The sequence below is a fragment of the Saccharopolyspora dendranthemae genome (assembly GCF_007829955.1).
Classification (GTDB): Bacteria; Actinomycetota; Actinomycetes; order Mycobacteriales; family Pseudonocardiaceae; genus Saccharopolyspora; species Saccharopolyspora dendranthemae.
In genome coordinates, this window is sequence record NZ_VIWX01000005.1 from 1 (window position 1) to 114,271 (window position 114,271).

Below are 114,271 nucleotides of genomic sequence, written 5' to 3' on the forward strand. Positions count from 1 at the left end.
ACTCCACGGGCCCGGAGATCTGGGAGCAGACCGAGGGCAAGGTGACGCACTTCGTCGCAGGCATCGGCACCGGCGGCACGATCTCCGGCACCGGCGAGTACCTGAAGAAGGTTTCCGGCGGCAAGGTCAAGATCGTCGGGGCGGACCCGGAGGGATCCGTCTACTCCGGCGGTCACGGCCGTCCCTACCTGGTGGAGGGCGTCGGCGAGGACTTCTGGCCGACCACCTACGACCAGGGCGTCTGCGACGAGATCGTGCCGGTCACCGACGCCGAGTCCTTCGAGATGACCCGGCGCCTCGCCAACGAGGAGGCGCTGCTGGTCGGCGGTTCCTGCGGCATGGCCGTCGCCGCGGCGCTCAAGATCGCCGAGAAGGCGAGCCCGGACGACGTGATCGTGGTGCTGCTGCCCGACGGCGGCCGCGGCTACCTCGGCAAGATCTTCAACGACTCCTGGATGGCCTCCTACGGCTTCCTCTCGCCGGACGTCGGCGGTGGCCGGGTCGGCGACGTGCTGCGCCGCAAGGACGGCACGATCCCCGAGCTGGTGCACACGCACCCCAGCGAGACCGTGGCGGAAGCCGTGGCGATCCTGCGCGAGTTCGGCGTCTCCCAGATGCCGGTCGTGCGCGCGGAGCCGCCGATCATGGCGGCGGAGATCGCGGGCGCGGTCAACGAGCGCGACCTGCTGGACGCGCTGTTCGCGGGCCGGGCGCACCTCGCCGACACCGTCGAGCAGCACATGTCCCCGCCGCTGCCGACCATCGGTGCAGGTGAGGAGATCAGCTCGGCGATGTCGGCGCTGACCGGCGCGGACGGCGCGATGGTGCTCATCGACGGCAAGCCGGCCGGAGTCGTGACCCGCCAGGATGTGCTCGGATTCATCGCCGGTCGATGACGAGTTGATGTGGAAACGGCACTGCGCTCAGACCTGATCAGATAGCGTGGTGCCGAAGTATGCCCAGGACTTTGGACGCCGCAAGGGAGTAGTACCCGATGAGCTCTCCGCAGCCGCCGGACGGCGGTCAGCAGGGTTCGGACCCGATTTCGAACCGGATGGACCCCCAGGACGAGAACCAGGCTGGCGGTGACTCGACCCAGGTCGTGCGTCCTGTCCAGTCGCAGGGGCAGCAGCAGCCGCAGTCCGAGGCGACGCAGGTCGTCCGGCCCACGGGCCAGCCGCAGCAGGGCGGCGACTCCACCCAGGTGGTGCCGCCGTCGATGCAGCCTCCGCAGCCGATGTACCAGCAGCCGGGCCAGGGCGGCCAGCAGCAGGGCGGCGCGGACGCGACGGCGATGGTGCCGCCGTCCATGCAGCCCCCGCAGCCGATGTACCAGCAGCCGGGCACGCAGAGCCAGCCCGGCGGCTTCCCGTCGCAGCCGCAGCAGCAGGGCACTCCCGGCGGAGGCTTCCCGGCTCCGCAGGCCCAGGGCGGCTTCCCGCCCCCGCAGGCCGGCTTCCCGGGTCAGGGCCAGTCCGGACCGGGGCAGGGCGGTGTGTCGACCCTGCCGATCGCGCAGTGGGTGACGATCGGTCTCGCGGCTCTGGGGCTCATCGGCTCGATCATCAGCGGCATCATGACCATGTCCTACTTCCCGGGCGTCGGGATCGCCACGATCTTGGTCTCGCTCCTGTTCTGCGGTGGGTGGATCTTCGCCGCTTACTCGGGTGGGCAGGGCAAGCAGTGGGGACGGATTCTCGTCACCGTCTTCGCGGGCTTGGGGGTCCTCGGTGGCCTGATCAACATCGCCATCAGCCCGCTCGCCGGAATCCTCGGCCTGCTGGTCGGTGCGGCGATCCTGGTGCTGTGGTGGTTGCCGTCGACCACCGCCGCGATGAACGCTCTCGCCGGCGCCCCCGCTCCGCAGGCCGCTGGTGGGTACGGCCCGCCGCAGGGCGGCTTCGGCCAGCAGCAGCCGCCGCAGCAGTTCGGCCAGCCCGCCCCGCCGCAGCAGTTCGGCCAGCAGCCCCCGCAGGGCTACGGTCAGCCGCCGCAGCAGGGCTTCGGCCAGCAGCAGCCCCCGCAGGGCTACCCGCAGTCCGGTGGCTTCCCGCAGCAGGGCGGCTACCCGCAGCAGCCGGGTCAGCCGCCGCAGCCGCCGCAGTGGTGAGCTGACGCGAAGCACCCGAAGTGCTCCCGGCCTGACCAGGTCGGGAGCACTTCGCTTTTCGGGCCCGGATCACCGGATCGCCCCAGGAGTAATACGCTGCTCCACATGAGTGACGGCTTCGCCACCCGCGCGATTCACGCGGGACAGGAGGCAGACCCGACGACCGGTTCGGTGATCGTGCCCATCCACGCCACCTCGACCTACGCGCAGGACGGCGTCGGCGGGATGCGCTCCGGATACGAGTACTCCCGGACCGGCAACCCGACCCGGACCGCGCTGGAGCGCTGCCTGGCCGAGCTGGAGAACGGCAGGCACGCGCGTGCCTACGCCTCCGGCATGGCGGCCACCGACGCCGTGCTGCGCTCCGAGCTGCGCCCGGGCGATCACCTGGTGATCCCGGATGACGCCTACGGCGGCACCTTCCGGCTGATCGACAAGGTGCTCACCGGCTGGGGCATCACCTACACGCCCGCCCCGGTGTCCGATGTCGACGCGGTGCGCGCGGCGATCCAGGACAACACCAAGCTGGTCTGGGTGGAGACGCCCACCAACCCGCTGCTCAACATCGGTGACATCGCCTCGCTGGCGCAGGTCTCCGCCGACGCGGGCGTGAAGTTCGTCGTCGACAACACCTTCGCCTCGCCGTTCCTGCAGCAGCCGCTGGAGCTCGGCGCGACCGCGGTGGTCCACTCGACCACCAAGTACCTCGGCGGGCACTCCGACGTGGTCGGCGGCGCCGTGGTCACCTCCGACGACGCGCTCGCCGAGCAGCCTGGCGTTCCTGCAGAACGGCGCGGGCGCGGTGCCCGGCCCGTTCGACGCGTTCCTGACGATGCGCGGGCTTAAGACCCTCGCGGTGCGCATGGAGCGCCACAGCGCGAACGCCGAGCGGATCGTCGCGGCGCTCAGCGGGCACCCCAAGGTCGCGAAGGTCCTCTACCCGGGTCTGCCGGACCACCCGGGGCACGAGGTCGCCGCCAAGCAGATGAAGCACTTCGGCGGGATGATCTCGTTCCTCCACGCCGACGGCGAGCAGGCCGCGCTGGACGTCTGCGCCCGCACGCGGCTGTTCACCCTCGCCGAGTCCCTGGGCGGCGTCGAGTCGCTCATCGAGCACCCGGGCAAGATGACGCACGCCAGCACCGCGGGTTCGATGCTGCAGGTCCCCTCGGACCTGGTCCGCCTGTCGGTCGGGATCGAAGAGGCCGACGACCTCGTCGAGGACCTCCTGGCCGCTCTCGGCTGAGCACGGGCAAGAAGGCGGTCGCGCAAGGGCACGACCTGGGCCGTTCCCAGTTTTAGTCCAAACTGAGCCGACATTTCGGACATGATCATGGCTCGGTTTGGACTAAAACTGGGAGCTGGCGACCCGGCGCGGCCGCCCACCTCACCTGGCCAGGAACGGGTCCGCGCCGTCCGGAGCGGGGGACTCGACGGGCTCGCGCGGGGTGACCGGGAGGTCGCTGGGCTGCAGGCAGCCGCCGATGAGCTCCACGACGCCGTCGTGCTCGTGGTAGGTGCCCGGGTCGTCACAGCCGGAGCCGAGCACCACCAGGACCGCCGCACCGGAGAGCGCCGCCGCCGTGACCATGCCTGCCAGGAGCGGCAGCACACCGCTGCTCGGCTGCGCCATGATTCCCTCCCAGCAGTGCCTCGACCAGCGCTTCGCGCTCGGTGACCGGTCCGTCCACTGAGCGTACCGAACCTGGCGCGCTAGTACCGGTAGATCAGCGGTGGCACGATTGCCGCATGCAGCTCGTCGACCTGGAACGAATTCGCGAAGCGGACGCCCTGCTCGCCAAGGTGGCCCGGCGGACACCGATGGAGCACTCCCGGATGCTCGGTGAGCACACCGGCGGCGAAGTTCACCTCAAGTGCGAGAACCTCCAGCGCACCGGCTCCTTCAAGCTGCGCGGGGCCTACGTGCGGTTGCTCGGGCTCTCCGCCGAGCGCCGCGCCGCCGGTGTGGTGGCCGCCAGCGCGGGCAACCACGCGCAGGGCGTCGCCCTCGCGGCGCAGCTGCTGGGCATCCCCGCCACCGTCTACATGCCCGAACAGGTCCCGCTGCCGAAGCTCGCCGCGACCAAGGCCTACGGAGCCCAGGTGACGCTGCACGGCGCGGTGCTCGCCGAAACCCTCGCCGCGGCCAGGGAGCACGCTGAACGTACCCGTGCGGAGTTCATCCACCCCTTCGACCACCCGGACATCGTCGCCGGTCAAGGGACTGTCGGGCTCGAGATCCTGGAGCAGCTGCCCGAGGTGCGCACCATCCTCGTGCCGACCGGCGGGGGAGGGCTGGTCGCGGGCGTGGCGGCCGCGGTGAAGGCCACGCGCCCCGACGTGAAGGTGCTGGCCGTCCAGGCGGAGCGCGCCGCCGCGTGGCCGGTGTCGCTGGCCGCCGGGAAGCCCGTTCCGATCAGCGACACCCAGACGATGGCCGACGGGATCGCCGTCGGGGAACCGGGAGCGGTGACCTTCGCGCACGTCTCGGACCTGGCGGACGGGGTCCTCACGGTCAGCGAGGAGTCGTTGTCGCGGGCCCTGCTGCTGTGCCTGGAGCGGGCGAAGCTCGTCGTCGAGCCGGCCGGGGTCGCTGCCGTGGCCGCACTGCTGGAACACCCCGAGCAGGTCGTCTCGCCGACCGCCGCGGTGGTGTCGGGCGGCAACATCGACCCGCTGCTGATGCTCCAGCTGATCCAGCACGGCATGACCTCGGCCGGCCGGTACCTGTCGCTGCGGGTCCGGTTGCCCGACCGGCCCGGCTCGCTCGCCGCGATGCTGGCCAAGCTCGGTGAGCTCAACGCCAACGTCATCGACATCGAGCACTCCCGGATCTCCGGCGCGCTCGCCCTCGGGGAGGTCGACGTCGAGGTCTCGCTGGAGACCAGGGGTCAGGAGCACCGCGAGTACGTCGTGACCCAGCTCGAAGACGCCGGTTACACGATCCTCGCCCGCCGCTGAGCAAGGAGTTCCCCCGTGACTGCGACCAACGGTCCCGACGAGCTGGACGCCCGGCTGCTGCTCCTGCTCTCCGACGAGCCTCGGCTGGGCGTGCTGGAGTGCTCCCGCCGGCTCGGCGTCGCCCGCGGCACCGTGCAGGCCAGGCTGGACCGGCTCGTCCAGCGCGGTGTCCTGCAGGGGTTCCCGCCGGAGCTGGACCTGGCCGCGATGGGGTACGGGCTCACCGCGTTCGCGGTGCTGGAGATCGCGCAGGGCCACCGCGGAGTCGTCGCCGACACGCTGGCCGCGATCGACGAGGTGTGCGAGGTGCACGCGACCACCGGCCAGGGCGACCTGTTCGTGCGCATGGTCGCCCGGTCCAACGACGACCTGCAGCGCGTGATCGACGAGGTGGTCGGAGTTCCCGGCGTGCGGCGCACCTCGACGTCGATCGCGCTGTCCACTCCGGTCCCGCCGAGAGTGCGTCCGCTGCTGCGCCGACTTTCCGGGGAAAAGCGAGCGGGCGTCCCGGAATCCGGAACGCCCGCGGACCGAGCGGATTAGCCCGGTATCGATTCTTAATTGCGGTGAAACCGCATCAAGGTTTCACCGCATATATGCCCTGTGAAGCCAGATCAACAAAGGGACGCGCAGCGACTCGAAGCCGCTGCGCGTCAAAGAAGTGCGCGATGAAAGATCAGCCGTCGAAGGGCTCGGCCTTGACGAGCGTGACCTTCATGTTGCCGCCGTTCGGGAGTTCGTACTCGCGGCTCTCGCCCTCCTCGGCGTCCAGCAGAGCTTTGCCCAGCGGCGAGCTGGGGGAGTAGACCTCGAGGTCGCCGTGGGCGCCCTCTTCACGGTTGGCGAGCAGGAACTGCTCGGTCTCGTCTTCGCCGTCGTAGCGGACGGTCAGCACGGAACCGGGCTTGGCCACGCCGGACTCGGTGGGCACGTCGCCGACCTGGGCGGTGCGCAGCAGTTCCTGCAACTGGCGGATGCGGGACTCGACCTGGCCCTGCTCCTCGCGGGCGGCGTGATACCCGCCGTTCTCGCGCAGGTCGCCTTCCTCGCGGGCTTCGTTGATCTTCGCGGCGATCACCGGGCGGTTGGCCACGAGCTCGTCCAGCTCACCCTTGAGCCGGTCGTAAGCATCCTGGGTCAGCCAGGTCACCTGGGTCTCGCTCACGGTCACCACTCCTCGTCGACTTCTCGACCCGCACTACCCGCGGGTCAAATTGCAATTCCGCCCTTTTCTCGGCCAATGCCAAGTAACGGAAAAACACGGCCCTCAGCGGGGGCCGTGCTGCGCTCGACGATAGCACGAATCAGCACGCAAAGGGGCCGGATTCTCCTCCCGCCCGACGTGCAGCGGGGCGCTTCACCCGGTTGGCCGCGTGTGAGTGGACAAATATTCAGGAACGTTGTAAGTGCAGCCGTACACCTCCCCGATGGTCGCTCGGGCGGATGTACGAAGCACAGTGTCCTGCCGACTCACGCCGTTCGCCGGGTGAACCAGGACCTCGCGCCTGCCGACCTCCTCGCCGGCCTCGGATCGACCTCGCACCACGCAGTCCGCGGGCCGCTGCGGGTCGTCCCGCTGGACCTCGAGGGTGACCCGGACGGAGTGGTCGTCGATCACCTCGAAGGCCACCTGCTTGCCCTCGATGGGCGTGGAACCGAGGTTGCGGTAACCGATGAGCGCGACGCCCGTGAGGGCCAGGGCCACGACCACGAGCAGCACCCAGCGGAGGACGGGACGGGTGTGCGCGCTGCGAGCGCGCGAGCCGTACCGGTCCGGCGGGATCTGCTGCTGCGTCACGGCGGCCTTTCGGCGCGGGCGGTGGATCTGCGGCCGGAACCACAAGGGGCGAGGGCCGGGAAGTCGGTTCCACCGGGAACAATGGAGGACGACATCCACGTTGAGTATCCCTGGAGCGCCCAGCGGGCCGACGGCGGGGCCGTCGAGGACTGGGGGCCTCGCACAGGGCGGATGCTGCTACTAGCGGGAGGAACAAGCGGGCGATGGCGGACAAGCTGCGACTGATGACGGTGCACGCGCACCCGGACGACGAGTCCAGCAAGGGGGCCGCGACCACCGCGCGTTACGTGGCCGAGGGCCACGATGTGATGGTGGTCACCTGCACGGGAGGTGAAGCGGGCAGCATCCTCAACCCGGCGATGGACCGGCCGGAGGTCGTCGAGAACCTGACCGAGGTGCGCCGCGAGGAGATGGCGAACGCGGCCGGGATCCTCGGCGTCGAGCACCGCTGGCTCGGCTACGTCGACTCCGGGCTGCCGGAGGGCGACCCGCTGCCGGCGCTGCCGGAGGGCGTGTTCGCCACGGTCCCGATCGAGGAGTCCACCCGCGAGCTGGTCAAGGTCGTGCGGGAGTTCCGGCCGCACGTCGTGATCACCTACGACGAGAACGGCGGCTATCCGCACCCGGACCACATCCGCTGCCACGAGATCTCCGTCGCGGCCTTCGACGCCGCCGGTGACCCCGACCTCTTCAAGGGCGACGGCGAGCCCTGGCAGCCGCTGAAGCTCTACTACTCGCACGGATTCGCCCGCAAGCGCATGCAGCTGTTCCACGAGTCGCTGCTCGGCGAGGGCAAGGAATCGCCCTACACCGACTGGCTCGAGCGCTGGGACGCGCAGAACCGCCCCGATCCGGACGACCGGGTCACCACGCGCGTGCCGTGCGGGGAATACTTCGAGAAGCGGGACGACGCTTTGCGCGCCCACGCGACCCAGATCGATCCGACGAGCCGCTGGTTCGCGGTCTCGTGCGAGGTCCAGCGCGAGCTGTGGCCGACCGAGGACTACGAGCTGGTGCGTTCGCTGGTCGACACGACGTTGCCGGAGGACGACCTGTTCACCGGCGTGCAGGAGAAGGTGTGCGCATGAGTGCCCAGGAGACCGTCGCACTGGTGCTGGCCCAGACGCCCGGACCGCCGCAGGACCCGGGCGGGCAGGGCGAGGACTTCGGCAAGTCCTCCCCGCTGGGGCTGGTGCTGCTGATCGTGTTCGCCATCTCGGTGGTGCTGCTGGTCCGCTCCATGACCAAGCACCTGAAGAAGCTGCCGGTCGTCTTCGACGAGGACAAGGCCAGCGCGGCCACGCCGGCTCGCGTCAAGCGGGCCGAGGCCGCCGCCGCGAAGGAAGCCGAGGAGACCGGGGAACCGGAGGCCGCCGAGGAGCCGACGGGCTCCAAGGCGAAGACCGAGTAGGACCTGCGCGCGACGGGGCCATCCGGAACACCGGGTGGCCCCGTCGCGCGTTCTCAGGAACACCCTCACCAGTGCGGCGGGATGATCGAAATGGGAAGGTGAGGGCATGGTGAACCGGCTCGCGGACTCGACGAGTCCGTACCTGCTCCAGCACGCGGACAACCCGGTCGACTGGAGGCCGTGGGGCTCCGAAGCGTTCGAGGAGGCGCGCCGCCGGGATGTCCCGGTGCTGCTGTCGATCGGGTACGCCGCCTGCCACTGGTGCCACGTGATGGCGCACGAGTCCTTCGAGGACGACGACACCGCTCGCCTGATGAACGAGCACTTCGTCAACATCAAGGTGGACCGCGAGGAGCGGCCCGACATCGACGCGGTCTACATGGAAGCGACCCAGGCCATGACCGGCCAGGGCGGCTGGCCGATGACCTGCTTCCTCACGCCCGACGGCGAACCGTTCCACTGCGGCACCTACTACCCGGGCTCGCCGATGCCCGGCATGCCGTCGTTCTCGCAGCTGCTCGCCGCCGTCGCGCAGGCGTGGGACGGGCGCGGTGACGAGGTGCGCAAGGCCGCGACCCGCATCGTCGAGCAGCTCAACGAGCAGCGCTCACCGCTGCCGGAGTCGATCCTCGACGACGAGGTGCTCACCGGTGCGGTCGGCCGCCTGCGCGGAGAGGCCGACCGCCAGAACGGTGGTTTCGGCGATGCGCCGAAGTTCCCGCCGTCGATGGTGCTGGAGTTCTTGCTGCGCCACCACGAGCGGACAGGATCGGCCGAAGCGCTCGAACTCGCCGAGCACTGCTGCTCCGCCATGGCGCGCGGCGGCATCTACGACCAGCTGGCGGGTGGTTTCGCGCGGTACAGCGTCGACGCCGCCTGGGTCGTTCCGCACTTCGAGAAGATGCTCTACGACAACGCCCTGCTGCTGCGCGCCTACGCGCACCTGGGCAGGCTCGGTGACGACCTCTCCGCCCGGGTGGCCAGGGAGACCGCGGGGTTCCTGCTCCGCGATCTGCGCACTCCCGAGGGCGGTTTCGCGGCGTCGCTGGACGCCGACACCGACGGCGTCGAGGGCCTGACCTACGTGTGGACCCCCGATCAGCTGCGCGAGGTGCTCGGCGCCGAGGACGGCGACTGGGCGGCGTCGCTGCTGGTCGTGACCCCGGACGGCACCTTCGAGGAGGGCGCCTCGACGCTGCGGCTGCCGCGCGATCCCGACGACCCGGCCCGGTGGGCGAGGGTGCGGGAGAGCCTGCTGGCCGCCAGGGAGCAGCGCTCTCAGCCGGGCAAGGACGACAAGGTCGTCACCGCTTGGAACGGCATGGCCATCACCGCGCTCGTCGAGGCCGCGACCGCGCTGGAGGAACCGTCCTGGGTGGAGGCCGCGGCCGGTGCCGCCGAGCTGCTGCTCTCGACGCACTTCGCAGGCGGGAGGCTGCTGCGGACCTCGCGGGACGGCGTCGCGGGCACGGCGGCGGGAGTGCTGGAGGACTACGCCTGCTTCGCCGACGGTCTCCTGTCGCTGCACCAGGCCACCGCCGACCCGCGCTGGCTGACCACCGCGTGCGAGCTCCTGGACGTCGCGCTCGACCAGTTCACCGACGCCGAGAACCCGGGCGCGTTCTACGACACCGCCTCCGACGGTGAAGCCCTGGTGCGCAGGCCCTCCGACCCCACCGACAACGCGAGCCCGTCCGGCGCAGCGGCCCTGACCTCGGCGCTGCTCACCGCATCGGCTCTGGTCGGCCCGGGTGATACCGGCCGCTACCGCGCCGCCGCGGAGCAGGCGCTCTCCCGGGCGGGTCTGCTCGCCCAGCGCGCACCCCGCTTCGCCGGGCACTGGCTGGCCGTCGCCGAGGCGCGAGCCCAGGGGCCGCTGCAGATCGCGGTCGTGGGAACGGACGAGACCGCCCGAGCGCAACTCCTCGCGGCGGCCCGCAGCAGGGTGCCCGGAGGTGCCGTCGTGGTCGCCTCGACGCCGGAAGCGGCCGGGGTTCCGCTGCTCGCCGACCGACCTCTGGTCGACGGGGAGGCGGCCGCCTACGTCTGCCGCGGCTACGTCTGCGACCGCCCCGTCACGAACTCGGGCGACCTGGTGGAGAACCTGGCTCAGGCGTAGAGGGCGAGCCAGATGGCCACGTGGTGGCAGATCGCCGCCGCCGTGACCGTCGAGTGGAAGAACTCGTGGTACCCGAACGTCTTGGGCCACGGGTCCGGCCAGCGGGTGGCGTAGAAGACCGCGCCCAGCGTGTAGAGGGCGCCGCCCACGATGAGCAGCACCAGGACCGCCACGCCGGCGTTGTTGAGCAGGTCGGGGAGCACGAACACGGCCACCCAGCCCAGCGCGATGTAGACCGGGACTCCGACCCAGCGCGGCGCGTTCGGCCAGGCGAGCTTGAGGATCACGCCGCCGAGCGCGCCCGCCCACACCACGGCGAGCACGACGGCGCCGGTCGTCGGCTGCATCGCGATCATCGCCAGCGGCGTGTAGGTGCCGGCGATGAACAGGAAGATCATCGAGTGGTCGAGCCGGCGCATCCAGGTGCGCGCGCCGACCGAGTTCCAGGTCTTGCGGTGGTAGAGCGCGCTCACGCCGAACAGGCCGAGCACGGTCGCCGAGTAGATCGAGGTGCCCAGCGCGGCTTCACCGGACACCGTCGCTGCGGCCAGCGAGATGAGCGTCGCGCCGGCGGCGAAGAACGCCAGCAACGACCAGAAGTGGATCCAACCGCGCATGCGCGGTTTGGTGATCGCGTGCGGGACTCGGGAAGAGACGGCGTTGGTCACGACTCAAAGGTTACGGGACCGTAGGTTTCCGTCGGCTGTGATGTCCGTTGCTCCGGGGGCGCGTGAGGCGGGATCGGCGCGCCGTGGGGAGGGCGGGCACCGCTCATCGCGGAAAATCGCCGTCCGCGTAGTCTCATCTGGCGTGGCGCTCAAGGTTCGGTTGAAAGAACTCATGTACTCGGTCTACGAGCGACGGCTCAGCCGGAAGCTCGATGGGCTGCAGCATCCCAGGCACGTCGGCGTCATCCTGGACGGCAATCGCAGATGGGCCAAGGAAGCCGGCCTGGACGCTGCGCACGGCCACCGGGCCGGCGCGCTCAAGATCGCGGAAATGCTCAGCTGGTGCGAAGAGGCGCAGGTCGAGGTGGCCACCCTGTGGCTGCTGTCCACCGACAACCTCAACCGCAGCGAAGACGAGCTCAACGCCCTGATGGAGATCATCTCAGGGGTCGTCGACGAGCTCACCGGCCCGGGCAAGTCGTGGCGGGTGCGGATCGTCGGTGCCCTGGACGTGCTGCCCACGGAGACCGCCGCCCGGCTCACGGCCGGGGCGTTGCGGACGAAGGGCCGGGCCGGGATGCAGGTCAACGTCGCGGTCGGCTACGGCGGCAGGCGGGAGATCGCCGACGCGGTCCGCAAACTCCTCCAGCAGCACGCCGAGGCCGGAACGACGATCGAGGAGCTCGCCGAGGTCCTCACGGTCGATCACATCTCCGAGCACCTCTACACCTCGGGTCAGCCGGACCCGGACCTGCTCATCCGCACCTCGGGGGAGCAGCGCCTGTCCGGGTTCATGCTCTGGCAATCGGCGCACTCCGAGTTCTGGTTCACCGAGGCCTACTGGCCGGAGTTCCGCCGGGTCGACTTCCTGCGCGCGCTGCGCGACTACGCCGTCCGGCACCGACGACTGGGTCGCTGACCCCGGACATGCGGAAAGGCCAGGTCGGAGTCGACCTGGCCTTTCCGATGCGATCAGCTCGCTCAGCCAGCGGACGGGTGGTCCACGACCGGGGCGTTGACGCACTCGCTGGCCTGCGGCGACAGGATCGGGACGACCGCGCCGAGCACCGCGACGTTGTTACCGCAGGCCTGCACCGGCAGGACGCTGAGGTTGTTGTCGTTGAGCACGTTCACGCCGTCGTTGTCCGAGCTGTCGGCGTTGGCGACGGGCGCCAGGGCCAGCAGGCCTGCGGCGGCACCGGCGACAATCACTGCCTTCTTCAGCACTTGAGGTCACTCTCCTTTAGGAATTCCGCGGGATTCGGAGTTCACACCAGCGGACTCTGTACAAAGCCCGGATGGGAGACCGAGTGTGGTGTGTTCCGGTCGCAAACTACAGCGAACGCGCCCTTCGCCCAAATTGCGTAACACCATTGTGTGAACGTGAATCAGCAAATCCCTGGTAGGAGTGGAATTTGCGAACGCACGAAAACGGGAGCGCCGGTGGTTCGCGGCGCTCCCGTTCTCGTCGGCGAGGTGTCAGCCCGCGCTCGGGTGATCCACGATCGGCGCGTTGACGCACTCCGAGGAGTTCGGCGAGGCGATCGGGACGACGGCGCCCAGGACGGCAACGTTGTTGCCGCACAGCTGAACCGGAAGGACGCTCACGTTGTTGTCGTTGAGGAGGTTGATGCCGTCGTTGTCCTCGCTGTCGGCGTTGGCGACGGGGGCCAGGGCGAGCAGACCGGCGACGGCACCGGCGACAATCACTGCTTTCTTCAGCACAGCGTTGCTCCTTGATGAGATGAGTTGAGCAAGTGCGTGCTTCTGCCCGGAAGAGTGAATTCCGAAGCGAGTGAAGCACCTGGCTTGAAACGTAACCAGGGGTTGTGGAACGCGACACTCGGATACCACCATTGTGTGTACTGATCTCGCGAAGGCTCATGTACTCGCGAGTATTTGCCGAAAAGGCCCAGCACCTTTTCCGGGGCGGGAATTCAGAGAAATCGGACGATCACCGCGTGTCGGCGGGGGCGTACCGTCCAGGCGTGGACTCGGCGCGGCTGGTGTCTGAATACGTCCGGCTGGGGTTGCGGTTCGACCGCATCCAACCCGGCCTGGTCGACTCCTACGCGGGAACTCCCTCGCTCCGCGTCCGCGTCCGCCACGAACCGCGCCCCGAGCCGCTCCGCCTCGCCGCGCGAGCCCGCGAGCTGCGCGGCGAGCTGGCCGGCTGCGAGCTCGCCGAATTCCGCCGGTTCTTCCTCGACGCTCAGCTGACCGCGCTGGAGGCGACCGGGCTTCGGCTGGGCGGTCGGGGTCTGCCGTTCACCGACGAGGTGCGGGCGTGCTTCCAGGTCGATCCGCAGGTCGGCGACCCGGACGAGTACCGCGACGCCCACCGCGAGCTGGACGAGCTGCTGCCGGGAACGGGAGGGCTCGCCGAGCGGCTGGCCGCGGTCCGGCGCCGCGACGCGCTGCCGCCCGGGATGCTGGAGCCGTGCCTGGCGGCGGTGTCCGCGGCGCTGCGCGGCCGGGTCCGGGCCCGCTTCGGGCTCCCGGTGCAGGAGCAGGTGCGGTACCGGGTGGTCGCCGACCGGCCGTGGAGCGGGTTCAACGAGCACCTCGGCGAATTCCGGTCGCGGGTCTGGGTGAACGCCGACGTCCTCCGCCGCGCCTCGGCGCTGCCCCAGCTGGTCGCGCACGAGGCCTACCCCGGTCACCACACCGAGCGCTGCCGCAAGGCCGCCGGGATCGCCCGCGCCCACCCGGAGCACGCGATCGTCCTGGTCAACACCCCGCAGTGCGTGCTGGCCGAAGGGCTCGCGGACCTGGGGCTGAGCGCGGCGGTCGGGGAGGGGTGGGGAGCGTGGGCGGCGCAGCTCTTCGCCGATCTCGGCATCGCGGTGGACGGCGAGCTCGCCGAACGCGTGCAGGCGGTCCTCGACCGGCTGCTGCCGGTGCGCCAGGACGCGTTGCTGATGCTGCACGCGCAGGGCAGGCCGGAGCAGGACGTGGTCGATCACCTGCGCCGCTGGTTGCTCATGCCGGAGGAACGGGCCGCGCACCTGATCCGCTTCCTGCGCGATCCGCTGTGGCGGGCCTACACCACGACCTACGTGGAGGGACGCCGTCTCCTGCGGGAGTGGTTCTCGTCCGACCCGGAGGGGACATCGAGCACCGATCGTTACCGCCGGTTGCTTGACGAAGCGCTTGTACCAGAGCTCGTTCGCGCCGAGATCGTGGCACGCGCGCACGCCTGAATTTCACCTGAAAAGAGCAGTGGTGATCACCAGGAGTGTTGAATTTCGTTCGCTCTCGTCGCGCTTCCCGGACGTGTTCTGACCTGCTGACGAATCGTCTGGACACCTTCTATTAACCATCTGACCTGGGAAAACTCGCCAGTAGCACGCGGTGAGCGCGGCGATGGTTCGAATCACCTAAGTGGCTGTCTGCCCAAGTGCGATCTCGCAGGTAGCGTTCGCTGGTGACGGGCCGTTCTTCTCTTGCACGTCCGAACGCGGCCCGTCCGGGAGGCCCTGATCGTGGCTGTTGGCTGGAGCGGACGTTCACACGTCCACCTTGGTCGCGGAGGGGGTCGGTGCCCGGCCCTCGCGCGGCGCCGGTGGACCGGACGGTCCAGCGGGAGCGCGACGGGGGCAGGCCCGGCCCACCGACGAGCGGGCGTGTTCGGCACGTCCGCGAGGGAGTAGCCGTGACCGCACGACGTTCCCAGCCTCAGGCGCACGAAGCCGTCCGCAGCGACGAGCCCGCGCACACCGCAGCTGGCGGTGACTCCGAGGTACGCACCTACGTCCTGGACACTTCGGTCCTGCTGTCCGATCCGTGGGCTATGGCCCGATTCGCCGAGCACGACGTGGTGCTCCCGGTGGTGGTCATATCCGAGTTGGAGGGGAAGCGACACCACCCCGAACTGGGCTGGTTCGCTCGCGAAGCCCTGCGCGTGCTCGATGATCTGCGCATCAGGCACGGTCGGCTGGACTTCCCGGTGGTGGTCAACGCCGAGGGCGGCAACGTCCACGTGGAGCTGAACCACTCCGACCCGTCGATCCTCCCGCCGGGCTTTCGCACGGACTCCAACGACTCCCGCATCCTGGCCTGTTCGCTCAACCTCGCCGCCGAAGGCCGTGAGGTCGTGCTCGTCACGAAGGACATGCCGCTGCGGGTCAAGGCCGCGTCGGTGAACCTGGCCGCCGAGGAATACCGGGCTCAGGACGTCGTGTCGTCGGGCTGGAGCGGCATGGCGGACATCGACGTCGGTTCGGACTCGGTGGACTCGCTGTTCAAGGACGGCGTCGCCGACCTCGAAGAGGCCAGGGACCTGCCGCCGAACACCGGTGTGCGGATGCTGGCGGGCCAGCAGAGCGCGCTGGGCCGGGTCACCGCCGACAAGCAGGTCAAGCTGGTGCGCGGCGATCGCGAGGTCTTCGGGCTGCACGGTCGTTCGGCCGAGCAGCGGATCGCCCTCGAACTGCTGATGGACCCCGAGATCGGGATCATCTCGCTCGGTGGCCGCGCGGGTACCGGCAAGTCGGCGCTCGCGCTGTGCGCGGGCCTGGAATCGGTGCTCGAACGTCAGCAGCACCGCAAGGTCGTGGTGTTCCGGCCGGTCTACGCCGTCGGCGGGCAGGAGCTCGGCTACCTGCCGGGCTCGGAGGGCGAGAAGATGGCGCCCTGGGCGCAGGCCGTCTTCGACACGCTCGGTGCTCACGCCAGCGAGAACGTGCTGGAAGAGATCATGGACCGCGGCATGCTCGAGGTGCTGCCGCTGACCCACATCCGCGGCCGGTCGCTGCACGACGCCTTCGTCATCGTCGACGAGGCCCAGTCGCTGGAGCGCAACGTGCTGCTGACGGTGCTCTCGCGGCTCGGCGCGAACTCGCGGGTGGTGCTCACCCACGACGTCGCGCAGCGGGACAACCTGCGGGTCGGCAGGCACGACGGCATCGCGGCGGTCATCGAGAAGCTCAAGGGCCACCCCCTGTTCGCCCACGTGACCCTGACCCGATCGGAGCGGAGCCCGATCGCGGCCCTGGTGACGGAGCTCCTGGAAGGCGAGCACACGCCCTGACGCTCGTTGGGGTGGGGGAAGTTCTCATGAGAACTTCCCCCACCCCACTCAGAGCACTCCCGAGCTCGAGGATCACCAGCCTGACGGCAGCGGCCGGCCTTCGGCGAAGCCGGCGGCCGACTGGATGCCCACCAGCGCGCGCTCGTGGAACTCCGCGAGGGTGTGCGCGCCCGCGTAGGTGCAGGACGAGCGGACGCCCGAGGTGATCTGGTCCAGGAGGTCCTCGACGCCCGGGTTCTGCGGGTCGATCCGCATCCGGGAGCTGGAGATGCCCTCCTCGAACAGGCCCTTCCTGGCCTGGTCGTAGGCGCTGTCGGTGCGGGTCCGGGCCGACACGGCGCGCTTGGAGGCCATGCCGAAGGACTCCTTGTAGGCGCGGCCGTGCTCGTCGCGCTGCAGGTCGCCGGGCGACTCGTAGGTGCCGGCGAACCACGAACCGACCATCACCGACGAGGCTCCGGCGGCCAGCGCCAGCGCCACGTCGCGCGGGTGGCGCACACCGCCGTCGGCCCACACGTGCTTGCCGAGCCTGGCGGCCTCCGCGGCGCACTCGGCGACCGCGGAGAACTGCGGACGACCGACGCCGGTCATCATCCGGGTCGTGCACATCGCACCCGGCCCGACGCCGACCTTGATCACGTCCGCACCGGCGTCGACCAGGTCGCGCACGCCCTCGGCGGTGACCACGTTGCCCGCGACGACCGGAACGGTCGGGCTCGCGGAGCGGACGGCCTTGAGCGCGGCGATCATCTTCTCCTGGTGGCCGTGCGCGGTGTCCACGACCAGCGTGTCCACGCCGGCCTCCACCAGGGCGGAGGCCTTGGCGGCGACGTCCCCGTTCACACCGATCGCGGCGGCGACCCGGAGCCGGCCCTCGGCGTCCAGGGCGGGGGTGTAGATCGCGGCGCGCAGCGCGCCCTTCTTGGTCATGATCCCGGCGAGCCGGCCTTCGGCGTCGACCGCGATCGCGACGTTGCGGCCCTGCTTGTGCAGCTGCTCGAAGACCTCGCGCGAGTCCGTCTCCAGCGGCAGCACCACGGGGTGGGAGTCGGCGACCTCACCGACCCGGGCGAACCGGTCCACACCGGTGCAGGCGGCCTCGTCGACGACGCCGAGCGGCTTGCCCTCGTCGTCGACCACCACCAGCGCACCGTGCGCGCGCTTGGGCAGCAGGTTCAGGGCGTCGGCGACCGCGTCCTCGGAGTGCAACGCCAGCGGCGTGTCCCACAGCGGGTGCCGGGTCTTGACCCAGGACACGATCTCGGAGACAGCGCTCGGGTCGACGTCCTGCGGCAGGATCACCAGGCCACCGCGGCGGGCCACGGTCTCGGCCATGCGCCTGCCGGCCACGGCGGTCATGTTCGCGACCACGATCGGCAGCGTCGCGCCGGTCCCGTCGCTGGTCGCCAGGTCGACGTCGAAGCGGGACTCGACCCCCGAGCGCCGGGGCGCCAGGAAGACGTCGTCGTAGGTCAGGTCGGTGGAGGGCTGTTGCCCGTTCAAGAACTGCACGTGTCACCACGATACGTGAGTGATGCGGGGTCCGAGTTCGCGTCCGCCGCACCCGGGCCCAGTTTTAGTCCAAACCGAGGACCGTTCGTGCCCGAAATGTCTGCTCAGTTATGACTAAAACTGGGACCTGGTGAGGCCGCGGGCCACGCGCGCCCGGCTCTCGAACGCGGTCAGTCCTCTTCGGTGAGGGGTTCCAGGGAGTCGTAGGCCTGGCGGTTGCGGAAGAAGCGGCTGTAGAGCTCCGAGCCGTCGTCGAAGGTCGCGTCCTCCAGGGGCTTGACCTCGACGATCTGCTTGAGCTTCCAGCTGACCTGCTGGTGGTTCTCGTCCTCGTAGCTGGTCTCCTGCTGCTTGCCGTACTCCCGCGCCTTCTCCGCGGCCTCCTCCGGCGACTCGGCCGTGAGCAGGACGAACGACTCCTCGTAGAGCGGTCGCTGCCCCTCCGCCTCCAGCAGGAGCACCGCGACGTAGTGGTCGAGCTCGACCGAGGACGCGCGCTGCTGGAAATCACGCGGGTCGATGGTTCCCGGGCCGATGTCGATCGAACCGACGGCTTCGTCGAACTCCTCGCTGCTCATGCCCCCAGGATCTCACCTGCCGCGGAGCATCTCGCGAACCGCCTCGATGGTGTCCGCCTCGGCGGCGTCCTTGTCCGGCCGGTAGCGCAGCACGCGCGCGAAGCGCAGCGCGACACCACCGGGGTAGCGGGTGCTGGTCTGCACGCCGTCGAGCTCGATCTCCACCACCAGCTCCGGGACGAGGTGCACGCTCCAGTCGTCACCACCGGTGGATCGCTGCTGGAACTCCTCGGTCTGCCAGGCCAGCAGCTCGTCGGTGAGGCCCTTGAAGGTCTTGCCCACCATGATCGGCGGGCCGCCGTCCGGGTCGCGCGCGCCGAGGTGCAGGTTGGACAGGTAGCCGCGGCGCCGGCCGTGGCCCCACTCGGCGGCGAGCACGACCAGGTCGAGGGTGTGCTCGGGTTTGACCTTGCGCCACGCCTTGCCTCGCCTGCCCGCCGCGTACGGCGAGGCGAGGTCTTTGACGACCACGCCCTCGTGGCCGCGTGCCAGCGCGTCGTCGAACACCGCCGCGGCGTCCTCCGAGGGCGGCGTCAGGACGCCCGGGATCCGGTGTCCGGCCGCGACCTGCTCCAGCGCCGCCAGCCGATCGCGCAGCGGGCGGTCGAGCAGATCGGTGCCGTCGAGGTGCAGGCAGTCGAAGAAGTAGGGGTGCAGCAGTTCGGCGCGCTGCTCCTGGGCCCCGAAGCGGGCCATCGTCTCCTGGAACGGGCGAGGGCGTCCGGCGTCGTCGAGCGCCAGGGTTTCGCCGTCGAGCACCACCGAGCGGCAGTCCAGACCGCGCACCAGCTCGACGAGCTCGGCCACGTTGCGGGTGATCTCGCGCAGCGTGCGGGTGTAGACGCGCACCTCGTCGCCGTCGCGGTGCACCTGGATGCGGGCCCCGTCGAGCTTGTGCTCGACCGAGCACTCACCGAGCTCGGCCAGCGCGGCGTCGAGGGTGTCGGCGGGGGAGGCCAGCATCGGCCGGATCGGCCTGCCCAGCTCCAGCCGGAACTCGGCGAGCGCGGCTTCACCGCCGCGCAACGCCGCTTCCGCGGTCGCGGGAAGCCGCCCGGAGAGCATGAACGCCCGGCGCACGGCCTCGGTGCGGACCTCGGCCGCCGCCGCGATGGCCTCGACCATCACGCCTTCCAGCGCGCCTTGCCGGAGCTCGCCGCCGAACAACCGCACCAGGAAGGACTGCTCGTCGCCGGTGGCCTCGCCCAGGAGCCCGCCCAGCGCTCCGGCCCGCCGCTGAGCCGACCCCGAGCCGCTGATCGCCCGCACCTCGTCGACGGTCTCCACCACCGAGCCGATGGTCAGCCGCGGTTCGCGAGACGGCGCGACGTTCAGCGAGGACAGCGTCGACCAGCCGACCCCGGCCCGGCCGCCGGGCAGCTCCCCGGCCAGCAGCGCGGTCGCGGGCGCGACCTCCTGCGGTTCGAGCCTCCGCAGCAGGACGGCGATCGCCGCGGTCTTCGCCTTGCGCGAGGACGTCGCCGCGACCTCGGCGGAGACCGCGACGACGTCCGAGAGCAGCACCATGTCTCCCATCGTGCTGCTCCGCACCGACATCCGGGTTCCGGATCAGCCGCCGTTGGCCATCCGGAGGACGTCGAGGGCCTCGTCGAGCTGCTCGATCGTGAGCTTGCCGGATTCCACGTGACCGCGTTCGAGGACGACCTCGCGGATGGGCTTGCGCTCCTTGAGCGCCTGCTTGGCGATCGCGGCCGCCTCCTCGTAGCCGATGTAGCGGTTGAGGGGCGTGACGATCGACGGCGAGCCCTCGGCGTAGGCGCGGGCCTGCTCGTCGTTGACCTGCACCCCGGCGAAGACCTTGTCGGCCAGCTGCCGGGACACCGCGCTGAGCAGCCGGGCCGATTCGAGCACGTTGCGGGCGATGACCGGGAGCATCACGTTGAGCTGGAAGTTGCCCTGCGATCCGGCGAACGCCACGGCGGCGTCGTTGCCGATCACCTGCGCGACGACCTGGAGCGTGGCCTCCGGGATCACCGGGTTGACCTTGCCGGGCATGATCGACGAACCCGGCTGCAGGTCGGGAAGTGCCAGCTCGGCCAGGCCGGTGCGCGGTCCGGAGCCGAGCCAGCGGACGTCGTTGGCGATCTTGGTGAGGCTGACCGCCACCGTGCGCATGTGCCCGGAGACCTCCACGACGGAATCCTGCGAGGCCTGCGCCTCGAAGTGATCGCGGGCCTCGGTCAGCGGCAGACCGGTCACGCGCGCGAGCTCTTCGGAGACGGCGCGCCCGAACCCCTCCGGCGCGTTGAGGCCGGAGCCGACGGCGGTGCCGCCGATGGGCAGCTCGCCCAGGCGCTCCTGGCTGGTCCGCAGCCGCTCCACGCCGTAGCGGACCTGCGATGCCCAGGCCCCGGCTTCCTGGGCGAGGGTGATCGGCACCGCGTCCATCAGGTGCGTGCGGCCGGACTTGACGACCTCGGTCCACTCGGCGGCGCGGCCCTCGATGGTGGCGGCCAGGTGCTCCAGCGCCGGGATGAGGTCGGCGAGCACGGCCTCGGTCGCGGCGACGTGGATGGTGGTCGGGAAGGTGTCGTTGGACGACTGCGAGGCGTTGACGTGGTCGTTGGGGTGCACGTCGCGGTCCAGCGCCCGGGAGGCGAGGGTGGCGATGACCTCGTTGGCGTTCATGTTCGACGAGGTGCCCGAGCCGGTCTGGAAGACGTCGATCGGGAAGTGCTCGTCGTGCGCGCCTTCGGCGACCTCGTCGGCGGCGCGGGCGATGGCTTCGGCGACGTCCGCGTCGAGCACGCCCAGCCGGCCGTTGACCCGTGCGGTCGCGGCCTTGAGCAGGCCGAGCGCGCGGATCTGCGCGCGCTCCAGGCCCCGACCGGAGATCGGGAAGTTCTCCACGGCCCGCTGGGTCTGCGCGCGGTAGAGGGCGTCGGCGGGCACCCGCACCTCGCCCATCGTGTCGTGTTCGATCCGGTATTGGGTTTCAGCCATGGTCGAAGTGTCCCGCCGATCAGCGGCTCAGGTCAGCGTGGCGCGCCCCACCGGCCGGGCGTTTCCCCTGGAAGCGACCCCGCTGGAACGGTCAAGGTGGCTGATCTGACAAAGCCCGCCCCCGGAGTCCGGGAGCGGGCTTGGTCGAGGCCTCAGCTGATGGTGGAGGAGATCCAGTCCTGGTAGGCGGTGGCGTCGGTGTAGACCGAGGGCGCCGTGCCGCAGACCGGGACCGGGCTGCCCAGTCGGCTGGTCACGCCGGTGAGCTTCCAGTCGCCCGGGGTGCCTTCCAGCTGCGGTCCGCCGGAGTCGCCGAAGCAGGAGTTGGCCAGCAGCTCCTTGCTGGACGTGCAGATCTCGCTGGGTCCGTCGATGGAGCTCAGCGTGCACTGCGAGTCCGGCGCGACGTTGGTCTCCAGCTCCTTCAGCTGCTCCGGCGGCTGACCGCAGCCGCGCACCGGGCAGGTCACGCCCCAGCCGATGATCCGCGAGGGAGTGCCGTCGGGCCCGGAGGCGCCGGCGATCTCGATCGGCGTCTCGGACACCGCGTGGTCGAGCTTGACCAGCGCGATGTCGCCGTTGGGCGTCTTGGACTCGTAGTCCGGGTGCACGACGACCTGCGAGACGCCGGCTTCGGTGCCGCCGCTGTTCCAGGTCGGGCTGCCGATCCGCAGGCCGAGGTCCGCCGGTGCCGCGTCGACGACGCAGTGCGCGGCGGTGAGCACCCACTGCTCGTCGATGAGCGATGCGCCGCAGCTGTGCGAACCCTCGCGCTGCAGCGAGGCCATCCACTCGTAGGACTCGGTCGCGTCGCCGCCGCCGACGATCAGCGTGCCCGGGTTGTCGATCGCTTGCGCCGATGGTGCGAAGCCCGCGCTGAGCGCGAGCGCGGCGATGCCGCTGAGCACTGCGGATGTTCTCTTCACTGAGATTCCCCTCCCCGACAAGATCCCCTTTTCCCGGAAGTTAGGTGCGAGGAGCAGTCCCAGGTACCGCTGCACGCTGCAGCGGACTGCGCTGATCGGCGCAGCGGCGGCGAAGTGGGGACACATCGGCCGGATCGGGCTAGCCTGAGATCCGTATCACGGAGCCGGCGACGGGATCCCGAGATGGCGCACGAGGTCGATCTGCTGGTGGTGGGTGCCGGTCCGGCGGGGCTGTTCGCGGCCTACTACGCCGGGTTCCGCGGGATGTCGGTGGCGCTGGTGGACGCGCTGCCGGAGCCGGGTGGCCAGGTGACGGCGATGTACCCGGAGAAGATGATCTTCGACGTGGCCGGGTTCCCGGAGATCCGCGGCCGCGACCTGGTCGCCTCGCTGGTCAAGCAGGCCGACCAGTACGGCCCCAGCTACCTGCTCGGGCGTCCGGCCGTCTCGCTGTCCGACGTGGACGGCGGGCTGCTGGTCGACGTCGGCGAAGGCGAGCAGGTCCAGGCCGGGGCGGTGCTGATCACGGCCGGGATCGGGGAGTTCACCCCGCGTCCGCTCCCCGCGGGGGGCGAGTGGACCGGCCAGGGCGTCGTGCACTTCATCCCCGAGCTCTCCGCGCACACCGGGCACGACGTGGTGGTCATCGGCGGTGGCGACTCGGCGTTCGACTGGGCGCTGGCCCTGCAGCCGGTCGCCCGCAGCGTGACGCTCGTGCACCGGCGGACCAGGTTCCGGGCCCACGCGGGCCTGGTCGCCAAGGTCGAAGCCCTGGGCATCCCCCTGATCGTGCCGGCCGAGGTCGCCGAGATCCGCGGCGACGGCTCCGGGCTCACCGAGGTGGAGATCGAGGTCGAAAGCGAGCGGCGCGTCCTGCCCGCCCAGACAGTCGTCGCGGCACTGGGTTTCACCGCCGACCTCGGACCCATCGAGTCCTGGGGGCTCGACCTGGAGAAGCGGTCGATCCTGGTCGACACCACCATGCGCACCAGCCGTCCGCGCGTCTACGCGGCCGGCGACGTCACCACCTACCCGGGCAAGGTCAAGCTCATCGCCACCGGGTTCGGTGAAGCCGCCACGGCGGTGAACAACATCGCCGTGGAGCTCAACCCCGACGCCCACCTCTTCCCGGGCCACTCCTCGAACCTCGCGTGACGTGCCCGGAAAAAGAAGCGGCACCCGGGACGTCGCGTCTCCGGGTGCCGCGCCTGCGGGCTGAGCGGGTCAGCTGCCGGTGTTCTGGCTGATCCAGTCGGCGAAGGCCGTCACGTCGGTGTAGATCGACGGGCCGGTGGCGCAGGTGGAGTCACCGTTGCCGGAACGGCTGGTGGCACCGATCAGCTCCCAGTTGCCCTGGGTGCCCTTGATCTGCGGGCCGCCCGAGTCGCCGTAGCAGGCACCGGAGTCGCCGTTCGGGTTGTCGGTGCAGATCTCGCCCGCGGCGTCGATGCCGGTGCAGCCGGCGTCGTCGACGACGCTCGTGTCGAGCTCCTGCAGGTTGGTCGGGACCTCACCGCAGCCGCTCTCCGGGCAGGTCTGGCCCCAGCCGATGATGCGGCTCGGGGTGCCGGCCTCACCGGACTCGGCGGCGATCGAGATCGGCGCCGCGGACAGCGGCTTGTCCAGCTGCAGCACCGCGAGGTCGGCGCTGTCGTGCACCTGGGTCTTGGTCACCGCGGCTTCCTCGCCACCGGTGGTGTTGTCGTTGCTGCCCACGCGGACCGTGAAGTCACCGCCGCCCTGAACGCAGTGCGCGGCCGTCACCACCCAGTCCGGCTTGATCAGCGCGCCGCCGCAGAGGTGGCTGCCCTGCTGCTGCAGCGAGACCATGAACGAGTAGGTCTCGGTCGCGTCGTGACCGCCGATGATCATCGGGTCGACGTCGTCGCCGGCGGCGACCGCCGGCATGCTCAGCGCGCCCACGGCGCTGACCGCGGCGACCGCGGAGATGAGAACCGAACGAATGCGCATTGTGTGTCGAATCCTCCGGGTATCCCGGCTCCGAAGGCCGGCTGGCCGCAGACGCTAACGGCGCCCCCGGCCGCGGCGTACCCACGAAGGTCGTAGGGCGTCCATGAACGAGGCGGTGGCCCGCGGACAATCCGCAGGCCACCGCCTTGATCAAGATCGGTTCAGCCGGTTTTTCCCGGTTTCCCCAGAACGGCCCTCACGCGCCGGTCTCGCCGAGGTCCACGTCGGCGTACTCGCGCAGCTTGGTGAGCTTGTGCGAAGCGTCGACGACCCGCGTCGTGCCGGACTTCGAGCGCATCACGATCGACTGCGTGGTGCAGCGGTCCGCGCGGTAGTGCACGCCGCGCAGCAGCGCGCCGTCGGTGATGCCCGTCGCCACGAAGAACATGTTGTCGCCGCGCACCAGGTCCGACGTGGTGAGCACCTGGTTCGGGTCGTGCCCGGCCTCGCGGAGCTTCGCCCGCTCCTCGTCGTCCCGGGGCCACAAGCGGCCCTGGATCTCGCCGTCGAGGCACTTCAGCGCGCACGCCGTGATGATCCCCTCCGGGGTGCCGCCGATCCCCAGCAGCATGTCGACACCGCTGTTCGGGCGGGCCGCCGCGATCGCGCCCGCCACGTCGCCGTCGGAGATGAACTGCACGCGGGCGCCGGCCTCGCGGATCTCCTTGACGATCTGCTCGTGCCGCGGCCGGTCCAGCACGCACACCGTCACGTCGGAGACCTCGACGTGCTTGGCCTTGGCGACCCGCCGCACGTTCTCCGAGATCGGCGCGCTGATGTCGATGACGCCCGCGGCCTCCGGGCCGACGGCCATCTTCTCCATGTAGAACACCGCGGACGGGTCGAACATGGTGCCGCGCTCGGACACCGCCAGCACCGCCAGCGCGTTCGGCATGCCCTTGCTGAGCAGCGTCGTTCCGTCGATCGGGTCCACGGCGACGTCGACCTCAGGGCCTTCCCCGTTGCCGACCTCCTCGCCGTTGTAGAGCATCGGCGCTTCGTCCTTCTCGCCCTCGCCGATGACCACCGTGCCGCGCATGGACACCGTGCCGATGAGCTTGCGCATGGCGTCCACGGCCGCGCCGTCACCGGCGTTCTTGTCACCGCTGCCCACCCAACGCCCACCGGCCATCGCGGCGGCTTCGGTCACGCGGACGAGTTCCATGGCCAGGTTGCGATCGGGTGCTTCCGGGTGTCGTTGCGTCATCGCGCCCTCCGGAGTTGTGAGGCATCGTCGGTACCGCCCGAGTCCGGCGGGAAAACGCCCCGCGCTCAGGCTTGTTGGCAGCGATCTTCCCAGATCATCGAGGTCCGGGGATCACTCGCGTGGGGCAGCCCACTCCGGCTGGCCCTGCCCGCTGAGCTGCGGTGCTACCGGTGAGAGCATGGGTCCCGTGGCTGAACCCCGCAACCAGCAGCCGGCGCCGTCCCGCCCGCCGCGGACGATGTCGGCGATGATCTTCGCCGTCCTGCCCTTGGTGCTGGTCTCGTTCGGCATCGCGGGCCTGTTCACGCAGTGCTCGTTCACTCCCACCGGCCCCACGGTCGACAGCGGATCGGTGCCCACGGTGAACGTCCAGGCCGAGCTGCACGACGCCGCTGCCGGAGTGGACTTCCCGGTGGTCGAGCCGGAGCTGCCCGCCAACTGGCGGGCCAACTCCAGCAACAGCACCACGCTGCCCTCGCACACCGAGGTCGTCCGGGTCGGCTGGCTCACCGGTGAGGCGCAGTACCTGCGCTTGGCCCAGTCCAACGCCACCGAGGCGGAGCTGGTCGTCGGCGAGACGCGGCAGCCTCCGCAGGCACTCGGCACCGTCGAGGTCGGCGGTCGCCAGTGGGTCCGCTACCAGGGCGTTCGCGATGAGCAGGCGTGGGTGTCCGAGCGCGACGGCGTCCGCCTGCTGATCACCGGCAACGCCGGTGAAGCGGAGTTCCGCACCCTGGCCGAAGCCGCCCTCACGGCCCCGCCGGTCGGCTGAACCGCCTTCGCGAGTCACGCCGCCGGGTGGGGAATTCGAATTTCGCGCGAGATTCGAACCCGAACTTCGAATCGTTCTGGGGCGTCAGGAGTCGTCTTCGACCGAGGCGAGGGCCCGTTCCACTCGCTCCCGGGCGCCCGCGAGATGGCGTTCGCAGACGGCGGCCAGCGCCTCGCCCTTCTCCCAGAGGGCCAGCGAGTCCTCCAGCGAGAGCCCGCCCGCTTCCAGCTGCTTGACGACCTCGGCCAGCTGATCGCGGGCCGCTTCGTACCCGAGCTCAGCGACCTCCGGGTGTTCGGCGACCGGATCGAAGTGCTCGTCCTGCTGGTTCTCGGTCACGGGGTAGGGCTCTCCACATTCGCTCGCACGGACACCACCGCGGTGGCGATCGCCTGGTCGTAGCCGACGAACGCCTCGGCGAACTCGGCGCCGTCGCCTTCGCGCACCGCGTCGTTGATGCGCAACTGGGCCTCCGCGACCCTACGTCGGTGGGCCGACGCCGCCCACCAGGTGGGGCCCACGTAGTCCGAGGTCGCGTCGATCAGCGCGCGCAGCCGACGGGGCAGGTCCTTGCGCTCCGCCGAATCGCACCCGCCGAGCAGCGCCGCCCAGGTGCCCACCGCCGTGACGTCGGCGGCCTCGGCGCAGCGCCGGACCTCGCCCGCCCGCTCCGCGTTGCGCGCAGCACCCGCGGTGAGGGGGAGGAACGAGGGCTCCTGCTTCGGGTGCACGTGGAAGTCCTTGGTCAGTCCGGTACGACGGCGTGGACCGCGCCGTCGGCGACCCGCACCCGCAGCCTGGTGCCCGCAGGCGCGTCGTCGACGGAGCGCAGCACCCCGTCGACCTCGTCGGTCTCCTCGATGCGCTGCACGATCGCGTATCCACGAGCCAGAGTGGCCGCAGGGCCCAGGGTCGTCAAGCGTGATCGAGTTGCGCTCAACGCGTGGCCCTCCGCCGTGAGCACCGCGCTCATCGCCCGCCGGAAGCGTTCGCGCAGCATCACGACCTGCTCGGCGCGCTGCTGCAGCGGACCGTGCGGGTCGGCCAGCACCGGGCGGCTGCGCAGCTGATCGAGCAGCCGGCGCTCGCGATCCACCCATCCGTGCAACGCCCGCCGCGCCCGGTCGCGCAGCTGCCGGATCCGCTGGCCCTCCTCGGCGACGTCGGGCACCACGCGCTTGCCGGCACCCGTCGGGGTCGAACAGCGCACATCGGCGACGTGGTCGAGCAGCGGTGAGTCCGGTTCGTGCCCGATCGCGCTGACCACCGGCGTCCGGCAGGCGGCGACCGCCCGGCACAGCGCCTCGTCGGAGAACGGCAGCAGGTCCTCGACGCTGCCGCCGCCCCGCGCCAGCACGATCACGTCGACCTCGGGCATCCGGTCGAGCTCTTCCAGCGCGGGGAGGATCTGCGGCACCGAGCTCGTGCCCTGCACGGCGACGTTGCGGACCTCGAACTGGACGGCGGGCCAGCGCAGCTCGGCGTTGGTCAGCACGTCGTGCTCGGCGGCCGACGCGCGCCCGGTGATCAGCCCGACCCGGTTGGGCAGGAACGGCAGCGGACGTTTGCGCGCCGGGTCGAACAGCCCTTCCGCCTTCAGCAGCTGGCGGAGCCGCTCGATGCGCGCGAGCAGTTCGCCGATGCCGATCGCCCGGATCTCGTCCACGCGCAGGCTGAGCGTGCCGCGACCGACGAAGAAGGTCGGTTTGCCGTGCACGACGACCCGGCTCCCGTCGGTCAGCGGCGGGTCCATCTTGCGCAGCAGCGACGACGAGCAGGTCAAGGTCAGCGACACGTCGGCGGAGGGGTCGCGCAGCGTCAGGAACGCCGTTTGCGCGCCGCGCCGCATCGAGATCTGGGTGATCTGCCCTTCGACCCAGATCTGCCCGAGCCGGTTGATCCAGTCGGCGATCTTGCGGGCCACGGTCCGGACCGGCCAGGGTTCCTCGGCACTGGTGGGCGAAGTCAGCTCTTCCTCCTCGGTGATCGTTCCTCGAGCCCATTCTGCCTGGCGGTGCGGGTGGCGGGACCTCAGCGGCACGCCCGCACGGGTGCTCGGGCTCTACTGCTCGCGGAGGCGGGTGAGGCGGTTGGTCAGCATGCGGACGTAGTCCGGGCGCCGGGCGTTGCTCTCCTCGTGGGCGAGCAGCTCGGTGAGATCGTCTTCGCTGAACGAGCGCAGGCGACCGCGCAGCTGGGGCAGGCTCAGCTCGTCGTAGTCGTCGAGCAGGGAGCGCGCCTGCGGCTCCGGGTCCGGGACGGGCTCGGGGGCGAGGTCCTCGTCGAAGGTCGCCCAGGACGGCTCCTCTTCGGGGGTGCTCAGCACCGCGAGCGCTTCATCGCCCTTGATCGCGAGCTCGGTGATGTGCTGCTGGACCCGCATCGACGCCTGCAACGTCTGGCTGGCCACGGTCACGGGCAGGCCGAGGAGGGTCGCGGGGAGCGTGCGCACCTGCTCCACGGCGGTCGCCGCGAGACCGGCCGCCACCCGGACCGGGAGGGGGAACTCTGACATGCGCCCAGCCTGCCCCAGAACTCCTCCGGAGACCATCAACTCGACGTCGGAATGTGACCGACGACCGACGCCCGCCGAAACCCCAGCAGGACCCCCGATGGAGTGACGGTGAGCACCGACCGGCGGCGGAGCGGGCGGGCGCGGATCCGTACCCTTGACGGCATGACGACCACGCCCGAGGCCCGCGATCCCGAAACCGACCCCGTGGACGACGCCGGCCGGACCAAGCGGGTTCTGCTGGCCAAGCCCCGTGGCTACTGCGCGGGGGTCGACCGCGCTGTCATCACCGTCGAGAAGGCCCTGGAGACCTACGGCCCGCCGGTCTACGTCCGCAAGGAGATCGTGCACAACCGGCATGTCGTGGACACGCTGACCGAGCGCGGCGTGATCTTCGTGGATGAGACCGACGAGGTGCCGGAAGGCGCTCTGGTCGTGTTCTCCGCGCACGGCGTGTCCCCGGCCGTCCACCAGGAGGCCGAGGACCGCAACCTCCGCACCATCGACGCCACCTGCCCGCTGGTGACGAAGGTGCACAAGGAGGTCAACCGCTTCGCGCGGGACGAGTACGACATCCTGCTGATCGGCCACGAGGGCCACGAGGAGGTCGAGGGCACCGCCGGTGAGGCACCCGAGCGCGTGCAGCTGGTGGACAAGCCGGAGGACGTCGACAAGGTGCAGGTCCGCGACCCGAGCAAGGTCGTCTGGCTCTCGCAGACCACCCTCAGCGTCGACGAGACGATGGAGCGGGTGGACCAGCTCACCGAGAAGTTCCCGACGCTGCAGGCCCCGCCCAGCGACGACATCTGCTACGCCACCTCCAACCGCCAGCAGGCCGTCAAGGTGATGGCCCCGCAGTGCGACCTGGTGATCGTGGTCGGCTCGCAGAACTCCTCGAACTCCAAGCGGCTGGTCGAGGTGGCGCTGCAGGCCGGTGCCTCCACCTCGCACCTGATCGACTTCGCGTCGCAGATCGACGACTCCTGGCTGGAGGGCGTGACCACGGTCGGCGTCACCAGCGGTGCGTCGGTTCCGGACGTGCTGGTGCTGCAGGTCCTGGACCACCTCAGCGAGCTCGGCTGGGGTGACGTCGAGGAGGTCACGACGGCCAACGAGAAGGTCACCTTCGCCCTCCCGCGCGAGCTCCGCAAGGACCTCGACGAGAACAAGAGCAACCCGAAGAGCGTCCGCTAGAAACTTGTTGATGGGTTGTTTTGCTTGGCGGTGAGGGTGGCGGAAACCCCCAAAGGGGAAAGCACAGCGCCTTCGTGGACTCCGTGCGCCGCTCCTTGAGTATTCCGCTTACCCAGGGGTGGACATAGGCGTCGCGGCGTACTCGCCACGAAGGCGCTCAGAACCCGCGGCGGTGCGGGCTGAGTCCCACACCTGAAACAGCGGCTCCGCCGCAACCCATCAACAGCCAAGACACGAAGCCGCCCGGTTCCAGAGATCTGGAGCCGGGCGGCTTCGTCGTGTCTCTACTGGCCTGGCCGACGCGGGCGGCCACCGGGGGGTGGTTCCGGCGGTCGCGGCCGTCCAGAGCCGCCTTGGCGGGGCGGACGGGGTCCGCCGGCGCGCGGGTCGTTCGTCGGGCGGGGACGGCCGGGCACGTCGCCGCGGCGCTGGGCGTCGCCCTTCGGGCGTCCCTGGGCGTCGCGCGGACCGGTGCCGCGAGGCTGCCTGCCGTCGGCCCGGCGATCGCCGCGCGCGTCGCCGCCTCGAGCGTCACCGCCTCGGGGGTTGTTGCCCCGGTCGCCGCGGCGGGCGTCGTCCCGGGGCTTGCGCGCGTCGCCGCGCGGCTTGCGGTCCTCGGCGGGGCGCTTGCGCGGCGGGTCCGACTGGGCCGCCTTCTTGCGCGGCGGCGGTACCGGCCTGGCCTTCTTGGTCTTGGCGTCGGGATCGACCCCGAGGTCGAAGTCGTCGGTCTCGGGTTTCTGCGTGACGAACATCCGGAGCAGCCCGATGCCGAGCGCGACCGCGGTGGCTCCGGCCATGATCGGGAAGCTGGTGATCAGCGGCCGCGCGACCGACAGGGCTTTGCCCGCGATGCCCGCGCCCGAGGTGCTTCCTGCGCCGGTGATCAGCACCAGAACCGGCATCACGATGCCGAGAACGAGCGGTGGCTGCACCATCGGACCGAACACGCTCCGACGCTGCACCAGCAGCACCGCGGCGAGACAACCTAGGAAGAAGCAGGTCTTGAAGATGAAACCGGGCTGTTTCCAGATGAGGGTGTCCAGCACGGTGCCGATCGCGGTCGGGACGGCAGCCAGCAACACGGCGCCCCACAGCGGCACCCCGTCGGTGCTGAACGCGGAGCGCGCACCCCATTCGGGCGCGCCATTACCGGAAGTTGAAGCGCTCTGGCTCTCGCGGATCGCGGTCACAATCCCCAACGGTAACGGTCCAGTACCTCGCCGCGAGAGCCCTCCGGGAGATCGGACCCATCACCCCACGTCGATCGATGCTTCGGACGCAACTCGGCGTGATCATCGCGTGACTTTCGTGCAGCCAAACGGATGCCGTGTAGCTCGGTCGAGCGTGTGAGTCTTGACACAGGGAGTGCGGTCATCTTAGCGTCCGAGCAATCGTTTTCTCGCCTGCGGGAGTGACGAGACGGGGGTCGGAATGGACACGGCGCCACCGCTGGTCGAGATGACCGGCATCACCAAGCGCTACGGCGGTGTGCTCGCCTGCGACGCGGTTGACCTCACTGTTCGCGGCGGCGAGGTGCACGCTCTGCTGGGCGAGAACGGGGCGGGCAAGAGCACTCTGATGAAGGTGCTCTCGGGAGACGTCAGCGACCACACAGGTCAGATCACGGTCGAGGGTCATCCGATCCAGTTCGCGAAACCCGCGGACGCGCAACACGCCGGTATCGCCATGATCCACCAGGAGCTCGACCTGGTGCCCGGTCTGAGCGTCGCCGAGAACCTCCACCTCGGACGCGAACCGCGCACCCGGCTGGGCATCGTGGACCGTCGCGCGATGTCCGAGCGGACCCGGGAGCTGCTGCGCCGCACCGGGATCGACCTCGACCCGAACCGCCCGGTCGGCGAGCTGCGGGTCGGCGAGCAGCAGCTGGTCACCATCGCCCGCGCGCTGTCGCTGGACGCCAAGGTGCTGATCATGGACGAGCCGACCTCGGCTCTGTCCACAGCGGAGGTCGAGCGGCTCTTCGGCGTCATCGGCGAGCTGCGCCGCAACGGCACCGGCATCGTCTACATCTCGCACCGGATGGACGAGATCGGCCAGGTCGCCGATCGCGCCACGGTGCTGCGCAACGGACGCAAGGTCGCCGAGTTCGACGCGCAGGAGATGACCGCTGAGGAGGCCGCCGAAGCGATGGTCGGCCGCACGGTCCAGACCCGCTTCCAGTCCCGCACCGTCGACCTCGGCGAAGAGCTGCTGCGGGTCCGGGGTTTCGCGGTCCGCCCCAAGCGCACGCGGGTCGGCAGGCGGGAGCCCGACGGCATCGACCTGACCGTGCGCGGCGGCGAGATCGTCGGCCTGTGCGGGCTGCTCGGCGCCGGCCGGACCGAACTGCTGGAGTCGCTCTACGGGGCGGGTCCGTCCGGGACCTGGGAGGGCGAGGTCACGCTCGACGGGCAACCGGTGCGACCGGCAGGACCGCGTCGCGCGCTGCGCTCGGGCATCGCCTTCGTGCCGGAGGACCGGCGCAGCTCCGGGCTGGTCCTCGGGCACTCGGTCACCGCCAACACCGTGCTCTCGACGCTCGACCGGCTCGGCGTCGCCGGAATGGTGCGCCGCAGGTCCGAACTCGGGGCGACCCAGCGCAGCGTCGAGCAGCTCAAGGTCAAGCTCGGCCGCATCTCCGACCCGGTGGGCACTCTTTCCGGTGGTAACCAGCAGAAGGTCGTCTTCGGGCGCATGCTGCTCACCGAACCCAGGTTGCTGCTGCTCGACGACCCGACGCGCGGTGTGGACATCGGCGCGAAGGCCGAGATCTACCAATTGCTCTCGGAGATCGCCGGTCGCGGCATCGGCGTGCTGCTCGCCTCCTCGGAACTCCCCGAGCTGGTGGGGGTCTGCCACCGGGTGGTGGTGCTGCGCGCCGGGCGCAGCGTCGCCGAGTTCGACACCGCTCACGCGGGCGAGGCCGATCTGCTCGCCGCCGCGATGGGCGAGCGGACCGGGGGCGATCGCAACGGGAACCCACCGGGGCCGGCGGTCGGCACCGGGCAGAGCACTGGGGGAGGTGCGAATTGAGCAACCAGACGGAGCAGCGGCCCGCACCGGGAGACCTGCCTGCGACGGGTTCCAAGCGGACCGACACCGTCGAGACCCTGTTCAAGTTCCAGAGCTTCTTCGGACTCGTCGCGGTGTTCATCGCGGCGGTGATCTTCTCGCCCCGCAACGACGGCGAGATCCTGTTCCTGAGCAGCGAGAACCTGTTCAACATCGTGCGCGCGGTCTCGGAGATCGGGATCATCGCGATCGGGCTGACCTTCGTGATCCTCATCGGCGGCATCGACCTGTCGGTCGGGTCGGTGCTGGGTCTGGCGGCGGTGGGCTCGGCCGTGCTCATGGTCAACAGCGGTTACGGGGTGTGGGCCACGGTCCTCGTGGTGCTGCTGGCCGGAATCGCCTTCGGGTTCTTGCAGGGCGCGGCGGTGGCGCTGCTGGGGGTGCAGGCGTTCATCGTCACCCTCGCCGGACTGCAGATCGCGCGCGGGCTGGCGCGCATGTGGTCCGGCGGTGAGACCGTCCAGATCTCCTACGGCGAGGGCCCGGGCCAGGCCCCGATGCTGTTCTCGCTGCTGGGTGAGCGGACCTTCGGCGGTGTGGTGCCGATCCCGGCGCTGATCTTCGCCGCCGTGGCCGTGATCGCGATCCTGTTCCTGCGCTCCAGCGCCTACTCCCGGCACCTGTACGCGATCGGCGGCAACGAGAAGGCGGCTCGGCTGTCCGGTGTGCCGGTGAACCGGGTCAAGATCATCGCTTTCGTCATCGCGGGCTTCTGCGCCGCGCTGGCCGGCATCGTGCACGCCGGTCAGCTCAACGCGGGCAGTCCGAACGACGGAACCGCCTACGAGCTCGACGGGATCGCCGCGGTGGTCGTCGGCGGCACCAGCCTGGCCGGTGGCCGGGGCTCGGTGATCGGCACCATCGCCGGCGCTCTGCTGCTCGGCATCCTCAACAACATCCTGAGCCTGAACAGCGTCAACACCGATCTGCAGCTGCTCATCAAAGGTCTGGTGATCGTCGCGGCGGCGGCGCTGCAGCGCCTGCGTCCCACGGCGTGAGGGAGATTTACCGAAGGGAGCACGATGCGCAAGACAACGAAGTCCTTGGTCGCAGTCACGTGCGCCGCGGTCGCGTTCGCCGCCGCCGGTTGCGGGACGACCAGTGAGAACACCGGGCAGGTCCAGGCCCAGAACCCCACGCAGAACTGCGAGGGACCCAACGGCAAGTACACGATCGGGATGAGCCAGGCGAACCTCGCCGAGCCTTACCGCGTGCGGATGGACGACGACATCCGGAAGGCCGCGGAGAAGATCCCGCAATTCGAGGAAGTGCAGTTCTCCGACGCCGCCAAGGACAATTCCAAGCAGGTCACCGACGTCGAGAACTTCATGACCAAGCAGGTCGACCTGCTGATGATCTCGCCGAACGAGGCGGCGCCGCTGACCGACGTGGTGCGCAAGGCCTACAACCAGGGGATCCCGGTCGTGGTGCTGGACCGCAAGGTCGATGGCGAGGCGTACACGACGTACATCGGCGCGGACAACGTCGCGATCGGCAAGCAGGCGGGTGAGTTCTTCAAGAACACGCTGCTGCCGCAGGGCGGGAAGATCGTGCAGATCAAGGGCCTGTCCGGCTCGACCCCGGCCGCCGAGCGGGAAGAGGGCTTCAAGCAGGGCATCGCGGGATCGAAGATCGAGGTCGTGGCCACCGCCGACGGTGAGTGGGAGCGCTCGGTCGGGCAGCAGAAGATGGACGCGCTGCTCAAGGCCCACCCGGACATCCAGGCCGTGTACTCGCAGAACGACCCGATGGCCGAGGGTGCCTGGCTCGCAGCGCAGGCGGCCAACCGCAAGGACCTGAAGTTCGTCGGCATCGACGGGCTGCCGATCCCGTCCGGCGGCATCAAGGCGGTCGAGGAAGGACGCCTGCAGGCCACGAACCTCTACCCGACGGGTGGTGCGGAGGCCGTGGAGGCGGCCAAGAAGCTGCTGGTCGATTGCCAGCAGGTGCCCAAGACCCAGACGTTGGGCACGGAATTGATCACGAAGGACAACGCGGCCGAGGTCTACGGCCGACTCAACCAAGGCTAGTCCCGTCGGCGCGGGCCTTTCTGAGCAGCACCGGTAAGGCCGGGGAAAGGTCCGCGCCGCCACGGTCCAATCCCGCCGCAGCACTCGTTTCGAGTGCTGCGGTTTTTGCTGCCCGCACAATCCCCGGAGGCTTGCCGGGCGCTCCGAATTCCACTGCGCGGCAACTAAAAACACCTGGTTGGCGGCTGTCGTAAGTACGACACACCAGAGACCATCTTATTGAGTGAATTCGCGTATCGATGACTATTCCGTGCCCGTTTTTTGGTTGCCGTCCGGGAGGCCATTTCTTACGCTGCGCTTGATCGCGCTTTGAGATCTTGCCGGGTCCGCGTCGGTTGGAAACCACTTCGTTAGAGCGCATCACGATTCACCGGAACCGGAATCAGCGGCAGAACTGTTTGCTGTGGACAGGTCTGTCCGCAGGGGAGGGCGAGCACGATGACAGAACGCTCCGCACCGTCGCGCAGCGACGCCCGCCGGCGATCACGCCGGCTCGCCGCCTACCTGGGTGTCTTCTCGCTCGCCGCTGCTGCGGTGGTCGCCGACGCCGGGTTCGCGACCGTCCGGGCCCACGCCCAGGAACCGGCACCGCCCAGCAAGGGCCAGGTCGGCTGGGACGCCTACCGAGATCTCGACGAGATGCCGCGGTTGCGCGGCGACGAGCAGTCCCTGCAGTTCTCCAGCTACGACCGCTCCGGCGGCAACGACGACGGCTTCGAGGGAACGTACTCCTGCTTGCGCGAATCCGGGCAGGGATGCGTGATCGCCGAGCACACCGGGCCAGGGGAGATCTCCGGCCTGTGGAGCACCCGCGAGCCGATGGGCGACGTCACGGCCACCGGCAACATCGTCGTCGAGCTCGACGGGCGCACGGTGCTCGACGCCCCGTTGATCGACGTGGTCAACGGCAAGCTCGGAGCGCCGTTCGAGTGGCCGCTGGTGGGCAACGCCGATGACGCCGCGGGTGGCGTCGTCAGCAAGGTTCCGATGCCCTTCCGCGAATCGATGCGCGTGACCGTCCGCAACAACCCGGACTTCTACCACGTGAACTACCGGACCTTCCCGGACGCGGAAGGCGTGGAGACCTTCGACCCGTCGGACCCGGCGACCGACGTGCTCGAGAGGATGCGCGGTTTCGGCGTCGCGGACCCGAAGAGCGCCACCGGCGGCACGCCGGTCCGCAGCGATTTCGGACTCCTGCCCGGTGCTTCGCACACGGTCGCCGAGGTGTCGGGGCCCGCGCGGATCAACCAGCTGCGGGTGCGCTTGCCGCAGGTGGAGGCGGCACCGCAGGTCGTCGACGACGGCATGGCCTACGGTCCGGGCGGCGGCAGCCGGTTCCGGATGCGGGTGGCCCCCGACAACGAGGGCGTCCGCCTGATCCGCAGGTTCGACCCGCAGGTCGCCGACCAGGTCGCGAGCGTCGGCGTCAACGGCCGGCCGGTGGGCGAGTGGCGCAGCGGTCCGGCCGCTCCCGGGCAGTGGGGCGTGCAGGCGATCGACGTTCCGGCGGAGGTCACCGCCGGGGAGTCCTCGATCGACGTGGACAACCGGTTCCTCTCGTCCTCGCTGGACGTCAACGAGTTCCGCTACGACGTGCAGAGCAAGGTCAACGGCGAGTGGGTGCGCACCGACGTCCTCGACCTCGGCCCCGGGCATCCGGGCGAGGAGAGCGCGCACGGATACCAGATCGACAACCCGGTCTTCGAGCGCTCGCAGCTGTTCGGCCGGTACACGACCCCGCCGGAGGTGGTCGCGGCGTCGGACGCGGTGCTGGAGTCGGCGCGGCTGCGCATCACCTTCGACGGCAAGACCACTGTGGACGCGCCCATCGGCGAGTTCTTCGGCACCGGCCTGGGCGAGCACGACGTGCGGACCATGATGAGCTCGGTCGATCCCGGCCTCGACGGCTGGTACACCGCGTGGTGGCCGATGCCGTTCAACGAGAGTGCCAAGGTCGAGATCGTCAACGCCGGAGGCATCCCGATCGAGGGCGCCACCGCCGAGGTCGTCACCGGGCCCGGCGGGCTCGACGAGGGCAGCGGGCACTTCCACGCCACCCACAAGCGCGGCAACACCGTTCCCGGCCAGGACTGGAACTTCCTGGACGAGGGCGGAGCGGGCACCTTCTACGGGGTCACCCACACCATGCGCGGCCAGATCCCGCTCGACGAGACCAAGGCCAGCGTCCTGCCGCACTCCACTCCGCTGGCGGCGTCCAACCCGCGCAACTACCTGGAGGGCGACGAGCGGTTCTACGTCGACGGCGCGCAGGAACCGGCGTGGCACGGCACCGGGAGCGAGGACTTCTACGAGTCGGGCTGGTACTTCCGGTTCGGCACGACGTTCTCGATGCCGCTGGCGGGCAACCCCGGTCACGAGGTGAACCAGGACGGGTGCCAGTTCGACTGCACCGGCGCGTACCGGCTCATGGTCGGCGATGCGGTGTCCTTCCGGAACGGGCTGGTCGCGGGCATCGAGCACGGCCCGGCCAACGACGAGCCGGGCGACTACAGCTCCACGGCCTACTGGTACGGAGCTCCGGCTGGTCGCAGCCTCCCGGCGGGCCCACCACCTCCGGAGGTCCCGCCGTCGCTGCCGCCGGTGCCACCGGCTCCGGGGCAGCCGCCGTCCCAGCCGGCACCCACCGATCCGCAGGTACCGGGCCAGCAGCCGGCTCCGTCCGAACCTGCGCCGTCCGAACCGGCTCCGGGTGAGTCCGCTCCGCCGGAGTCAACCTCGGAGCAGCCGCCGACCAGCGAGGAGCACGGCCTCATGCCGGGCTCGAACTGATCACCCCTGGGGAACGGGGCAGTTGTGGTCCGAACCGTCCATGATCGATGTCCTTGTCGTCCGGACGGTTCGGACCACAACCGCCCGTCAGCGCGCCGAGCTGCCGCGCGCCACCAGGTGCGCGGACAGCGTGGTGGTGGAGGTCTCCTCGCGAGCACCACCGATCCGGTCGAGCAGCAGCCGCGCCGCGAGCGCGCCGATGTCGTAGGCCGGCTGGGCGACGACCGACAGCGGCGGGTCGAGCAGCGTGGTCCAGGGAGCGTCGTCGAAGGCGACGACGCCGACGTCGCGGCCGGGTTTGAGGTTCAGCGCGGCTAACGCCTCCAGCACGCCGACGGCCATCGCGCTGTTGCCGACCAGCAGTGCGTCCGGCGGATCGTCCTGGGTGAGCAGGCCGTGCGCCGCCCGCTGCGCGCCTTCGGCCTTGAACTGCGAACGCCGCACCAGGGAGGTGGAGCTGGGCAGCTTCGCCGCGCGCAGCCCGTCGCGATAACCGGCCAGCCGGTCGTCGGCGGTGGGCACGCCGCTGGGGCCGGTGAGACATCCGATGCGGCCGTAGCCCTGCCCGGCCAGGTGGAGCGTCGCGTGCTTGGCGGCCAGCCGGTTGTCCACCAGCACCGTGTCGCTCGCGCTCTCCGGCAGCGGCCGGTCCACCGCCACCACCGGTGTGCTGTGGCGGGCGAGCAGTTCCGCGGTGTCGGCGTTGCCGGTGGGGGAGAGCAGCACTCCGGCCACGCGCTCCTGCAGGGCGACGTCGACGTACTCGCGCTCCTTGGCAGGGGTGTCGTCGGAGTTGCACAGGACGAGCGAGTAGCCGGCCTCGTGCGCGACGTCCTCGACGCCGCGGGCGATCGCCGTGAAGAAGGGGTTCTCCACGTCCGAGATGATCAAGGCCAGCACCGCAGTTTCCTGTTTCCGCAGGTTGCGGGCAGGTCCGTTGGGCCGGTACCCGAGTTCTTGGGCTGCGGCCAGCACTCGCGCCGCCAGGTCCGGATCCACCGTCGCCTTGCCGTTGAGGGCGCGGGAGACGGTTGCCGTGGACACACCCGCGCGGGTCGCCACGTCGTTGATGGTCGCCACGACTTCCTCCCTCGCCGCTGGCCGAGTGACGGTGAGCCACCCGCCTTGACAGCCCGTATCACGCAAGAATAGCGTCCGAGAAAACGATTGCTCGCGTCGGTTCGCAAGGTTTTCCCAGGGATTCGGCCGGGCGTCTGCGCACCGCGCCGGTTCTGCAGCAGTCAACGCCGTCTGTGAAGCGAACTTGGAGGAAACTGTGGCTCGCATCGGTGTCGTCAGCATCTCGGACGGGCGTGGTCACGTGCACGCCCGCAACGCGGGATTCATCCAGTCCAAACAGGACGCTCTGGTGGCCTCGCTCCGCGCGGCCGGGCACGAGGTCGTCGTCGGCGCTGATCTGGTCGCCACCAACTCCCTGGCCACATCGGTGGCCCGCGAGGTCGCGGCCGCCGATGTGGACGTCACCGTCTTCTACTACGCGGTCTGGTCGTTCCCGCACTTCACGATGCTCGCCGCGGACGCCACCCGCAGCCCGCTGGTCCTCGTGGCCAGCACCGATCCCACCGAGCCCGGTCTGGTCGGGATGCTCGCCGCAGGTGGCGCGCTGGACCAGATCGGCCGCAAGCACACCCGCGCCTGGGGCGCTCCGGACGACGCCGACCTGGCCGCCAAGATCGGGGTCCACGCGCAGGCGTCGGCGGCCGTCGGCTCGCTGCACGGCTCCACGTTCGGCCGCTTCGGCGGGCGCCCGATGGGCATGAACACGGCCGTGGCCAACACCGACCAGTGGATGCGCAAGTTCGGCGTCGACGTCGAGGAGATCGACCAGTACGAGCTGGTGCTGCGCGCCGAGCAGGCCGACGGTGCCGAGGCGAAGAAGGCCCGCGAGTGGATCGAGCAGCACGCGGCCGGGGTGCACTACGACGGTGACAAGCTCACGCCGGAGCTGCTGGAACGGCAGATCCGCTCGTACCTGGCGATCCGGGACATCATCGACGAGCGCAACCTCGACTTCTCCGGGATCAAGGCGCAGCCCGAGCTGACCGAGAACTTCGCGACGATGGACGTCACCGAGGCGTTCCTCAACGACCCCTACGACTGGAACGGCCCCAAGCAGCCTCACGTGTGCGCGACCGAGGCCGACATGGACGGCGCGCTGACGATGCAGCTGTTCAAGGCCATCTCGGGCACCCCGGTGCTGTTCGCCGACGTCCGGCACTACCACGCCGACCGCGACATCTGGGACCTGTGCAACTCCGGTCAGCACGCCACCTGGTACGCCGCGCGCAGCGACGACCCGGCCGAGAACCTGTCGAAGGTCAACTTCTTCCCGGAGGTGTTCTTCTTCCCCGCCGGCGGCGCCTCGGTGCAGCACATCGCCGCTCCGGGCGAGATGACGCTCGGCCGGTTGACCAGGGAGGACGGCGAGTACCGCCTGCAGCTGATGCTGGGCGAGTTCGAGAACTACGACGAGGCGACGAACAAGGTCCTCGTCGACCAGTCCACGCCGGAGTGGCCGCACGCGTTCGCGCGGCTGGACGCGCCGGGCGAGGTGTTCCTGTCGAAGTTCGGGGCGAACCACATCCACGCTGTGCCCGGTGACCACCGCGCCGCGCTGCGGGCAGTGGCCGAGCAGCTGGACATCCGCCTCGACGAGTGGAGCCGGGGGTCAGGGTCGTGAGTGCTGAAGCCGGTGCGGACCGGCTTCAGCACTCACGCGCGGTCCTGCTCGGCATCGACATCGGCACCTCCAGCTCGAAGGGGGTGCTGGTCGATGCCACGGGCACGATCGTCGCGCGGGCGAGCCGACCGCACGAGACCTCGCACCCGCACCCGGGTTGGGTGGAGCACGACGCGGAATCGGTGTGGTGGGCCGACTTCCTGGAACTGACCAGGGAACTGCTGCCCGCCGCCGAGGGCTACGAGCTCGCCGGGCTCGGCGTCAGCGGCATCGGTCCGGTGCTGCTGCCCGCCGACGGGAGCGGAAAACCGCTCCGACCGGCGATCCTCTACGGCGTCGACACCCGCGCGACCGAGGAGATCGACGAGCTCACCGACGAACTCGGCGCCGAGGAGATCCTGCGGCGGGGCGGTTCGGCGCTGTCCAGCCAGGCCGTCGGGCCGAAGATCAGGTGGCTGGCCAAGAACGAACCGGACGTCTACCGGCGCACCGAGATGCTGCTGATGTGCAGCTCGTACCTGGTGCACCGGCTGACCGGTCGGTACGTGCTCGACCACCACTCGGCCAGCCAGTGCGACCCGATCTACGACCTGCGAGCCCGCGACTGGTCCTCGGAGTGGGCCGAGCGGGTCGCGCCCGGTCTCTCGCTGCCGGACCTGGCCTGGCCGACCGAGGTCGTCGGTCGCGTCGGAGCCGAGGCGGCGGCGGAAACGGGCCTGCCGGAAGGACTTCCGGTCACGGCGGGCACGGTGGACGCGTGGGCCGAGGCGACCAGCGTCGGCGTGCGCGCTCCGGGCGACGTGATGCTGATGTACGGGACGACGATGTTCTTCGTCGAGGTCCTCGACGAGGTCACGCCGCACCCGGTGCTGTGGGGCACGGCCGGGGCCTTCCCGGACACCTACACGCTGGCCGCGGGCATGGCGACCTCGGGCGCGGTCACCGCGTGGCTGCGCGAGCTCGTCGACGGCGACTTCGCCGAGCTCATCGCGGAGGCCGGTGACGTGCCGGCCGGTTCGCGCGGGCTGCTGCTGCTCCCGTACTTCGCGGGGGAGCGCACGCCGATCTCCGATCCGTCGGCCCGAGGTGTGTTCGCCGGGCTGACCTTGGAGCACGGCCGCGCCGAGCTGTACCGGGCTGCGCTGGAGGGCATCTCCTTCGGCGTCCGGCACAACCTGGAGGCGATGGGTCAGGCCGGTGGTTCCGCGCGCAGGCTGGTCGCGGTCGGTGGTGGTACGCAGGGCGGGCTGTGGACGCAGATCGTCTCGGACATCACCGGCAAGGAGCAGCAGATCCCGGCGGAGACGGTCGGTGCCGCCTACGGGAACGCCCTGCTGGCCGGGGTGGGCACCGGTGTCGCGCAGGATCCGGACAACTGGAACCCGATCGTGGACGTCGTTCGGCCGAACACCGAGAACACCGAGCGCTACGACAACTACTACCGGCACTACCGCGACCTCTACGAGTCGACGACCCGCATCGCGCACTTCTTGGCCGCTGAGCAGCACGCGGCCGACGAACGGAACTGATTCACCGGTCCCGCTCCCACGATCTTGTTAAGCTCACTCTTCCGGGTGAGATACGAGGTCGTGGGAGGTCGCGGTGGCACGGCGTGTTCTCGCGGCCGGATTCGCCCTGCTCGCGCTGGTAGCCGCGGGCTGCTCGCGTTCCGAAGCCGACGTCGCCCCCGCCGCCGAACCCCGGGACCTGGGAGCGCAGCAGGTCTTCCGGCACCAGGTGTACGCCCAGCGGGACACCGGTGCGCTCCGCCTGGACCTGTACCTGCCGCAACGCCGGGCCGCTGAGGCGCCGTTGATCGTCTACGTGCACGGCGGTGGCTGGGACGCCGGAGTGCGCACCCTCGACGCCGATCCGGCCGCGCCGGAAGCCCGCGCGGCGCAACGACTGCTGGAACGCGGATATGCGGTGGCCACCGTGGACTACCGGTTGACCGGGGTCGCGCAGTCGCCCGCGCAGTTCGTCGACGTCGCCGACTCCGTGCGCTGGTTGCAGCAGAACTCGGCGCGCTGGGGGCTGGACGCCGACCGGGTCGGGCTCTGGGGCGCTTCGGCGGGCGGGCACCTGGTCGCGCAGCTCGGTGCGGTCGCCGGTGATCCGGCCGAGCCCGGCGGCGGTCTCACCGGGATCCGCGCGGTCGTCGACTGGTTCGGGCCCAGCGACCTCAGCGCCGAGGCGCAGCACGAACATCCGCAGTTGCAGGACTACGCGCGTCGCGCGATCACCGGGTTGCTCGGCTGCATGCCGGTGGACTGCCCCGATGTCGCGGACGCGTCGAGTCCCGCCCGCAACGTCTCGGGCGACGAGCCGCCGTTCCTGATCCAGCAGGGCACCGCGGACTCGCTGGTCCCGCTGGACCAGAGCCTCGATTTCGCCGCGCAACTGCGCAGTCTCGGCGTCACGGCGCAGATGCACCCGTACCAGGGCCTCGACCACGGCTTCGGGAAGGGCCCGCAGACCACCCTCATCGTCGACGCCCTCGACGCCTTCGTCCGCACCCACGTCTAACCCCAGGCACTCGCAACCACCCGGGACCCAGACACCCGAGAGTGCGAACTCCCAGCCACCCCGAAGCCCGGTGCCCCTGGTCGCCCCGGGAGCCCGGCTGCTATGTGGTGCGTGGAGGCATGTCCCAGTTTTAGTCCAAACTGAGCGGACATTTCGGGCGCGAAGCGTCCTCGGTTTGGACTAAAACTGGGAGATGCCCTGGTGGGGCACTCGCGACCGGGCTTAGGGTCGGGATGGCGGCGGCGGTCCGCGTGGCAGTTCTGGTATGAGTCGACCGGGCGAATCGGCGGGCGGTTCGGGTCGGGACCGTCCGATGCCGGGCAGTGTGGCGCTGAGGTGCGGGGGCTCAGTTCTGGGTGGGGTCGGCTCCGTTGAGGGAGGCGTCGTCTTCTCTGCGGACCTCGGAGATGTCGCCCGAGCCCGCAGTCTCGGCGAGGGGCTGGACGGAGTTCCGGAAGGTCTCCAGCGCGTCGAGCTCCCGGCGCCGAGCCGAGACGAAGCGCTGCAGGTGCGTGCTGGAGAGGTTGACCGCGTCCACCGCGTTGGTGGCCGCGCGCTGCGAGCGAACCGCCTGGCTGCGGACCTGCTCGATGTCCTCGGCGAGGGTGCGCTCGGTCGAGGCGAACATCGCCGCCGAGGCCAGCACCGCGAAACCCGTGGGGCCGCAGAGGAAGACCCGCTTGCCCAACAGCCACGACAGCAGCTGCGGGTCGGTGTCCAGGGCCGCGACCACGGCGGCGTCGGAGGGCACGAACATGATCGAGCCGTAGATCGCATCGGCCCAGCGCTGGTAGCCCTTGCTCGCCAGCTCCGTCGCACGGGAGCGGATGTTGCGCACGTGCACCCGCAGGGCGTCGGCGCGCTCCTCGGCGTTGTCGGTCTCCATCGCCTCGGCCCACACCGCGAGACTGGCCTTGGAGTCCACCGGGACCTGCCGGCCTCCGCCGACCTCCAGCACCATGTCCGGACGTGCCGCGCCGCCGCCGGCCAGGTCGGTCTGCAGCGTGAAGTGGATGCCCTCCCGCAGGCCCAGCGACCGCGCGGTCTCCACCAGCACCTGCTCGCCCAGCTCGCCGCGTCCGGTGATCGAGGCGAACGCGACCTCGTAGCGCCGCAGCGCGGCCTGCTGCGCGGTGCTGCGGGCCCGTTCGGCCTCCACCATCCGCAGCGCCTCGTCGGCTCGGCGCGCGCTGTCGCCGTACAACCGCCAGATCAGCACCAGCGCTGCCGCGACCAGCAGGATCAGCACGACGACGAACCCGGCCAGAACCCCAGTCCCCACACGACCTCCATCCCGAAGAGCAGGCCCGGCAATCATCCAAGACCCCACCGACAAGATCACCTCGGCACGCAGGACCATTCGAATTTCGCGCGAAATTCGAATGCCCCGGGACGAGCGCTGATCGCGGTTGGTGATCGTGAGCGCACGCTTCGAGGCGAGGGCGTGCGACACGCCGAGGTTGCCCGGGGGGTCGAGCGCGGTAGATCGGGACGCCGCTAGCTTGGTGCCATGCGGGTACTGCACACCTCGGACTGGCACGTGGGGCGGACGTTCCACGGCCGTGACCTGCTCGGAGATCAAGAGGCCGTGCTGAGCGGACTCGCCGACCTGGTCACCGAGGAGCAGGTCGACGTCGTGGTCGTCGCCGGTGATCTCTACGACCGCGCGGTGCCCTCCGGCGAGGCGGTCCAGGTGTGCGTGCGCGTGCTCGCCCGCATCCGCGAGGCGGGCGCGCAGTTGGTCATCACCTCCGGCAACCACGACTCCGCGCCGCGCGTGGGCGCGTTCGCCGAGTTCGCCGCCGCGGGCGGGCTGCACCTGCGCACCCGCATCGACCGGCTGCACGAGCCGGTGCTGATCGACGACGAGCACGGTCCGGTCGCCTTCTACGGCATCCCCTACCTGGAGCCGGATCCCGCGAAGCACGCCCTGAAGGCCAGCGCCGACGCGCCCGGGGCGAGCGCGGAGATCGAAAGTCGCGGCCACGCGGTCGTTCTCACCGAGGCGATGAACCGGATCCGCGCCGACCTCGACGACCGTCCACAGGGGACTCGCTCGGTGGTGCTCGCGCACGCGTTCGTCACCGGCGGTGAGAGCAGCGAGTCCGAGCGCACCATCGCCGTCGGGGGAGTGGAGCAGGTGCCGGGTTCGGTCTTCGACGGCGCGGACTACGTCGCGTTGGGCCATCTGCACGGCCAGCAGACGCTTGCCGAGCACGTGCGCTACTCGGGCAGCCCGCTCGCCTACTCGTTCTCCGAGGCCAGGCAACGCAAATCGGTGTGGCTGGTCGACCTCGGAGCCGACGGGCTCGCCGAGGTGCGCCGCCGCGAACTGCCGGTTCCGCGCCGTCTCACCACCATCGAGGGCGAGCTCGTCGAGCTGCTGGAGAACCCGGAGCACGCCGACGCCGAGGACTGCTACGTCTCGGCGACCCTGACCGACGAGGTCCGCCCGCTGGAGGCCATGCGCCGCCTGCAGGAACGCTTCCCGCACGCGGTGCACCTCGAATGGCGACCGGCGACCGGCAAGGCCACCGCGCCGTTGCGCTACGCCGAGATCGTCCGCGGTCGCGACGACAACTCGCTCGCCGCCCGGTTCGTCGAGGACTGCCGGGGTGCCGAACCCACCGACTCCGAGCGCGCCCTGATCGACGAGGCGCTGCACGCGGTCATCGCGGAAGGACCGGAATGAGGCTGCACAGCCTGGAAGTCACCGCTTTCGGTCCGTACCGCGACCACCAGGTCGTGGACTTCGATCAGCTCGGGACCGACGGGTTGTTCCTGCTGCACGGCGACACCGGCGCGGGCAAGACCACGCTGCTCGACGCCATCGCCTTCGCGCTCTACGGTGCTGTTCCCGGCGCGCGCAACGATGCCAAGCGGCTGCGCTGCGACACCGCGGCCGACGAGGTCAACACCAGCGTCGTGCTGGAGCTGACGATCCAGGGCCAGCGGTTGCGGCTGGAGCGGAGCCCCGAGTATCAGCGGCCCAAGAAGCGCGGCGAGGGCTTCACCACCCAGCAAGCCAAGGCGTCGCTGACCTGGGTCGGAGGCGCGCCGACGGCGCAGCCGCCGGAGGGGCTGACCCGGATCGACGAGGTCGGCCGCACGGTGCAGCGGTTGCTGGGCATGAGCGTCGAGCAGTTCTTCCAGGTCGTGATGCTGCCGCAGGGCGAGTTCGCGAAGTTCCTGCGCGCCGACACCGGGGAGCGGGAGAAGCTGCTGGAGCGGCTGTTCGGCACGGAGCGGTTCGGCGAGGTCGAGAGCTGGTTCGTCGAGCGCCGCCGCGAGCGCCGCCGCGCGCTCGAAGCGCAGTCGCAGCAGGTCCACGAGCTCAACGCCCGCATCTCGCAGGTCTCCGGCGTCGAGCAGACCTCCGAGGTGGGCGACGAGAACTGGCTGGAGGACATCGAGAAGCAGGCCCTCCGCGATCTGGAGAGCACGCGCGTCGAGCACACCCGGCTCCGCAGGGAACGCGACCAGGCCCAGAAGGCGCTGGACGAGAGTCGTGCGCTCGCGGAGAAGGTCCGCCGGGTCCGCCAGGCCAACACGACGCTCGCCGAGATCGACGCCCAGCGCGCCGAGCACGATCAGTGGCGGGCCGAACGTGCCGCGGCCTCGCGAGCGGTGCCGGTGATCTCGGCCCGCCGGACGGCCGATCGCGCCGAGCAGGACCGGGACCGGGCGCAGGCCGAGGTCACCACCTGGGCTTCCCGCTGCGAGGTCGATCCCGCGGCCCCGCTGGACGATCTGCGCGCCCGCGCGGGAGCCGAGCGCGAGCAGGCCGGTGCCCTGGCGCAGCTGATCCCCGAGTCGCAGCAGCAGGAATCGGATCAGCGCGCGCTCGCCGAACTCGCGGCCAAGACCGCGGCCGACGAGAAGCGGGAGGCCGAACTCGTCGAGCAGCGCGACGGGCTGCCGGAGCGGATCACCGAGGCCCGCAGACGCGTCGAGGAGGCCAAGCACGCCGAACTGCGCCTGGACACCGTGCGCACCCGGGGCACCGAGGTCGCCGCGCTGCTGACCACCGCGCGCGAGATCCCCGGTGCGCAGCGCGAGCTGGAGTCCGCCAAGAGCCGCGCGCAGCAGGCCGTCGACGCCCACCAGCAGGCCCGAGACCGGCTGCAGGAACTGCGATCTCGTCGCCTCGCGGGCATGGCCGCCGAACTCGCCGCCCGGCTCAGCGACGGCGACCCGTGCCCGGTCTGCGGCTCGGCCGAGCACCCGTCACCGGGGCAGCCGGTCGACGACCAGGTGCGCGCCGAGGACGAGGACGCCGCCCAGCAGGCCGAGCAGCGCGCTCAGGCCGAGCGGGAACGCCTCACGACCGCCGCGCAGCAGGCCGAGCAGCAGGTGGCGAACCTGCGCGACCGTCTCGGCGAGCACGACGAATCCGAGCTGGCCGAAGAACTGGCGCAACTGCGCGAGGAGAAGAACCGGCTGAGCGAGACCGCCGCCGCGATCGCCGGCCGCGAAGCGGAGCTCGGCAAGCTGGAGTCGGCGACCGACGAGCTCGCCGAGCAGATCTCGGCGCTGCGCAGCAGGATCGCCGCGTCCGGAAGCGAGAGAGCCGCGCTCACCAAGGCGATCGAGGAGCGCGAAGCGCGGTTGCGGGACGGGAGAGGCGATTTCGACACGATCGCCGATCGCCGCGCGCACCTGCTCGACGTCGCCGACAAGGTGGAACGGCTCATCGCCGCCCGGACGGCCCGCGACGACGCCGAGCAGCGGCTCACCGAGGCCCGTTCCGGGCTCGCGGAGGCCGCCACCGCAGCGGATTTCGCGAACGTCGACGAGGCGCTCGCGGCCGAGCGGGACGAACGGCGCATCACCGAGCTGGACGAGTCCCTCGCCGAGGTCGACCGCCGCGCCGCCGGTGCGCGCGAAGCGCTGGCCAGCGCCGACCTGTTCGGCGTCGACCCGGAGACCGACGCCGGTTGGGAGCGGGCGTCCGAGGCCGCGACCACCGCCGGCGAAGCCGCCGAGCGCGCGGCGGCGCTGGCGCACCGCTCGGAGCAGCGACACACCGAGCTCGCGGGCCTCGCCGAGCGGTTGCGCGCTTCGTGGGCGCAGCTGGGCCCGGCGATGGCCGAGCACGCGGAGCTGGAGGCCCTGGCCGACGTGGTCAACGGGCGAGGTCAGAACGCGCGCAAGATGTCGCTGCGCGCCTACGTCCTGGCCGCCCGGCTGGAGGAGGTGGCGGTCGCGGCCACCCGCCGCCTGCAGCGGATGAGCGACGGTCGCTACTCGTTCGTGCACACCGATGCGGCGGGTGCCCGGGGCACCCGCGGCGGCCTCGGCCTGGACGTGCTCGACGACTACTCGGGCAAGGTCCGCCCGGCCAAAACCCTTTCCGGCGGCGAATCGTTCCTGGCCTCGCTGTCGCTGGCGCTGGGTCTGGCCGACGTCGTCGCCGCCGAGACCGGTGGCGCGCTGCTGGACACGCTGTTCATCGACGAGGGTTTCGGCACGCTGGACGCCGACACGCTCGACCTGGTCATGGACACGCTCGACGAGCTGCGCGCGGGTGGCCGGGTCGTGGGTCTGGTCTCCCACGTGGAGGAGATGCGGCAGCGCATCGCGGTCCGGCTCCGGGTCCGCAAGTCCCGCCAGGGCTCCACCCTCGAACTCTCGACGTCCTAGACCTCCGTCGAAGTGCTCGGTCCCCATCTGCGTGGGAGTGGGGGAAGTTTTCATGAAAACTTCCCCCACACACCCACACAGGGCACCCGCACCACCGAGCAGGACGATGGAGCTCCTAGGTGTTCTGGCGCTCGTGGGCCAGCAGCCAGCGCTTCTTGTCGGAGCCCCAGCGGAACTCGCCGACGGAGCCGTCGCTGCGCACGATCCGGTGGCAGGGCACGAACAACGCCGCGGCGTTGCGCGAGCACGCCGTCGCCGCTGCGCGGACCGCGCGCGGTTTCCCGGTGAGACCGGCGAACTCGGAGTAGCTGAAGGGCTTTCCGGCCGGAACGGTGCGCAGCACCTTCCACGCGTGCTGCAGGTAGGGGCCGGACTCCTGGTGCACCGGGATGTCGTCGACCGCCTCGAGGTCGCCCTCGTGGTAGGCGGTGATCGCCTTGGTGACCGGGCCGAGGTCGTCGGCCTGCACCAGTTCCTCGAACATCAGGGACGGGGCGACCTGCGGCAGAAGGTCGTCCGTGAAAGCCGTCCAGCCGGAGGCGAGCACGACGCCGTCGGCGTCCACCACCGCGCAGAACGGTCCCGCCGGAGTTTCCACAGTGGACCACTTGATCACGATGACTCCCAGTCTTCGAAGGGTTCTTGCCGCGTCGCGGGTTCGGGCGACGCGGGCGGCCCGGTGCTCGCGTTCTCCCACAGCAGCACGCCGGCGTAGGAGCGCCACGGGCTCCAGCGCTTGGCATGCGCCGCGAGGGCGGTGGGGTTCTCGGGGATTCCTAGCAGCCCAGCACCCCGCCTCAACGCGAGATCACCGGAAAGCAGCACATCGGGTGCTCCGAGCACGCGCATCGCGACGTAGCTCGACGTCCACGGCCCGACGCCCCGGATGCGCTCCAGGTCCTCGCGCAGTTCCGCCTCGTCGCGCCCGGCGTGCAGGGCGAGCTGCCCGCCGGCGACCGCCACCGCCACGTCCCGCACGGTTTCCGCACGTCGCCGGGGTCCCGGCAGCGCTGCGGCCGCGTGCTCGGCGAGCGCCTCGGCGGTCGGGAACAGCCTGGTCACCCCGCCGTCGGGGTGCGGCAGCGGCTCGCCGAGCTCGGTGACCAGCCGTTCGGTCGTGGCGCGCGCGGCGGCGACCGAGATCTGCTGCCCGATCACCGCCCGCACCACGATCTCCAGCCCGTCCACCGCGCCCGGCACGCGGACGCCGGGGGAGCGTGCGGCCGAGCCGCGCAGCAGGGGGTCGGAGCCGAGCACCTCGTCGATCGCGACCGGGTCGGCGTCGAGGTCCAGCAGCCGGCGCAGCCTGGCCACCGCGCTGCCGAGGTCCCGCAGGTCCGACAGTCGCAGGGTGCAGGCGACGTGCTTGTCTGCAGGGCGCAGGGCGGCGGTGGCGGTGCCGTGCGGGAGGCGCAGCGACCGGGTGTAGGTCCCGTCGTCGAACTCCTCCAGCCCGGCCAGCGCCCGTCGCGCCAGGAAGCGCAGCACGCCGGCGATGTCGCACGGCGTCCGGAACGGCAGCCGCAGGTGCACCGTTCCGGCTCCGCTGGGCGTTCCGCGCTTGTGCCCGCGCAGCTCGGTGGGCGTCCGGCCGAAGATCTCGCGCATGGTGTCGTTGAACTGCCGCAGGCTCGCGAAGCCCGCCGCGAACGCGACGTCGCTGAACGAGATGTCGGTCGTCTCGATCAGCACCCGCGCCGCGTGGGCTCTGTTCGCCCGCGCCAGCCCCAGCGGACCGGCACCGAGCTCCGAGGTGAGCACCCTGGTGAGGTGCCGTTCCGAGTAGCCGAGCTGGTCGGCCAGGCCCTGCACCCCGCAGCGGTCGACGACGCCGTCGCTGATCAGCCGCATCGCCCGCCCCGCGAGGTCGGCACGCAGGTCCCACTCGGGAGACCCCGGCACGGCGTCCGGCAAGCAGCGGCGGCACGCCCGGTACCCGGCGGACTGCGCAGCGGCGGCCGTCGGGTAGAACTCGCTGTTCGCGCGTTTGGGCGTGCGCGCGGGGCAGGACGGCCGGCAGTAGATTCCGGTCGACCGCACGGCGTGGATGAAGCAGCCGTCGAACCGCGCGTCACGCGCGGCCACGGCCCTGAACGCATCCTCTGTTCCCACCAGCACGTCACCGATGCTCCCAGCGCGAAGCGGCCCTTCCTAGCGGGAATCGGACACGGTGGGGACGACCGGGCCCGATGGTCCGGGAGCGGAACGCCTAAAATCCCCAGGCGTGAGTCTCACCCTCGGAATCGTCGGTCTGCCCAACGTCGGCAAGTCCACCCTGTTCAACGCGCTGACCAGCAACGACGCGCTGGCGGCGAACTACCCGTTCGCCACCATCGAGCCGAACGTCGGCGTGGTGCCGCTTCCTGACGTCCGGCTGGACAAGTTGGCCGAGGTGTTCGGTTCCGCCAAGACGGTGCCCGCCTCGGTGTCGTTCGTCGACATCGCGGGCCTGGTCAAGGGCGCGTCCGAGGGGCAGGGCCTGGGCAACAAGTTCCTCGCCAACATCCGCGAGGCCGACGCGATCTGCCAGGTCATCCGCGTCTTCGACGACCCGGACGTGGTGCACGTCGACGGTCGGATCGACCCGTCCAGCGACATCGAGACGATCAACACCGAGCTGATCCTCGCCGACATGCAGACGCTGGAGAAGGCGCTGCCCAGGCTCGAGAAGGAAGCTCGCACGAACAAGGACAAGCGTCCTGCCCTGGAGGCCGTCAAGAAGGCCCAGACGATCCTGGAGGACGGCAAGACGCTGTTCGCCGCGGGCATCGGCAAGGACGACCCGGACGTGCGCGAGCTCAACCTGCTGACCACCAAGCCGTTCCTGTACGTGTTCAACGCGGACGAGGGCGTGCTGGCCGACGAGGCCAAGCAGAAGGAGCTGCGCGAGCTCATCGCCCCGGCCGACGCGGTGTTCCTGGACGCCAAGGTCGAGGCGGAGCTCATGGAGCTCGACGAGGAGTCGCAGCGCGAGCTGCTGGAGTCCATCGGCCAGGAGGAGCCGGGCCTCAACGCCCTGGCCCGCGCCGGCTTCCACACCCTCGGTTTGCAGACCTACCTCACGGCCGGTCCCAAGGAGGCCCGCGCCTGGACGATCCCGCAGGGCGCGAGCGCCCCGCAGGCCGCGGGCGTCATCCACACCGACTTCGAGCGCGGCTTCATCAAGGCCGAGATCGTCTCCTTCGACGACCTGATGGCGGCGGGCTCCATGGCCGAGGCCAAGTCCGCGGGCAAGGTCCGCATGGAGGGCAAGGACTACACCATGGTCGACGGCGACGTCGTCGAGTTCCGCTTCAACGTCTGATCAGCGGCTGACGTGGGGAACTGCACACCGGGTCGGGTGTGCGGTTACCAGATCGGCGGTGTCGGCCGCGTGCGCGCGGTCCCGGTCAGCGGCTCAACGGTGGCGTGCAGCGGTGGAATCCGGTCGCGGAGCACGGTGATGCCCAGCGGGATGAAGACCAGGCAGACCGCGACACCGCCGCCGAGGACGCCGAAGACGAGGTCGCTCTCCTTGAGCACGCCCATGAAGACCCAGCCGAACGACAGCAGCAGGGCGGCCCGTCCGAGGCCGATGACGCCCGCCCGGAAGGCGCCGATCACCAGCAGCACGATGCCGACGAGCGCGCCCAGCGCGGCGGTGACCGGGATTCTCCACAGGCCGTAGGACAGCTCCGCGTACGAGTCCAGCACGACCTGGGTGGCCTGGTCGAGGCCGAGTGCGTCGACCAGCCGGAACGCGGTCAGCTCGACGCCGGAGTAGTAGAGCCGGGCGAACAGGGAAGTGGCGAAGAGGGTGCCGCCCCACCACCCCAGTCGCGGGCAGCGTGCGGCCACAATCCGGGCGAAGGTCAGCACCGCGGGGAACAGGAGAATCGTTCCACCCGCGAACAAGGCGTAGCCCGCCGTCACCAGCGCGGGATCTTGGGCGTAGGCGGCCAGCTCGCGCGGGGCGGCGAAGTTCTGCGCATCGAAGTGCGCGCGTTGCTCGGAAGTGAGACCGGAGAACTGGATGGCGAGGTGGCGCACCAGCAGGCCGGCGAACCACACCAACGGGCCGATGATCATCGTCGTACCGCCGATGATCCTGCCCGGAACCCACGTGTTGGTGTGTTCCTGAACTGGCCAGAAGCCCTTCGTGCGCAGCGATTCGAACGATGCTCGTGTCATGGTCTCAAAGAGTATTGGCCCGGAGCACCCGCTGTGATCGGATTGTTCACCCATCAAAGTAGGGGTTCTTCCGGAGGGACGAGCACCCTTCGGCGCTGCCCCAGATCACAACGATGGTCGACGGCGACGTCGTGGAGTTCTGCTTCAACGTCTGATCGATCTGCGAGGTGGCCCCGGGCTTCGGTCCGGGGTTTCTCTTTTGCCCCGGTGGGCGAGCGGGTTTACTTGCGCACGAACGTGCCGCGGCCTTGAGTCCGGATGACCAGGCCGTCGGTTTCCAGGGCTTTGACCGCTTTCACCGCGGTCACGGTGGCCACCTGGTAGATGTCCGCGAGCTCGGTTCCGGAGGGGAGTCGGCTTCCTGCCGCGAGTTCGCCGGATTCGATGTCGGTTCGAAGGTCGTCAGCGATTTGACGCCAGACGGTGACCGGGCCGTCCCGTTCGATCCGGTCCGTTCGGCTGTCCCACATGCGAACAACTGTCTTCCACCGCAGTTAAGCCTGCTGGATGACATAAGACCGCAGTAGACTGCAGTAGAGTGTTGGGCATGGCTGCGATCGCGACAGGCGGGTGCCTGATCGAGTTGGAGGTGGTGGTGCTCGATGATCGGGAGTGCTGGCTGTGCCCGGTCGGCGGAGCCCGCTGCGGACGCGTCCTCGTCGACCTCGGCACCACGGGCCTCGACGCCCTGACGTTCCACACCGAGATCGCGCACCCGCACGTCCTCGCGGCATGGCGGGTCGCGCAACGAGCGGGGCGGCCCGCACCCGGCGCCGCGGCATGTCCCAGTTTTAGTCATAACTGAGCCATGATCATGTCCGAAATGTCGGCTCAGTTAGGACTAAAACTGGGCGGTGTGCACCCGAAGGTGTCGGGGCGCCGTCACAGGTGGAGGGCTGCCCAGCCGACGCACATTTCGAGCGACACGATGGAGAGCGCGAGGGCGACCTTCGCCGTCGTGCGGTTCGTCGCTCGTTCCGCGCCCGTCTTCCGCAGGGCGGCCACTCCGAGGAACGCTCCGAGGAGTCCACCGACGATCATGGTCGGCCACGTGACGAAGCCGTTGAGCGGGAAGACGTCGGTGGTCGGGGAGAGGCTGGTGAGCGGGAAGAACGCGGCGATGCACGCTGCGATTCCTGCCCAGAGCGCGGCAGTGCCGAGGGTGTTCCCGTGCTTCCGCTCGAACGGCGCCGCGCGGACGTAAGTGGACGGCAGCATTTCACTCATGAACGGCAAGGGTGCCCGATCATGCGAGAGGGCGGCAACGAATCGCTGATTTTCCCGGGCGGTCTTCGACGCGAGCACCGCCGGCGTCACTCCGCGGGAGTGCCGAGGTAAGGGGCGAGCAGTTGGTCGAGCGAGGTGGGTTTGCTCAGGTAGTAGCCCTGGGCGTGGTCGCAGCCGAGTTCCTTGAGGATGTCGAACTGCTCGGCCGTTTCCACGCCCTCGGCCACGACGTCGAGCCCGATCGCGTGGGCCATGGTGACGATGCTGGTGACGATGATCCGCAGTTCGTTCGAATCGCCCAGGTCGGTGATGAACGAGCGGTCGATCTTGAGCGTGTCCAGCGGGAGTCGCCGGAGCTGGGCCAACGAGGAGTAGCCGGTGCCGAAGTCGTCGATCGCCAGCGAGACCCCCAGCTCGCGCAGGGCGTTGAGCACTCGCGCGGCCGCAGCCGGGTCGTGCATGATCGCCTCCTCGGTGACCTCCAGGCACACGGCGTGAGCGGGCAGGCCCGAGTCGGAGAGGGCGTGCTGCACGAGCGCCAGCAGGTCGGGATCGTCGAGCTGGCGCGGTGAGAGGTTCGCGTTGAGGCCCACGTCGACCTGGTGGCGCTCGCGTTCGGCGGCGAGCTCGGTGGTGGCTGTGCGCAGCATGTGCTCGCTGATGGGGTTGATCAGCCCGCTGCCCTCGGCGACCGGGATGAACTCGCTCGGCGGAACCGGCCCGTGGACCGGGTGCCGCCACCGCAGCAGCCCCTCCACCGACACGGTGCGATCGGCGCGCAGGTCCACGACGGGCTGGTAGGCGACCCAGAGCTGGTCCCGCCGCACCGCGTGGCGGAGGTCCTGCTCCAGGTCCATGCGCCGCTGCACGCCCTTGCGGAGCTCGACGTCGAAGTACGCGTAGCACCCGCCGCCTCCTCGCGTCTTCGCCTGGTACATCGCCACGTCGGCATCGCGCAGGAGGTCCTGGCCGGAGCGCTCGTCGCCGGGTTCGGACACCACGACCCCGATGCTGCCGGTGAGGTGCAGCTGCCTGCCCTGCGCCCGGATCGGTTCGGTCAGCGAGGCGAGCAGCCGTCCGCAGCGCCGCCCGAGGCTGTCGTGGTCGCTCTCGTCGTGGGCGAGGACCACGAACTCGTCCCCGCCGAGCCGGCCCACCAGGTCCTCCGGGGGTGTCGCGTGGACGAGCCGTTGACCGACGCTGCGCACCACCTCGTCCCCGACGCCGTGCCCGAGCGAATCGTTGATGATCTTGAAGTTGTCGAGGTCGAGGAACAGCACGGAGATCGAGCGGCCCTGCTGCTGCGCGTGCTCGATGTGGCGCAGCACCAACGTGCGGTTGGCCAAACCCGTCAGCGGGTCGTGCGTCGCCTCGTGCTCCAGGCGGCTCTGGGCGGCGCGGCTCTCGGTGATGTCGGCGAACGACATGACGACCTTGTACGGCACGCCCTCCGCCGTGTTGAGCACTCGCGAGGTGACCGCCAGCCACGCGCTGGTGCCGTCCGCCCGATCGAGGCGAATCACCTGGGAGTTCACCAGCTCGCCCGGCCACCCGGGCCAGTCCTCGGGAAGCAGGGCGACCCCGGATTCGTCGAACACGGGCCAGGCGTCGAGCGAGGAGCCGATGATCTCCGAATCGGTCTCGCCGAAGATCCGCTGCGCAGCGGGGTTGGCGGATTCGATGACCGCGTTCGAGTCGAGCACGATGACGCCCTCGTCGAGCGCGTCGACCACGATCTCGAAGTCCTGCTCCGCGCGGCGGCGCTCCGCCTTCTCGTGGTGGGCCAGCTCCTCCTGCATCTGCGCGATGTGCCGGGTCTCGCTGAGGATGCGGGTGCGCATCGCCTCCACCGCACGCGCGACCGCAGCCAGCTCCAGCGGGCCCGATTCGTGGACGGCTCGGTCGAGGTCGCCCTCCGACACCTGGTTGACCTGCGACACGAGCGTGCGCAAGGGGCGGGTGAGGGATTTGCGGAGCAGGAGGCCGACCGCCGTCCAGGCCAGGAGGCCGGCCAGGGCCAGTGCGACGGTGAGCCAGTTCGCGGCCACCCGCGCACCGTCGGCTTTACCCGCTTCCGCCATGCCGATCTCGTTGACCCGGGCGCGCAGCTCGAACAGCTCGGCGCGCAGCTCGTCCGCGCGCTCCTCCTCGGACTCCCTCTCCTGCGGGGTGAGCTTCGACGGGCCCGGACCGCGGTTGCGCGAGATCAGCGGCTCGACGGACTGCTGGTGCCACCTCCGCGCGGCGGAGGCGACGTCGCTCACCAGCTCGTGCACCACGGGGTCGCCGGTGAGGTGGCGGCCCAAGGAATCTTGGAGCTGGGACGCGTTGGCCTGGCCGAGCGCGTAGTCGGTCAGGAACGACGGGTCGTCGGTCAGCAGGAACGCCCGGACGCGGTTCTCCTGGTCGGAGTAGGCGGTGATCAGCTGGGCGGTCTCGGTCTGCGCGGGCACGATTCTGTCGATCAGGTTGTCCGTCGAGACCTCGACCCGCTGCCGCAGGGCGAACGTCGCGCCGGTGATCACCACGCTCACCACGAGGAGGGCTCCGACGAGCACGTAGACGCGCTGCAGCAGGGAGAACTGTCCTCGCCGTCGCAGAGCCACCGGTCGAGTATGCGAGAACCCCGAGCTCACGACACTTCTGCTCAGCGCGTGCGGCTCGGTGGCGCCCTCGGAGCGCCTCGTGCGCGGGACGCGTCGCGCACACCCACTCGGGTGACGGCTGGGTCGGCAGCGGGCAGCTCTGGTCCGAACCGACCCATGATCATGTCCGTTGTGCCTGGTCGATTCAGACCAAAACTGCCCATCACCGCACCTCACCGCCTCCGCTGATCTAGCGTTCCGGCGAACTCGGAGACGGGACTGCGAGAGGGGCGGATGACGTGGAGAACAGGCGGACCGTGTTGCGGGCGATGGGCGGCGGACTGCTGGCCGCGGGCGTGGCCGCGAATCTGACCGCACCTGCCGCTGCCGCGGCGGACGGCGCTCGCCGGGAGGTCGCGGGAACGCTCCTGGTCGTGGAGAAGAGCGGCCACGCCGTCGCGTTCCACGACGTCGCGACCGGGAACCTGCTGCACCGGATCCCGCTCGAGCAGTACCCGCACGAGATGGTCGTGGACAGCACGGGCCGGTACGCCTACATCGGGCACTACGGGGTGCGGATGTCCGGCGACCCGGGGACCGGCGGCACCAGCGTGTTCGTCATCGACCTCGCCGCCCGCGAACTGGTGCGGACGATCGACCTCAGCCCGTTCAACCGCCTGCACGGCATCGCAATCGACGACCAGGACCGCCTCCACGTGCTCAGCGAGGAGAAGGGGGTCCTCCTGCGGATCGACGACCCGGCGCACGCCGACGCGCCCTCCGGCGCGGTGCACACCGGCGGCATCAAGACGCACATGGTCGTGGTGAACCGGGCGGGCACGCACGCCTACGTCACCGGCCTGCTGTCGCACACGGTCAGCCTCGTCGACCCGCACGACGCCTCGGTGCCGCCGATCATCGCCTCGCCCGGCCGGCTGCCCGAGAGCTGCGCCCTGAGCGAGGACGAGAGCCTCCTGTACGTGGGTGCGCGGGAGGACAAGGCCATCGTCGTGCTCGATGCCCGGACGCTGCACGAGAAGAAGCGGGCGTCCGTGCCGGGAGATCCGCTGCGCGTCTACGTGATCCCCGGCGATGGCGACGTGCTGACGACCGACATCGAGAACCGGACCGTCACCCGCTACCGGCCCGACCTCGGCGAAGAGCGGTCGATCGGCTTCCGCGGCACCCCGGCCGGCATCTCGTTCCACCCCGCGGAACCGACGGCGTTCGTCACCCTGCTGGACATCAACGAGGTGGCGGTCCTCGACCTCAGGTCGTTCGCGGTGACCGGAACCATCGCCACCGGCGCGGAACCCGACGTCACCGCGCTGATCTGAACGCACCCGACCTGAACGCGCGGCGTCTCGGGAGACCCGCGTGATGTCCGGCGGACAGGGCGGTGCTCCGTCCGGCCTCGGCGAATTCCGGGAGCGTCCGGCGTACATCTACTCAGCGCGAGAACGTTCTTCAACGCTGCCCTGACAGCCCCCTTGACCTGCAGGATTGAACCTACGACGAGGTCGGGGCGAGGTGAAGGTGATGATCGAGGAGAACCGGAGGATCGGGAGGCCGATGTGCCGTTCGGCGAACTTCGCCGTGGTGCTGCGCGAAGCGCAGTGGGAGCTCGACCGGGTGGCCTTCCGGCTGCCGAGGGGCGAGGTCTCCCGGAGTGAGAGGCACGCGCTCGCCGACGCCTTGGCGGAACTGGCCGAGGTGCTGCGGGACTACGAGGGATGACCGGGCGGCCGGGTGAAACCGGGCTTCGGGAGAGGTCCACCCGGCAGCGGGGCTGCTAGCGTCGAACGCGTGAGTCCGGTACTCGTGATCGGTGCGGGTGTGCACGGTCTGACCTGCGGCGTCGTACTCGCCGAAGCAGGTCGGCAGGTGCTGATCCGCACCGCTGAGCGCCCTCGCGAGACCACCTCGGCGGTGGCCGGGGCGATGTGGGGCCCGGCGCGGCTCAAGCCGGCGGACCGAGTGCTCTACTGGGCGACCCTCTCGCACGCCGAGTTCACCGCGCTGGCGCGCGACGAGAGCTCCGGCGTGCACCTGGCCCCGGGACGGATGGCCGCGCGGTTCGACCTCGGCGACGTCGTCCCTCCCGAGACCAAGCTCGTCCCCGACCTGCGCCGATGCCACGAGCACGAGCTTCCCGGCGGATTCGTCTGGGGTTACCGCGCGACGGTCCCGCTGATCGACATGCCGCGCTACCTCGACTTCCTGCTCGCCAGGTTCCAGGCGGCGGGCGGCGAGATCCGGCTGGGGCCGGTGCAGTCGCTGGCCGACGCCGTCGCCGAATCCGACACGGTGGTCAACTGCACCGGCGTCGGCGCTCACGAGCTCGTCGGCGACCCCGGCGTGCACCCCGTCCTCGGCCAGCACGTGGTGGTGCGCAACCCGGGCATCGACGAGTACTTCATCGAGCTCACCGACGGAGGCGAGTTCACGTCCTGGATGCCGCACGGCGACCGAGTCGTGCTCGGCGGCGTCTCCCTGGACCACGACTGGCGGCGGACGCCGCGAGCCGACCTCAGCGCCGGGATCCGACGCCGCGTGGCCGAGCTCGAACCGCGGCTGGCGGACGCGGAAGTCCTGGAGGAGACCGTCGGGCTGCGGCCGGGCCGCGAGTCCGTCCGCGTCGAGGCCGAGCGCTACGAGGGCGCCCGGATCATCCACGACTACGGACACGCGGGCAGCGGCATCGGCTTGTCCTGGGGATGCGCCTACGAGGTAGCCGACCTCGTCGAGGGCTAGCCGAACTGCTCGACGACGGTGTCGATCTCCTGGGCCAGCGAGGTGTCGTTGCCGGTGATGCCGCCCTTGAAGTGGGTGGACAAGTAGAACGTCACCGTCTTGTAGCGGATGTCGATGTCGGGGTGGTGGTTCTCGGACTCGGCGATCTCGGCGATGCGCGTGACGGCCTGGATGGCCTGCGGGAACCCGGGGAAGTCGACCTCGCGGACGATCTTGTCGCCGTCCCGGTGCCACTCCGGCAGGTGCTCCAGCGCCTCGGAGATCTGCGCGTCGGTGAGGAGTTCGGTCATGTCCTCATGGTGCCTGAGCGAGCACGTTCCGACCGCCCGCGACGTGCCCATTCTGAGATCGAGCTGAGAATCGGGCCGGTCACCGTGAGAAGGCCCTGAGACAGGTGCTCCGGACGGGTTCTGGTCGGCATGCTGGTCACCATGTTGCCTCGGGTTCTGGTGGTCGACGACGAGCCGGGAGTGCGGACGGCCCTGCGCCGCGGACTGTCCGCGGAGGGCATGGAGGTCAGCGTCGCCGCCGACGGGACCGAAGCGCTGCGCCTGGCCACGACCGGTGCCTTCGACGTCGTACTGCTCGACGTCATGCTGCCCGGCATGTCCGGTTACCGGGTGCTGGAGCGGATGCGCGAGCAGGACGTGGCCACGCCGGTCCTGCTGATCTCCGCCAAGAGCGGTGAGGTCGACCAGGCCGACGGCCTCGATCTCGGCGCCGACGGCTACCTGGTCAAACCCTTCTCGTTCCTGGTGCTCGTCGCCCAGGTGCGGGCGCTGCTGCGGCGCCGCGACAACGCCGGTCAGCAGGCGTGCCTGCGCGTGGGAGCGCTGGAGATCGACCGCAGCAACCGCGAAGTGCACTGGGGCGGTCAGCCGGTCACGCTCTCGCCGCGCGAGTTCGGCCTGCTGGTCGCGCTGGCGAGCCACCCGGAGTCGGTGGTGCCCAAGGACGACCTGCTGCGGATGGTCTGGGGCGAGGAGCAGTTCGTCACCCGCAACGTCGTCGAGGTCTACGTGGGCTACCTGCGGCGCAAGCTCACCGCGGTGGGAGCGGGCGAGCTCGTGCAGACCGTGCGCGGGCAGGGCTACCGGGTCAGCGCCGACGCATGATCCGGAGGCTGCGCGGGTGGTGGCAGCGCCGCACCATCCAGTTCCGGACCAGCGTCGTGGCCGCCGTCGTCGCGCTGATCGGTCTGAGCGTCGTCGCGCACGCGGGCGCCGGGATCGTCAGCTGGTTGCTGATCGACTCCGTGGACGCCGACCTCACGCGCATCGCGCGTGGCACGGCGAGCCAGGTCGCCTCGGGGCAGCCGCACCTGCCCCGTCCCGACGTGCGGGTGCTGAGCGCCGACGGGGCACCGGTGGACGGCCTGCCCAGCACCAACCTGGGCGAGTGGCAGATCGCCGAGCTGCGGGCGGGCAGCGGGGTCCTGGACTTCGTGGCGCCCGCGGAGCTGCACCGCTGGCGCGGCGTCCCGGTCACCGATCCCGGCGGCCGCGACCTGCTGGTGGCCGCCGAGTCCCGCCTGGTCGGCTTCGCCGACACCGCCGGTCGCACCGGGAAGCTGCTCGGCTTCGGATCGGTGATCGCGGCGGCGCTGGTCGGCTTCGCGACGTGGCTGGTCGTCCACCGATCGCTGCGCCCGGTGGACCGGATCCGCAGCGCGGCGGCCGGACTTCCCGAAGGCGAGCGGCTGCCGGTGCCCGAGGCCGCCGACGAGATCCGCGCGCTGGCCGAGGAGCTCAACGCGATGCTGGCGCGACGGGACGCCGACACCGAGCGGCTGCGGCGCTTCACCGGCGACGCCGCCCACGAGCTGCGCAACCCGGTCGCCTCCATCCGAGCGCAGGCCGAGGTCGCCGTGATGCACCCCGATCCGGACATCGCCCACGAGACGCTGCAGGACATCGCCGGCGAAGCGCAGCGGCTCTCCACCCTCGTGGAGAGCTTGCTGGCGCTGGCCAGAGCGGAACGCGAGGGGGAACCGGCCGGGCCCGTGGACCTGGCCTCGGCCGTGCGCACCGCGGCGGAACGGCTCGGAACGGACATCGAATCGGACCTGCCGGACGAGCCGGTGCTCGTGCTCGCCGCGTCCGCCGAGGTCTCGACCGTCGTGGAGAACGTCATCGGCAACGCGGTGCGCTACGGCCGGACGCTCGTGCGCGCGTCGGTGCAGGCCGAGCAGGGGATGGGCGTGCGGCTGCTGGTCGACGACGACGGACCCGGCATCCCGCCCGAGCACCGCGCCCGCGTGTTCGACCGCTTCTACCGGGTCGAGCCGGATCGGGCTCGCAGCACGGGCGGGGCCGGGTTGGGGCTCGCCCTGGCCGCTGAGGCCGTGCGCAGGCGCGGCGGATCGGTGCGCGCGGGGGAGTCGCCGGAGGGCGGCGCCCGCATCGAGGTCCGGTGGCCTTCCGCCCGCTGACGTCCGGCAAGATTCACCGGCGTGGCGGTTCTGCGGAGTACCGGATTGATCGAGGCACCACTGGCCACCGCGGGAGCCGCGCTGCGGCACACCCGCACGGCCGAGACGGCGCTCGCCGGCCTCGGCGTGCACGGCCGGGCGCTGACCGGGCCGGATTCGCTGCTCGTGCCCGGGGACGAACTCGCCTTCCGCATCGCGGCGTTCACCCTGACCACCCGGATCACGCACGCGGACGCCGGCGGGTTGGGCTCGGTGCTGGTCTCCGGGCCCCTGAACGCCCTGCGGTACGAGATGGTCCTGGCCCAGGTCGGCCCGCGGACGCTGGTCACCGATTCGGTGCGCTGGACGAGCCCGCTCGGCCCGCTGGGCAGGCTCGGCGACGTGGCGATCGGCCGTCGCCTGGTGCTCGACGTGCTGGCGGCCCGCATCCGGGCGGTCCGCGCGCTCGCCGAGTCCTGGGCGAGCCGGGAGGTCGTCGTCGGGACCGCGATCGTGCGCGGAGGCCGGCTGCTCGCCCAGCAGCGCGGCTACCCGGCAGCGCACGCCGGTCGCTGGGAGCTGCCGGGAGGACGCGTCGAACCGGGCGAGACCGAGCACGAGGCGGTGATCCGCGAATGCCGCGAGGAGCTCGGCGTGGACGTCCGGCCCACCGGCAGGCTGGGCACCGACGTCCCGCTGGACAACGGCATGCCCCTGCGCATCCACACCGCCGAGCTGGAGGACCCGTCTCAGCAGCCGCGAGCCGTCGAGCACCGCGACGTCCGCTGGGCGGCGCCGAGCGAACTCGCCGACCTCGACTGGCTGGAAACGGACCGCGTCCTGCTCCACTCGCTGAGGCGCTTCCTCGAGGACGCGAACGCGGTCAGCCCGGAGCCGTGAGGCGCCCGGCGAGCGTCGCTTCCGGGCTCCCGGGCTCCCGGGCGAGGGTCGCGGTGGTGCCCGGCTCACCCGGTCCCAGTTTTAGTCCAAACCGAGCCATGATCATGTCCGAAATGTCGGCTCAATTGTGGCTAAAACTGGGACGTGCCCTGATCGGGGGAAGCGGGTGCTGCGTGTTGGGGTTGCGGTGATCAGATCTGGGCGGTGCCGCCGCGCCGGGCGGGGGCGCGGCAGCGATTGCTCTGAGCGAGTGAGCCGGTTCGGGCGGTGTGCGGGGAAGTGTCCCGAGAAGTCTGCTTTTGAGAATTGTCGATCAGGGCTAACGGATGAATATGATCGGCAAGAGGGGGGTCGCGGAGTTACATTGAAAGAATGTTTGTAGTGCTGCTGCAATACACCGCGCCAGAATCGGATATCGACGCCCAACTGGTAGATCACTACGAATGGGTCGCCCAGCATTACGACGCAGGTGACTTCATCGCCGCCGGTCACCGGCACCCCCGCAACGGGGCGGTGATCATCGCTCGGGCGATGTCCCGCGGCAGGCTGGACGCCATCCTGGCGACCGACCCGTTCGCCCTGCACAAACTGGTCCGGTACGAGGTGATCGAGTTCCAGGCCCTGCGCACGATCCCCGAGCTGGCCGCCTACGCCGACCCGTTGAAGGCCGCCGCCCAGCGCTAGCGGTCCGCGTCCTCCGAGCCGCGGCGCCGACGCCGCGGCCAGGTCACTTCGCGTCTTTTTTCTTGCCCTGCTTCTTGGCCTTCTTCTGCGCTTTTTTGACCTCGGCCGCTTTTTGCTCCTTGAGCATTGTGCGCAGAGCCACGATGGGGCAGCTCTTGCACGGTGGTTGCGAGTGGCAACATTTTTTCTTGACCTTGATGGTGCCTTTGCCCACGGTGCTTCTTTCCGGCGCGGAGTCGGTCGTCGCGGCCGAGCGTAGGTGAACCTAACCCGGCCTGGCGAACTTGATGTTCACCCGCCGTTCGGTGTTGCACTGCGCACGTGCGCGCCGGTCCCGGATGTGCTTGCACTACCCTGGAGGGGGCCGCGTGTCGACGTAGCGCCCCCGCAAGCCGCGGGGTGTCGCCCGAAATGAGCTCCGCAGCAGCGGCGCAGTGGAGCCGCGGCCGGTGCCTGCGAGTCAGGTGCCATGCGGGAACACCGCATCCGGTGCCATCGCCCAGCGGTGCATCACATCGACGAACCGCCGCGCCCTTTCCGCGCCGAGCCATGGAGTACCCGCGTGTCCGCCACCAGCGTCGCCGCCCCCACGCGCAGTGATCTGCGCAACGTAGCCATCGTCGCGCACGTCGACCACGGCAAGACCACCCTGGTCGACGCGATGCTGCGCCAGTCCGGAGCCTTCTCCGAGCGCGCTGAGCTCGTTGACCGCGTCATGGACTCCAACGACCTGGAGCGTGAGAAGGGCATCACGATCCTGGCGAAGAACACCGCCATCCGCCGCGAGACCGACGACGGCCCGGTCACCATCAACGTCGTCGACACGCCCGGCCACGCCGACTTCGGCGGCGAGGTGGAGCGCGCGCTGTCCATGGTCGACGGCGTCACCCTGCTGGTCGACGCCAGCGAGGGCCCGCTTCCGCAGACCCGCTTCGTGCTGCGCAAGGCGCTGGCCGCGAAGCTGCCGGTCATCCTGGTCGTCAACAAGGTCGACCGCCCCGACGCCCGTTGCGCCGAGGTCGTCGAAGAGGCCCACGACCTGCTGCTGGAGCTCGCGAGCGAGCTCGACGGCGAGGTCGACCTCGACATGGAGTCCATCCTCGACCTGCCGGTCGTCTACGCCTCCGCGCGCGCCGGCCGGGCCTCGCTGGAGCAGCCGGTCGACGGCGAGCTGCCCGCCGAGGAGAACCTGGACTCGCTGTTCAAGGTCCTGCTCGAGCACGTGCCCGCGCCGATCGCCGACTTCGAATCGCCGCTGAGCGCGCTGGTCACCAACCTCGACGCCTCGTCGTTCCTGGGCCGCATCGGACTGTGCCGGATCCACTCCGGCACCATCCGCAAGGGCCAGACCGTCGGCTGGTGCCGCGAGGACGGTTCCGTCGAGAAGGTCCGCCTCACCGAGCTGCTGATCACCGAGAACCTCACCCGCGTCCCCGCCGAGCAGGCGTCCGCGGGCGACCTGGTGGCCATCGCGGGCGTTCCGGACATCACCATCGGTGACACCCTCACCGACCCGGACAACCCGAAGCCGCTGCCGCGCATCACCGTGGACGACCCGGCGATCTCCATGACCATCGGTGTCAACACCTCGCCGATGACCGGCCGCAACGGCGGCACCAAGATCACGGCCAGGCAGGTCAAGGCGCGTCTGGACTCCGAGCTCATCGGCAACGTCAGCATGAAGGTGCTGCCGACCGAGAAGCCCGACGCCTGGGAGGTCCAGGGCCGCGGTGAGCTGGCGCTGGCGATCCTGGTCGAGAACATGCGCCGCGAGGGCTTCGAGCTGACCGTCGGCAAGCCGCAGGTCGTCACCCGCACCATCGACGGCAAGCTGTGCGAGCCGTTCGAGCGGCTGACCATCGACACCCCCGAGGACTACCTCGGCGCCGTCACCCAGCTGCTGGCCGGCCGCAAGGGCCGCATGGAGACCATGGACGGGCACGGCACCGGCCGCATCAAGCTCGTCTACGTGATCCCGGCGCGCGGCCTGATCGGGTTCCGCACCGAGTTCCTCACCGAGACGCGCGGTACCGGCATCGCCAACCACGTCTTCGAGGGCTACGACCAGTGGGTGGGCGAGCTGCGCACCCGGCACAGCGGCTCCTTGGTCGCCGACCGCTCCGGCCCGGCCACCAACTACGCGCTGCTGCAGCTGGCCGACCGCGGCTCGTTCTTCGTGCAGCCGACCAACGAGGTCTACGAGGGCATGGTCGTGGGTGAGAACCCGCGCGCCGAGGACCTCGACGTGAACATCACCAAGGAGAAGAAGCTCACCAACATGCGGTCCTCGACCGCCGATGAGCTGGAGAAGCTGGCCAAGCCGCGCACCCTCTCGCTGGAGGAAGCCCTGGAGTTCTGCTCCGGCGACGAGTGCGTCGAGGTCGGTCCGGAAGCCATCCGCGTCCGCAAGATCACGCTGGACAGCACCACCCGTGGACGTGAGCGGTCCAGGCAGAAGGCCCGCGACAACGGGTGATCTCCCTTCCTCCGGGGTGGGGTGCCGGTGGGGTGGGGAAGTTCTCATGAAAACTTCCCCACGCCCCACACCACCTCCGGTGCTCGCCTGACGGTGCCTCGGTCGTGGGGCCGGCGGACCCCGGAGACGATCTTCTGGGTGCTTGCGGAACCATGGGGGGCTCTCGCGCGTCCTGCGTTCGGATGGTGTCGTCCGGATGCGGGGTGCGTGGCCCCGGAACCTCCGGCGGCCGATGTGAGGGGAGGTTCGGCGTGTCCCAGGGTCGACGCCGCGCGATGGGCGCGGTTCCCCTGCTGGTGACCGTCGTCAGCCTGGTCGCGGGCTGCACCGACGCGCCGCCGCCGCACCTGGTGGCGCCGGACCCGACCACCAGCGCACCCAGCACGAGCACCCCCGCCCAGCCGATGCCGATCGAGGTCGTCGTGGGCGTGGACGAGCTCGAAGGCGGGTTCAACCCGCACACCCTGGCCGACCTGTCGCCGACCAGCTCCGCCCTCGCAGGCCTGATGCTGCCCTCGGTCTTCCGGCCGGGCCCCGAGGGCGCGCTGCAGCTGGACACCAACCTGATGGAGTCCGCCGAGGTCGTTCCGGACGCCGAGAAGTTCACCGTGCGGTACCGGATCAAGCGGCAGGCCAGCTGGTCCGACGGCGCCCCGATCGCCGCCGAGGACTTCGTCTACCTGTGGGAGCAGCTGCGGTCGCAGCCGGGCGTGGCCGACCCGGCCGGTTACCGGATGATCGAGGACGTGGCCTCCCGGCAGGGCGGCAAAACGGTCGACGTCACCTTCAGCAAGCCCTTCGCGGGCTGGCAGGCCCTGTTCAACAACCTGCTTCCCGCACACCTGCTGCGCGCCGCTCCGCGCGGCTGGGCGACCGTCCTCGACGACGGCTACCCGGCCTCGGGCGGGCCGTTCGCGATCCGCCAGATCGACCTGGACCGCGGCGAGATCATCCTGGAGCGCAACGACCGCTACTGGGGACCGCCCGCGCAGTCCGACCGCATCGTGCTGCGCGCCGTCGACAAGGCCCGCCAGGTCGAAGCGCTGCGCAGCGGCGACAGCCACCTGGCCCTGTTCAGCGCCGACGCCGGGACCGTGCAGTCGCTGCGCGACCTGGGCGACCAGGTGCAGCTGATGACCGTGCCGCGCCCGGCCACCATGGAGCTGCTGCTGCGGCAGGACAGCCGCGCGCTCGCCGACGTCAAGGTCCGGCGGGCCGTGCTGGCCGGCCTCGACCGCCCGGCGCTGATCCAGGCGGGAACCGGTGGCGGACCCGGCGACCAGCTGCAGGCGCACGCGCAGGTCCTCGCACCCTCGGAGCACGGTTACACGCCGACCGAACCGGCGGGAACCCTGCCCAAGCGGCCCGACCCGGCGCAGGTCGAGCGGCTGCTGACCGAAGCCGGGTACCAGCGCAGCGGCACGACGTGGATCCGCGACGGACGTCCGCTCAACCTGGTGATCGCCGCGCCCTTCGAGCACGAGGGCTACATCAGCATCGCCGAGGCCGCCGCCCAGCAGCTCCGCGACCAGGGCATCCAAGCCACCGTGGTGACGCCGACCGGCGACCAGCTCTTCCGCGACATGCTCGCCACCGACCCGCACTCCGCGGAGAGCGGAAGCTCGGGAACCGTCGACATGGCCGTGGCCCCGCGCCCGGCAGGCGGAGACCCCGCCGCGACCATGGCGTCGTCCTACGGCTGCCCAGGCGTCGACGGGGACAGCGAGCAGCCGCTGCCGTACAACGCGGCAGGCTTCTGCGACGAGCTCCTGCAGCCGACGATCGACGCGGCCCTGTCCGGCCGCACACCGTTCCAGCAGGCCTCGGCCAACGTCGAGTCGGCGCTGTGGCGGGACGCCATCGCCCTGCCGCTCTACCAGCAGGCGCAGGTCCTCGCGCTCAGCAAGGACGCCAGGGGCGTTCAGGCGGGCAACGGCTTCGCAGGACCCTTCTCCACAGCAGCAGAGTGGCTAGGAACACCGGCTGAGAACGACGGCTATTAATACTCTTTCGTGGTCGCGCGCACGTCAGGCAAGCGGCGAAGCCGCTTTCTCACTGCCCCACCTGAGCAACTCGCACCGCCGCGGGTTCTGACACGTCTTCTGGGGAGGACAGCCGAAGCGCCGCGTATCCGTTCATACTCAAGTCTCGGATCCCGGAGCCAGAAGGCGTGTCAGGTTCCGCTTCCCGCACCGCCCGGCAAATCGACCACGTCCTCCTTCCCATCAAAGTGGCGATTAGGCTGGAGAAGTGACGTTGACGGCTCCACCTCGGTTGCTGCTGGTCCATGCGCATCCGGACGACGAGACGCTGTGGACGGGCGGGACCATCGCCCGCTACGCCGCCCGCGGTGTGCAGGTGCATCTGGTGACCTGCACCCTCGGTGAGGAAGGCGAGGTCATCCCGGAGAGCTTGCAGGGCTTGGTGTCCGACCAGGCCGACCAGCTCGGCGGGTACCGCGTCGGTGAGCTCCGCTCGGCCTGCGCCGCGTTGCGGGTCGCCGAGCAGCGGTTCCTGGGAGGCGTCGGGCGGTGGCGCGACTCCGGGATGCTCTGGGAGCAACCCGGACAGGCGACCTCACGTCCCGACTCCCACCCGCGCGCCTTCGCCGTCGGCGACCCCGAACCGCAGATCGCGGCCCTGGTGGACGTTCTCGACGAGGTGAAACCGCAGGTGGTCGTGACCTACGCCGAGGACGGCGGCTACGGGCACCCGGACCACATCCGCGCCCACGAGATCACCCGGGCCGCCGTGCAGCGGGTCCAGGGCGTGGACCGGCTGTTCTACGCGGTCCCCTCGCGAGACGCCCTGGCCTCCGGGCTGGCCGATCTCGCCCGTTCCGAGGACCTGCCCTTCGACCTGCCCGAACCGCACGAGCTGGCGAGCGTCGCGGACGAGTCGATCACCACGGTCATCGACATCGCCGAGCACCTGCCCGCCAAGATCAGCGCGCTGCGGGCGCACGGCACGCAGGTCAAGGTCTGGGTCGAGCAGTGGCGCAACGGCGACGGCGTCGCCTCCTACGCGCTGTCCAACGGGGTGGCGCACCCGGTGGTGGCCACCGAGCACTACGTGCTGGCCACCGGCCCGTCCGAGGGCTGCGAGGTGGACCTGTTCGGCGGTCTCGGTGCGAGCGGCACCGAACCGGTGGGCGACCGGTGACGCGCAAGGACGCGACCCTGTTCGGCTTCCTCCTGCTCGACGCGGTCCTGCTGGCGATCCTGGAGCTGCTGTACCTCCCGCTCTACATCGGGTCCGTGCAGTTCCCGATCACCGCGGCCGTGGCGGTGGTGACGACTCCGCTGCTGGTCGCCGAGGCCGGCCGGATCTCCCGGAGCCGACGCGTGGCGGGCGCACCGCTGGTCCTGTGGTTCGCCGTGGTGCTGGTGTTCGGAGTCCTCGGCCCCGGCGGGGACGTCGTCCTGCTCGGCAGCGACTGGCGCACCCTGCTGCTCATCGCCGGAGGTGCCCTGCCCAGCGCGATGATGCTCGGCATCGTCCTGGCCAAACCCCCGCGCTGACCCACCCGGGTCCACCGCGACGAGAACCGCGGGCATCGCGCGGACGAATCCTCGGGTTCCCCTCGCCACGATCCCCGCGGTTCTCGCGCCGGTTCGGCAGAATGAGCGCCGGGAGGTCTGATGGCTGAAGTGCTGACCGACGAGCGGATCGCCACCGTGCTGCGGCCGTTCGTGCGGGCCGCGACTCCGGTGCTCGCCGCGCTGCGGGAGGCCGATCCGGTCCGGCTTCGCGGGCGGGAGATCGAGGCCCTGGGCGACGGGGCGGTGCACAAGCTGCTGCGTCAGCTCGACTCGATGCAGGTGCCCGGCAGCTCCACCTGGGACGCGATGAGCGTGGACGAGCGCTGCGACTGGTGGACGCAGCGGGTCGGGCGGTTCCTCGCGCTGGCGGCCGGGCTGCCCCGCTTCGGCGGTGCGATCACGTCCCGGCTGCCGCTGCGCAACGCGCTGGGCATCACCGGGCAGAGCCTGGTGCTGTGCGCGATCGCGGGGGAGCACGAGGTCACCGACCCGGCCGTGAAGGTCCAGCTGATCGCCGAGGTGCTGCTGGGGCGCAAGATCAGTGCCGAGATGGCCGCGGGCGGGGCCGAGGACGACGCGCGCACGCAGGAGCTCACCGAGGACATCGACGCCTCGAAGCGCAAGCACGGTAAAGCGACCGTGAAGGCAGTGGTGCGCACGGTGTGGCGGATGGCACGTGCCCTCTGGGAGATCGACTCGGAGCTCGACAAGAGGCCTCAGGGCAGGGCGCACCACCAGCTCCTCGGGAACCTTCCGGTGGTCGGCGTCGTCGGTGGTTACCTGGGAGAACGTTCGGCGCTCAAGCGGATCGGCCGGAAGGGCTCGGAGTGGCTGCGCCAGAATGGTTTACCCCGTTAACTCCCGCGACGTAGAGTCGGACGGACTCCCGAGCCGTGGGACCGGTTACGCGTTCAGGGGGGTCCGAGAGATACTGTCAGCAGTCACGCCAGGAGATTCCTGAGCGTGCGTTGGACAACGCTTCGACCAGGAGTGCAACCGTGACCTACGTGATCGCCGAGCCGTGCGTGGACGTGCTCGACAAGGCATGCATCGAGGAGTGCCCTGTCGACTGCATCTACGAGGGTGGGCGGATGCTCTACATCCACCCCGATGAGTGCGTCGACTGCGGTGCCTGCGAACCGGTGTGCCCGGTCGAGGCCATCTACTACGAAGACGACGTCCCGGACGAGTGGGCCGCCTACACGAAGGCGAACGTGGACTTCTTCGACGACCTCGGTTCGCCGGGTGGCGCTGCGAAGGTGGGCAAGGTCAGCAAGGACGTCGAGCCCGTCACGAGCCTGCCGCCTCAAGGCGAATGAGCTCCGCGAGCGGCCCGGGCGCAGCAGTGCCCGGGCCCCGGCTTCCCGACTTCCCGTGGGACTCGCTGGCGTCGCACAAGGCGACCGCCGGCGAGCACCCGGAAGGCATCGTCGACCTGTCCGTGGGGACCCCGGTCGACCCCGTTCCGGCGAAGCTGCGGGAAGCCCTGTCGTCGGTCGCCGACGTCCCGGGATATCCGACGACGCACGGCACGTCGGCCCTGCGCGAAGCGGCCGTCGAGTCGTTGCGCAGGCGGTACGGCATCACCGGTCTGGAACCGGACGCGGTGCTGCCGACCATCGGCTCCAAAGAACTGGTCGCCTGGCTCCCGACGCTGCTCGGCGTCCGGCCCGGCGACGTGGTCGCGATCCCGGACCTGGCGTACCCGACCTACGAGGTCGGCGCGAAGATCGCCGGTGCCGAGGTCGTGCGGCTCGCCCCGGGTGAGCTGCCGCCCGCCGGGACCAAGCTGGTCTGGCTGAACTCGCCGTCCAACCCGACCGGTCGCGTGCTCGACGCCGACGAGCTCGGCCGGACGGTGCGCGCCGCGCAGGACGTCGGCGCCGTGGTGGCCTCGGACGAGTGCTACCTGGCGCTGGGCTGGGACGCCGAGCCGGTCTCGGTCCTGCACCCCTCGGTCGGTGCCGCCCGCGACGGGCTGCTGGCTGTGCACTCGCTGTCGAAGTCCTCGAACCTGGCCGGGTATCGCGCCGGGTTCGTCACCGGTGACCCGGTGCTGGTCGCGCGGTTGCTCGAACTGCGCAAGCACTCGGGGATGATCGTTCCGCGGCCGGTCCAGGAGGCCGTCACCGCCGCGCTGCGCGACGACGAGCACGTCGCGGCGCAGCGCGATCTCTACGCGGCCCGCCGCGCCGTGCTGCGTCCCGCGCTGGAGTCCGCCGGGTTCACCATCGAGCACTCGCAGGCCGGGCTGTACCTGTGGTCGACCCGCGGTGAGGACGCCTGGGCGACGGTGGAATGGCTCGCGGAGCGCGGGATCCTGGTCGCGCCGGGCACGTTCTACGGACCCGACGGCTCGCGCCACGTCCGCATCGCCCTGACGGCCACCGACGAGCGGATCGCGGCCGCGGCGAAGCGCTTGGGCGCCTGACCGGGCGGTTCTGGCCCGAACCGTCCCGTGATCATGTCCGTTTCGCCTGGTCGGTTCGGACCACAACCGCACTCTGGTCTCACACCTCGGCCGCGGCTCCGCGGAGGGCGTACCAGGACTCCGGCCACCGGGCGCGGCGGTCCGCTTTGCGGATCTCCTCGCGCTCCACGAGACGTCCTGCGACCAAGGCGATTTCAGCTTCCGGGTGCGGCCCGCGCTCGGCGAGCAATGCCCGGATCCGCTCCTCCGCCACGCACGCGTCCTGGTGCTCACCGAGGACGTCCTGGAACCCCTTGGCAGCCTTGATCAGCCGTTTCACCGGGGCGCCGAGCAGCGGCTGGGCGAGCTCGGCGGTGTAGCGGACCTTCTTGCCGTCGATGCGCAGCGCGTGCAGGTCGGCGTCGGCCGGCTCGGCGGGCAGCGCGCGGACCGCCTTGCGCAGCGTGCGGAACTGCTTGCGCACGAGATCCCGCAGCTGAGCGGTTGCGGCGCGGTCGGAGCCTCCACCCGGGAGTTCCAGGGCGGCGCGCGCCAGCTGCTCCAGCAGCCGCTGGTAGCGGTCGCTGTCCAGCGCGGCCAGCATCTCGTCCCTGGCCCGCCGGTGCTCGGCGTCGAGACCGGAGATCAACCGCTCGGCGGCGGAGCGCTCGATGCCGCGCAGGTCGGCGGACTCCGCGCGAAGCCGCTCCAGGAGCACGTCGAGATCCCGCACCGGCCCCAGGGCCTTGCCCAGCCAGCCGAGTTCGGCGCGCAGCGGCTCGGACCGGTCCTGGTCCAGGAACGGCCGGGCCGACCGCAGCATCGCGCGCATCCGCCGGACCGACACCCGCATCTGGTGCAGTTCCTCGGGGTCCTCGCCGTCCCGCGCCCCGGCCTCGTGCGTGCACAGCGCGCGGACCCTCGCGTCCAATCCGACGCGGACGTGCTCCGCGACCGGTGCCGTCCGCCCGGCGGTGGCGGGCTCGGCGCCGAGAAGGTCTTCGAGCAGCGACGAAGAGGCCATTCCCCATGCTAGAACGGACAACTCGTGCGAATCGCTACTCCGAACGAAGCATGAAGGGCGCCTCCCCTCGGGGAGACGCCCTTCATCGGGAGTGCTCAGTCGTTGGCGTGCAGGGCGGCGTTGAGCTCGATCTTGCCGCCGGTCTTGGCCACGACCTCGACCGCTCCGCTCGTGGAGTTGCGGCGGAACAGCAGCCCGTCGTTGCCGGAGACCTCGGAGGCCTTGGTGATCGTGCCGTCCGGCAGCGTGATCTTGGTGCTCGCGGTGACGTACAGGCCCGCCTCGACGACGCAGTCGTCGCCCAGCGAGATGCCGATGCCGCCGTTGGCGCCGATCAGGCAGCGCTCACCGATGGAGATGACCTCCTTGCCGCCACCGGACAGCGTGCCCATGATCGACGCGCCGCCGCCGACGTCCGAGCCGTCGCCCACCACGACACCGGCCGAGATGCGGCCCTCCACCATGGAGGCGCCCAGTGTCCCGGCGTTGAAGTTCACGAAGCCCTCGTGCATGACGGTCGTGCCGCTGGCCAGGTGCGCGCCCAGCCGTACCCGGTCGGCGTCGCCGATGCGCACGCCGGAGGGCGACACGTAGTCGACCATGCGCGGGAACTTGTCGATGCTGAGGACCGTCACGGGGCCGCGCGCCCGCAGCCGCAGCCGGGTCGCCTCGAAGCCCTCCACCGGGCACGGCCCGTGGTTGGTCCACACGACGTTGGCCAGCAGGCCGAACTGGCCGTCCAGGCTCACGCCGTGCGGGCGCACCAGGCGGTGCGACAGCAGGTGCAGCCGCAGGTAGACGTCGTGCGCGTCGGCGGGAGCGTCGGCCAGCTTGGCGATTTCCACGCGGACCGCGATGACGTCGACGCCCCGGGCATCATCCCGCCCGAGCAGCGCGACACCGGCTTCGCCGAGGGATTCGGCGGCCTGCTCCGCGGTCAGCTTGGTCGTGCCGGACTGGCCCGACTCGCTCAGCTTGACGGTCGGGAACCAGGTGTCGAGGACCGTGCCGTCGTCGGTCACGGTCGCGAGGCCCACGCCGTGGGCGCCCGTGGTCTGCGGGTCGGGGATGTTCGCGCTCATGCCCAAAACGGTAATCGGCAACGCCGCGCCCGGCCTGCACGGGGTGCGACGATCAGCCCTTCGCCGCACCCGGCAGGTGGCATCCGGTCGTGAGCGTCAGGATCGTGCTGCGCGAGGTGCCGAAGGTGTAGACCGCGCCGTAGGAGTCGTTCCCGGTGATCTCGTGATCACCCGTGCGGTTGATGATGATCTCCGGCTCGACGAAGCCGTACTCCGCGGTGATCGACCGGACGATGGACACCGCGCTCGGCCAGTCCACGTCGGCGACGGGCTCGGCCGCCCGCCAGGACTCCAGCACCCTGCTCTCCGCATCGGAATCGGTGAACTCCGCGCAGCTCGCTCTGCTCGCCGGTGCCGACACCGCCCACTCCAGCGGCCCGACCAGGCGATCCAGCAGTTCGAGCAGCCGCTTCTGCATCTGCTCGTAGTGCGCGGTGATCTGCTCGATGCTGGGGCGCTGCCGCAGCGCACTTCGCGGGTCCAACGCGGGTACCCCCGTCACGGTCGGACGTAGATCCGGACGTAGAGAAATGATGCCGGACCGCCCGAGAGCGTCTCACCCGGCCTCCCCCAACGACCGTGTGAGGCTCGACACTCAGGCGAACAGGTTCAGCGCCATGCTCATCAGGACCAGCGCGACCACGGGCCCGGCCACCAGTCCGACCAGCCCGACGACCACCGCGGTGAGCGTCGAGTCCGGCCGCCGGACCCGGAACCACAGGTACACCGGGCCGGCGAGCAGCACCAGCACGGCGAGCCCGGTCGCGATCCCCCTCGGCGTGCAGCCGCCTTCGCCGCCCGGTTGGCAGGGGACTGACGCTCCCCAGATGCCCACGAAGGCGGTGAAGGCGACGATCGGCAGCGCCGTGAGGGTGGCCAGCACGGCGAAGACCACCGCTGCCGGGCGGCCGCTGGTGTCCGGTGCGCTCACGAGCTCACCCCTTCGCCGACTGCAGCAGGTGGCAGCCGGTGCGCACGCTCAGGACGGTGTTCGCGGCAGCCCCGAGCTGGAGCCGGGCGCCGTAGGAGTTGTGCAGCTCGACCTTGTGGTCACCGGGCCGGTCGGTGACCACGTGCAGCTCGGTGAACCCGCGAGAAGCGCCCACCTCGGTGGCGATTCGCAGCGCTCCGGCCCACTTCTCCTCGGGGACGCCGCCCTCCTGCATCCACGTGGCCAGGGTGCGCTTCTCGGCACCGGGCACGTCGGCGAAGTCCGGGCACGCGGACTCCCCGGTGTTGCCCTTGTCCACGAACTGCGGCAGCCCGAGCTCGGCCACCAGCCGGTCGCGCAGCTCCTGCTGCATCCGGTCGTAGTCGGCGGTGACCTCTTCCAGGCTGGGGCGTTGCCGCAGCGCGTCGAGCCCGTCTCGCATGTCTCTCCCGTCGGGGTCGCCCGCCGCGCATCCGGCGAGGAGCGCGGCACCCATGACCAGTGTGGCGAATCGCCTCATCAGAACAGGTCCTTGATGTCGGAAATCCGGTCGCTGCCCCAGTCGTGGACGGCCGAAGCGCCCTCCTGGGCCTGGTGCGGCACGTAGGACAGCGCGTCGCCCACGCCGTCGGTCTTGCCCTGCACCGCGTTCTCCGGAACGCCGCCCACCACCGAGGCGATGTTGTGCTGGCTGGTGGTGTCCGGCTGGAGGTAGTCGCTGTGGCCGGTGACCTGCCCTCCCTCGCCGGAGGACTCGGTCGACAGGTCGGTGAAGCCGTCCATGTGCGACGGGTCGCCGCCGAACCGGCCGAAGTCGGCGACCGGGTCGTCCTTCGCCTCCAGCCGGTAGGTGTGCCCCTCCGGGACGTGCAGGTCCTCGATGTCGTTGGTGCCGACACCGGGGGAGCCGTAGATGATCGCGTCGTCCACGCCGTGCCCGCCGCCCTGCAGCGCGTAGCCGGTGGTGGTCGAGCCGTAGGAGTGGCCGATCGCCGTCAGGTGCGGATCGTCGTCGCGAGAGCTGTTGATGCCCTTGTAGAACTCGTTGAGCTTCGCCCCGCCCTCCTCGGCGGAGCTCGAGCTGACCACGGAATCGCCCAGCACGTCGGTGTTCTCGGACTCCTGCGGAGCCTCGTAACCCAGCCAGAACACGCCCGCGACCTCGCCGTCCTGGCCGGAGCGCATCATCTCCCGCTGGGATTCGGCGACCAGCTCCTGGGTTTCGGCGTCGGCGCCCTTGAGGCTGCCCTCGGCGGTGGTCGTGTAGCCGGGGGTGAACACCGAGACGTGGTCGGCGGTGTCCACGTCGCCCACGCCCACGGCGGTCTTCAGCCGCTCGCCGCTCGCGTCCAGGACCAGCAGCTGCCGGTCGTCGCGGGCGATGGTGTCCTCGACCGCGTCCAAGCCCTTGAGCTTCGCGTCGATCTGGTCGGCCTTCTCCTGCTCGTCCTCGCTGATCCCGCCCTGCGCCAAGCGGTTCCGCTCGCCGCGCAGCTGTGCCCGGGTGTCGGCGAGGTTGGCGCGGTTCGCCGTGTCGCGCACGACCGCGGGGATGCCGTCGCGGTTGCCCAGCCACGCGGGCGCGCTCTCGCGCAGCGCCGTGCGCTGCTCGTCGGACAGCGACTTCCACCAGTCCGCGTTCGCCTGCGCGGTGTTGTGCGGCGGTTTTCCGGCGGAGTCGGCGAGCGCCATCACCTCGTTGGTCCTCGCCGCGTCGGAGAGGGACGTGCCCTCGCCCGGTTCGATCTCGTCCTCCTCCGCCGCGATGAGGGTCTTGGCCAGTGCGGCGTCGATGGCTTCGGCCTGGTCGAGGATCTTCTCGATCTCGTCGACCAGTCGGTCGCGGACCCGGATCCGCTCGGCCTTGACCTGCTCCACCTGGTCGGCGGGGACGTCCTGGGGCGGGGCGACGTCGCGGACGCCGCCCTCCTCGGTGATCTGGAAGCCGTGGGCGCGGGCCTCGTGGTCGGCGGCGTCGACGCGCCGCGCGAGCGCGGTGACGTCGTCGGCCGCGGCGGCGACCGCCACCCGCACGGTCGCCACCTCGGCGACCAGCGAGCGCATCCCGTCGATCAGGCGCCGGTGCTGGTCGGCCGAGCGCTGGGCGGCGTCGCCCGTCCAGCCGTCCGGGTTGCGGGCGCCGTCGAGCTCGTCCTGCAGGGCGACCAGCTCGTCCCCGCGCTTGCCGAGCTCGCCGTGCACCGCGTCGAGGCGCTCGCCGTTCCAGCGGCGCACGTCGGCGTAGCTGACCACCGCGCTCACCGCCCCGCCGCGTCGACGGTGCCGGCGTTGTCGGAATCGGTGCGCTCGTAGGTGTTGCCGGCGTCCGCGAGCGACCTGCCGTGCGCGGTCGCGTCCTCGCTCCACTTCGCGAGCGCGCGCTGCCAGCTCCGCGCGACCTTCGCGGACGCTCCCTCGCTCTTGCCGCCGGGGAGAGCGTCGGCGATGTCCTCCGCCGGTTCGGCGATGCGCACCCGCCCCGCCTGCTCACCGGCGGATTCCGCGCTGCGGCCCGCTCGGCGCAGCGCCTCCGGTTCCGCCCTGTAACCCATGCCAGCCTCCGGGAGCCACCGTTCGATGCGGGAGCCTAGCCCGCTGATCCCGGCTTAGATGCCGGTTCCCGCGATCCGGTTCCCGCCTGTGCTGCTCGCGCAGGTCAGCGCGGTAGCCTTCCGGGCGTGACCGCATCGCTGGACCTCACGTCGGACCCCGTCGAGCTGACCGCCGCGCTGGTGGACATCCCCAGCGTCTCCGGGTCGGAGAAGACCATCGCTGACGCGGTGGAGCAGGCGCTGCGCGAACAGGCCCCGCACCTGGAGGTGATCCGCAACGGCGAAGCCGTGCTGGCGCGGACCCGCCTCGGCAGGGACAACCGGGTCGTGCTGGCCGGGCACCTCGACACCGTGCCGATCAACGACAACCTGCCGTCGCGGCGGACCGGATCCGGCGAGGACGAGCTGCTGCACGGGTGCGGCACCACCGACATGAAGAGCGGCGACGCCGTGATGCTGAACCTCGCGGCGACGCTCACCGCACCCCGCCACGACCTGACGTTCGTGTTCTACGACTGCGAGGAGATCGAGGCCGAGCGCAACGGCCTCGGACGCATCGAGCGCGAGCTGCCGGAATGGCTCGACGGCGATCTGGCCGTGGTGTGCGAGCCGTCGAACGCGGCGATCGAGGCCGGGTGCCAGGGGACGATCCGCGTCGAGGTCAGCACCACCGGCACCCGCGCGCACACCGCCCGCGCGTGGATGGGGGAGAACGCCATCCACGCCGCGCAGCCGATCTTGCAGCGGCTGGTGGAGCACACCCCGCGCAACCCGGTGATCGACGGGCTCCAGTACCGGGAGGGCCTGCAGGCCGTGAAGATCATCGGTGGTGTCGCGGGCAACGTCGTCCCGGACTCGTGCGTGGTCACCGTCAACCACCGGTTCGCCCCGGACAAGTCCGCCGAGCAGGCCGAAGCCGAGCTGCGGGAGCTGTTCGCCGGCTACGAGGTCGTGGTCACCGACCTGTCAGCCGGTGCCCTGCCCGGTCTGACCTCCCCGGCCGCGGCCCAGCTGGTCGCGGCCTCGGGCTCCGAGCCCGTGGCGAAGCTCGGGTGGACCGACGTCGCCCGCTTCGCGGCCCGAGGGCTCCCGGCGGTCAACTTCGGCCCTGGCAACCCGACTCTCGCCCACACCCAGCACGAGCACGTGCGCACCACCGAGATCCGCCACTGCGCGGCCGCTCTCCACCGCTTCCTGTCCTGACGCCGAGGTGCCCGGCCGCGCAGGCGGATTCGCATGTCGCGCGCAGTTCGAACGGTGTCCCTCGGCGGGGTGGGTCAGGCCGTGCCGAGGGTTTCGGTGTCCTGGGGTTCTTCCGCGTCCCGCTGCTGGGGCAGGGCTGACGCGGGGGCGGTGTCGGTGAGCTCGGCGGCTCGGCGTTCGGTGTCGGTGAGCTCCGGAGCTTCTGCGGGTTCGGGCTCTTCCGGTTCCGCCGCCGAGCTCTCGCCCTGCGGTTGCTGGATGGCGTCCACGAACCGCAGCAGCTCCACCGGGAACGGCAGCACCAGGGTCGAGTTCTTCTCGGCGGCGACCTCCACGACGGTCTCCAGCAGGCGCAGCTGCAGCGCGGTCGGGGTGTCGGACATGACCCGCGCGGCATCCGAAAGCCTGCGGGACGCCTGGAACTCGCCGTCCGCCGAGATCACCCGCGACCGGCGTTCGCGTTCGGCCTCGGCCTGGCGGGCGATCGAGCGCTTCATCGACTCCGGAAGCGAGACGTCCTTGATCTCCACCCGGTCGATGTGCACGCCCCAGCCCAGCGCCGGGCTGTCGATCATCAGCTCCAGGCCCTGGTTGAGCTGCTCGCGGTTGGACAGCAGGTCGTCGAGATCGCTCTTGCCGATGATCGAGCGCAGCGAGGTCTGGGCGACCTGACCGATCGCGAACAGGTAGTCCTCGACGTTGACCACGGCCCTGGCCGCGTCCTCGACCCGGAAGTACACCACCGCGTCGACCCGGACCGTGACGTTGTCGCGGGTGATGCCCTCCTGCGCGGGCACCGGCATCGTCACGATCTGCATGTTGACCTTCTGCAGCCGGTCCACCGCGGGAACGATCGCGGTGATGCCCGGTCCGCGGGTGCGCTCCTGCAGGCGGCCGAAGCGGAGGACCACGCCGCGCTCGTACTGCTTGACGACCTTGATGCTCGAAGCGGCGCAGATGACACCGACCACGAGGATGGCGATGAGGAGTTCGATGAGCATGACCGGCTCCCGGGCTCGCTGAGGAACGGCCCGACGGCGCTGAGCGCCTGCGTAGATCGCGGAGCAGATCTGCGTGTCGCGCCCGGCTCGCGTCGCCGGCGCCGCTAGATCTTTTCTTTCGATCGTACGCCGCGCGACAGCCCTGTGAATCCCCCGTGAACAGGCATTTCACCCCGTCTGCGCAGCGGCGGGGCGGCTCGGGGAACGATCGGCGCGTGCGTAGGCTCGTCCCATGACAGTCGATGGCCAGTGGGGTGAACCCAACGGTGCGGAGCGTCCGCACGAGAAGCAACGCGGCCCGGTGGTGCTGCGCCGCTCGCGCCTGAGCGAGCCGACGACCACCGACCAGCGCCTGCTGGACTCCAGAGGACCGTCGGATTGGGTGCACACCGACCCGTGGCGGGTGCTGCGCATCCAAGCCGAGTTCGTCGAGGGCTTCGGCGCCCTGGCCGAGGTCCCGCGCGCGGTCACCGTCTTCGGGTCCGCGCGCACCCCGCGCGATCACCCCGAGTACGCCACCGGCGTGGAGCTGGGCAAGGCGCTCGCGGGGATCGGGTGCGCTTCGATCACCGGCGGCGGTCCCGGCACGATGGAGGCGGTCAACCGCGGTGCCTCCGAGGCCGGCGGGCTGTCGATCGGACTGGGCATCGAGCTGCCCTTCGAACAGGGCCTGAACCCGTGGGTGGACCTGGGCGTCAACTTCCGCTACTTCTTCGTCCGCAAGACGATGTTCATGAAGTACGCGCAGGCGTTCATCTGCCTGCCCGGCGGTTTCGGCACCATGGACGAGCTCTTCGAGGCGCTGACCCTGGTGCAGACCAAGAAGGTCACCAAGTTCCCGGTGGTGCTCTTCGGCTCGGACTACTGGCAGGGTCTCTACGACTGGATCCGCGATCACATGCTCGAAGGCGGCAAGATCGGCGAGAAGGACATGGAGCTGCTGCACGTCACCGACGATGTCGACGACGCGGTGTCGATCGTGCAGGAGGCCTACGAGGCGTGGGAGGCAGCGCATTGAGCACCCCGTCGGCGGACGTGTCGGTCTGCGTCTACTGCGCGTCAGGACCGGTGTCGCAGCACTACCTGGACCTGGCCGCCGAGGTGGGTCGCAAGATCGCCAAGCGCGGCTGGACGCTGGTCTCCGGCGGGGGCAAGGTCTCGATGATGGGCGAGATCGCCCGCGCGGCCCGTGCCGACGGCGGCCGGACCATCGGCGTCATCCCGCGCGCGCTGGTCGACCTCGAGGTCGGTGATACCGACTCGGACGAGCTGCTGGTCGTGGACACGATGCGCGAGCGCAAGGGGTTGATGGACGCCCACGCGAACGCGTTCCTGACGCTGCCCGGCGGCATCGGCACCTGCGAGGAGCTCTTCGAGATCTGGACCGCCCGCTACCTGGGCATGCACAGCAAGCCCGTGGTGCTGCTGGACCCGGACGGGCACTTCACGGGCCTGCTGGACTGGCTCACCAGCCTGGTCGAGACCGGGTTCGCCTCGCAGCGCTCGCTGGACCTGCTCACGGTGACCTCGGACGTCGACGAGGCGCTGGACGCGCTGGCCGGCTGACCGCGGCGTCGACTCGGGCGAGGTCTCAGGCGACGCCGACCGCCGTGCGGATCAGGTGGGTGAGCGCGGGGATCGGGATGTCCGAGCGGACCTCGCGCAGGATCGGGGCGAGACGGATCCAGAACGACTGCACCCGCGGTGCGCTGGGCCGTTCGGTGGCGAGCTCGTCGACCAGCTCGTCGAGCCGCCACTTCGCCTCGTTCAGGTCGAGGCTCGGTTCGGGGTGCTGGTCGAGGACGTCGACCATCGAGTTCAGGTAGACGCGGACCTGGTCGAGCGCGGCGAGCCTGGTGGCGCTCTCGGAGTTGTCCCGGGGCTTCGGTGCCGTCTTGTCGAGCAGGTCGGCACCGTTGGTCGGGTCGGCTTCGCGGTCGGGCACGATGTCGGCTCCTGATCGGATCTGCCGGTGGAGATCGAGTCTCCGCTCTCGCTCTCCGAGTGTGCTCGGATCAGCCGATCGGGAGCGTCCGTTCGGTGTCACACCACCCGAACGGCCGACTCAAGTTGCTGTGATTCACATCATGCTGGTCCGGATCGGGAAAGGACCTTGGTCCTCTTGTGCGGAGGCGGTGACAGTGCCCGCAAATACCCGTAGAGTCACTACCTGTGAAGGCTGATGCGCTCCGCGGCCACTTGGACGCCCTGCTCCTGGCCACCCTCGACGGCAAGGCGTTGCACGGTTACGCCATCATCGAGGCCTTGCAGGAACGCAGTGGTGGCGCCCTGGACCTGCCCACCGGCACGGTCTACCCGGCGCTGCGCAGACTCGAGCGGGCCGGATTCGTGCAGAGCTCCTGGAGCACCGTTGGCGGTCGCCAGCGACGCACGTACCGGCTCACCCAGGCGGGATCCCAAACCCTCCAGGCGGAACGCCGCGCCTGGCGCGAATTCACCCACGCCATCGAAGGCGTGCTGACAGCACCTGCCAAGACCTAGCCGCTGTTCCAGCTGCGGGACTCGGCCGGCACCGCCACGCGAACCGACGCTGGAACAACGCCAGTGCTTCGACGGGCGGTCGGTGGGGCGTGCCACGATTGACCCGTGGCTAGTGCGCTCATCTACCTGTTCGTGGTGCTCGCGGTCGCGGCTGCGGTGTACCTGCTGGCTTCGCTGGTCTTCGGGCGTGGCGAGCAGCTCGCACCGCTGCCGCCCGGCTCCACGCCCACCCGGCTGCCCTCCCTCGACGTCGAGGGCTCCGACGTGCGCGCGCTCCGGTTCCAGCAGGTCGTGCGCGGGTACAAGGTCACCGAGGTCGACTGGGTGCTGGACCGCTTGGCGGGAGAGCTCGACGACCTGCACGGCCGGATCGCGGTCCTGGAGCGCCAGCTCGACGCCGCCGGTCAGGAGCTGGACAAGGCGCGCAGCGCGGCGAACGAGGGCGGTGCCGAGGATGAGTGACGGTGCCGCCGTGGTCGGCGAGGACGGCCGGTCGCGCTGCCCGTGGGGCGCAGGTCAGCCGGACTACGTCGCCTACCACGACCAGGAGTGGGGCGTGCCGCTGCGCGGCGTCCCGGAGCTCTACGAGCGGATCACCCTGGAGTCGTTCCAGTCCGGTCTGTCGTGGCTGACGATCCTGCGCAAGCGCCCCGCGTTCCGGGAGGCGTTCGCCGGTTTCGACCCGGAAGCGGTGGCCCGCTTCGGCGAGGACGACCGGCAACGGCTGCTCGGCGACGCCGCCATCGTCCGCAACCGGGCCAAGATCGATGCCGCGATCACCAACGCCAGGGCGGTACTGGAGCTCGACCGCCCGCTCGACGACCTCCTCTGGTCCTTCGCCCCGCCGGAGCGCGCGGAGTCCGAGCGCCCGGTCGGGCTCGGCGACGTCCCGGCGATCACCGACGAGTCCGCAGCCATGGCCAAGGAGCTCAAGCACCGCGGCTTCGTCTTCGTCGGTCCCACCACCTGCTACGCGCTCATGCAGGCCACCGGCATGGTCGACGACCACCTCAGGGACTGCTGGCGAGCCTGACCGGGCCGGCGCCGGCGGATGAGCCGCCGGCACCTGAGCCGGGAGATCAGCGGCCGGTGAAGCGAGGTGTCCGCTTCTCGACGAAGGAGGCGACCGCCTCCTTGTGGTCGGCGGTGAGACCGGCCTCGTTCTGGGCGCCCGCCTCGACCGCGAGCGCTTCGTCGAGGGCTTCCGCCGAGGCGGCCTGGACGGCCTCCTTGATCCGCGCGTAGGCGAAGGTCGGGCCGACGGCCATCCGGGTCGCCAGCTCCATCGCGACGGTCAGCGCGTCGTCGACGACCTGGTTGACCATGCCGATGCGCAGCGCCTCGTCGGCGTGCACCGGCTGCGCCAGCAGCAGCATCTCCATCGCCCGGCCGTAGCCGATCAGCCGCGGCAGCGTCCAGGACGCGCCGGAATCGGTCGACAGCCCCACGTTGGCGAAAGCCATCAGGAACTTCGAGCCCGTCGCGGAGATCCGCAGGTCGCTGGCGTAGGCCAGCGAGGCGCCCGCGCCCGCGGCGGTGCCGTTCACCGCGGCGATCACCGGCTTCGGCATGGTCGCCAGAGCCTTGGTGATCGGGTTGTAGTGCTCCTCGACGGTCCGCAGCGGGCTCGGATCGCCGCTGGCGAGGAGTTCGATGTGCTCCTTGAGGTCCTGGCCCGCGCAGAACGCCTTGCCCGCGCCGGTGATCACCAGCGCGCGCACCGAGTCGTCCGCCGCAGCCTCGCGCAGGGCCGCCAGCAGCGCCTCCTTGAGCTCGATGTTGAGCGAGTTGAACGACTCAGGGCGGTTCAACGTGAGCAGCCGCACACCCGCGGTGTCCTCGGTCAGCAGTACGTCGGTCACTCCAAGCTCCTTGCCTTGACGTCCGTTGTGGCGGGTCGCGCGAGCACTTCCACTGTGGACCGCGCGGCCGGCGCGCCGTCCCGAGTAGACGGTGTCCCCGCTGGTCGCCGGGATGGCCGCCGCGAGATCAGTGACACGCCGGAGCGAAACGACTCCTCACGGTGATCGCGAGAAGCTCCCGCGACGTGCCGAATGGCGCCGAAACACCCCACACGAACGGTGAGTCTGCCAGTCGTCGGCGATATTCGACCAGCGCACGGGCGACACGAGTTGATCGGTTCGGTTTCGTCCACGCCTCGAGATAGGGGAGAATGGGGCGGACCCGGACTGGTTGTGGCGACCAGCGGGGGAAGATTTCACGGAGGGAGCACGCTATGGCGGCCATGAAGCCCCGGACCGGTGACGGTCCCCTCGAGGTGACTAAGGAGGGACGCGGCATCGTGATGCGCGTTCCGCTCGAGGGTGGTGGGCGGCTCGTCGTCGAGATGTCGGTCGAGGAGGCCAAGAATCTGGGCGACGCCCTGGAGTCGGCCACTGGCTGAGGCCGCCGAGCGGCCCGGGACGCGCTGCCGGCCGAACGCGGTCACGGCGCCTCCCGGCCTAGGCGACAACTGAACGATCAAGTCGACGTGGAGCGGCGAGAACTCGCCGCTGCCGGGCCCCGGTGCTCAGCGTGGTACCGGGGTCTCTCGTCGGCGCCAGCTCGAGCTCGCACGGCCGGTCCGTGCAGGAAGGTCTTCTCGTGTCCGGTTCCTCCGTGTTCCGTTCCGCCCAGCCCGCCCGCGGGGTGGAGCCAGAACTGCCCGTGATCCCGACCGCACTGGTCGAAGTGGACGTCGTGCAGCGGTGGCGGGACGGAGTGCCGGGCGCGACGGCGGTCTTCGAGGGCGAAGCCGGCCCGGACCTGGCCGCTGCGGCCGAACAGTTCTCTGTGGACGCCGACGTGCTCACCGCGATCGGCGCTTCCGCGTCGGCCGGGGACGCCAAGGCGTTCCCGCTGCGCTCCGGCGCCATCGGCTGGGCCATCGGCGTGGGCTCGGGCGAGCCGGAGAAGTGGCGTGCCGCTGGTGCGGCGCTGGCGCGCTCGGTGCGCGACCGGCTGTCCGCGGCCGCCGACGGCGAATCCGAACCCGGCGACCTCGGTGACGCGTCGGACGCCGACTACCTGCAGGTCCGGTTGCCCGAGGACGCCGGTGACGAGCTCGTCGGCGAGCTCACCCTGGGGCTCGCGCTCGGCGGCTACCGGTTCAAGGTGACCGGCGAGCCGGCTCCGCCGCGACTGCGCAAGGTCCTGCTGGTCGCCCCGGAGAACGCCGACGTCACCGCGCTGCGCGAGTCCGTTCGCCGCGCGCGCGAGCTGGCCACGGCCACCGCGCTGGCCCGCGACCTGGCCAACGCTCCCTCCAACGTCAAGGACCCGGCCTGGTTGACCGGGCTGGCCGCCGAGCTCGCCGGGCCGGTCCCGAACCTCACCGCGACCGTGCGGGACGAGAAGTGGCTGGCCGACAACGGCTTCGGCGGCATCCTCGCGGTCGGCGGCGGTTCGTCCCGGCCGCCGCGGCTGCTGCAGCTCGATCACCGGCCGGCGGACGCCACGGGACCGCACCTGGTGCTGGTCGGCAAGGGCATCACCTTCGACACCGGTGGCATCTCGCTCAAGCCCGCCGACGGCATGCACCTGATGCGCACCGACATGTCGGGCGGCGCGGCGGTCATCGGCGCGTTGCTGACGATCGCCCGGCTCGGCCTGCCGATCAAGGTGACGGGCCTGGTGCCCGCCGCCGAGAACCACGTCTCCGGCACCGCCTACCGGCCCGGCGACGTCGTGCGGCACTACGGCGGGAAGACGACCGAGGTCGGCAACACCGACGCCGAAGGCCGGATGGTGCTGGCCGACGCGATGGCCTACGCCGTCGACAAGCTCCAGCCCGATCTGCTGGTGGACGTCGCGACGCTGACCGGCGCGATGAAGGTCGCGCTCGGGCTGCGCACCGGCGGCCTGCTGGCCAACGACGACGAGCTGGCCGAGCGGGTAGCCGACGCCGGTGCCCGGGTCGGTGAGACCTGGTGGCGGATGCCGCTGCTGGAGGACCACGCCGACGCCGTCGAGGGCTCGCTCTCCGACGTCAAGCAGACCCCTGCGGGTCCCGGCGGGGTCACCGCCGCGCTGTTCCTGCGCGAGTTCACCGGTGGCGTCCGCTGGGCGCACCTGGACATCGCCGGTCCGGCGCGGGCGGACAAGGACTACTCCGAGGTGACCGTGGGCGGTACCGGCTTCGCCGCGCGCACCCTCGCGGAGCTCGCCGCTTCGCTGGCCTGAAGACGTCCGCTGCGGTTTTCCCGCTCGGTGTGGGTGGTGGGGAAGTTTTCATGAAAACTTCCCCACCACCACAACGTCGCAGGGCCGACGCACTCAGCGTGAGTCGTGCGCCACCCGTGATGACCCGCACGCTCGCGAGCGCCGGTGATCGGGGGGTGTTTAACGTCTAAACCATGGTGTCGGCCGGACGTGTGCGGAGGATTCGGTTCGCGCTGCTGCTCGGCGCGCTGGCGCTGTTCGCCCTGCTCTACGCGCCGCAGCCGGTCCTGCCGCAGATGGCCGCCGAGTACGGGTTGAACCCGGGCGCGGCAGCGCTGCTGGTGTCGGCCGCGACGCTCGGGCTGGCGGTCTCGGCGATCCCGCTGGGCACGCTGTCGGAAGCCGTCGGCCGCCGCCGCACCATGATCACGACCCTGGTGATCGCCCAGCTCCTCGGCCTGGCTCTCCCGTGGGTGCACTCGTTCCCGCTGATGGTGGGCATCCGGCTGGTGCAGGGCGCGGCGATCGCCGGTCTCGCCGCCGTCGCGACGGCCTACCTGGCCGACGAGACCGGAGGTGTCCGGCTGGGCACGACCGTGGGCCTCTACGTCGCCGGCACCACCATCGGCGGCATGACCGGCCGGTTGCTGGGTGGCATCGTCGGTGACTTCTGGGGCTGGTCCGGCGGTGTCCTCGCGGTCGCCGCGCTCGCCGGCGTCTGCACGATCGCCTTCGTCCTGCTGCTGCCTCCGGAGCTGCACCACCAGCGGAAACCGCTGCGCTGGGGACCGCTGCTCGGCGGTCTCGGCGCCGCGCTGCGTGATCCCGGGCTCTACCCGCCGTACCTGGTCGCGGCGCTGGGAATGGGCAGTTTCGTGACGGTCTACAACGTGCTCGGCTTCCGCATCACCGCGCCGCCGCTGCTGCTGCCCCCGGCGTTGGCGGCGCTGGCGTTCCTCGCCTACGCGGCCGGCACCGTCACCTCGGCGCTGGCCGGGCGGGCGGCGGACCGCTGGGGGCGGGTGCGAGTGCTGCTGCTGAGCCTCGCGGTCACGGTCGTCGGCCTGCTGCTGATGCTGCCCGATTCGATCCCGGTGATCCTGCTCGGCCTGGTGGTGTTCACCGGAGGCTTCTTCGGCGCGCACTCGGTGGCCAACGGCTGGGTGGGGACCAGGGCCTCGAAGGAAGCCCGCGGTCAGGCCTCGGCGCTGTACCAGCTCGCCTACTACGGCGGCAGCAGCGTCGGCGGAGTCCTCGGCGGGATCGCCTACGGCGCCTGGGGCTGGGCGGGCATGACAGCCCTGCTCACCGCATGGCTCGCCGCGGCCGGCCTCGCCGTCCTGCTCTCCCGATCCGTCACCACCGCACGTCCCTGAGCTGGAGTGGTGCCTCTCCGGACGGGAGGATCAGGTGGCGTCGGTGTCGTACGGCGGGCGCTCGCCCGGGGCCAGGGGGCGCTCGGCCGGCTTGGGGGTCGCTGCGGGCGACGGCGACTGACCGTTGGTGCTGGGCGTGGAGCCGCTGAGCGGCGAGGAGTTCTTGGTGAACTCCTCGAACGGGTTCTCCCCGTCCAGCAGGTGCTTGGTCACCGCGGTCTTGGGGTTGAAATTGCGGACGCTGCGGAGCTCGTCGAGCGGCTTCTTCAGCTCGTCGAACTCCGGACCGATCTCCGACCGGATCTGCTCGCGGGCACCGGTCGCGTACTCCTTGACCTGGCGGACCGTCTTGCCCAGCCACGCGGCGCCCTGCGGCAGCCGCTCGGGGCCGAGCACGAACAACCCGACCATGGCGAGAATCAGGAGCTCGGGCCAGCCGACGCTATCGAACACCTCTCGACTCCTCTGGGATCCTCGCGGCTCGCGGACCGATGCCGAGCTGCCGACGCCACCAGCCTACCGATCGGGTGACGCAGGTCGAAGAGGGGAACTGGCCCAACCTCAACCTGTGCGCGAACGGTGTCGCACTGTTCACACCGATGTGATCGGTCATTTGAGCGTCACGTCGAGGACCAGTTCACGGCCCTGACGGACCACGGTCACGGGCACGCGCTCGCCGACCTGGTGCCGGTCCACTGCCACGATGAGTTCGTCGGCGCTTCCGACCTTGCGGTCGCCGACCTTGATGACCACGTCTCCTTCGGCCATCCCGCCACCAGCGGCGGAACTGCCGTCCTGCACGTTCTGCACCTGCGCGCCGTCGGCCAGCCCGTCGCTGACGGACTTGACGTTCACCCCGAGGTCGGCGTGCCGGACGGTGCCGGTGCGGATGAGCTCCTGCGCGATCCGCCGGACGTCGTCGATCGGGATCGCGAACCCGAGTCCGATCGAGCCGCCCTCGCCGCCCGAACCGAGCGTGCGGATGGCGCTGTTGATGCCGACCACCGCGCCGGACCCGTCGACCAGCGCGCCACCGGAGTTGCCCGGGTTGATGGCGGCGTCGGTCTGGATGGCGTCGATGACCGCGTTCGTGTCGGTGCCCTCGCCGGCCAGCCGCACCGGTCGGTGAACCGAGCTGACGATGCCGGTGGTGACGGTGCCTGCCAGGCCCAGCGGCGAACCGATGGCGATCACGTCGTCGCCGACCCGCAGCTTGTCCGAGTCGCCGAGCTGGGCGATCGTCGGGTTGGCGACCTCGACCTTGAGCACCGCGAGGTCGGTCTTGACGTCCCGGCCCACGACCCTCGCCGGAGCCCGGGTGCCGTCGTGGAAGACCGTCGAGACCTGCGCGTTGGGCGTGTCGGCGGCCATCGAGACCACGTGGTTGTTGGTCACCACGTAGCCGTTGCCGTCGATGACCACACCCGATCCGGAACCACCCTGGCCGCCGATGCGGACCTCGATGGAGACGACGGTGGGCACGACGCGCTGCGCCACCTTGGACACCGGCCCGCTCGGCCGGTCACCGGCACCCTGGTCGACCTCGGCGAGCGTGACGTCGGGGTTGACCAGCGGATTTCCCTCCTCGGCGGTGATCCGGCCGAGGAAGCCGCCTGCGAGGCCGACCAGCAGCGCGACCACGCCGAGGATCGCCAGCGCACGCGGGTGCACGCGACGGCCGAGGAGCACCTCGCGGGCGCTGAGCAGCGGCCCCGCTTCCCGCTCGCCGTCGTCGTCGGACTTGTCCTCGGGCACGGCGGGCGGGCCGAGGATCGCGCCCGCGGCCGGATCGCGCCACGGGTCCCGGTCACCGGAGTTCCACAGCGGTGAGTCGGACTCGGACTCCGGCGCCATCGGCTGCTCGCCCGGCGCGCGCTGCAGCCGGTCATCGCTGTGGGGCGGGCGGCCGAACGCCTGCACCAGCGCGTCCGGCGGGGGAGGGGCCTGTTCGATCCCGCGCGCCCGCAGGCCGTGCTCGTCCGGGTCGAAGCTGCCGGACACCCCCTTCGGGCGGGCGAAGGCGTTGCGCTGCGAGGGGTCGACGTCCGGGCGCTCCAGCGGGCGCGGCCGGAGTCGCTCAGGCGTGCGTCCGTTGGCCTCGGTGGGCTGGGCGGGAGCGGAGGAGAACCGGTCGGCGGGCACGCCGCGGCCCGTCATGGGGCCGCCTTGCCACGGGTGCACCGGTTCGGCGCCCTGCTGACCCCCTGCAGGGTCGTCCCGGCGCGCGTCGGGACCCTGCTCGGGCGTTCCTCGCTGGTCGCTCATCGTTCCCCGGGCTGTCCGATCGGGCTCGTCACTTCGAGTGGATCACACGGGCGCGCAGCCCGCCTCACCGGCATGGTGCCGACGAACCCATCTTGCCCGCAGCGCGGTGAAGTCCGTGTGGAGTGGGCGCGAAGTCGCCAGCTCGCTACCTGGACGGTGGTGCGGTCGTCGCCGCAGCAGGGGGAGCAGGTGCTGAGTGCGCGGGTGCGGACTCCGGCGGAACCGCTGCGAACTGCGGATCGCGCGGTGCGGTGTCGCCCACCGGGGTGGTCGACGACGGCAGCGCGGTGTTGCCCGCGGCGGGGATGACGGAGTTGGTGAAGGCACCACCGGGCAGCGGCACGGGCGCGCCGGGCAGCGGCTCGCCGTCCTCGTCGGTGATGGGCAGGTTCATGAACGCGAGCGCGCCGAGCACCAGCCCGGAGAACACCACGCTCGCGCCCTGCTTGGTGCGTCGCGAGGCGCGGCGGTCGGGCGAGTCCCCCGGCGCGTCGTCGTAGGAGGAAACGCTGGTGCCCAGCGGCTGCTGCGAGCCGCCGAGCGGCGTGGAAGAACCGAGCGCCGGCCCGCTGCCGAAGCGCTTCACGCGCTCGGGACGGGAGACGGTGACGAGCTGACCGTCATCGGTCAGCGCGAGATTCTCGGGCTGTGCGGGAAGTTCAGCACTGGAGGGGATCGCCTGCAGCGCTTGCAGGAGCTGCGGCGAGACCGACGGCGCGTCGGCCGCGCGGATCGCCGCGCGAGCCTGCCGCTGCGAGGCGGCGTCCGCCGCGCACGCGGGGCATCCGGCCAGGTGCGCCACCGCGCGGTCGTGGGCGCTCGGGCTGAGTTCTCCGTCGACGAAGGCGACGAGAGCGTCCAGCGCGAGGTGCTGCTCGGGCAGTCCCCACCCCCGCAAAACCGTCATCCGTCAATCCTCCCGGCTTGTTCTCGGCGCGTTTCGAGCGTGGACTTCAGCATCTGGCGCCCGCGGTGAATCCTGCTGCGCACAGTACCCAGCTTCACTCCCAGGGTGGTACCGATCTCCTCGTAGGAGAGGCCTTCGACGTCGCAGAGCACGATGGCCGCCCGGAACTCCGGCGGGAGCTGGTCCAGCGCCGCCTGCAGATCGGGGTCGAGGTGCGTGTCGTGGAAGATCTGCTCCGGCGTCGGTCCGCCGCCCGGAAGGCGGTCGGTGTCCTCCGGCAGCCCCTCCATGCGCAGGCGGGACCTGCGGCGCGCCATGTCCAGGAACAGGTTCGTGGTGATCCTGTGCAGCCAGCCCTCGAAGGTGCCCGGCTTGTAGGACGCCAGGGAGCGGAACACCCGGATGAAAGTCTCCTGGGTGAGGTCCTCGGCGTCGTGCTTGTTGCCGGACAGGCGGTAGGCGAGCCGGTAGACCCGGTCCGCGTGCTGACGGACCACTTCGTCCCAGCTCGGCGGCGTCCAGGCGGCTTCTTCCGCGCCGGGCGACACGGTGCTCGGCGTAACGTCGTTCTGGTGGGTCCGGTCGGTGCCGGGGGCCACGCTCATCGGCTGTGTTGCCATCGGGCGAAAAGCCACCTCCTGTGGGCTTGCATCTACCAGAACGACCGGGGCGGGAGCGTTGTTCCCGGCCGCCGTTCACCGGTGAGACGCCGATGGGTGTCGGTTGATGACGCTCACTGTCGTCGGCGCTGGTGAAACCGGCATGAAAGCGGCCTGAGAAGGGGCTGAGAGTATGCGTGAGGCTGCTCTCACCCACTCGGCCCTGAACCGGTGATCACCCTGCGTGACGGAATGTCGCGCATGGAAACGGCCGTCTAACGATGTCGTCCGGAAACATCATTCGTGGGCACAACGCCGATAACCTTTCGCGTTGTGATACCCGAGAGGTCGGTGGCCCGCTACTCGATGGGCGGCTATGCGGTGGGCGAGCAGACACGTGTCCGCCCGATCGGCGACGGTCCGCAGGACTCGCCGGTCGGTGCGTCGTCGCTGCACGTGCTGCGGTTCCTCGCCGCAGCGCTGCAGGCCAAGGCCGTCGTCGAGATCGGCACCGGTTCCGGTGAGAGCGCCCGCTGGCTGCTCCGCGGGATGGTGCCCGAAGGTGTTCTGACCTCGATCGACGCCGACCCGGCCGTCCAGCGTGCCGCCGGCGCGGCGCTGCGCGAGGAGGGCATCGCGCCCTCGCGCACGCGGCTGATCGCGGGACGTGCGCTGGAGATGCTGCCCCGGTTCACCGAGGGCGGCTACGACCTGGTCTCGGTGGGCGTCGCCAGCACGGACTACCCCCTCTACCTGGAGCTGGGGACGCGGCTGCTGCGGCCCGGTGGAGTCATCGTGTTCGCCGGAGTGCAGCTCGGCGACGAGCACGACTCCCGGGGCGCTCTGGCGACGGCCATCCGCGCCCTGGTCAAGGCCGTGCAGGACGACGAGGAGCTGGTCCCCGTGACGCTGCCGACCGGCCCCGGACTCCTAGCGGTCGCCAAGCGCTGACCTGGAACCCGTTTCCCGGGTTGTTCTGCTGTTTCGTGGGGGTGGGGAAGTTCTCATGAAAACTTCCCCCACCCCACGAAATCCGAGACTGGGATTGCTCAGGCGGGCGAGACCGAGAGGAGCTTGCCCGCGAGGCCTCGGGCCCGGGTGCCGAGGCGCTGGGCGATGTCGCTGAGCACGGCGCCGGCCGGGGAGTCCGGGTCCTGCAGGACCAGCGGCTCGCCCGCGTCGCCGCACTCGCGCAGCCTCGGGTCGAGCGGGATCTGGCCCAGCAGCGGCACCTCGGCGCCGAGCGACCGGCTGAGCGAGTCGGCCACGATCTGGCCGCCGCCGGAGCCGAAGACGTCCATGCGCTGGCCGTCGGGCATCTCCATCCAGGACATGTTCTCCACGACGCCGGCCAGCCGCTGGCGGGTCTGCAGGGCGATCGCACCGGCGCGCTCGGCCACCTCGGCGGCGGCCTGCTGCGGGGTGGTGACCACCAGGATCTCGGCGTTGGGGATCAGCTGTGCGGTGGACAGCGCGACGTCACCGGTGCCGGGCGGGAGGTCGAGCAGCAGCACGTCCAGATCGCCCCAGAAGACGTCGGCGAGGAACTGCTGCAGCGCGCGGTGCAGCATCGGCCCGCGCCAGACCACCGGGGTGTTGCCCGGGGTGAACATGCCGATCGAGATCACCTTCACGCCGTGCGACTGCGGCGGCATGATCATCTTCTCGACCTGGGTGGGCTTGCTGCCCGCACCGAGCATGCGCGGCACCGAGTGGCCGTAGATGTCGGCGTCGACGACCCCGACGGACAGACCGCGGGAGGCCATCGAAGCGGCCAGGTTGACCGTCACGCTGGACTTGCCGACGCCGCCCTTGCCGGAGGCCACGCAGTACACGCGGGTCATCGAGCCGGGCTCGGCGAAGGGGATGCGCGGTTCCTCGGCGTCGCCGCGCAGGCTGCGCCGCAGCTCGGTGCGCTGCTCGTCGCTCATCACGTCGAGCTCGACCTGAACGCCGGTGACGCCGTCGACGGCGGAGACGGCGTCGCTCACCCGCTGCGTGATCGTTTCGCGCATCGGGCAGCCGGAGACCGTCAGGTAGACCTCGACCGTCACCGCGCCGCCGTCGCCGATGGACACGCTCTTGACCATGCCCAGGTCGGTGATCGGCTTGCGGATCTCCGGGTCCTCGACCTTGGTGAGCGCCTGGCGGACGGCTTCCTCGGTCGGTGCGGACTGCGTACTGGTCACGGTTACCTCGACAAGCGTTTGGTGAACGTGGTGGGGACGGGACGAGTCCCGCCGAACCTGAAAAGGGTCTCACACCCGGATTCGGCACTCCCATGTTACGGACTGGTAGCCAGGCGGGACAGCGTCATCGCCGCCGGTAGGGCCGTCACCCGGCGTGCTTACCCGGGGGCGCTGCGGAGTCAAGGGCGGCTCAGCAGTAATATCCGTCACGTGGCCGAGACGGCTCTGGACCGATTACCGACTCGAAACGAATTGTTGGCGTACCGCAGTTTCCTGCGTGCGCACGCCCGAGTCACGCGCTGCCTGGAAAGCGACCTCATCGCCGAGCAGAGGTTGACGCTGGCGGCTTACGACGTGCTCGAAGCGCTGACCGAAGCACCGGAGCAACGACTCCGGATGACCGAGCTCGCCGACGTCGTGCTGCTGTCCCGATCCGGGGTGACCCGGCTGGTGGACCGGCTCGAACGCCTCGGGCTCGTGCGGCGCGTGCGGGTCGACTCCGACGGACGCGGCGTGCAGGCGGTGATCACCGAACGCGGTGAGGGCCGGCTGCAGATGGCGGCGGCGACCCACCGGCACGGTGTCGCGCGCTACTTCCTCGACGCCGCCGACGGAGAGCTCGAAATGCTGGTGCGCGCCTGCGAACGGTTGGCGGACGGGGGTGTGCCCTCGCCTCCTGGTCAGCGTGCGCAAGCATGAGCGAGTGAACTCCCTGATCAAGGCGGTCGGCCTGGTGCGGTTCGCGAACCGGCGTTTGCTGCTGGTGCGCTCCGAGGACCAGGAGGCCTTCTACCTTCCCGGCGGCACGATCGAAGCAGGCGAGACCGAGCAGGACGCGTTGCACCGCGAGGTCGCCGAGGAGCTCGGGGTCGTGCTGCGCGAACCCGAGTTCTTCGCCCGTTACCACAACGACGCGGTAGGTCGCGGCGACGGCGTCGAGGTCGATCTCGCCTGCTACACGGGCACTTTCGACGGTGATCCGGTCGCCTCCGCCGAGATCGCCGAGCTCGGCTGGTTCACCCGGGCCGAGTACGCCGAGCACCGCGTCACCGCCCCGGCGATCCTCGACCTCTACGCCGACCTGGACCCGGCGTGATAGACACGGCCTGATTTTCGGGTCGTGGATGGGGAGGTCTCCGTGGAGGGTCGTCGTGCCCGGCGCAGTTGCCTGGCGGTGCCGGGGTCGAGCGCGAAGATGATCGACAAGGCCCGAGGGCTGGCCGTCGACCAGTTCTTCCTCGACCTGGAGGACGCGGTCGCGCCGCTGGCGAAGGCCGAGGCCCGGGACCGGATCGTCGGCGCGCTCAACGAGGGCGGCTGGGACGGCAAGACCCGGTCGGTGCGGGTCAACGCGCTCGACACCGAGTGGACCTACCGCGACGTGGTGACCGTCGTCGAAGGCGCCGGCGCCGAGCTGGACACGATCATCCTGCCGAAGGTCTCCACCGCCGACCACGTGCGCTGGCTCGACCTGACGCTGTCCCAGATCGAGCGCGCGATGGGGCTGGAACCCGGACGGATCGGCATCGAACCGCAGATCGAGGACGCGCGCGGGCTCGTCGAGATCGACGCCATCGCCACCGTGTCGCCCCGGGTGGAGGCGCTGATCTACGGGCCCGCGGATTTCATGGCCTCGATCAACATGCGTTCGCTGGTCGTCGGCCACCAGCCGCCCGGGTACGAGGTGGGCGACGCCTACCACTACACCCTGTTCCGCATCCTCACCGCGGCGCGCGCGGCCGACGTGCAGGCCATCGACGGTCCGTACCTGCAGATCAAGGACGTCGACGGGCTCCGCGAGGTCGGCGGCCGTTCCGCCGCACTCGGTTTCGACGGCAAGTGGGTGCTGCACCCGGCGCAGGTCGACGCGATCAACGAGCTCTTCTCCCCGCGCCAGGAGGACTACGACCACGCCGAGAACATCCTCGACGCCTACGAGTGGCACACCTCGGCCGCGGGTGGCAAGCGCGGTGCGGCGATGCTCGGCGACGAGATGATCGACGAGGCCTCGCGGAAGATGGCGCTGGTGATCGCGGGCAAGGGCCGTGCGGCGGGAATGCCCAGGACCGACCGCTGGACTCCGCCGGAGAGCTGACCGCACGTCGAGGAATCGCTGTGCGCGGCGGTGCGGGTGGCGACTTCTCCGGGGGTTGCTGCTCCCCGGTGCCTCTGCGCGAAGTGGCCCCGAACGACCCCTCGCACCCGGTACGTTCGTGATCGTGGACGACGGGGACGAGCTGCGCCTGGCGCTCGCCATGCGCGGCGGAGCGAGCATGGCGGTGTGGATCGGCGGCGCCGTCGCCGAGATCGACCGGCTGCGCGAATCACTCGGTGGCGACGGGGAATCCGAACATCCGTGGGCAGCCCTGGCGCGGCTGGCGGGGTACCGGTCGGTGAGCGTCGACGTGCTGGCGGGCGCGTCGGCCGGTGGCCTCAACGCCGCGCTGATGTCGGCGACGCTGGTCTACGGGATGCCGTTCGAGCGGATGCGGCGGACCTGGATCCAGCTGGCCGACCTGGAGGCGATGGCCCGCCCGGTGCCGAAGTTCTGGCAGCCCGGACCGGCATCGCTGCTGGAGGGCGACGACTACTTCCGGACCGAGCTCGCGCGCGTCATCCGCGAGAACGCCCCGCCGGAGGACGAGCAACCCGGCCGCCGCGCGGACATGCTGCTCACCGCGACCCTGCTGGACCCGCTGGTGGAGCCGCACCACGACGCCCGGGTCGGGCCGATGCCGCTGGAGCGGAGGGCAGCGCGGCTGACCTTCCACCACGAAGGCCGGGCGGGCGACCCGCTGTCGGACTTCGGCGAGATCGACGCCACCGCACTGCGTCTCGCGCACGCCGCGCGCGCCACCTCGTCGTTCCCGTTCGCCTTCGAACCCGCGAAGGTGCGTTCCGGGCCGGGTGAACCGCCGGCCGGTGAGCCGAACATGCTGGGCCTGTTCTCCGAGACCAGCACGGGCACCGCGCCGTTCCGGGTGATCGACGGCGGTGTCCTGGACAACATCCCGGTCGCCGCGGCGATCCAGGCCATCGCGCACGCTCCGGCAGATCGGCCCACCAAGCGCTTCCTGCTCTACCTCAACCCCGACCCCGTCGTCTCGCACGGGCAGCGGCGCGGATCGGGACGTGCGGTGCCGGTGACCGTGGCCGCGCTGCGCGGCCGGTTCACCCAGGAATCCCTGCTGTCGGACCTCGACGAGCTGGCCGAGCACAACCGGACCGTGGAGCGGAACGCGTTGCGCCGCAGGGCGTTGTTCGCCCCGGTGCGCGAGAACCCGGAGCGGCTCGCCGAGCACAGCGCCGCCGTGGCCACCGACCACGCCGTAGTGCGCGCGGAGCTGGACGCGCAGGCGGTGCACGCGCTGCTGACCGACCCGGCGGGTTCCGAGGACGGCACGCTGCTGCCCCCGGTCATCGGAGATCCGCTCGCTGAGTGGTCGGCGTTCGCGCGCGAGCGGCTGCCCGAACGCCTTTCGGCGCTCGCCGAGGAGGTGGGGCCCGAGGTCTTCGACGATGCGCACGGCCTGCGCTCCGCGGTGCAGGAGTGCCTCGGGTGGGCGTGGGACGTCGAGGGGACGGCGCAGGTCGGGACCTGCAAGGCGCAGCTCTACCGGCTTCGCGCCTTCGCCGCCGTGCTGGCCGGTCACGCCGACCGCTACTGGATCAACGGTGCCCGGCTGGAACCCATCGTGGAGACCACCGAGCTCGACGACTGGATCCGCAGGGTGCGTTCCCGCCGCGAGCGGCTGCAGCACCGGTTGCCGTCGCCGATCGAGCCGCTGCTGGGAGCGGTGCTGCGCGCGGTCTCCGACGGCGACGGGTTCCAGCAGGCGCTGGCCGAGTTCGCCGCCGAGCTCCAGTCGATGGTGGAGTCCTCGGGTGCGGACGCCGCGCCGGACTCCGACGGGCTGGACGCGGTCGCGCGCGCCCGCGAGGTGCTCAACGGCATCGTCGACCGACTGGCCGAATCGGCTCCGGCGCGCCCGGAACCCGTTGCGGCGGAAAGGATCGGGTACGCGCTGCTGGAAGACGGCGGATCTCGGCGGCCCGAGGTGCTGCGACAACTCGTCGTGCTGACCGCGCCGCTGGACGTCGGGCGAATGCCGGCGACCCGCATCGACCTGCTCCGCGTGGTCAGCGACGAGCGCACGCCGCTGCCGTTCAGCTCGCTGCGCCGTGACGGCGAGCTGCGCATCGAGGACAAGATCCGAGGGCTCGACCTCGGCAGCTTCGGCGCCTTCCTGTCGGCGAAGTGGCGTGCCAACGACTGGATGTGGGGCCGGATGGACGCCGCCGCCACGCTCGTCGGCATGCTCGCCGATCCGGAACGCCTCGCGCGCAACGGTGATGCGGAGCAGCTGAGCGAGGCGCTGCAGGCCATCGTCAGCAGGCCCACCGAGGCCGAGCTCGGCGCGCTCGACGACTCCCGGGCAGCGCAGTGGCGCGCGTTCCTCGCGGAGGTGTGGACCCGCCACGCCGGTGAGGTGCGCGCCGAGCTCGACGCGCTGTTCTCCGCCCCGGACGAACCGCACCCGCTGTCCGAGACCCGCGCGCTGCTCACCGAACGTCTGCAGTGGACGATCGCCGCGGCCGAAGTCCCCCACGTCGAGTCGGTTTCGCTCGGTGCCGAGCCGGATGGTGGTGCGGAACCGGCCGCACCAGGACCCGCCGAGCTCTCGCGCTCGGTGGAGCACTTCGACGTCGGCCGCCAGCGGGTCCGCGACCTGGGCGAGCCCCGGCTGCTCTCGATGGTCACCCGCTTCGGCCTGCTCGCCCAGCGCGCCATCCGCCCGCAGGGATCCGGCGTTCTCCGCTGGATCGCCCGTGGAGCGATGACGCTGGTCAAGCCGCTGCTGATGCTCGTGGCCTACGCGGTGGCGGCACCGGGACGCGCAGCGCTGCTCGGCCTCGCCGGTGCCACCACCGCCGTCCTGGCCAAGGCCGGAGCGGGATCCGGCTCGGGCCTCGTGGCGGGCGACTGCCCACCGGGCGCGATGTGCGCGGTCTCCGGCTCGCAGATCCCGGCGACGGGCTGGTGGTCGCCCGGCGACTTCTCGGCCGCCGGCACCAGCAGCTGGACCCCGTGGGCGGCCCTGCTCGCGATCGTCTTCGCGGTCTGGGCCGGTCGGCGCGTGTCCGCTCGCCTCGGCACCGGCCTCGCCCGCTGGGCCCCGGCGCTGGCGGTCGCCGCACTGCTGCTGGCCGCCGTGGTCGCGCTGCACCAGACCGGGCTGCGGTTCGGCCCGCTCGGCGTCGTGCTGATCGCGACCGCGCTGACGTGGCCCGCTACCGTCGCCTACCGGGCGGTGGCGCGGATCGGCGCGGTGCTCGTGACCCTGCTGACAGGACTCGCCGCGCTCGCACTTTGCGCTGACAGCGAACCGGCCGTCGGCAGCTGGCTCGCGCTCACCGGCCTCGTCCTCCTCGTCGCCCACGCGGTGTACCTGAGCAGCGTGGACGTCCTCGCACCTCGGCCCAGGGCCGCACCCGCGCCGCGCACCGAGAAGCCCCCCGTCCGGGTTGCGGCTGCGCATCGGTGAGGAGACGTTCATGATCCCGAGGGGGTACTGCGGGGTAGCCTTGAGGGAGCGGACATTGCGCCGGATTCGGGCCACCACGGCCTGACGTCCTGCAGCCGTGTCCCCAGCGAGAAGCTCAACGGAGGTGTCAGCGGTGTCCAACCCCTTCACCGGCTCGAGCCGGCCGGCGCCGGGCACACCCAACCTGCCCACACCGCCTACCGGATGGCCCATCGGCTCCTACGGCAAGTACGAGGAAGCGCAGCGCGCCGTCGACCACCTCGCCGACAGCGACTTCCCCGTCCAGGAGGTCACCATCGTCGGCGTCGACCTGATGCTGGTCGAACGCGTGACCGGACGGCTGACCTGGGGACGGGTGCTGGGCGGCGGAGCCGCGTCAGGCGCCTGGTTCGGTCTCTTCGTCGGCCTGATCATGGGCATGTTCACCCCGCAAGGCAGCTGGATCGCCCCGGTTCTCGCCGGACTCGGCGCGGGCATCGTGTTCGGTCTGGTCTTCGCCGCCGTCGGGTACGCCTCCACGCGCGGGCGCAGGGACTTCTCCTCAGCCAGCCAGCTGGTGGCCGGGCGCTACGACGTTCTCGCCCAGCCCAAGCACGCCGAGCAAGGGCGGGATCTGCTAGCCAAACTCGCCATGCGCCCGCCGGCTTGAGGTTGACGGCCACTGCTCTGCGGTCTTGTTGCTTCGCGGTGCGGGTTCTACTGACACTGCTCTGTGGTCTTTTTGCTTGGCGGTGCGGGTAGCGGAACCTGAGCGGCTCTCTGGCTCCGGGATCCGAGACTTGAGTATGAGTGGATACGCGGCGCTTCGGCTGTCCTCGCCAGAGAGCCGCTCAGAACCCGCGGCGGTGCCGGTTGCTTGCTGGGGGTACTGAGAAAGCACCTTCGGCGCTTGCCTGACGTGGGTTGGTGGGGCCGCCCCCTTCTTGCCCCTGTTCTTGGGTCGTCGCAGTTGTACTGGTTTCAACGAAACTGCTGTTCTGGCGGCCGAAACGGCTAAGTGGTTCGGGGCTAATGGGGGAGTGGGGGCCTCTCTTGCTCCGCGCTTCTTCACGGGTTGGCAACAAGGTGCGGGAGTTCTTGCCCTCCTTGATCAGCGGGGCCTAGCTTTCCTGCCTACCGGCTGACCGCCGGTGGTTGCGGCGCGACGGAGCGTTGACGAGTTCTCCGGAGCTCGGGTCGTGTTCGCGACCAGTGCACCGGAAGGACCGATGGTGAGAGTTCGCCGCACCCGTACGGCGGCACTGCTGGGCGCATCCCTGGTGTGCGCATCGGCGTTGACCGCGTGCGGGCCAGCCGCAAGTGCCAACACGATCAACCTCTACAGCGCGCCCGAGGAGAACCTGCAGCACAACGTCGACCGCTGCAACGCCAAAGCCGCCGGCAAGTACGACATCGTCTACCACAAGCTGCCTCGCGACGCGGACGGTCAGCGCGAGCAGATGGTGCGCAGGCTCGCCGCCGGGGACACCGGCATGGACCTGCTCTACCTCGACGTCACCTGGACCGGCGAGTTCGCCGAGGCCGACTGGGTCCGCGAGTGGACGGGCGCGGACAAGGCCGAGGTCGAGCAGGACACCCTGTCCGGGCCGCTGGAGACCGCGACCTGGCAGGGCAAGCTCTACGGGGCGCCGAAGAACACCAACGTGCAGCTGCTCTGGTACCGCAAGGACCTCGTGCCGGAGCCGCCCGCGAGCTGGGGCGAGATGATCGAGACCGCCCAGCACCTGAAGCAGGCCGGGAAGCCGCACTGGATCACCCTCACCGGCGCGCAGTTCGAGGGCCTGTACGTGCACTACAACACGCTGCTGGAATCGGCGGGCGGGCACGTGCTCAGCGACGACGGCAAGACCGCCGTCGTCGACGAGGGCGCCGTGCGCGGGCTGGAAGCCCTGCGCGACCTCGGCAGCGCCGGAGTCACCAGTCCCGGCATGAACAACGCCGAGGAGGACGACGCGCGGCAGGAGTTCGAGACCGGGCAATCGGCGTTCGAGCTCAACTGGCCGTTCGTCTACGCCTCGATGCAGGAGGAGAAGCCCGAGCTGGCGAAGAAGGTCGGCTGGACCCGCGTGCCGAGCCTGGACCCGAACGTGCCGAGCAAGTCCACGATCGGTGGCGCGAACTACGCCGTGAGCAGCTTCTCCACCAAGCCCGAGCTGTCGTTCGAGGCAGCGAAGTGCTTGCGGGACAAGGAGAACCAGAAGTTCTCCGCCATCAACGACGGCGTGCCGCCCACGATCGAGTCGCTCTACGCCGATCCGGAGCTGCAGGCCGAGTACCCGATGCACGACACGATCCTGCAGGCGCTCAAGGACCCGGGCATGCGGCCGGTGACGCCTGCGGCGCAGAACGTGTCGACGGTGCTGTCCAACATGCTCAGCCCCATCGCCGAGATCGACCCGCAGGTGACCGCCGAGCGGATGCGCCGCGAGGTGCAGAACGCCCTGGAATCCAAGGGAGTGATGCCCTGATGGCGACCAAGGCGCTCAGCGACGGCAAGAAGGCCGAACGCCGACTGGGACTGATGCTGGCGGCCCCGGCCGCACTGGTGATGATCGCCGTCACCGGCTGGCCGATCCTCTACGCGTTCTGGCTGTCCTTCCAGCGCTTCGACCTGAAGTACCCGGACCAGCGCGAGTTCATCTGGTTCGACAACTACGTCACCGTGCTCACCAACACCTACTGGTGGAGCGCGTTCTGGGTGACCGTCCTCGTCACCGCGGTGTCGGTGCTGGTCGAGTTCGTGCTGGGCATGTCGCTGGCGCTGATCATGCACCGGGCGCTGATCGGCAGGGGACTGGTCCGCACGGTCAGCCTCATCCCGTACGGGATCGTCACGGTCGTCGCGGCGTTCAGCTGGCGCTACGCCTGGACGCCGGACACCGGCTACCTCGCCAACGCCATCGCACCCAGCGGGGCACCGCTGACCGAGTACGGCAGCGCGCTGGCGATCGTGATCGTGGCCGAGATCTGGAAGACCACGCCGTTCATGGCGCTGCTGCTGATGTCCGGGCTCGCGCTCGTGCCCGACGACCTGCTCAAGGCGGCGGCGATGGACGGAGCGGGTGCGTGGCAGCGGTTCCTCAAGGTCATGCTGCCGGTGATGAAGCCGGCGATCCTCGTCGCGCTGCTGTTCCGCACGCTCGACGCGTTCCGCGTCTTCGACCACATCGTGGTGCTCACCGGGGGAGCGCAGGACACCTCGTCGGTGTCGGTGCTCGCCTACAACAACCTGATCAAGGGCCTCAACCTGGGCATCGGCTCGACGATGTCGGTGCTGATCTTCATCGCGGTCGCGCTCATCGCGTGGATCTTCGTGAAGCTCTTCGGCACCGCAGCCCCGGGTAGCGACGAGAAGGGGAGTGGCTGATGGCCGGCCTCGGCGGGACACCGACACCCGCGCGCAAAGCCAAGTGGGCCGCGCTCAACGTCATCGTGGTGGCCTACGCGCTGCTGCCGGTGCTGTGGATCCTGTCGCTGTCGTTCAAGACCTCCGGCACCCTCTCCGACGGGAACCTGATCCCGCGCGAGTGGACGCTGGAGAACTACGCGGCGATCTTCTCCACCAACGAGTTCACCCGCGCGCTGCTGAACTCCATCGGCATCGCGCTGATCGCCACGGCCATCGCCGTCGTGCTGGGCACCATGGCCGCCTACGCCATCGCCCGGCTCGACTTCCCCGGCAAGCGCGCGCTGGTCGGAGCATCCCTGCTGATCGCGATGTTCCCGCAGGTCTCCCTGGTCTCGCCGTTGTTCGACATTGAGCGGACCGTGGGCCTGTTCGACACCTGGCCGGGGCTGATCCTGCCCTACATCACCTTCTCGCTGCCGCTGGCGATCTACACGCTGTCGGCGTTCTTCCGGGAGATCCCGTGGGAGCTGGAGAAGGCGGCGAAGATGGACGGCGCCACGCCCGCGCAGGCGTTCCGCCGGGTGATCGCGCCGCTGGCCGCGCCGGGCGTGTTCACCACCGCGATCCTGGTCTTCATCTTCTGCTGGAACGACTTCCTGTTCGCCATCTCGCTGACCTCGACGGAGAACTCGCGGACGGTTCCGGTGGCGTTGCAGTTCTTCACCGGCGACTCGCAGTTCGAGGACCCGACGGGGACGATCTCGGCGGCCGCCGTGGTGATCACCATTCCGATCATCCTGTTCGTGCTGTTCTTCCAGCGACGCATCGTGTCCGGACTGACCTCCGGCGCAGTGAAGGGGTAAGCAAGTGGCCGACATCGTGCTGGACAAGGTGACCAAGCGCTACCCGGACGGGGCGCTGGCGGTCAACGAGGTCAACCTGGAGATCGCCGACGGCGAGTTCGTGATCCTGGTCGGTCCGTCGGGCTGCGGGAAGTCGACCACGCTCAACATGATCGCCGGACTGGAGGACATCAGCGGCGGCGAGCTGCGCATCGGCGGCGAGCGGGTGAACGAGAGCGCGCCCAAGGACCGGGACATCGCGATGGTGTTCCAGTCCTACGCGCTGTACCCGCACATGACGGTGTTCGAGAACATGGCGTTCCCGCTGCGACTGGCCAAAGTGGACAAGGCGACGGTCGCGGAGAAGGTCGCCGAGGCCGCGAGGATCCTCGACCTCGGCGACCACCTCGACCGCAGACCGGCCAACCTCTCCGGTGGTCAGCGGCAGCGGGTGGCGATGGGCCGGGCGATCGTGCGCAGCCCGAAGGCCTTCCTGATGGACGAGCCGCTGTCCAACTTGGACGCGAAGCTGCGGGTGCAGATGCGCACCTCGGTGTCCAAGCTGCAGAAGCAGCTGGGCACCACCACCGTCTACGTCACCCACGACCAGACCGAGGCGATGACCCTCGGAGACCGGGTCGTGGTGCTGCGCGGAGGCGTGGTGCAGCAGGTGGGCGCGCCGCAACACCTCTACGAGAACCCGGCGAACCTGTTCGTGGCCGGGTTCATCGGTTCGCCCGCCATGAACTTCGTGCCGGTGGAGCTCGCGGACGGCGAGCTGCGCAGCGCCCTGGGAGCGGTTCCTCTGCCGGACCGGCTGCGCAGGGCGGTGGAGTCCGCCGACGCGCCCCGCGACCTGGTGCTGGGCATCCGGCCGGAGCACTTCGAGGACGCCGCGCTGGTCGACGACGCGATCAAGACCCGGGGAGCGACGTTCACCGGCGAGGTGGACGTGGTGGAGGAGATGGGCTCGGACAAGTACGTCTACTTCACCCTGCCGGGAGCCAAGGCCAGCAGCGCGGAACTCGACGAACTCGCCGCCGACAGCGGGAGTTCCGAGGTCCCCACCGATGACGGTCAGGTCGTCACCCGGCTGTCGGTCGAGTCCGGTGCGAGGGAGAACGCGTCGCTGTCGGTGTGGTTCGACACCGACAAGATCCACCTCTTCAACCCCGGCACCGGGGCGACGATCAGGTAGCGCATGAAGGAGGGGACGGTCCCGGCCCTGGGATCAGGGCTGGAGCCGTCCCCTTCGCGCTGCGCTCAAAGCTGGTTGGCGATGAGCACGAACTCCGTCGCGATCCAGCCCGCGAGCAGGGCGACGAGGAAGGTGAGCTTGCTGGAGAGCAGGCGAGTCATAGCGGTGCCTCCGAACGTGGAAACGAGATTCTGGTTGCTGCAGATCCGTTTTCACGATGTGGCCCGCGGTCTACCCGGGCATGTGCCGTCAGCGCGGCGAGGCGCTCGGCGCGGGGACCACGTCCCACATCGCGCCGGGTTTTCGCTGCACCCAAGCGGAGTGCTGGAACAACTTCTCGGCGGTCTCCCGCCGGGACACGGGACTGAGCCCGGGGAGACCGGAGAGGAGCCGCTGCTGGTGGTGCGCGCAGGTGTTCAGCGCTGGCATGTCGGACCTCCTCACGTTCATCAATGACATCGTCTCGGGCACCGGAATCGTTACAGCCACTTGTTCTTCCGGAAGATCTTGAACAACACCATGCAGGCGATGAGCATCACGACCATCACCATCGGATAGCCGAACTGCCAAGTGGTTTCGGGCATGTAGTCGAAGTTCATGCCGTATATCCCGGCGATCATCGTCGGCGTGGAGATGATCGCGACCCAAGCCGAGATCTTGCGCATGTCGGTGTTCTGCTGGAGCGTGATCTTGGCCAGCGTCGCGTCCACCAGGGTGGTCAGCAACTCGTCGAAGGAGCCGACCATCTCCGAGACCCGCGCCAGGTGGTCCTCGACGTTGCGGAAGTAGGAGCGGACCTCTTCGGCGATCATCGGCGTGTAGCCCTCGGCCAGCCGCTGCATCGGCTTCGACAGCGGCTGCACCGCCCGGCGCAGCTCCATGACCTCGCGCTTCATCAGGTAGATCTGCTCGGCATCGATCTTGGTCCGGGGCTCGAAGACCTCGGCCTCGATCTCGTCGATGTCGTCCTGGATGGCCTCGGTGACGTCGAGGTAGTTGTCCACCACGGTGTCGGCCACCCCGTGCAGCACCGCCGAGGGGCCCAGCGCCAGCTGCTCCGGGTCCTCCTCCAGCCGGCAGCGGAGGTCACCGAGCTCCGCGTGCTTGCCGTGCCGGACGGTGATCACGAAGTCGCGGCCGAGGAAGACCATGAGCTCGCCGGTGTCGACGATCTCGCTGGTGGCGGTGCGGTGCTCGGTGTCGGCGTAGCGGACCGTCTTGAGCACCATGAACAGCGTGTTGTCGTAGCGCTCCAGCTTGGGCCGCTGGTGCGCGTGCACCGCGTCCTCGACCGCCAGCTCGTGCAGCCCGAAGGTCTCGGCGATGCCGTTGATCTGCTCCTCGGTCGGCTCGTGCAGGCCGATCCAGACGAACCCGGTGCCGCGCCGGCGAACCTCCTCGATCGCGTCGGCGTGGTTCCAGGCGCCCTCGAGCCGGTGGCCGTCGACGTAGACCCCGCAGTCGACGACGTAGGCGGACACGGGTGCGGGCTTGCGCGCGACGGGCTGGGCCGCGCGGCCGTTGCGGTTGCGCAGACCGAGCGAAGGAAGGTTCGGCACGATGGCCTCCATGGGGGTCCGAGGCCCAGGGATGTGCGCGGCGCCAGACCGGTGGTCCGGTCGGTGGTCATCCGGACGGCGGTCCGGGGACTGCACTGCAGCGGTGTTCCCTCGGGCGGAGATCACTCTCGCTTGCGGGGTCTCACATCCCGGCCCGGCCCCTGATGGGCCGGAGAACCAACTCGCTGATTCAGCGGCGGGCCTTCTCGGCGGGGATGCGGTTGATACTGCACGGAAGTGCGCTGTCGGTACTACTGCTCACGATCCCTCACCTCCCGAAGGTCATCCACCACACGGGGTGGGCACTGCATCAGCCAACCGGGAACCATACTCCGTCCGAGGGGGCTGGTGACAACCGCGTCAAGCGCACGTCACAGCCGGCAGCGGGAACTGAACGCGAAAGCGGACCAGTCGACTAATTCGGGCACCCGGGAAAAGGGCTCGCGCGGGAGCCGGTCCACCGATCGTCACGAACACCGCGGGCACCGCGTAACCCGGCGGCATTCCCGCTCACTCATTGCGGGGTAAACAATCCCAAGCGCTCAGCGCTTCGGCCAATCCGGCGGTCAGCTCTCCATTTCGATCGAGTGTGGCGAAAGTCGCACCATCCGCCCACATTGCGGCGGCGGCGTCGTCACCAGCGGAAAGCGCCCATTCGTTACTCCGGCAGGAGTAGTCGAGGATCTCGAAGGTTCCGCGCGGCGCGGGTCGCTCGACCCGGCCAACGAGATCACCGACGGTGACGACGAGCCCGGTTTCCTCGAAAACCTCGCGCCGTACCGCCGAATGATCGGTTTCTTCGTGCTCCACCCGGCCCCCGGGGATCGACCACTTGTCCCTCCCAGGGTCATTGGCCCGCTTGACCAGGCACAACCGGCCTTCGGGATCAAAAATGAGAGCTCCGACGCAGCGGATCACGGGTTTCTCAGATACGATCATCAACACGGAGGGTAGTTGGTCCGGGCCTGCCCGGAAACGACTGACCCAAGTGCGGTACAAAGCTGCCGTAAAGGGGCGGAGTGCGGTACAACGGATCAGCAGGCGCCTGTGCTACTCAAGGGCTTTTTCGGACGGGGTGCGTCACAGTGAACATGAAGAAAATCCTCACCTGGGCAGTGGTTGCTTTCCTCCTGTTCTTCTTGTTTTCCGCGCCGGACCAAGCCAGCAATGTCGTGAACGGCATCCTGGCCAGTCTTCGTGGTGCTGCAGAAGCCGTCATCACCTTCATGCAGAACCTCTTCCAGGCATAAAGCGAGAATCGCGGGAAGGCGGGTGCCTTGTTCGCTCCTAGGGATCCCGACGAGTACCTGCTGGACTCCGAGCGCCGGGTGATCCGGGTTCGGCGTCACTGGGCCAGCTTGGTGTGGGACCTGTTCGAGGCGGCGGGATTGCTCGTCGGCCTCGTGCTGGTGTCGTACCTGCTGCCACCGAGCAGTTCCTGGTTGTTCCAGAACATCCTCTGGTACGCCGGTCTGGTCGTGCTGATGCGCTTCACCTACCAGGTCCTCGACTGGTACGTGGAGCGCATCGTGGTGACCGACAAGAGGTTCTTGATCACGACCGGCATCATCACCACCAACGTGGCGATGATGCCGGTCACCAAGGTCACCGACCTGACCTTCCACCGCTCGCTGATGGGCCGGATGTTCGGGTACGGCACGTTGATCGTCGAATCGGCAGGTCAGATCCAGGCCCTCAACCGGATCGAGTACGTCCCGAACCCGACTGAGGTCGAGGACGCGATCTCGGGCCTGGTGTTCGGCGACAAGAAGGGCCAGCAGCAGGACCGCTTCTCGATGCTGAAGGCTCGCCGCGCAGCGGTGGGCAAGCGGAAAGCAGCGAAGTTGTAAGACCTGTTCCCGCGGTCGCACCGCTCGGCGGTGCGGCAGCGGAAACCTGGCGCGTCGTCCGGCCTCCGGGCACCACGACTCCCGCGCGGCGTCGTGCAGTCCTCACCCGGACGACGTGTCAGAAACCCCGGCGGAAGCGCCGGAGGTGCACGATCCGGACCGGACCTCAACGGTTCGCGCGATCTCGGGTGGCCGGGATCACCGAAGTGGAGGTCCGCCGCGCCGGGTCATGGGTCACACTGAGGTGTGCTCATCGACCTGCACGCGCATTCCACCGAGTCCGACGGGACCGACACGCCTGCCGAGCTCGTGGCGACCGCCGTCGCCGCCGGCTTGGACGCGGTCGCGATCACCGACCACGACACCACCGCAGGCTGGGCGGAAGCCGAGCGCGCCGTGCGCGAACTCGGCCGTCCGGGAACCTTCCGGTTGGTGCCGGGCGCGGAGCTGTCGTGCTCCAGCCCCGATGGGCGCGGCGGCAGGGTCACCGTGCACCTGCTGGCCTACCTGTTCAACCCCTCCTCACCCGCGCTGGTGCGCGAGCAGTCGCGGCTGCGCGCCGAGCGCCGCGAGCGGCTGCACCAGATGGCGCACCGGATGGCGGAGGACGGCTTCCCGATCGACCCGGAAGCGATCATGGCCGGTCTGCCGCCGGACTCCCCGGGCGGACGCCCGCACCTGGCCCGCGCGCTGGTCGAGGCGGGAACGGTCGCCAGCGTCGACGAGGCCTTCGCGAAGTACCTCAGCAGCCGGGGCAGCTACTACATGCCGCGCACCGACACGCCGGTGCACCGGGCCATCGACATGATCACCGAAGCGGGTGGTGCGACGGTGCTCGCGCACCCCTTCGCCCACAAGCGGGGGCCGGTGGTCAACGCGGACGTCGTGGCCGAGCTGGCCGATCACGGGATGGCCGGGGTGGAGATCGACCACCCCGACCACGACGAGCCCACCAGGGCGAAGTTGCGCGAGCTGGCCGCGGAGCTCGACCTCATCCCGACCGGCAGCAGCGACTACCACGGGACGAACAAGACGATCCGGGTCGGCCAGGAGACCACGGCGCCGGACTCGTTGGAGCGAATCATCGCGCGCTGCACCGGGAGCAAGGTCATCAGCTGATCTGGGAGCGGGCCGTGCTGCGTAGGCTGGGCGACGTGCAGCAGCAGCTCGGCCTGGAAGGCATCCCCGGGAAGCTCGTGCGGGTCACGCCCGCCCGCCTGTCGACGTGGGCCGGATGCCCGCGCCGGTACCGGATGACGTACCTGGACAGACCGGCTCCGAAACGCGGTGGAGCGTGGGCGAACGCCACGCTCGGCGCCGTCGTGCACAACGCGCTGAAGGCCTACTTCGAGCTGCGGCCGGACAAGCGGACCCCGCAGCGCGCCGAGGTGCTGGTGCACCGGTGCTGGAAGTCCGACGGGTTCGCCGACGCCGACCAGGCCGCCGAGCACCGGCGACGCGCACAGCGCTGGGTCCACGAGTACGTGGCCGGACTGCCTTCGGACTTCGCCCCGGTCGCGATCGAGCGCTGGGTGTCCGCACCGGTCGGCGAGATCATCGCCGAGGGCCGGGTGGACCGGGTCGACGAGCGCGACGGCGAGCTCGTGGTGGTGGACTACAAGACCGGCAGGCACGGGCTGCGCGTCGACGACGCGAAGAACTCGCTGGCACTGGGGTTGTACGCGCTCGCGGTGCGCAAAACTCTGCGTCGGCCGTGCAACCGGGTTGAGCTGCATCACCTGCCGACCGGTACGGTCGCGGCCTGGGATCACACCGCCGAGTCCCTCGACGGGCTCCGGGAACGCGCTGAACGGCTGGCGGGTGAGCTCCAGGGAGCAACCGACGCACTGGAATCCGCGTCCCCGGACTCCGACAGCGTTGCGGAGGCCGAATTTCCGGTCAGGACCGGACCGCACTGCTCCTGGTGCGATTTCCGGGCACACTGCGCCGAGGGACAGCAGGCCGCACCCGATCTGCGCCCCTGGTCGTTGCTGGGGGACGGATGAGCTTTCAACCAGAGGACGGGCCGATGCACGCACCAGCCCCGCAACGCCGAACCCCGCCGCCCCGCACGCGACACATGCCTCCGGGCGACGCCGCGCGCCGGATGCCGCCCCCACCCCGTCCGCGCCGGACGGCTCCGGAGGATCGGCGTCCGCGCTCCCGGCACGAGCTCGCCCAGCCTCGGCGGGTGAGCGCGGCGGGAACCACGCTGCGCAGCTTCAGCGGTGCGCTGGCGATGGGGTCGCTCCTGCTCGGGCTGGCCCTCATCGGCGTCCAGTTCTGGGCCACCGGCCAGGGACAGCAGGGCCCGGGGATCGGCTCGGTGATCTCGCAGGTCGTCGCGGGACTCGTCGCGCTCGCGCTGCAGACCTACGCGGACCGCAACCGCGACCGCAACGGCGGCTGGGCCGTCGTCGGCGTGCTGGTCGTGGTGCTCGGGTCGCTCTGGTTCTGGTGGTGGTGACGGTTCCGGCTGGAACCGAGAAGCGCTGACCGGGTCCGTGCGGCCCCTCGATCAGCGGAGCGCCACGAGGGTGTCGCCGCGTTGTTCCAGGACGATCGGACCGGTCGAGTTGAGCCGGACCGGACCGGTGTAGTTCCCGCGGTCCACCGGGATCACCCGCTCCCGGGCTCCGGTCGCCGGATCGAGGACGGCCATGCCGCCGTTCACCGGCACCACCAGCCGATCGGTCAAGGAAGTCCCCGCCCCGAGCGTGTCGGGGCTCGTCCACAGCGGCGTGAGGGTCTTCTCGTCCAGCGCGATGGTGTCCACGCCGGTGTGCCAGTAGACGCGGCTGCCGATGGCGGTGCTCTCGACGCGCACGTTGTCGTCGCCCGTGTCCGGGCCCGTGCGGACCGGGTAGCTGGCCACCATCTGCCCCGAGTTGTCAAAAAGCATCAGCTGCCCGCTGTCCCGCATGACCACGGCGACCCGCTCGTCGGTCACCGCCACCACCGAGGCGTCCCGGCTGCCCAGGGAGACGCTGAAGACCTGGTCGGGCTTCTCGTCGTCCTTCGGGTGAGCCTTGATCGCGGTGATCCGGCCGGTCTCGCCGGGGCAGTTCTCGATCGCGCCGATCCGCCCGTCCCCGACCGCGATCGAGGAGTAGGTGCAGTCGGGGCGCTCCATGTTGTTCTCGGGGTTCTTCAGCTGCGGCGGGATGCCGAACTGCTGGGTGCGCACCAGGTCCGAGCGCCAGGTCTCGAAGGAGCGGCTGCCGGTAGCGGTCAGGTAGGTGCCGTCGCCGAGCAGCCGGGTGCCGAACTCCGCGTCGGTGTTGCGCTGCGGTCCGCGCTCACCGGTCGCGCCGCGCAGCGAGGTCACCTCGCTGCAGTTGTGCGACTTGCCGAAGACCGCGATCGCCCGGTCCCACTCGGTGCCGATCGTGCACAGCGGGAGGTCGCGGGCGTAGCGCCAGGCGATCCGCCCGGTCATGGGATCGTGGCCGACGACCTCGTTGCCCGCGCCGGTGACCACCGCGGGTGGCGCGATCACCGGAACCGGGGTCTCGGTGCTCGGAGCCCGCCAGACCTCGTGGAGGGCCGCGGGCACCGAGGTGGGGGCCGGTGGCTTCGGCAGCGGCTCGGCTGCGGTCTCCGAGAGGGTCGCTCGGGCGTCGCTGTTGAGCCACAGCACGACCGAGCCGATGAGGGCGGCGACCACGATCACCGCGACCGCGGCCAGGTCGCCCCGCGTGCGCCGCTCCGGCCGGACCAAACCAACTCCCCAAGCACTCGACTGCTCCACGCGGGAGCTTACCCGTGCACGAAACGGGGCCTGACACGAAGAGATCTCGACCTCCGGGGAGGCCGAGATCTCCGGGTGTTCACAGGTCAGCCGTTGTCGGTGGACTCCGAGGAGCCCTCCCCGCCACCACCACCGCGGCCGCCGCGGCGGCGACGACGACGGCGCGGACGGTCGCCGGCGTCGGCCGAGCCGGACTCGGTGGCGGCCGGGGTCTCCGACTGCTGGGCGCCGACCTCGGCGTTGACCTCGTCGCCCCCGCGCGTGCGGCGGCGGTTGCGACGCCGGGTCGGGCGGGTCTCCGCGTCGGAGTCGTGACGGGCGCCGTTGCCGGCCTCGCCACCGGCCGGGTCCTTGCCCCCGCGGGTGCGACGGCGGTTGCGGCGCGGGCGCTTGGCCTCGCCCGACTCACCGGCCTCGCCCTCCGGCTCGGCGTCGAGACCCTCGCGGGTGCGCTTGGCCAGCGGCAGCCGCCCGGTCACGTCGGTCGGGATGCTCAGGTCGGCGAACAGGTGCGCCGAGGTGGAGTAGGTCTCGACCGGCTCCGGCTTGTCCAGGCCGAGGGTGTCGCTGATCATCTTCCAGCGCGGTTCCTCGTCCCAGTCGACCAGCGTGATCGCCACGCCCTCGCGACCCGCGCGGCCGGTGCGGCCGATGCGGTGCACGTAGGTCTTCTCGTCGTCCGGGCATTGCAGGTTGATCACGTGCGACACGCCGGCCACGTCGATGCCGCGAGCCGCGACGTCGGTGGCGACGAGGATGTCGACCTTGCCGGAGCGGAACGCGCGCAGCGCCTTCTCCCGGGCGCCCTGGCCCAGGTCGCCGTGCACGGCACCGGCGGCGAAGCCGCGCTCGGTGAGCTCGTCGGCCAGCTTCTGCGCCTGCCGCTTGGTGCGGCTGAAGATCATCGCGAGCCCGCGGCCGTCGGCCTGCAGCGCCTTCGCGATCAGCTCGGACTTGTCCATCGAGTGCGCCCGGTAGATGAACTGGCGGGTGCGCTCGTGCACCGCGCCCTCGTCGGCCTGCTCGGCGCGGATGTGCGTCGGGCGGGTCATGAAGGTGCGGGCCAGGGTCAGGATCGGGCCGGGCATGGTCGCCGAGAACAGCATCGTCTGGCGCTGCTCGGGGACCATCCGCAGGATCCGCTCGATGTCGGGCAGGAAGCCCAGGTCGAGCATCTCGTCGGCCTCGTCGAGGACCAGCGCGGAGACCTTGCCGAGCACCAGGTGGCGCTGTTCGGCCAGGTCCAGCAGGCGGCCCGGGGTGCCGATGACCACGTCGACGCCGTTGCGCAGCGCGGAGATCTGCTCCTCGTAGGGGCGACCGCCGTAGACCGCGAGGGTGCGCACGCCCAGGTGCTTGCTGGCGTCGGTGAGGTCGCGGGTGACCTGCAGGCACAGTTCCCGGGTCGGAACCACGATCAGGGCCTGGGGAGTGCCGTCGCCCGCACCGCCCACGCGGTGCAGGATCGGGACGCCGAAGCCGAGGGTCTTACCGGTACCCGTGCGGGCCTGACCGATGAGGTCTTCGCCGCGCATCGCCAGCGGGAGCGTCAGCTCCTGGATGGCGAAGGTCCGCTCGATGCCGCCGTCGTTGAGCGCCTTGACGATGTCCGGGTGGACGTCGAGCTCCGCGAACGTCGGCGGGAGGTGCTCCTGAGCGGCCTCGGGGGCATCGCTGTTGGAGATGTCGGGGGTGCCGCCCCCGGTGTGATCTTCGAGGCCGCCGGGGGCCTGGCTGTTGGTGAACGTCAGAATGATCGCCTCTCTCGGTACCTGCGCGCGTTCCTCCCGGTTCGGGCCGATCCCGTGGCGACGTCCTCCCGGCACACGGCGGCCGCGTTGTTGCGGCTGCTCGGAGTGCTCGTGGTCACCGACGTAATGGTGCGCGCCTTCGTTTCGCTACAGCGGCGAGTACCCCGCTGGCTGGTTCGTTGTCGTCATCGGCATCGCATGCGCGCCACAGCCGCCGAGCCGTTCGCTCGAGCCGCGTCGCGCCGACATGTCCGGGGCCGTCCCGCTCGGGCGCCCGTCGCCCGGATCGTGACGTTCGGGGAGCCGACCCCACGGTGTTCGACCGCGCCGTCAGGACGCCGATTGCTCCTCCGGCCGCCAGGATACCTGTTCTGAAGCCAAAACTGACGTGGCGCGTATAACTCGGGCGTGCCGACGGTTACGCTCGCAGCCATGAACGAGGCTGACCAGCGCGCCACGATGCCCGGTGAAAGTGACGAGCGTTACCAAGAAGGGGTCGTGGACCTGCTCGCGGCCCTGGCCTACGGCGAGCTGTCGGCGTTCGACCGGTTGGCCGAGGACGCGCGCACAGCTCCGACGCTGACCGGCCGGGCTGCGCTGTCGAGCATGGCGGCGGCGGAGATCGGCCACTACCGGATGCTGGAGCAGGCGCTGGCGGCCCGCGGGGTCAAGGTCGACCAGGCCATGCAGCCCTTCGCCGAGCCCTTCGAGGCGTTCAACTCCTCCACCGCGCCGCACTCGTGGCTGGAATCACTGGTCAAGGCCTACGTGGGTGACGGGCTCGCCGCGGACTTCTACCGCGAGGTCGCCGAGTGGCTGGACTCGGGCAACCGCGAGCTGGTGCTCACGGTGCTGGCCGACACCGGGCACTCCGCGTTCGCCGAGCGCGAGGTCCAGGCGGCCTGCGCGGACGACCGCTCGCTGCGCGACAAGCTCACGCTGTGGGGGCGGCGGCTGCTCGGCGAGGCGATC

General features: G+C 70.4%; 111 protein-coding genes and 1 pseudogene (1 of these 112 cut by a window edge). 64 read left to right on the forward strand and 48 right to left on the reverse strand.

What is annotated here, in order from left to right; all coding sequences use genetic code 11:
- From FHU35_RS21650 to FHU35_RS21660, 3 genes and pseudogenes are all read left to right on the forward strand, one after another.
- Positions 1-896, forward strand: an 896-nt coding sequence (locus FHU35_RS21650) for a pyridoxal-phosphate dependent enzyme (RefSeq protein ID WP_145742727.1), incomplete at its 5' end; no start/stop codon positions are given.
- 98 nt (positions 897-994) lie between these two features.
- Positions 995-2,110 (forward strand): MFS transporter, encoded by a 1,116-nt coding sequence (locus FHU35_RS21655; protein WP_145742729.1) that lies wholly within the window; start codon positions 995-997, stop codon positions 2,108-2,110.
- Between the two features lie 105 nt (positions 2,111-2,215).
- Positions 2,216-3,356: pseudogene (locus FHU35_RS21660) on the forward strand (cystathionine gamma-synthase).
- Between the two features lie 141 nt (positions 3,357-3,497).
- On the opposite strand, the gene FHU35_RS21665 reads toward FHU35_RS21660, so the two are convergent.
- On the reverse strand, positions 3,498-3,743 hold the full coding sequence (locus FHU35_RS21665) for a hypothetical protein (RefSeq protein ID WP_145742731.1): 246 nt from the start codon (positions 3,741-3,743) through the stop codon (positions 3,498-3,500).
- A 116-nt stretch (positions 3,744-3,859) separates the two neighbouring features.
- Here FHU35_RS21665 and ilvA point away from each other — a divergent pair, with 116 nt between their 5' ends.
- Both ilvA and FHU35_RS21675 read left to right on the forward strand, forming a co-directional pair.
- Positions 3,860-5,071, forward strand: a complete 1,212-nt coding sequence (gene ilvA / locus FHU35_RS21670; RefSeq protein ID WP_145742733.1) for a threonine ammonia-lyase — start codon at positions 3,860-3,862, stop codon at positions 5,069-5,071.
- 15 nt (positions 5,072-5,086) lie between these two features.
- Entirely contained in the window at positions 5,087-5,614 is a 528-nt protein-coding gene (locus FHU35_RS21675) for an Lrp/AsnC family transcriptional regulator (RefSeq protein ID WP_145742736.1), read from the forward strand.
- 133 nt (positions 5,615-5,747) lie between these two features.
- On the opposite strand, the gene greA is transcribed toward FHU35_RS21675, so the two are convergent.
- Together greA and FHU35_RS21685 are read right to left on the reverse strand one after the other, a co-directional pair.
- A complete protein-coding gene (greA, locus tag FHU35_RS21680) occupies positions 5,748-6,236 on the reverse strand; it encodes a transcription elongation factor GreA (RefSeq protein WP_186459549.1) in 489 nt (162 codons plus the stop codon).
- Between the two features lie 192 nt (positions 6,237-6,428).
- Positions 6,429-6,869, reverse strand: a complete 441-nt coding sequence (locus FHU35_RS21685) for a DUF4307 domain-containing protein (RefSeq protein WP_186459550.1) — start codon at positions 6,867-6,869, stop codon at positions 6,429-6,431.
- Between the two features lie 203 nt (positions 6,870-7,072).
- Here FHU35_RS21685 and mca point away from each other — a divergent pair, with 203 nt between their 5' ends.
- From mca to FHU35_RS21700, 3 genes are all read left to right on the forward strand, one after another.
- Positions 7,073-7,957 (forward strand): mycothiol conjugate amidase Mca, encoded by an 885-nt coding sequence (mca, locus tag FHU35_RS21690; protein WP_145742742.1) that lies wholly within the window; start codon positions 7,073-7,075, stop codon positions 7,955-7,957.
- Positions 7,954-8,280, forward strand: a complete 327-nt coding sequence (locus FHU35_RS21695) for a hypothetical protein (RefSeq protein WP_145742744.1) — start codon at positions 7,954-7,956, stop codon at positions 8,278-8,280. The genes mca and FHU35_RS21695 overlap by 4 nt, the downstream gene beginning before the upstream one ends.
- A 106-nt stretch (positions 8,281-8,386) precedes the next feature.
- Entirely contained in the window at positions 8,387-10,399 is a 2,013-nt protein-coding gene (locus FHU35_RS21700; protein ID WP_186459551.1) for a thioredoxin domain-containing protein, read from the forward strand.
- On the opposite strand, the gene trhA is transcribed toward FHU35_RS21700, so the two are convergent.
- Complete coding sequence (gene trhA / locus FHU35_RS21705) at positions 10,390-11,067, reverse strand: PAQR family membrane homeostasis protein TrhA (RefSeq protein WP_281290256.1); 678 nt, start codon at positions 11,065-11,067, stop codon at positions 10,390-10,392. The genes FHU35_RS21700 and trhA overlap by 10 nt on opposite strands.
- A 142-nt stretch (positions 11,068-11,209) precedes the next feature.
- Here trhA and FHU35_RS21710 point away from each other — a divergent pair, with 142 nt between their 5' ends.
- On the forward strand, positions 11,210-11,986 hold the full coding sequence (locus FHU35_RS21710; RefSeq protein ID WP_145742746.1) for an isoprenyl transferase: 777 nt from the start codon (positions 11,210-11,212) through the stop codon (positions 11,984-11,986).
- Between the two features lie 62 nt (positions 11,987-12,048).
- Here FHU35_RS21710 and FHU35_RS21715 read toward each other — a convergent pair whose 3' ends face one another.
- Both FHU35_RS21715 and FHU35_RS21720 read right to left on the reverse strand, forming a co-directional pair.
- A complete protein-coding gene (locus FHU35_RS21715; RefSeq protein ID WP_186459552.1) occupies positions 12,049-12,294 on the reverse strand; it encodes a hypothetical protein in 246 nt (81 codons plus the stop codon).
- 252 nt (positions 12,295-12,546) lie between these two features.
- Positions 12,547-12,792, reverse strand: a complete 246-nt coding sequence (locus FHU35_RS21720) for a hypothetical protein (RefSeq protein ID WP_145742748.1) — start codon at positions 12,790-12,792, stop codon at positions 12,547-12,549.
- Between the two features lie 263 nt (positions 12,793-13,055).
- Between FHU35_RS21720 and FHU35_RS21725 the strand changes: the two genes are divergently transcribed.
- Together FHU35_RS21725 and phoH2 are read left to right on the forward strand one after the other, a co-directional pair.
- Positions 13,056-14,270: a DUF885 family protein gene (locus tag FHU35_RS21725; RefSeq protein WP_145742750.1), complete on the forward strand. Its 1,215-nt coding sequence runs from the start codon at positions 13,056-13,058 to the stop codon at positions 14,268-14,270.
- A gap of 452 nt (positions 14,271-14,722) precedes the next feature.
- Entirely contained in the window at positions 14,723-16,099 is a 1,377-nt protein-coding gene (phoH2, locus tag FHU35_RS21730) for an RNA 5'-3' helicase PhoH2 (protein ID WP_145742752.1), read from the forward strand.
- 72 nt (positions 16,100-16,171) lie between these two features.
- Here phoH2 and FHU35_RS21735 read toward each other — a convergent pair whose 3' ends face one another.
- The 5 genes from FHU35_RS21735 to FHU35_RS21755 form a co-directional block, all read right to left on the reverse strand.
- On the reverse strand, positions 16,172-17,611 hold the full coding sequence (locus tag FHU35_RS21735; protein WP_145742755.1) for a GuaB1 family IMP dehydrogenase-related protein: 1,440 nt from the start codon (positions 17,609-17,611) through the stop codon (positions 16,172-16,174).
- Positions 17,612-17,781: 170 nt separating this feature from the next.
- The gene (locus FHU35_RS21740; RefSeq protein ID WP_145742757.1) at positions 17,782-18,189 is read right to left on the reverse strand and encodes a DUF4288 domain-containing protein; all 408 of its coding nucleotides are present in this window, start codon (positions 18,187-18,189) and stop codon (positions 17,782-17,784) included.
- A 12-nt stretch (positions 18,190-18,201) separates the two neighbouring features.
- Positions 18,202-19,716 carry an ATP-dependent DNA ligase gene (locus FHU35_RS21745; RefSeq protein ID WP_145743752.1) on the reverse strand — a complete coding sequence of 505 codons (1,515 nt, stop codon included), beginning with the start codon at positions 19,714-19,716 and terminating at the stop codon, positions 18,202-18,204.
- 42 nt (positions 19,717-19,758) lie between these two features.
- Positions 19,759-21,153 (reverse strand): class II fumarate hydratase, encoded by a 1,395-nt coding sequence (locus FHU35_RS21750; RefSeq protein WP_145742759.1) that lies wholly within the window; start codon positions 21,151-21,153, stop codon positions 19,759-19,761.
- Positions 21,154-21,305: 152 nt separating this feature from the next.
- Positions 21,306-22,079 (reverse strand): S1 family peptidase, encoded by a 774-nt coding sequence (locus tag FHU35_RS21755; RefSeq protein ID WP_246110489.1) that lies wholly within the window; start codon positions 22,077-22,079, stop codon positions 21,306-21,308.
- Positions 22,080-22,262: 183 nt separating this feature from the next.
- On the opposite strand from FHU35_RS21755, the gene FHU35_RS21760 reads away from it, so the two are divergent.
- Positions 22,263-23,234 carry an NAD(P)/FAD-dependent oxidoreductase gene (locus tag FHU35_RS21760; protein ID WP_145742763.1) on the forward strand — a complete coding sequence of 324 codons (972 nt, stop codon included), beginning with the start codon at positions 22,263-22,265 and terminating at the stop codon, positions 23,232-23,234.
- A gap of 69 nt (positions 23,235-23,303) precedes the next feature.
- On the opposite strand, the gene FHU35_RS21765 is transcribed toward FHU35_RS21760, so the two are convergent.
- Both FHU35_RS21765 and glpX read right to left on the reverse strand, forming a co-directional pair.
- Entirely contained in the window at positions 23,304-24,050 is a 747-nt protein-coding gene (locus FHU35_RS21765) for a S1 family peptidase (RefSeq protein WP_145742765.1), read from the reverse strand.
- A gap of 196 nt (positions 24,051-24,246) precedes the next feature.
- Complete coding sequence (glpX, locus tag FHU35_RS21770; RefSeq protein WP_145742767.1) at positions 24,247-25,257, reverse strand: class II fructose-bisphosphatase; 1,011 nt, start codon at positions 25,255-25,257, stop codon at positions 24,247-24,249.
- Positions 25,258-25,435: 178 nt separating this feature from the next.
- On the opposite strand from glpX, the gene FHU35_RS21775 reads away from it, so the two are divergent.
- Positions 25,436-26,029, forward strand: a complete 594-nt coding sequence (locus tag FHU35_RS21775) for a DUF4245 domain-containing protein (protein ID WP_145742769.1) — start codon at positions 25,436-25,438, stop codon at positions 26,027-26,029.
- An 84-nt stretch (positions 26,030-26,113) separates the two neighbouring features.
- On the opposite strand, the gene FHU35_RS21780 is transcribed toward FHU35_RS21775, so the two are convergent.
- The 4 genes from FHU35_RS21780 to FHU35_RS21795 form a co-directional block, all read right to left on the reverse strand.
- Positions 26,114-26,368, reverse strand: coding sequence for an exodeoxyribonuclease VII small subunit (locus tag FHU35_RS21780; RefSeq protein WP_145742772.1), 255 nt, complete (start codon positions 26,366-26,368; stop codon positions 26,114-26,116).
- The gene (locus FHU35_RS21785) at positions 26,365-26,760 is read right to left on the reverse strand and encodes a hypothetical protein (protein WP_145742774.1); all 396 of its coding nucleotides are present in this window, start codon (positions 26,758-26,760) and stop codon (positions 26,365-26,367) included. Before FHU35_RS21785 ends, FHU35_RS21780 begins: the two co-directional genes overlap by 4 nt.
- 14 nt (positions 26,761-26,774) lie before the next feature.
- Positions 26,775-27,998 (reverse strand): exodeoxyribonuclease VII large subunit, encoded by a 1,224-nt coding sequence (xseA, locus tag FHU35_RS21790; RefSeq protein WP_145743754.1) that lies wholly within the window; start codon positions 27,996-27,998, stop codon positions 26,775-26,777.
- Positions 27,999-28,091: 93 nt separating this feature from the next.
- Positions 28,092-28,544 carry a lipid droplet-associated protein gene (locus tag FHU35_RS21795; protein ID WP_145742776.1) on the reverse strand — a complete coding sequence of 151 codons (453 nt, stop codon included), beginning with the start codon at positions 28,542-28,544 and terminating at the stop codon, positions 28,092-28,094.
- A 162-nt stretch (positions 28,545-28,706) separates the two neighbouring features.
- Here FHU35_RS21795 and FHU35_RS21800 point away from each other — a divergent pair, with 162 nt between their 5' ends.
- On the forward strand, positions 28,707-29,735 hold the full coding sequence (locus FHU35_RS21800) for a 4-hydroxy-3-methylbut-2-enyl diphosphate reductase (protein WP_145742779.1): 1,029 nt from the start codon (positions 28,707-28,709) through the stop codon (positions 29,733-29,735).
- Between the two features lie 284 nt (positions 29,736-30,019).
- On the opposite strand, the gene FHU35_RS21805 is transcribed toward FHU35_RS21800, so the two are convergent.
- The gene (locus FHU35_RS21805; protein WP_145742781.1) at positions 30,020-30,928 is read right to left on the reverse strand and encodes a DUF6542 domain-containing protein; all 909 of its coding nucleotides are present in this window, start codon (positions 30,926-30,928) and stop codon (positions 30,020-30,022) included.
- A gap of 241 nt (positions 30,929-31,169) precedes the next feature.
- Here FHU35_RS21805 and FHU35_RS21810 point away from each other — a divergent pair, with 241 nt between their 5' ends.
- The 4 genes from FHU35_RS21810 (at position 31,170) to FHU35_RS21825 (ending at position 37,633) form a co-directional block, all read left to right on the forward strand.
- On the forward strand, positions 31,170-32,771 hold the full coding sequence (locus FHU35_RS21810; RefSeq protein WP_145742783.1) for a sugar ABC transporter ATP-binding protein: 1,602 nt from the start codon (positions 31,170-31,172) through the stop codon (positions 32,769-32,771).
- Positions 32,768-33,808, forward strand: coding sequence for an ABC transporter permease (locus FHU35_RS21815; protein WP_425474167.1), 1,041 nt, complete (start codon positions 32,768-32,770; stop codon positions 33,806-33,808). The genes FHU35_RS21810 and FHU35_RS21815 overlap by 4 nt, the downstream gene beginning before the upstream one ends.
- Positions 33,809-33,832: 24 nt before the next feature.
- Positions 33,833-34,840, forward strand: a complete 1,008-nt coding sequence (locus FHU35_RS21820; protein WP_145742785.1) for a substrate-binding domain-containing protein — start codon at positions 33,833-33,835, stop codon at positions 34,838-34,840.
- Between the two features lie 438 nt (positions 34,841-35,278).
- Positions 35,279-37,633 (forward strand): glycoside hydrolase family 172 protein, encoded by a 2,355-nt coding sequence (locus FHU35_RS21825; RefSeq protein WP_222429468.1) that lies wholly within the window; start codon positions 35,279-35,281, stop codon positions 37,631-37,633.
- 87 nt (positions 37,634-37,720) lie between these two features.
- On the opposite strand, the gene FHU35_RS21830 is transcribed toward FHU35_RS21825, so the two are convergent.
- A complete protein-coding gene (locus FHU35_RS21830) occupies positions 37,721-38,713 on the reverse strand; it encodes a LacI family DNA-binding transcriptional regulator (protein WP_145742787.1) in 993 nt (330 codons plus the stop codon).
- A 196-nt stretch (positions 38,714-38,909) separates the two neighbouring features.
- Between FHU35_RS21830 and FHU35_RS21835 the strand changes: the two genes are divergently transcribed.
- From FHU35_RS21835 to FHU35_RS21845, 3 genes are all read left to right on the forward strand, one after another.
- Positions 38,910-40,334 (forward strand): L-fucose/L-arabinose isomerase family protein, encoded by a 1,425-nt coding sequence (locus tag FHU35_RS21835; RefSeq protein ID WP_145742789.1) that lies wholly within the window; start codon positions 38,910-38,912, stop codon positions 40,332-40,334.
- Positions 40,331-41,863 (forward strand): FGGY-family carbohydrate kinase, encoded by a 1,533-nt coding sequence (locus FHU35_RS21840; protein ID WP_145742791.1) that lies wholly within the window; start codon positions 40,331-40,333, stop codon positions 41,861-41,863. The genes FHU35_RS21835 and FHU35_RS21840 overlap by 4 nt, the downstream gene beginning before the upstream one ends.
- Before the next feature lie 73 nt (positions 41,864-41,936).
- Positions 41,937-42,860 carry an alpha/beta hydrolase gene (locus tag FHU35_RS21845; RefSeq protein WP_145742793.1) on the forward strand — a complete coding sequence of 308 codons (924 nt, stop codon included), beginning with the start codon at positions 41,937-41,939 and terminating at the stop codon, positions 42,858-42,860.
- Between the two features lie 346 nt (positions 42,861-43,206).
- Here FHU35_RS21845 and FHU35_RS21850 read toward each other — a convergent pair whose 3' ends face one another.
- A complete protein-coding gene (locus FHU35_RS21850; protein ID WP_145742795.1) occupies positions 43,207-44,142 on the reverse strand; it encodes a DNA recombination protein RmuC in 936 nt (311 codons plus the stop codon).
- A gap of 228 nt (positions 44,143-44,370) precedes the next feature.
- On the opposite strand from FHU35_RS21850, the gene FHU35_RS21855 reads away from it, so the two are divergent.
- Both FHU35_RS21855 and FHU35_RS21860 read left to right on the forward strand, forming a co-directional pair.
- Positions 44,371-45,552, forward strand: a complete 1,182-nt coding sequence (locus FHU35_RS21855; protein WP_145742797.1) for an exonuclease SbcCD subunit D — start codon at positions 44,371-44,373, stop codon at positions 45,550-45,552.
- On the forward strand, positions 45,549-48,503 hold the full coding sequence (locus FHU35_RS21860) for an AAA family ATPase (RefSeq protein ID WP_145742799.1): 2,955 nt from the start codon (positions 45,549-45,551) through the stop codon (positions 48,501-48,503). Before FHU35_RS21855 ends, FHU35_RS21860 begins: the two co-directional genes overlap by 4 nt.
- Before the next feature lie 115 nt (positions 48,504-48,618).
- Here FHU35_RS21860 and FHU35_RS21865 read toward each other — a convergent pair whose 3' ends face one another.
- Both FHU35_RS21865 and FHU35_RS21870 read right to left on the reverse strand, forming a co-directional pair.
- A complete protein-coding gene (locus FHU35_RS21865) occupies positions 48,619-49,122 on the reverse strand; it encodes a methylated-DNA--[protein]-cysteine S-methyltransferase (protein WP_145743758.1) in 504 nt (167 codons plus the stop codon).
- The gene (locus tag FHU35_RS21870) at positions 49,116-50,588 is read right to left on the reverse strand and encodes an AlkA N-terminal domain-containing protein (RefSeq protein WP_342788550.1); all 1,473 of its coding nucleotides are present in this window, start codon (positions 50,586-50,588) and stop codon (positions 49,116-49,118) included. Before FHU35_RS21870 ends, FHU35_RS21865 begins: the two co-directional genes overlap by 7 nt.
- 139 nt (positions 50,589-50,727) lie before the next feature.
- Between FHU35_RS21870 and ychF the strand changes: the two genes are divergently transcribed.
- Positions 50,728-51,807, forward strand: a complete 1,080-nt coding sequence (gene ychF, locus FHU35_RS21875) for a redox-regulated ATPase YchF (RefSeq protein WP_145742803.1) — start codon at positions 50,728-50,730, stop codon at positions 51,805-51,807.
- A gap of 44 nt (positions 51,808-51,851) precedes the next feature.
- On the opposite strand, the gene FHU35_RS21880 is transcribed toward ychF, so the two are convergent.
- Entirely contained in the window at positions 51,852-52,673 is an 822-nt protein-coding gene (locus tag FHU35_RS21880; RefSeq protein ID WP_186459553.1) for a hypothetical protein, read from the reverse strand.
- 221 nt (positions 52,674-52,894) lie between these two features.
- On the reverse strand, positions 52,895-53,143 hold the full coding sequence (locus FHU35_RS21885; protein WP_145742805.1) for a GntR family transcriptional regulator: 249 nt from the start codon (positions 53,141-53,143) through the stop codon (positions 52,895-52,897).
- A 77-nt stretch (positions 53,144-53,220) separates the two neighbouring features.
- On the opposite strand from FHU35_RS21885, the gene FHU35_RS21890 reads away from it, so the two are divergent.
- Positions 53,221-53,478 carry a hypothetical protein gene (locus FHU35_RS21890; RefSeq protein WP_145742807.1) on the forward strand — a complete coding sequence of 86 codons (258 nt, stop codon included), beginning with the start codon at positions 53,221-53,223 and terminating at the stop codon, positions 53,476-53,478.
- 77 nt (positions 53,479-53,555) lie between these two features.
- Here the strand turns inward: FHU35_RS21890 and FHU35_RS21895 are convergent, their stop codons facing one another.
- Positions 53,556-53,900: a hypothetical protein gene (locus FHU35_RS21895; RefSeq protein ID WP_145742809.1), complete on the reverse strand. Its 345-nt coding sequence runs from the start codon at positions 53,898-53,900 to the stop codon at positions 53,556-53,558.
- Positions 53,901-53,986: 86 nt separating this feature from the next.
- Positions 53,987-56,506, reverse strand: coding sequence for an EAL domain-containing protein (locus FHU35_RS21900; protein ID WP_186459554.1), 2,520 nt, complete (start codon positions 56,504-56,506; stop codon positions 53,987-53,989).
- A 278-nt stretch (positions 56,507-56,784) separates the two neighbouring features.
- Here FHU35_RS21900 and FHU35_RS21905 point away from each other — a divergent pair, with 278 nt between their 5' ends.
- From FHU35_RS21905 to FHU35_RS21915, 3 genes are all read left to right on the forward strand, one after another.
- Entirely contained in the window at positions 56,785-57,822 is a 1,038-nt protein-coding gene (locus tag FHU35_RS21905) for a YncE family protein (RefSeq protein ID WP_145742814.1), read from the forward strand.
- 202 nt (positions 57,823-58,024) lie between these two features.
- The gene (locus FHU35_RS21910) at positions 58,025-58,222 is read left to right on the forward strand and encodes a hypothetical protein (RefSeq protein ID WP_145742816.1); all 198 of its coding nucleotides are present in this window, start codon (positions 58,025-58,027) and stop codon (positions 58,220-58,222) included.
- Between the two features lie 69 nt (positions 58,223-58,291).
- Complete coding sequence (locus FHU35_RS21915) at positions 58,292-59,239, forward strand: FAD-dependent oxidoreductase (RefSeq protein ID WP_145742818.1); 948 nt, start codon at positions 58,292-58,294, stop codon at positions 59,237-59,239.
- On the opposite strand, the gene FHU35_RS21920 is transcribed toward FHU35_RS21915, so the two are convergent.
- Positions 59,236-59,529 (reverse strand): 4a-hydroxytetrahydrobiopterin dehydratase, encoded by a 294-nt coding sequence (locus FHU35_RS21920; RefSeq protein ID WP_145742820.1) that lies wholly within the window; start codon positions 59,527-59,529, stop codon positions 59,236-59,238. The two genes, FHU35_RS21915 and FHU35_RS21920, sit on opposite strands and share 4 nt — an antisense overlap.
- Before the next feature lie 141 nt (positions 59,530-59,670).
- Between FHU35_RS21920 and FHU35_RS21925 the strand changes: the two genes are divergently transcribed.
- From FHU35_RS21925 to FHU35_RS21940, 4 genes are all read left to right on the forward strand, one after another.
- Positions 59,671-60,354 carry a response regulator transcription factor gene (locus FHU35_RS21925; protein WP_145742822.1) on the forward strand — a complete coding sequence of 228 codons (684 nt, stop codon included), beginning with the start codon at positions 59,671-59,673 and terminating at the stop codon, positions 60,352-60,354.
- Positions 60,351-61,670: a sensor histidine kinase gene (locus FHU35_RS21930; protein ID WP_145742828.1), complete on the forward strand. Its 1,320-nt coding sequence runs from the start codon at positions 60,351-60,353 to the stop codon at positions 61,668-61,670. Before FHU35_RS21925 ends, FHU35_RS21930 begins: the two co-directional genes overlap by 4 nt.
- 45 nt (positions 61,671-61,715) lie before the next feature.
- On the forward strand, positions 61,716-62,549 hold the full coding sequence (locus FHU35_RS30325; protein ID WP_342788552.1) for an NUDIX domain-containing protein: 834 nt from the start codon (positions 61,716-61,718) through the stop codon (positions 62,547-62,549).
- A 372-nt stretch (positions 62,550-62,921) separates the two neighbouring features.
- On the forward strand, positions 62,922-63,233 hold the full coding sequence (locus FHU35_RS21940) for a YciI family protein (RefSeq protein ID WP_145742830.1): 312 nt from the start codon (positions 62,922-62,924) through the stop codon (positions 63,231-63,233).
- A gap of 43 nt (positions 63,234-63,276) precedes the next feature.
- On the opposite strand, the gene FHU35_RS29395 is transcribed toward FHU35_RS21940, so the two are convergent.
- Entirely contained in the window at positions 63,277-63,447 is a 171-nt protein-coding gene (locus FHU35_RS29395; RefSeq protein WP_186459555.1) for a hypothetical protein, read from the reverse strand.
- A gap of 348 nt (positions 63,448-63,795) precedes the next feature.
- Between FHU35_RS29395 and typA the strand changes: the two genes are divergently transcribed.
- The 7 genes from typA to dapC all read left to right on the forward strand — a co-directional run bounded on the left by typA (position 63,796) and on the right by dapC (position 71,682).
- Positions 63,796-65,709, forward strand: coding sequence for a translational GTPase TypA (typA, locus tag FHU35_RS21945; protein ID WP_246110490.1), 1,914 nt, complete (start codon positions 63,796-63,798; stop codon positions 65,707-65,709).
- A 251-nt stretch (positions 65,710-65,960) separates the two neighbouring features.
- Complete coding sequence (locus FHU35_RS21950) at positions 65,961-67,712, forward strand: ABC transporter family substrate-binding protein (RefSeq protein WP_186459556.1); 1,752 nt, start codon at positions 65,961-65,963, stop codon at positions 67,710-67,712.
- Between the two features lie 247 nt (positions 67,713-67,959).
- Positions 67,960-68,871, forward strand: coding sequence for an N-acetyl-1-D-myo-inositol-2-amino-2-deoxy-alpha-D-glucopyranoside deacetylase (mshB, locus tag FHU35_RS21955; RefSeq protein ID WP_145742834.1), 912 nt, complete (start codon positions 67,960-67,962; stop codon positions 68,869-68,871).
- The gene (locus FHU35_RS21960; RefSeq protein ID WP_145742837.1) at positions 68,868-69,230 is read left to right on the forward strand and encodes a hypothetical protein; all 363 of its coding nucleotides are present in this window, start codon (positions 68,868-68,870) and stop codon (positions 69,228-69,230) included. Before mshB ends, FHU35_RS21960 begins: the two co-directional genes overlap by 4 nt.
- A 120-nt stretch (positions 69,231-69,350) precedes the next feature.
- Complete coding sequence (locus tag FHU35_RS21965; RefSeq protein WP_145742839.1) at positions 69,351-70,109, forward strand: hypothetical protein; 759 nt, start codon at positions 69,351-69,353, stop codon at positions 70,107-70,109.
- Positions 70,110-70,249: 140 nt separating this feature from the next.
- Positions 70,250-70,570, forward strand: coding sequence for a ferredoxin (fdxA, locus tag FHU35_RS21970; protein WP_145742841.1), 321 nt, complete (start codon positions 70,250-70,252; stop codon positions 70,568-70,570).
- Positions 70,567-71,682: a succinyldiaminopimelate transaminase gene (gene dapC, locus FHU35_RS21975; RefSeq protein WP_145742843.1), complete on the forward strand. Its 1,116-nt coding sequence runs from the start codon at positions 70,567-70,569 to the stop codon at positions 71,680-71,682. The genes fdxA and dapC overlap by 4 nt, the downstream gene beginning before the upstream one ends.
- Before the next feature lie 79 nt (positions 71,683-71,761).
- Here dapC and FHU35_RS21980 read toward each other — a convergent pair whose 3' ends face one another.
- From FHU35_RS21980 to FHU35_RS22010, 7 genes are all read right to left on the reverse strand, one after another.
- The gene (locus FHU35_RS21980; protein WP_145742845.1) at positions 71,762-72,685 is read right to left on the reverse strand and encodes a CHAD domain-containing protein; all 924 of its coding nucleotides are present in this window, start codon (positions 72,683-72,685) and stop codon (positions 71,762-71,764) included.
- Between the two features lie 95 nt (positions 72,686-72,780).
- Positions 72,781-73,767: a 2,3,4,5-tetrahydropyridine-2,6-dicarboxylate N-succinyltransferase gene (gene dapD / locus FHU35_RS21985; protein ID WP_145742848.1), complete on the reverse strand. Its 987-nt coding sequence runs from the start codon at positions 73,765-73,767 to the stop codon at positions 72,781-72,783.
- 52 nt (positions 73,768-73,819) lie between these two features.
- A complete protein-coding gene (locus FHU35_RS21990) occupies positions 73,820-74,251 on the reverse strand; it encodes an LppA family lipoprotein (RefSeq protein ID WP_186459557.1) in 432 nt (143 codons plus the stop codon).
- Between the two features lie 111 nt (positions 74,252-74,362).
- Entirely contained in the window at positions 74,363-74,698 is a 336-nt protein-coding gene (locus FHU35_RS21995; RefSeq protein WP_145742850.1) for a hypothetical protein, read from the reverse strand.
- Positions 74,699-74,702: 4 nt separating this feature from the next.
- Positions 74,703-75,218: an LppA family lipoprotein gene (locus FHU35_RS22000; RefSeq protein ID WP_145742853.1), complete on the reverse strand. Its 516-nt coding sequence runs from the start codon at positions 75,216-75,218 to the stop codon at positions 74,703-74,705.
- A complete protein-coding gene (locus FHU35_RS22005; protein WP_246110491.1) occupies positions 75,218-76,960 on the reverse strand; it encodes an alpha/beta hydrolase in 1,743 nt (580 codons plus the stop codon). Before FHU35_RS22005 ends, FHU35_RS22000 begins: the two co-directional genes overlap by 1 nt.
- Positions 76,957-77,250, reverse strand: coding sequence for a hypothetical protein (locus FHU35_RS22010; protein ID WP_145742855.1), 294 nt, complete (start codon positions 77,248-77,250; stop codon positions 76,957-76,959). The genes FHU35_RS22005 and FHU35_RS22010 overlap by 4 nt, the downstream gene beginning before the upstream one ends.
- Positions 77,251-77,376: 126 nt before the next feature.
- Here FHU35_RS22010 and dapE point away from each other — a divergent pair, with 126 nt between their 5' ends.
- Positions 77,377-78,453: a succinyl-diaminopimelate desuccinylase gene (dapE, locus tag FHU35_RS22015; protein ID WP_145742857.1), complete on the forward strand. Its 1,077-nt coding sequence runs from the start codon at positions 77,377-77,379 to the stop codon at positions 78,451-78,453.
- Positions 78,454-78,527: 74 nt separating this feature from the next.
- On the opposite strand, the gene FHU35_RS22020 is transcribed toward dapE, so the two are convergent.
- On the reverse strand, positions 78,528-79,454 hold the full coding sequence (locus FHU35_RS22020) for a slipin family protein (protein ID WP_145742859.1): 927 nt from the start codon (positions 79,452-79,454) through the stop codon (positions 78,528-78,530).
- Between the two features lie 232 nt (positions 79,455-79,686).
- Here FHU35_RS22020 and FHU35_RS22025 point away from each other — a divergent pair, with 232 nt between their 5' ends.
- Together FHU35_RS22025 and FHU35_RS22030 are read left to right on the forward strand one after the other, a co-directional pair.
- Positions 79,687-80,472, forward strand: a complete 786-nt coding sequence (locus tag FHU35_RS22025; RefSeq protein ID WP_145742861.1) for an LOG family protein — start codon at positions 79,687-79,689, stop codon at positions 80,470-80,472.
- Complete coding sequence (locus tag FHU35_RS22030; protein ID WP_145742863.1) at positions 80,469-81,020, forward strand: LOG family protein; 552 nt, start codon at positions 80,469-80,471, stop codon at positions 81,018-81,020. The genes FHU35_RS22025 and FHU35_RS22030 overlap by 4 nt, the downstream gene beginning before the upstream one ends.
- Before the next feature lie 25 nt (positions 81,021-81,045).
- Here the strand turns inward: FHU35_RS22030 and FHU35_RS22035 are convergent, their stop codons facing one another.
- Positions 81,046-81,399, reverse strand: coding sequence for a hypothetical protein (locus FHU35_RS22035; protein WP_145742866.1), 354 nt, complete (start codon positions 81,397-81,399; stop codon positions 81,046-81,048).
- A gap of 227 nt (positions 81,400-81,626) precedes the next feature.
- Between FHU35_RS22035 and FHU35_RS22040 the strand changes: the two genes are divergently transcribed.
- The 3 genes from FHU35_RS22040 (at position 81,627) to FHU35_RS22050 (ending at position 82,989) form a co-directional block, all read left to right on the forward strand.
- Entirely contained in the window at positions 81,627-81,956 is a 330-nt protein-coding gene (locus FHU35_RS22040) for a PadR family transcriptional regulator (RefSeq protein WP_145742868.1), read from the forward strand.
- Between the two features lie 105 nt (positions 81,957-82,061).
- A complete protein-coding gene (locus FHU35_RS22045) occupies positions 82,062-82,418 on the forward strand; it encodes a DivIVA domain-containing protein (RefSeq protein ID WP_145742870.1) in 357 nt (118 codons plus the stop codon).
- Positions 82,411-82,989, forward strand: coding sequence for a DNA-3-methyladenine glycosylase I (locus FHU35_RS22050; RefSeq protein ID WP_145742872.1), 579 nt, complete (start codon positions 82,411-82,413; stop codon positions 82,987-82,989). The genes FHU35_RS22045 and FHU35_RS22050 overlap by 8 nt, the downstream gene beginning before the upstream one ends.
- Positions 82,990-83,035: 46 nt before the next feature.
- On the opposite strand, the gene FHU35_RS22055 is transcribed toward FHU35_RS22050, so the two are convergent.
- Entirely contained in the window at positions 83,036-83,818 is a 783-nt protein-coding gene (locus FHU35_RS22055) for an enoyl-CoA hydratase-related protein (protein WP_145742875.1), read from the reverse strand.
- 374 nt (positions 83,819-84,192) lie between these two features.
- On the opposite strand from FHU35_RS22055, the gene FHU35_RS22060 reads away from it, so the two are divergent.
- The 3 genes from FHU35_RS22060 (at position 84,193) to FHU35_RS22070 (ending at position 87,493) form a co-directional block, all read left to right on the forward strand.
- On the forward strand, positions 84,193-84,360 hold the full coding sequence (locus FHU35_RS22060; protein ID WP_009949794.1) for a DUF3117 domain-containing protein: 168 nt from the start codon (positions 84,193-84,195) through the stop codon (positions 84,358-84,360).
- Positions 84,361-84,605: 245 nt separating this feature from the next.
- The gene (locus FHU35_RS22065; protein WP_425474179.1) at positions 84,606-86,138 is read left to right on the forward strand and encodes a leucyl aminopeptidase family protein; all 1,533 of its coding nucleotides are present in this window, start codon (positions 84,606-84,608) and stop codon (positions 86,136-86,138) included.
- Between the two features lie 173 nt (positions 86,139-86,311).
- Complete coding sequence (locus tag FHU35_RS22070; protein ID WP_246110492.1) at positions 86,312-87,493, forward strand: MFS transporter; 1,182 nt, start codon at positions 86,312-86,314, stop codon at positions 87,491-87,493.
- A gap of 30 nt (positions 87,494-87,523) precedes the next feature.
- Here the strand turns inward: FHU35_RS22070 and tatB are convergent, their stop codons facing one another.
- The 4 genes from tatB to sigE form a co-directional block, all read right to left on the reverse strand.
- A complete protein-coding gene (tatB, locus tag FHU35_RS22075; protein WP_145742879.1) occupies positions 87,524-87,946 on the reverse strand; it encodes a Sec-independent protein translocase protein TatB in 423 nt (140 codons plus the stop codon).
- A gap of 156 nt (positions 87,947-88,102) precedes the next feature.
- Positions 88,103-89,758: a trypsin-like peptidase domain-containing protein gene (locus tag FHU35_RS22080; protein ID WP_246110493.1), complete on the reverse strand. Its 1,656-nt coding sequence runs from the start codon at positions 89,756-89,758 to the stop codon at positions 88,103-88,105.
- A gap of 145 nt (positions 89,759-89,903) precedes the next feature.
- Entirely contained in the window at positions 89,904-90,665 is a 762-nt protein-coding gene (locus FHU35_RS22085) for a zf-HC2 domain-containing protein (RefSeq protein ID WP_186459559.1), read from the reverse strand.
- Positions 90,662-91,285 (reverse strand): RNA polymerase sigma factor SigE, encoded by a 624-nt coding sequence (sigE, locus tag FHU35_RS22090; protein WP_246110494.1) that lies wholly within the window; start codon positions 91,283-91,285, stop codon positions 90,662-90,664. The genes FHU35_RS22085 and sigE overlap by 4 nt, the downstream gene beginning before the upstream one ends.
- A 312-nt stretch (positions 91,286-91,597) precedes the next feature.
- Between sigE and FHU35_RS22095 the strand changes: the two genes are divergently transcribed.
- Positions 91,598-92,215: an O-methyltransferase gene (locus tag FHU35_RS22095; RefSeq protein ID WP_246110495.1), complete on the forward strand. Its 618-nt coding sequence runs from the start codon at positions 91,598-91,600 to the stop codon at positions 92,213-92,215.
- Positions 92,216-92,313: 98 nt separating this feature from the next.
- On the opposite strand, the gene FHU35_RS22100 is transcribed toward FHU35_RS22095, so the two are convergent.
- Positions 92,314-93,453, reverse strand: coding sequence for an Mrp/NBP35 family ATP-binding protein (locus FHU35_RS22100; RefSeq protein WP_145742882.1), 1,140 nt, complete (start codon positions 93,451-93,453; stop codon positions 92,314-92,316).
- 252 nt (positions 93,454-93,705) lie between these two features.
- Between FHU35_RS22100 and FHU35_RS22105 the strand changes: the two genes are divergently transcribed.
- The 9 genes from FHU35_RS22105 (at position 93,706) to FHU35_RS22145 (ending at position 104,388) form a co-directional block, all read left to right on the forward strand.
- Entirely contained in the window at positions 93,706-94,152 is a 447-nt protein-coding gene (locus FHU35_RS22105; protein ID WP_145743778.1) for a MarR family winged helix-turn-helix transcriptional regulator, read from the forward strand.
- 4 nt (positions 94,153-94,156) lie between these two features.
- Complete coding sequence (locus tag FHU35_RS22110; RefSeq protein WP_145742884.1) at positions 94,157-94,549, forward strand: NUDIX hydrolase; 393 nt, start codon at positions 94,157-94,159, stop codon at positions 94,547-94,549.
- A gap of 42 nt (positions 94,550-94,591) precedes the next feature.
- Positions 94,592-95,548 (forward strand): HpcH/HpaI aldolase/citrate lyase family protein, encoded by a 957-nt coding sequence (locus FHU35_RS22115; protein ID WP_145742886.1) that lies wholly within the window; start codon positions 94,592-94,594, stop codon positions 95,546-95,548.
- Between the two features lie 124 nt (positions 95,549-95,672).
- On the forward strand, positions 95,673-98,999 hold the full coding sequence (locus tag FHU35_RS22120) for a patatin-like protein (RefSeq protein WP_246110496.1): 3,327 nt from the start codon (positions 95,673-95,675) through the stop codon (positions 98,997-98,999).
- Positions 99,000-99,132: 133 nt separating this feature from the next.
- The gene (locus FHU35_RS22125; protein ID WP_145742888.1) at positions 99,133-99,648 is read left to right on the forward strand and encodes a YflT domain-containing protein; all 516 of its coding nucleotides are present in this window, start codon (positions 99,133-99,135) and stop codon (positions 99,646-99,648) included.
- A gap of 559 nt (positions 99,649-100,207) precedes the next feature.
- Complete coding sequence (locus FHU35_RS22130; RefSeq protein WP_186459561.1) at positions 100,208-101,467, forward strand: ABC transporter substrate-binding protein; 1,260 nt, start codon at positions 100,208-100,210, stop codon at positions 101,465-101,467.
- A complete protein-coding gene (locus FHU35_RS22135) occupies positions 101,467-102,366 on the forward strand; it encodes a carbohydrate ABC transporter permease (protein WP_145742890.1) in 900 nt (299 codons plus the stop codon). The genes FHU35_RS22130 and FHU35_RS22135 overlap by 1 nt, the downstream gene beginning before the upstream one ends.
- Positions 102,366-103,211: a carbohydrate ABC transporter permease gene (locus FHU35_RS22140; protein ID WP_145742892.1), complete on the forward strand. Its 846-nt coding sequence runs from the start codon at positions 102,366-102,368 to the stop codon at positions 103,209-103,211. The genes FHU35_RS22135 and FHU35_RS22140 overlap by 1 nt, the downstream gene beginning before the upstream one ends.
- 4 nt (positions 103,212-103,215) lie before the next feature.
- Positions 103,216-104,388, forward strand: a complete 1,173-nt coding sequence (locus FHU35_RS22145) for an ABC transporter ATP-binding protein (protein ID WP_145742894.1) — start codon at positions 103,216-103,218, stop codon at positions 104,386-104,388.
- Positions 104,389-104,637: 249 nt separating this feature from the next.
- Here FHU35_RS22145 and FHU35_RS22150 read toward each other — a convergent pair whose 3' ends face one another.
- The 3 genes from FHU35_RS22150 to FHU35_RS22160 form a co-directional block, all read right to left on the reverse strand.
- Positions 104,638-104,817, reverse strand: a complete 180-nt coding sequence (locus tag FHU35_RS22150) for a hypothetical protein (protein WP_145742897.1) — start codon at positions 104,815-104,817, stop codon at positions 104,638-104,640.
- A gap of 50 nt (positions 104,818-104,867) precedes the next feature.
- A complete protein-coding gene (gene corA / locus FHU35_RS22155; RefSeq protein WP_145742900.1) occupies positions 104,868-105,947 on the reverse strand; it encodes a magnesium/cobalt transporter CorA in 1,080 nt (359 codons plus the stop codon).
- Positions 105,948-106,457: 510 nt separating this feature from the next.
- Positions 106,458-106,886 (reverse strand): NUDIX domain-containing protein, encoded by a 429-nt coding sequence (locus FHU35_RS22160; protein ID WP_186459562.1) that lies wholly within the window; start codon positions 106,884-106,886, stop codon positions 106,458-106,460.
- 146 nt (positions 106,887-107,032) lie between these two features.
- On the opposite strand from FHU35_RS22160, the gene FHU35_RS29400 reads away from it, so the two are divergent.
- The 5 genes from FHU35_RS29400 to FHU35_RS30000 all read left to right on the forward strand — a co-directional run bounded on the left by FHU35_RS29400 (position 107,033) and on the right by FHU35_RS30000 (position 110,264).
- The gene (locus tag FHU35_RS29400) at positions 107,033-107,197 is read left to right on the forward strand and encodes a cytochrome c family protein (protein WP_175547979.1); all 165 of its coding nucleotides are present in this window, start codon (positions 107,033-107,035) and stop codon (positions 107,195-107,197) included.
- Positions 107,198-107,224: 27 nt separating this feature from the next.
- Positions 107,225-107,797, forward strand: a complete 573-nt coding sequence (locus tag FHU35_RS22165) for a PH domain-containing protein (protein ID WP_145742903.1) — start codon at positions 107,225-107,227, stop codon at positions 107,795-107,797.
- Between the two features lie 246 nt (positions 107,798-108,043).
- Positions 108,044-108,916, forward strand: coding sequence for a PHP domain-containing protein (locus FHU35_RS22170; protein ID WP_145742905.1), 873 nt, complete (start codon positions 108,044-108,046; stop codon positions 108,914-108,916).
- A 14-nt stretch (positions 108,917-108,930) separates the two neighbouring features.
- Positions 108,931-109,803: a RecB family exonuclease gene (locus FHU35_RS22175; RefSeq protein ID WP_281290257.1), complete on the forward strand. Its 873-nt coding sequence runs from the start codon at positions 108,931-108,933 to the stop codon at positions 109,801-109,803.
- Positions 109,804-109,988: 185 nt separating this feature from the next.
- Positions 109,989-110,264 carry a hypothetical protein gene (locus FHU35_RS30000; RefSeq protein WP_246110497.1) on the forward strand — a complete coding sequence of 92 codons (276 nt, stop codon included), beginning with the start codon at positions 109,989-109,991 and terminating at the stop codon, positions 110,262-110,264.
- Between the two features lie 51 nt (positions 110,265-110,315).
- On the opposite strand, the gene FHU35_RS22185 is transcribed toward FHU35_RS30000, so the two are convergent.
- On the reverse strand, positions 110,316-111,518 hold the full coding sequence (locus FHU35_RS22185) for an Rv3212 family protein (RefSeq protein ID WP_145742910.1): 1,203 nt from the start codon (positions 111,516-111,518) through the stop codon (positions 110,316-110,318).
- A gap of 116 nt (positions 111,519-111,634) precedes the next feature.
- Complete coding sequence (locus tag FHU35_RS22190; RefSeq protein WP_145743784.1) at positions 111,635-113,233, reverse strand: DEAD/DEAH box helicase; 1,599 nt, start codon at positions 113,231-113,233, stop codon at positions 111,635-111,637.
- Between the two features lie 498 nt (positions 113,234-113,731).
- Here FHU35_RS22190 and FHU35_RS22195 point away from each other — a divergent pair, with 498 nt between their 5' ends.
- Positions 113,732-114,271 carry the 5' portion of a ferritin-like fold-containing protein gene (locus tag FHU35_RS22195; protein WP_145742912.1) on the forward strand. The gene runs 147 nt beyond the window's last position, so 540 of the gene's 687 nt are visible here — the first part of the coding sequence; the start codon lies at positions 113,732-113,734; its stop codon lies beyond the right edge, outside the window.

Bases quoted from the DNA above. Each gene is read 5' to 3' on its own strand.
- FHU35_RS21655 (WP_145742729.1), top strand. From the start codon at position 995: ATGAGCTCTCCGCAGCCGCCGGACGGCGGTCAGCAGGGTTCGGACCCG.
- FHU35_RS21665 (WP_145742731.1), bottom strand. From the start codon at position 3,743: ATGGCGCAGCCGAGCAGCGGTGTGCTGCCGCTCCTGGCAGGCATGGTC.
- ilvA (WP_145742733.1), top strand. From the start codon at position 3,860: ATGCAGCTCGTCGACCTGGAACGAATTCGCGAAGCGGACGCCCTGCTC.
- mca (WP_145742742.1), top strand. From the start codon at position 7,073: ATGGCGGACAAGCTGCGACTGATGACGGTGCACGCGCACCCGGACGAC.
- FHU35_RS21695 (WP_145742744.1), top strand. From the start codon at position 7,954: ATGAGTGCCCAGGAGACCGTCGCACTGGTGCTGGCCCAGACGCCCGGA.
- FHU35_RS21700 (WP_186459551.1), top strand. From the start codon at position 8,387: ATGGTGAACCGGCTCGCGGACTCGACGAGTCCGTACCTGCTCCAGCAC.
- FHU35_RS21740 (WP_145742757.1), bottom strand. From the start codon at position 18,189: ATGAGCAGCGAGGAGTTCGACGAAGCCGTCGGTTCGATCGACATCGGC.
- FHU35_RS21745 (WP_145743752.1), bottom strand. From the start codon at position 19,716: ATGGTGCTGCTCTCGGACGTCGTCGCGGTCTCCGCCGAGGTCGCGGCG.
- FHU35_RS21750 (WP_145742759.1), bottom strand. From the start codon at position 21,153: ATGGCTGAAACCCAATACCGGATCGAACACGACACGATGGGCGAGGTG.
- FHU35_RS21760 (WP_145742763.1), top strand. From the start codon at position 22,263: ATGGCGCACGAGGTCGATCTGCTGGTGGTGGGTGCCGGTCCGGCGGGG.
- FHU35_RS21765 (WP_145742765.1), bottom strand. From the start codon at position 24,050: ATGCGCATTCGTTCGGTTCTCATCTCCGCGGTCGCCGCGGTCAGCGCC.
- glpX (WP_145742767.1), bottom strand. From the start codon at position 25,257: ATGACGCAACGACACCCGGAAGCACCCGATCGCAACCTGGCCATGGAA.
- FHU35_RS21775 (WP_145742769.1), top strand. From the start codon at position 25,436: ATGGGTCCCGTGGCTGAACCCCGCAACCAGCAGCCGGCGCCGTCCCGC.
- FHU35_RS21795 (WP_145742776.1), bottom strand. From the start codon at position 28,544: ATGTCAGAGTTCCCCCTCCCGGTCCGGGTGGCGGCCGGTCTCGCGGCG.
- FHU35_RS21800 (WP_145742779.1), top strand. From the start codon at position 28,707: ATGACGACCACGCCCGAGGCCCGCGATCCCGAAACCGACCCCGTGGAC.
- FHU35_RS21810 (WP_145742783.1), top strand. From the start codon at position 31,170: ATGGACACGGCGCCACCGCTGGTCGAGATGACCGGCATCACCAAGCGC.
- FHU35_RS21820 (WP_145742785.1), top strand. From the start codon at position 33,833: ATGCGCAAGACAACGAAGTCCTTGGTCGCAGTCACGTGCGCCGCGGTC.
- FHU35_RS21825 (WP_222429468.1), top strand. From the start codon at position 35,279: ATGACAGAACGCTCCGCACCGTCGCGCAGCGACGCCCGCCGGCGATCA.
- FHU35_RS21855 (WP_145742797.1), top strand. From the start codon at position 44,371: ATGCGGGTACTGCACACCTCGGACTGGCACGTGGGGCGGACGTTCCAC.
- FHU35_RS21860 (WP_145742799.1), top strand. From the start codon at position 45,549: ATGAGGCTGCACAGCCTGGAAGTCACCGCTTTCGGTCCGTACCGCGAC.
- FHU35_RS21880 (WP_186459553.1), bottom strand. From the start codon at position 52,673: ATGACACGAGCATCGTTCGAATCGCTGCGCACGAAGGGCTTCTGGCCA.
- FHU35_RS21885 (WP_145742805.1), bottom strand. From the start codon at position 53,143: ATGTGGGACAGCCGAACGGACCGGATCGAACGGGACGGCCCGGTCACC.
- FHU35_RS21890 (WP_145742807.1), top strand. From the start codon at position 53,221: ATGGCTGCGATCGCGACAGGCGGGTGCCTGATCGAGTTGGAGGTGGTG.
- FHU35_RS21895 (WP_145742809.1), bottom strand. From the start codon at position 53,900: ATGAGTGAAATGCTGCCGTCCACTTACGTCCGCGCGGCGCCGTTCGAG.
- FHU35_RS21910 (WP_145742816.1), top strand. From the start codon at position 58,025: ATGATCGAGGAGAACCGGAGGATCGGGAGGCCGATGTGCCGTTCGGCG.
- FHU35_RS21920 (WP_145742820.1), bottom strand. From the start codon at position 59,529: ATGACCGAACTCCTCACCGACGCGCAGATCTCCGAGGCGCTGGAGCAC.
- FHU35_RS21925 (WP_145742822.1), top strand. From the start codon at position 59,671: ATGTTGCCTCGGGTTCTGGTGGTCGACGACGAGCCGGGAGTGCGGACG.
- FHU35_RS21930 (WP_145742828.1), top strand. From the start codon at position 60,351: ATGATCCGGAGGCTGCGCGGGTGGTGGCAGCGCCGCACCATCCAGTTC.
- FHU35_RS21940 (WP_145742830.1), top strand. From the start codon at position 62,922: ATGTTTGTAGTGCTGCTGCAATACACCGCGCCAGAATCGGATATCGAC.
- FHU35_RS21965 (WP_145742839.1), top strand. From the start codon at position 69,351: ATGGCTGAAGTGCTGACCGACGAGCGGATCGCCACCGTGCTGCGGCCG.
- dapC (WP_145742843.1), top strand. From the start codon at position 70,567: ATGAGCTCCGCGAGCGGCCCGGGCGCAGCAGTGCCCGGGCCCCGGCTT.
- FHU35_RS21980 (WP_145742845.1), bottom strand. From the start codon at position 72,685: ATGGCCTCTTCGTCGCTGCTCGAAGACCTTCTCGGCGCCGAGCCCGCC.
- dapD (WP_145742848.1), bottom strand. From the start codon at position 73,767: ATGAGCGCGAACATCCCCGACCCGCAGACCACGGGCGCCCACGGCGTG.
- FHU35_RS22000 (WP_145742853.1), bottom strand. From the start codon at position 75,218: ATGAGGCGATTCGCCACACTGGTCATGGGTGCCGCGCTCCTCGCCGGA.
- FHU35_RS22010 (WP_145742855.1), bottom strand. From the start codon at position 77,250: ATGGGTTACAGGGCGGAACCGGAGGCGCTGCGCCGAGCGGGCCGCAGC.
- FHU35_RS22020 (WP_145742859.1), bottom strand. From the start codon at position 79,454: ATGCTCATCGAACTCCTCATCGCCATCCTCGTGGTCGGTGTCATCTGC.
- FHU35_RS22025 (WP_145742861.1), top strand. From the start codon at position 79,687: ATGACAGTCGATGGCCAGTGGGGTGAACCCAACGGTGCGGAGCGTCCG.
- FHU35_RS22050 (WP_145742872.1), top strand. From the start codon at position 82,411: ATGAGTGACGGTGCCGCCGTGGTCGGCGAGGACGGCCGGTCGCGCTGC.
- FHU35_RS22060 (WP_009949794.1), top strand. From the start codon at position 84,193: ATGGCGGCCATGAAGCCCCGGACCGGTGACGGTCCCCTCGAGGTGACT.
- FHU35_RS22070 (WP_246110492.1), top strand. From the start codon at position 86,312: ATGGTGTCGGCCGGACGTGTGCGGAGGATTCGGTTCGCGCTGCTGCTC.
- FHU35_RS22080 (WP_246110493.1), bottom strand. From the start codon at position 89,758: ATGAGCGACCAGCGAGGAACGCCCGAGCAGGGTCCCGACGCGCGCCGG.
- FHU35_RS22085 (WP_186459559.1), bottom strand. From the start codon at position 90,665: ATGACGGTTTTGCGGGGGTGGGGACTGCCCGAGCAGCACCTCGCGCTG.
- sigE (WP_246110494.1), bottom strand. From the start codon at position 91,285: ATGGCAACACAGCCGATGAGCGTGGCCCCCGGCACCGACCGGACCCAC.
- FHU35_RS22130 (WP_186459561.1), top strand. From the start codon at position 100,208: ATGGTGAGAGTTCGCCGCACCCGTACGGCGGCACTGCTGGGCGCATCC.
- FHU35_RS22135 (WP_145742890.1), top strand. From the start codon at position 101,467: ATGGCGACCAAGGCGCTCAGCGACGGCAAGAAGGCCGAACGCCGACTG.
- FHU35_RS22140 (WP_145742892.1), top strand. From the start codon at position 102,366: ATGGCCGGCCTCGGCGGGACACCGACACCCGCGCGCAAAGCCAAGTGG.
- FHU35_RS22150 (WP_145742897.1), bottom strand. From the start codon at position 104,817: ATGCCAGCGCTGAACACCTGCGCGCACCACCAGCAGCGGCTCCTCTCC.
- FHU35_RS22160 (WP_186459562.1), bottom strand. From the start codon at position 106,886: ATGATCGTATCTGAGAAACCCGTGATCCGCTGCGTCGGAGCTCTCATT.